The sequence below is a fragment of the Georgenia sp. TF02-10 genome, assembly GCF_022759505.1.
GTDB lineage: Bacteria > Actinomycetota > Actinomycetes > Actinomycetales > Actinomycetaceae > TF02-10.
The window spans coordinates 1-93,976 of sequence record NZ_CP094290.1 but is presented as its reverse complement, the minus strand read 5'-3'; the positions used below and the strand labels follow the sequence as shown (position 1 = coordinate 93,976).

At 71.9% G+C, this 93,976-nt stretch carries 83 protein-coding genes, 1 pseudogene and 1 riboswitch; of the genes and pseudogenes, 44 read left to right on the top strand and 40 right to left on the bottom strand.

The genetic code is table 11. The annotated features are described in order from the left end of the window. The 9 genes from MF406_RS18440 to MF406_RS18400 form a co-directional block, all read left to right on the top strand. Positions 1–244 (top strand): fibronectin type III-like domain-contianing protein (locus MF406_RS18440; RefSeq protein ID WP_242898025.1); only part of this gene is annotated, 244 nt, incomplete at its 5' end. Next, positions 241–1,548, top strand: coding sequence for a threonine/serine exporter ThrE family protein (locus tag MF406_RS18435; RefSeq protein WP_371744686.1), 1,308 nt, complete (start codon positions 241–243; stop codon positions 1,546–1,548). The genes MF406_RS18440 and MF406_RS18435, both read left to right, overlap by 4 nt. Before the next feature lie 40 nt (positions 1,549–1,588). Further along, positions 1,589–2,995 (top strand): GH1 family beta-glucosidase, encoded by a 1,407-nt coding sequence (locus MF406_RS18430; protein ID WP_242898023.1) that lies wholly within the window; start codon positions 1,589–1,591, stop codon positions 2,993–2,995. A 108-nt stretch (positions 2,996–3,103) separates the two neighbouring features. After that, on the top strand, positions 3,104–3,796 hold the full coding sequence (locus MF406_RS18425) for a haloacid dehalogenase type II (protein ID WP_242898022.1): 693 nt from the start codon (positions 3,104–3,106) through the stop codon (positions 3,794–3,796). A gap of 116 nt (positions 3,797–3,912) precedes the next feature. After that, a complete protein-coding gene (locus MF406_RS18420; protein WP_242898021.1) occupies positions 3,913–4,314 on the top strand; it encodes a four-helix bundle copper-binding protein in 402 nt (133 codons plus the stop codon). 100 nt (positions 4,315–4,414) lie between these two features. Further along, on the top strand, positions 4,415–6,880 hold the full coding sequence (locus MF406_RS18415) for a molybdopterin oxidoreductase family protein (RefSeq protein WP_242898020.1): 2,466 nt from the start codon (positions 4,415–4,417) through the stop codon (positions 6,878–6,880). Next, the gene (locus tag MF406_RS18410) at positions 6,877–7,398 is read left to right on the top strand and encodes a hypothetical protein (RefSeq protein WP_242898019.1); all 522 of its coding nucleotides are present in this window, start codon (positions 6,877–6,879) and stop codon (positions 7,396–7,398) included. Before MF406_RS18415 ends, MF406_RS18410 begins: the two co-directional genes overlap by 4 nt. A 13-nt stretch (positions 7,399–7,411) precedes the next feature. Next, a complete protein-coding gene (locus MF406_RS18405; protein WP_242898018.1) occupies positions 7,412–7,666 on the top strand; it encodes a hypothetical protein in 255 nt (84 codons plus the stop codon). Between the two features lie 9 nt (positions 7,667–7,675). Continuing rightward, positions 7,676–8,164 (top strand): MarR family winged helix-turn-helix transcriptional regulator, encoded by a 489-nt coding sequence (locus tag MF406_RS18400; RefSeq protein ID WP_242898017.1) that lies wholly within the window; start codon positions 7,676–7,678, stop codon positions 8,162–8,164. Between the two features lie 220 nt (positions 8,165–8,384). Here MF406_RS18400 and MF406_RS18395 read toward each other — a convergent pair whose 3' ends face one another. The 15 genes from MF406_RS18395 to MF406_RS18325 form a co-directional block, all read right to left on the bottom strand. After that, positions 8,385–9,173, bottom strand: coding sequence for an alpha/beta fold hydrolase (locus MF406_RS18395; protein ID WP_242898016.1), 789 nt, complete (start codon positions 9,171–9,173; stop codon positions 8,385–8,387). A gap of 11 nt (positions 9,174–9,184) precedes the next feature. Beyond that, complete coding sequence (locus MF406_RS18390; RefSeq protein WP_242898015.1) at positions 9,185–10,330, bottom strand: acyl-CoA dehydrogenase family protein; 1,146 nt, start codon at positions 10,328–10,330, stop codon at positions 9,185–9,187. Next, positions 10,327–11,943 carry an AMP-binding protein gene (locus MF406_RS18385; RefSeq protein WP_242898014.1) on the bottom strand — a complete coding sequence of 539 codons (1,617 nt, stop codon included), beginning with the start codon at positions 11,941–11,943 and terminating at the stop codon, positions 10,327–10,329. The genes MF406_RS18390 and MF406_RS18385 overlap by 4 nt, the downstream gene beginning before the upstream one ends. 87 nt (positions 11,944–12,030) lie before the next feature. Then, positions 12,031–12,876, bottom strand: coding sequence for an ABC transporter permease (locus MF406_RS18380; RefSeq protein WP_242898013.1), 846 nt, complete (start codon positions 12,874–12,876; stop codon positions 12,031–12,033). Continuing rightward, the gene (locus MF406_RS18375) at positions 12,876–13,802 is read right to left on the bottom strand and encodes an ABC transporter permease (protein WP_242898012.1); all 927 of its coding nucleotides are present in this window, start codon (positions 13,800–13,802) and stop codon (positions 12,876–12,878) included. Before MF406_RS18375 ends, MF406_RS18380 begins: the two co-directional genes overlap by 1 nt. Positions 13,803–13,816: 14 nt before the next feature. Continuing rightward, on the bottom strand, positions 13,817–14,803 hold the full coding sequence (locus MF406_RS18370) for an ABC transporter ATP-binding protein (RefSeq protein WP_242898011.1): 987 nt from the start codon (positions 14,801–14,803) through the stop codon (positions 13,817–13,819). Then, a complete protein-coding gene (locus MF406_RS18365; protein ID WP_242898010.1) occupies positions 14,800–15,786 on the bottom strand; it encodes an ABC transporter ATP-binding protein in 987 nt (328 codons plus the stop codon). Before MF406_RS18365 ends, MF406_RS18370 begins: the two co-directional genes overlap by 4 nt. 13 nt (positions 15,787–15,799) lie before the next feature. Continuing rightward, the gene (locus MF406_RS18360) at positions 15,800–17,299 is read right to left on the bottom strand and encodes an ABC transporter substrate-binding protein (RefSeq protein ID WP_242898009.1); all 1,500 of its coding nucleotides are present in this window, start codon (positions 17,297–17,299) and stop codon (positions 15,800–15,802) included. Between the two features lie 128 nt (positions 17,300–17,427). Then, entirely contained in the window at positions 17,428–18,183 is a 756-nt protein-coding gene (locus MF406_RS18355) for an SDR family NAD(P)-dependent oxidoreductase (protein WP_242898008.1), read from the bottom strand. After that, complete coding sequence (locus MF406_RS18350; protein ID WP_242898007.1) at positions 18,180–18,989, bottom strand: enoyl-CoA hydratase/isomerase family protein; 810 nt, start codon at positions 18,987–18,989, stop codon at positions 18,180–18,182. The genes MF406_RS18355 and MF406_RS18350 overlap by 4 nt, the downstream gene beginning before the upstream one ends. A 1-nt stretch (position 18,990) precedes the next feature. After that, positions 18,991–20,670 carry a CocE/NonD family hydrolase gene (locus tag MF406_RS18345; RefSeq protein WP_242898006.1) on the bottom strand — a complete coding sequence of 560 codons (1,680 nt, stop codon included), beginning with the start codon at positions 20,668–20,670 and terminating at the stop codon, positions 18,991–18,993. After that, on the bottom strand, positions 20,667–21,431 hold the full coding sequence (locus tag MF406_RS18340; RefSeq protein WP_242898005.1) for an SDR family NAD(P)-dependent oxidoreductase: 765 nt from the start codon (positions 21,429–21,431) through the stop codon (positions 20,667–20,669). The genes MF406_RS18345 and MF406_RS18340 overlap by 4 nt, the downstream gene beginning before the upstream one ends. 11 nt (positions 21,432–21,442) lie before the next feature. Continuing rightward, positions 21,443–22,261 carry an enoyl-CoA hydratase/isomerase family protein gene (locus tag MF406_RS18335; RefSeq protein ID WP_242898004.1) on the bottom strand — a complete coding sequence of 273 codons (819 nt, stop codon included), beginning with the start codon at positions 22,259–22,261 and terminating at the stop codon, positions 21,443–21,445. Next, positions 22,258–22,995: an SDR family NAD(P)-dependent oxidoreductase gene (locus tag MF406_RS18330; protein WP_242898003.1), complete on the bottom strand. Its 738-nt coding sequence runs from the start codon at positions 22,993–22,995 to the stop codon at positions 22,258–22,260. The genes MF406_RS18335 and MF406_RS18330 overlap by 4 nt, the downstream gene beginning before the upstream one ends. Further along, positions 22,992–23,933, bottom strand: coding sequence for an amidohydrolase family protein (locus MF406_RS18325; RefSeq protein ID WP_242898002.1), 942 nt, complete (start codon positions 23,931–23,933; stop codon positions 22,992–22,994). Before MF406_RS18325 ends, MF406_RS18330 begins: the two co-directional genes overlap by 4 nt. Before the next feature lie 100 nt (positions 23,934–24,033). Between MF406_RS18325 and MF406_RS18320 the strand changes: the two genes are divergently transcribed. Further along, complete coding sequence (locus MF406_RS18320; RefSeq protein WP_242898001.1) at positions 24,034–24,711, top strand: TetR/AcrR family transcriptional regulator; 678 nt, start codon at positions 24,034–24,036, stop codon at positions 24,709–24,711. A 54-nt stretch (positions 24,712–24,765) separates the two neighbouring features. Here the strand turns inward: MF406_RS18320 and MF406_RS18315 are convergent, their stop codons facing one another. After that, a complete protein-coding gene (locus MF406_RS18315; protein WP_242898000.1) occupies positions 24,766–25,380 on the bottom strand; it encodes a TetR/AcrR family transcriptional regulator in 615 nt (204 codons plus the stop codon). Between the two features lie 162 nt (positions 25,381–25,542). On the opposite strand from MF406_RS18315, the gene MF406_RS18310 reads away from it, so the two are divergent. Genes MF406_RS18310 through MF406_RS18295 form a run of 4 tightly spaced genes read left to right on the top strand, consistent with a single transcriptional unit; the run spans position 25,543 to position 28,670 of the window. Continuing rightward, positions 25,543–25,749, top strand: a complete 207-nt coding sequence (locus MF406_RS18310; protein ID WP_242897999.1) for a hypothetical protein — start codon at positions 25,543–25,545, stop codon at positions 25,747–25,749. Continuing rightward, positions 25,746–26,933, top strand: coding sequence for an acyl-CoA dehydrogenase family protein (locus MF406_RS18305; RefSeq protein WP_242897998.1), 1,188 nt, complete (start codon positions 25,746–25,748; stop codon positions 26,931–26,933). The genes MF406_RS18310 and MF406_RS18305 overlap by 4 nt, the downstream gene beginning before the upstream one ends. Beyond that, positions 26,930–27,943, top strand: a complete 1,014-nt coding sequence (locus MF406_RS18300) for a phosphotransferase family protein (protein ID WP_242897997.1) — start codon at positions 26,930–26,932, stop codon at positions 27,941–27,943. The genes MF406_RS18305 and MF406_RS18300 overlap by 4 nt, the downstream gene beginning before the upstream one ends. Then, on the top strand, positions 27,936–28,670 hold the full coding sequence (locus MF406_RS18295) for an SDR family oxidoreductase (protein ID WP_242897996.1): 735 nt from the start codon (positions 27,936–27,938) through the stop codon (positions 28,668–28,670). The genes MF406_RS18300 and MF406_RS18295 overlap by 8 nt, the downstream gene beginning before the upstream one ends. A gap of 162 nt (positions 28,671–28,832) precedes the next feature. Here MF406_RS18295 and MF406_RS18290 read toward each other — a convergent pair whose 3' ends face one another. Next, a complete protein-coding gene (locus tag MF406_RS18290; RefSeq protein ID WP_242897995.1) occupies positions 28,833–30,545 on the bottom strand; it encodes a 3'-5' exonuclease in 1,713 nt (570 codons plus the stop codon). 209 nt (positions 30,546–30,754) lie between these two features. After that, a complete protein-coding gene (glnA, locus tag MF406_RS18285) occupies positions 30,755–32,173 on the bottom strand; it encodes a type I glutamate--ammonia ligase (protein ID WP_242897994.1) in 1,419 nt (472 codons plus the stop codon). 254 nt (positions 32,174–32,427) lie between these two features. On the opposite strand from glnA, the gene MF406_RS18280 reads away from it, so the two are divergent. Genes MF406_RS18280 through MF406_RS18265 form a run of 4 tightly spaced genes read left to right on the top strand, consistent with a single transcriptional unit; the run spans position 32,428 to position 35,164 of the window. Beyond that, positions 32,428–32,751, top strand: a complete 324-nt coding sequence (locus MF406_RS18280; RefSeq protein WP_242897993.1) for a hypothetical protein — start codon at positions 32,428–32,430, stop codon at positions 32,749–32,751. Beyond that, on the top strand, positions 32,751–34,145 hold the full coding sequence (locus MF406_RS18275) for a hypothetical protein (RefSeq protein ID WP_242897992.1): 1,395 nt from the start codon (positions 32,751–32,753) through the stop codon (positions 34,143–34,145). The genes MF406_RS18280 and MF406_RS18275 overlap by 1 nt, the downstream gene beginning before the upstream one ends. Continuing rightward, positions 34,142–34,708, top strand: a complete 567-nt coding sequence (locus tag MF406_RS18270) for a hypothetical protein (protein WP_242897991.1) — start codon at positions 34,142–34,144, stop codon at positions 34,706–34,708. The genes MF406_RS18275 and MF406_RS18270 overlap by 4 nt, the downstream gene beginning before the upstream one ends. 27 nt (positions 34,709–34,735) lie before the next feature. Continuing rightward, positions 34,736–35,164 (top strand): RDD family protein, encoded by a 429-nt coding sequence (locus MF406_RS18265; RefSeq protein ID WP_242897990.1) that lies wholly within the window; start codon positions 34,736–34,738, stop codon positions 35,162–35,164. Here the strand turns inward: MF406_RS18265 and MF406_RS18260 are convergent, their stop codons facing one another. The 5 genes from MF406_RS18260 to lipB all read right to left on the bottom strand — a co-directional run bounded on the left by MF406_RS18260 (position 35,165) and on the right by lipB (position 39,705). Beyond that, the gene (locus tag MF406_RS18260; protein WP_242897989.1) at positions 35,165–35,872 is read right to left on the bottom strand and encodes a DUF4191 domain-containing protein; all 708 of its coding nucleotides are present in this window, start codon (positions 35,870–35,872) and stop codon (positions 35,165–35,167) included. Positions 35,873–35,935: 63 nt separating this feature from the next. Further along, positions 35,936–36,883, bottom strand: a complete 948-nt coding sequence (gene lipA / locus MF406_RS18255; protein ID WP_242897988.1) for a lipoyl synthase — start codon at positions 36,881–36,883, stop codon at positions 35,936–35,938. 53 nt (positions 36,884–36,936) lie between these two features. Continuing rightward, positions 36,937–37,920 (bottom strand): hypothetical protein, encoded by a 984-nt coding sequence (locus tag MF406_RS18250; RefSeq protein ID WP_242897987.1) that lies wholly within the window; start codon positions 37,918–37,920, stop codon positions 36,937–36,939. Then, a complete protein-coding gene (locus MF406_RS18245) occupies positions 37,917–38,867 on the bottom strand; it encodes an ABC transporter ATP-binding protein (RefSeq protein WP_242897986.1) in 951 nt (316 codons plus the stop codon). Before MF406_RS18245 ends, MF406_RS18250 begins: the two co-directional genes overlap by 4 nt. A gap of 106 nt (positions 38,868–38,973) precedes the next feature. Continuing rightward, on the bottom strand, positions 38,974–39,705 hold the full coding sequence (lipB, locus tag MF406_RS18240) for a lipoyl(octanoyl) transferase LipB (RefSeq protein WP_242897985.1): 732 nt from the start codon (positions 39,703–39,705) through the stop codon (positions 38,974–38,976). A gap of 82 nt (positions 39,706–39,787) precedes the next feature. Here lipB and MF406_RS18235 point away from each other — a divergent pair, with 82 nt between their 5' ends. Further along, complete coding sequence (locus tag MF406_RS18235) at positions 39,788–40,348, top strand: hypothetical protein (RefSeq protein ID WP_242897984.1); 561 nt, start codon at positions 39,788–39,790, stop codon at positions 40,346–40,348. A gap of 7 nt (positions 40,349–40,355) precedes the next feature. On the opposite strand, the gene MF406_RS18230 is transcribed toward MF406_RS18235, so the two are convergent. Continuing rightward, positions 40,356–41,270 carry a TIGR01777 family oxidoreductase gene (locus tag MF406_RS18230; RefSeq protein ID WP_242897983.1) on the bottom strand — a complete coding sequence of 305 codons (915 nt, stop codon included), beginning with the start codon at positions 41,268–41,270 and terminating at the stop codon, positions 40,356–40,358. 99 nt (positions 41,271–41,369) lie between these two features. Continuing rightward, positions 41,370–41,602, top strand: a riboswitch (cobalamin riboswitch). 159 nt (positions 41,603–41,761) lie between these two features. On the opposite strand from MF406_RS18230, the gene MF406_RS18225 reads away from it, so the two are divergent. Next, entirely contained in the window at positions 41,762–44,119 is a 2,358-nt protein-coding gene (locus tag MF406_RS18225) for a ribonucleoside-diphosphate reductase subunit alpha (protein ID WP_242898030.1), read from the top strand. 47 nt (positions 44,120–44,166) lie between these two features. Next, positions 44,167–45,162, top strand: coding sequence for a ribonucleotide-diphosphate reductase subunit beta (locus MF406_RS18220; protein ID WP_242898029.1), 996 nt, complete (start codon positions 44,167–44,169; stop codon positions 45,160–45,162). A gap of 69 nt (positions 45,163–45,231) precedes the next feature. Here the strand turns inward: MF406_RS18220 and sucB are convergent, their stop codons facing one another. After that, positions 45,232–47,070, bottom strand: a complete 1,839-nt coding sequence (sucB, locus tag MF406_RS18215) for a 2-oxoglutarate dehydrogenase, E2 component, dihydrolipoamide succinyltransferase (protein WP_242897982.1) — start codon at positions 47,068–47,070, stop codon at positions 45,232–45,234. 64 nt (positions 47,071–47,134) lie between these two features. Then, a complete protein-coding gene (gene lpdA, locus MF406_RS18210) occupies positions 47,135–48,571 on the bottom strand; it encodes a dihydrolipoyl dehydrogenase (protein ID WP_371744685.1) in 1,437 nt (478 codons plus the stop codon). A 101-nt stretch (positions 48,572–48,672) separates the two neighbouring features. Here lpdA and MF406_RS18205 point away from each other — a divergent pair, with 101 nt between their 5' ends. After that, positions 48,673–49,056 (top strand): hypothetical protein, encoded by a 384-nt coding sequence (locus tag MF406_RS18205; RefSeq protein WP_242897981.1) that lies wholly within the window; start codon positions 48,673–48,675, stop codon positions 49,054–49,056. A 22-nt stretch (positions 49,057–49,078) separates the two neighbouring features. Here MF406_RS18205 and MF406_RS18200 read toward each other — a convergent pair whose 3' ends face one another. Beyond that, positions 49,079–50,572 (bottom strand): leucyl aminopeptidase, encoded by a 1,494-nt coding sequence (locus MF406_RS18200; protein WP_242897980.1) that lies wholly within the window; start codon positions 50,570–50,572, stop codon positions 49,079–49,081. Between the two features lie 39 nt (positions 50,573–50,611). On the opposite strand from MF406_RS18200, the gene gcvT reads away from it, so the two are divergent. From gcvT to MF406_RS18185, 3 genes are all read left to right on the top strand, one after another. After that, on the top strand, positions 50,612–51,730 hold the full coding sequence (gene gcvT, locus MF406_RS18195; protein ID WP_242897979.1) for a glycine cleavage system aminomethyltransferase GcvT: 1,119 nt from the start codon (positions 50,612–50,614) through the stop codon (positions 51,728–51,730). Beyond that, positions 51,727–51,996, top strand: a complete 270-nt coding sequence (locus MF406_RS18190) for a hypothetical protein (RefSeq protein WP_242897978.1) — start codon at positions 51,727–51,729, stop codon at positions 51,994–51,996. The genes gcvT and MF406_RS18190 overlap by 4 nt, the downstream gene beginning before the upstream one ends. Positions 51,997–52,060: 64 nt before the next feature. Further along, positions 52,061–52,855 carry a thymidylate synthase gene (locus MF406_RS18185; RefSeq protein WP_242897977.1) on the top strand — a complete coding sequence of 265 codons (795 nt, stop codon included), beginning with the start codon at positions 52,061–52,063 and terminating at the stop codon, positions 52,853–52,855. Between the two features lie 30 nt (positions 52,856–52,885). Here MF406_RS18185 and MF406_RS18180 read toward each other — a convergent pair whose 3' ends face one another. After that, complete coding sequence (locus MF406_RS18180) at positions 52,886–53,770, bottom strand: hypothetical protein (protein ID WP_242897976.1); 885 nt, start codon at positions 53,768–53,770, stop codon at positions 52,886–52,888. A gap of 69 nt (positions 53,771–53,839) precedes the next feature. Between MF406_RS18180 and MF406_RS18175 the strand changes: the two genes are divergently transcribed. Then, entirely contained in the window at positions 53,840–54,325 is a 486-nt protein-coding gene (locus MF406_RS18175; RefSeq protein WP_242897975.1) for a dihydrofolate reductase, read from the top strand. Between the two features lie 22 nt (positions 54,326–54,347). Beyond that, entirely contained in the window at positions 54,348–55,286 is a 939-nt protein-coding gene (locus tag MF406_RS18170) for an LLM class F420-dependent oxidoreductase (RefSeq protein WP_242897974.1), read from the top strand. A gap of 37 nt (positions 55,287–55,323) precedes the next feature. On the opposite strand, the gene MF406_RS18165 is transcribed toward MF406_RS18170, so the two are convergent. Continuing rightward, the gene (locus MF406_RS18165) at positions 55,324–56,886 is read right to left on the bottom strand and encodes a sulfatase-like hydrolase/transferase (protein WP_242897973.1); all 1,563 of its coding nucleotides are present in this window, start codon (positions 56,884–56,886) and stop codon (positions 55,324–55,326) included. Between the two features lie 148 nt (positions 56,887–57,034). On the opposite strand from MF406_RS18165, the gene dapA reads away from it, so the two are divergent. Continuing rightward, on the top strand, positions 57,035–57,931 hold the full coding sequence (gene dapA, locus MF406_RS18160) for a 4-hydroxy-tetrahydrodipicolinate synthase (RefSeq protein WP_242897972.1): 897 nt from the start codon (positions 57,035–57,037) through the stop codon (positions 57,929–57,931). Then, positions 57,928–59,613, top strand: a complete 1,686-nt coding sequence (locus tag MF406_RS18155; RefSeq protein WP_242897971.1) for a ribonuclease J — start codon at positions 57,928–57,930, stop codon at positions 59,611–59,613. The genes dapA and MF406_RS18155 overlap by 4 nt, the downstream gene beginning before the upstream one ends. 143 nt (positions 59,614–59,756) lie before the next feature. On the opposite strand, the gene MF406_RS18950 is transcribed toward MF406_RS18155, so the two are convergent. Then, positions 59,757–62,990: a M4 family metallopeptidase gene (locus MF406_RS18950; RefSeq protein ID WP_305853006.1), complete on the bottom strand. Its 3,234-nt coding sequence runs from the start codon at positions 62,988–62,990 to the stop codon at positions 59,757–59,759. A gap of 212 nt (positions 62,991–63,202) precedes the next feature. On the opposite strand from MF406_RS18950, the gene MF406_RS18135 reads away from it, so the two are divergent. The 7 genes from MF406_RS18135 (at position 63,203) to MF406_RS18105 (ending at position 76,147) form a co-directional block, all read left to right on the top strand. Next, positions 63,203–65,779 (top strand): DNA translocase FtsK, encoded by a 2,577-nt coding sequence (locus tag MF406_RS18135; protein WP_242897970.1) that lies wholly within the window; start codon positions 63,203–63,205, stop codon positions 65,777–65,779. Positions 65,780–65,783: 4 nt separating this feature from the next. Continuing rightward, positions 65,784–67,460: a helix-turn-helix domain-containing protein gene (locus MF406_RS18130; RefSeq protein ID WP_242897969.1), complete on the top strand. Its 1,677-nt coding sequence runs from the start codon at positions 65,784–65,786 to the stop codon at positions 67,458–67,460. Between the two features lie 294 nt (positions 67,461–67,754). Continuing rightward, positions 67,755–69,227 (top strand): 30S ribosomal protein S12 methylthiotransferase RimO, encoded by a 1,473-nt coding sequence (rimO, locus tag MF406_RS18125; protein ID WP_242897968.1) that lies wholly within the window; start codon positions 67,755–67,757, stop codon positions 69,225–69,227. After that, the gene (gene pgsA / locus MF406_RS18120) at positions 69,224–69,859 is read left to right on the top strand and encodes a CDP-diacylglycerol--glycerol-3-phosphate 3-phosphatidyltransferase (RefSeq protein WP_242897967.1); all 636 of its coding nucleotides are present in this window, start codon (positions 69,224–69,226) and stop codon (positions 69,857–69,859) included. Before rimO ends, pgsA begins: the two co-directional genes overlap by 4 nt. A 231-nt stretch (positions 69,860–70,090) precedes the next feature. Then, a complete protein-coding gene (locus MF406_RS18115; RefSeq protein WP_242897966.1) occupies positions 70,091–75,145 on the top strand; it encodes an ExeM/NucH family extracellular endonuclease in 5,055 nt (1,684 codons plus the stop codon). A 97-nt stretch (positions 75,146–75,242) separates the two neighbouring features. Further along, complete coding sequence (locus tag MF406_RS18110; protein ID WP_242897965.1) at positions 75,243–75,782, top strand: CinA family protein; 540 nt, start codon at positions 75,243–75,245, stop codon at positions 75,780–75,782. A 59-nt stretch (positions 75,783–75,841) separates the two neighbouring features. Beyond that, complete coding sequence (locus tag MF406_RS18105) at positions 75,842–76,147, top strand: helix-turn-helix domain-containing protein (RefSeq protein WP_242897964.1); 306 nt, start codon at positions 75,842–75,844, stop codon at positions 76,145–76,147. Between the two features lie 42 nt (positions 76,148–76,189). On the opposite strand, the gene htpX is transcribed toward MF406_RS18105, so the two are convergent. The 3 genes from htpX to MF406_RS18090 are packed head-to-tail and all read right to left on the bottom strand — an operon-like array spanning position 76,190 to position 82,504. After that, a complete protein-coding gene (gene htpX / locus MF406_RS18100) occupies positions 76,190–77,071 on the bottom strand; it encodes a zinc metalloprotease HtpX (RefSeq protein WP_242897963.1) in 882 nt (293 codons plus the stop codon). Between the two features lie 49 nt (positions 77,072–77,120). Continuing rightward, entirely contained in the window at positions 77,121–77,921 is an 801-nt protein-coding gene (locus MF406_RS18095) for a DNA-formamidopyrimidine glycosylase family protein (RefSeq protein WP_242897962.1), read from the bottom strand. A gap of 2 nt (positions 77,922–77,923) precedes the next feature. After that, on the bottom strand, positions 77,924–82,504 hold the full coding sequence (locus tag MF406_RS18090; RefSeq protein WP_242897961.1) for an ATP-dependent helicase: 4,581 nt from the start codon (positions 82,502–82,504) through the stop codon (positions 77,924–77,926). A gap of 47 nt (positions 82,505–82,551) precedes the next feature. On the opposite strand from MF406_RS18090, the gene MF406_RS18085 reads away from it, so the two are divergent. Continuing rightward, positions 82,552–82,980, top strand: coding sequence for a VOC family protein (locus tag MF406_RS18085; protein WP_242897960.1), 429 nt, complete (start codon positions 82,552–82,554; stop codon positions 82,978–82,980). Positions 82,981–83,032: 52 nt separating this feature from the next. On the opposite strand, the gene MF406_RS18080 is transcribed toward MF406_RS18085, so the two are convergent. The 4 genes from MF406_RS18080 to MF406_RS18065 are packed head-to-tail and all read right to left on the bottom strand — an operon-like array spanning position 83,033 to position 84,856. Further along, entirely contained in the window at positions 83,033–83,362 is a 330-nt protein-coding gene (locus MF406_RS18080; protein WP_242897959.1) for a TfoX/Sxy family protein, read from the bottom strand. Positions 83,363–83,406: 44 nt separating this feature from the next. Then, positions 83,407–83,985: a TIGR03086 family metal-binding protein gene (locus MF406_RS18075; protein WP_242897958.1), complete on the bottom strand. Its 579-nt coding sequence runs from the start codon at positions 83,983–83,985 to the stop codon at positions 83,407–83,409. Then, positions 83,982–84,494 carry an SRPBCC family protein gene (locus tag MF406_RS18070; RefSeq protein ID WP_242897957.1) on the bottom strand — a complete coding sequence of 171 codons (513 nt, stop codon included), beginning with the start codon at positions 84,492–84,494 and terminating at the stop codon, positions 83,982–83,984. The genes MF406_RS18075 and MF406_RS18070 overlap by 4 nt, the downstream gene beginning before the upstream one ends. Beyond that, the gene (locus MF406_RS18065; protein ID WP_242897956.1) at positions 84,491–84,856 is read right to left on the bottom strand and encodes a helix-turn-helix transcriptional regulator; all 366 of its coding nucleotides are present in this window, start codon (positions 84,854–84,856) and stop codon (positions 84,491–84,493) included. Before MF406_RS18065 ends, MF406_RS18070 begins: the two co-directional genes overlap by 4 nt. Positions 84,857–84,923: 67 nt before the next feature. Here MF406_RS18065 and MF406_RS18060 point away from each other — a divergent pair, with 67 nt between their 5' ends. Further along, complete coding sequence (locus MF406_RS18060; RefSeq protein ID WP_242897955.1) at positions 84,924–86,210, top strand: lanthionine synthetase LanC family protein; 1,287 nt, start codon at positions 84,924–84,926, stop codon at positions 86,208–86,210. Between the two features lie 77 nt (positions 86,211–86,287). Further along, entirely contained in the window at positions 86,288–86,434 is a 147-nt protein-coding gene (locus tag MF406_RS18055) for a hypothetical protein (RefSeq protein ID WP_242897954.1), read from the top strand. 18 nt (positions 86,435–86,452) lie between these two features. Here MF406_RS18055 and MF406_RS18050 read toward each other — a convergent pair whose 3' ends face one another. From MF406_RS18050 to MF406_RS18040, 3 genes and pseudogenes are all read right to left on the bottom strand, one after another. Beyond that, entirely contained in the window at positions 86,453–87,199 is a 747-nt protein-coding gene (locus tag MF406_RS18050; RefSeq protein WP_242897953.1) for an NUDIX domain-containing protein, read from the bottom strand. Then, a complete protein-coding gene (locus tag MF406_RS18045; protein WP_242898026.1) occupies positions 87,196–87,786 on the bottom strand; it encodes an isochorismatase family protein in 591 nt (196 codons plus the stop codon). The genes MF406_RS18050 and MF406_RS18045 overlap by 4 nt, the downstream gene beginning before the upstream one ends. 3 nt (positions 87,787–87,789) lie before the next feature. Continuing rightward, positions 87,790–89,088: pseudogene (locus tag MF406_RS18040) on the bottom strand (nicotinate phosphoribosyltransferase); the annotation flags it as partial. 104 nt (positions 89,089–89,192) lie between these two features. Between MF406_RS18040 and MF406_RS18035 the strand changes: the two are divergent. The 5 genes from MF406_RS18035 to MF406_RS18015 all read left to right on the top strand — a co-directional run bounded on the left by MF406_RS18035 (position 89,193) and on the right by MF406_RS18015 (position 93,938). Then, entirely contained in the window at positions 89,193–90,629 is a 1,437-nt protein-coding gene (locus MF406_RS18035; protein WP_242897952.1) for a class I SAM-dependent DNA methyltransferase, read from the top strand. A gap of 205 nt (positions 90,630–90,834) precedes the next feature. After that, positions 90,835–91,152 carry a hypothetical protein gene (locus MF406_RS18030; RefSeq protein ID WP_242897951.1) on the top strand — a complete coding sequence of 106 codons (318 nt, stop codon included), beginning with the start codon at positions 90,835–90,837 and terminating at the stop codon, positions 91,150–91,152. A gap of 194 nt (positions 91,153–91,346) precedes the next feature. Continuing rightward, entirely contained in the window at positions 91,347–91,706 is a 360-nt protein-coding gene (locus MF406_RS18025) for a hypothetical protein (protein ID WP_242897950.1), read from the top strand. 115 nt (positions 91,707–91,821) lie between these two features. Next, positions 91,822–92,199, top strand: a complete 378-nt coding sequence (locus MF406_RS18020) for a VOC family protein (protein WP_242897949.1) — start codon at positions 91,822–91,824, stop codon at positions 92,197–92,199. 308 nt (positions 92,200–92,507) lie between these two features. Beyond that, positions 92,508–93,938, top strand: a complete 1,431-nt coding sequence (locus tag MF406_RS18015) for an HNH endonuclease signature motif containing protein (RefSeq protein ID WP_242897948.1) — start codon at positions 92,508–92,510, stop codon at positions 93,936–93,938. The last annotated feature ends 38 nt before the right edge of the window (positions 93,939–93,976 follow it).

The window sequence follows — 93,976 nt, the reverse complement described above, 5'->3', positions numbered from 1 at the left end:
CCTGACGAGGGCGGCCGACGGTCACCGGGTACGTCTCCTCGGCTTCGCCCGGGTGCAGCTGCAACCCGGGGAGTCGCGCCGAGTGACGCTGACGGCCGATCCGCGGTTCGTCGCGCGCTTCGACGGCACTGCCGAGCAGTGGCGCATCACGGGCGGGACGTACCAGGTCGCGGTCGGTCGGTCCGCCGACAGCTTCGAGCTCGTGGCTGAGACCTCGCTGACCGACGCGTTGTTCGGCAGCTGAGCCGAAAGGACCGGCGAGCCACGGGGGCGCCCGAGCCCAGCGCGGAGGACCGCCGCCGCATCCTGCGGCTGGTCCTCCGTCTCGGGCGCCTCATGGTCGCCAGCGGAGCCCAGGCGCACGAGGTCGAGGCCCGTCTCCGTCGGGTGCTGGAGGCCTACGCCGCCCCGGCGGCGGCGGTCGTGGTCAGCTACACGTCCGTCACCGTGTCCTACGTCGCCGAGGACAGCGCCGAGGCGACCACCGCGGTCGAGGTGGTCCGGAGGTGGGAGCCCGGCTACCACCGGCTCGTGGCGGCTGCCGGGCTGACCGACGCGATCACACGGGGCGAGGTCACGCTCACCGAGGCCGAGAAGCGACTGGTCGAGGCGGCTGCGAGTCCCTACCCGTACCCGCGCTGGCTGGGCTTCGCCGCTCCGGCCCTCCTGTCCATGGCCGTCACGGTCATGTTCGGCGGTCGTTGGTATGACGCGCTCGCGACCCTGGGCATCGGTCTTGCCGTCCAACCCGCGCTCGAACGCATCGACCGCAGCGAGCTCAGCGCCTTCTTCCGCGTCGCCGTCGGGGTGTCGGCCACGACCATCGCGGTCGTCCTGCTCGTGAAGGTCGGCGTGCCGATCCAGGGTGGGCTCGTGCTCACCGGCAGCCTGCTCCGGTTCCTCCCCGGGGCGGTCCTCGTGGCCGGCATGCGCGACTTCCTCGACGGCGCCCTCGCGTCCGGGACCACCAGGCTCGTCGAGGTCGTCCTCCTCGGCGCGGCGGTCGCGATCTCCGCGGGCCTCGTGCTCACCGGCGGCCGGGCACTCGACGTCCACCTCACCATCACGGCCGCCGGCCCCGAGGTGTACCCGGTCCCGGTCCTCGCCTGCGCCGGTGCCGTCGCCGTGGTGTTCTACGCCTGCCAGCTCGGCGTACCCGCCGCCGGGCTGGCCCCGGCGGCACTCCTCGGGTGCGTCGCCGTCCTCGTCACCCGCGGGATCGGAGAGGGCGCGACCGACGTCGACCCGCTGGTCGGCACCCTCCTCGCCGCCCTGGTCATCGGAGCCGGCGGACAGGCCCTGGCGCAACGCTCCGCCAAGCCCGCCGCCCTCTGGCTCGTCCCCGCCATCGTCCCGCTCTTGCCGGCACCCGCGACCCTCATCCCGCTGCTCGCCGAGACCGAGTCCGCCCGCGAAGCCCTCCGCGGGCAAGCCCTCGGCACCGCCTTCTGCATCGGAGTCGGCGTCGCCGTCGGCTCCATCCTCACCGAGACCTGGCGTCGTCGCCGCAGGGACACCGCACCCCGGCGCACCCGTTCGCGGCGGTGACGCAGGTAGGCCCACGGAAGAAGATCGGAGAAGAACGAGGATGAACGCAGCAGCACCGTCGAGCAGCCGCACCTTTCCCGACGGTTTCAGGTGGGGCGTCGCGACGTCGTCCTACCAGGTCGAAGGGGCCTGGGACGAGGACGGCAAGGGCCCTTCGATCTGGGACACGTATGCGCACACGCCGGGCAACGTGAAGAACGACGACAACGCAGACGTCGCCAACGACCACTACCACCGCTACGTCGAGGACGTCGCGTTGATGAAGGATCTCAACGCCAACGCGTACCGGTTCTCGGTCGCGTGGCCACGGATCTTCCCCGAGGGGGGCGGGAAGCCGAACCGGCCCGGCCTGGACTTCTACGACCGACTGGTCGACGAGCTGCTCGGCGCCGGTATCGAGCCGTTCGCCACTCTGTACCACTGGGACCTGCCCCAGGCCCTCCAGGACAGGTACGGCGGCTGGCAGCGCAAGGAGACCGCCCAGGCGTTCGCCGACTACGCCGGGTACGTCGCGGAGCAGCTCGGCGACAGGGTGAAGCACTACTTCACGATCAACGAGTTCGCCTCGTTCGTCGAAGGTGGCTACCAGGGTCTCGACGTGCAGGTCGGTGGCGGGAGGACCGTCCACCTCGGTGCCGCTCCAGGGCTCAGGCTCTCGGACGCGGACCTCAAGCAGGTGCGCCACCACGCCGTGCTCGGTCACGGCCTCGCGGTCCAGGCGATCCGGGCCCGAGGTCCTGCAGGGACCAAGGTCGGCTTCGCGGAGAACATCCGCGTCGGCGTCCCGGTCCTGGACACCCCCGAGCACGTGAAGGCCGCAGAGACCGCCACGCGCGACCGCAACGCCGGGTTCATGACGGTGCTGCTCGAGGGCCGCTACACCGAGGAGTACCTCGCCTCAGCCGGCGGTCGGACCCCGACCTTCACCGACGAGGAGCTGCAGGTCATCGCCTCACCGCTGGACTTCGTCGGCATCAACGTCTACAAGCCCGGCTGGTACCTCGAACCCTCGGACGAGCCGCCCGGCTACCGCGACATCCCGGTCAACGCGTCCCACCCCAAGATGGGGGCGAGCTGGCACGTCCTCGACCCCGAGGTCATGTACTGGGCGCCGCGACACATGCGGTCGATCTGGGGCGCCGAGTCGATCTTCATCACCGAGAACGGCTCTGCGGCCTCCGACGCCGTGGCCGACGACGGCCGGGTCTACGACTCCGACCGGGTCATGTTCCTGCGCGCCTGCCTCGCCCAGCTCCAGCGGGCCACTGCGGAGGGCGTCCCCGTGCACGGCTACTTCCACTGGTCCGCCCAGGACAACTTCGAGTGGGGCGACGGCTACGGCACCCGGTTCGGGTTGGTCCACGTCGACTTCGACACCCTGGAGCGGACGCCGAAGCTCAGCGCCGAGTGGTTCCGCGCGGCGGCGAGGGCCAACCGGGTCGTGTGACCGGCGGCCGTCCGGCTGTCGAGAAGGACGGTCGCCAGGGGTCGTGCGGGGCCGTGTCAGCAGCGTCGTGGAGTCCCGGCCCCTCCCATCCGGACTACCCTGGATCGGGTGGCGAGCTCGAACGCACGCGGGGTGGCAAGGCCCGAGGTCCTCGTCTTCGACGTCAACCAGACGCTCTCGGACATGGCGCCGGTGGCGGCCCTGTTCGAGGACGTCGGCGCCCCAGCACATCAGGCACAGCGGTGGTTCGCCGAGCTGCTCAGGGACGGCTTCGCGTTGACCGCGGCGGGATCGAGCGCCTCGTTCGCAGAGATCGGTGCCGAGATCCTGCGAACCACGCTCGACGAGCCCTCCCTCGACCGAGGTCTCGAGGAGGCTGTTCGACACATCATGGCCGGTTTCGGCCAGCTCCCGGTGCACGCCGATGTTCCCGACGGCGTCCGGGATCTCACCGAGCTGGGCGTCCGGCTGGTCACGATGTCGAACGGAGCGACCTCGGTCGCCGCGGGCCTGCTCGAGCGAGCCGGCATCCTGGGCCGTTTCGAACGCCTGTTGTCGGCGGAGGAGTCCCGGGCCTGGAAGCCGGCCCGGTCGGCGTACACGTACGCCGTCGAGCAGTGCGCCGTTGCGCCGGGCGAGGCGATGCTCGTCGCCGTGCACCCTTGGGACATCGACGGGGCGGCACGCGCCGGCCTCCGTACCGCCTGGCTCGACCGGGCTGACAGCCGCTACCCGGCCCACTTCACGGCCCCCGAGGTTCGGGTGACCTCCCTCAGCGAGCTCGCCGATCACCTGCGCTGACGACCTCAGCAGACCGTCGACACCCGTGTGCTGGAACCGATCGGGGTTACGGGATGAGCACGACGTCGGCACCAGGCCTGCCCACCGGCGGCCCCGCGCGTCGGGTTGGAGGACACATGGCACACGTGAAGATGCTCGAGGCGTACCCGAGCGACCTCGGCGACATCGACAAGGACAAGCTGGCGGAGTGCATCGCCGCCTGCTTCGAGTGCGCCCAGGTCTGCACGGCCTGCGCTGATGCCTGCCTCGGCGAGGACATGGTCGCCGAGCTGACCACGTGCATCCGGACCGACCTCGACTGCGCGGACATCTGCGTCGCGACCGGCAACGCCTTGTCGCGACACACCGGCTACGACGCCGAGGTGACCAGGGCGTTCCTCGAGGCCTGCGCGATCGTGTGCAAGGCGTGCGGTGACGAGTGCGAGCAGCACGCGGAGATGCACGACCACTGTCGGATCTGCGCCGAGGCATGCCGCCGGTGCGAGGAGGCGTGCCGTTCCCTGAGCGCCACCCTGTGACGCTGGGCGTGGACCCGTCGCCGCGGACTTGTTTGCGCGACCGCATGGATGTACGTCGGGCGGGTACTCCGACCTGCTACGACGAGCGAGGGTGAGGACGATGGCGCAACAGGTCGACCGGATCGCCGAGCCGTGGGGCACCCGGACCCCGTACGGGCCAGGGGAGACGTGGCCGGCGCGAGTCGACAGCCATCTCGCGGAAGGGCTCTTGCCCGCCGACGTCGACCGCTGGGTGCAGTCGGCCTCGATCCTGCACTCCACCGGCGACGCGATGGACATCGCGGTGAAGGACGGCCGGATCGTCGGTGTCCGCGGCCGCGCGGTGGACAGGGTGAACCACGGGCGGCTCGGGCCGAAGGACCTCTACGGCTGGCAGGCCAACAGCTCTGAGGACCGGTTGACGCGGCCGCTGATCCGGCGCGACGGGGCGCTGGTCGAGACCGACTGGGAGACCGCCATGGACGCCGTCGCCTCCCGCACCAAGGAGCTGCTGGAGGAGCGGGGGCCGTCCTCGATCGGCTTCTACACCACCGGACAGCTGTTCCTGGAGGAGTACTACACCCTCGGCCTGATCGCCCACGGCGGGATCGGCACCAACCACGTCGACGGCAACACCCGGCTGTGCACCGCCACCGCCGCAGCGGCGCTCAAGGAGTCGTTCGGCAGCGACGGGCAGCCCGGCTCCTACACCGACATCGACCACGCCGAGGTCATCTGCCTCTACGGCCACAACATGGCCGAGACCCAGACGGTGCTGTGGTCCCGGGTCCTGGACCGGCTCGCCGGACCCGACCCGCCGGCGATCATCTGCGTCGACCCCCGGCAGACCCCGGTGGCCGACCACGCCACCGTGCACCTGGCGCCTCGGCCCGGCACCAACGTGATGCTCATGAACGCGATCCTGCACGAGCTGCTCGAGCGCGACTGGGTCGACCACGACTACGTCGAGGCGCATGCCGTGGGGTTCGCCGAGCTCGAGAAGATGCTGACGGAGTACACCGTCGAGCGCGCGGCGGAGGTCTGCGGAGTGTCCGCCGCGGACCTGCGGGAGGCGGCACGCCTGATCGGGACGGCCGAACGCCTGATGTCGACGGTGCTGCAGGGCTTCTACCAGTCCCACCAGGCCACGGCAGCGGCGGTGCAGGTCAACAACATCCACATCGTGCGCGGCATGCTGGGCAAGCCCGGCTGCGGGATCCTGCAGATGAACGGCCAGCCCACCGCGCAGAACACCCGCGAGTGCGGCGCCGACGGCGACCTGCCGGCGTTCCGCAACTGGTCCAACGATGCCCACATCAAGGACCTCGCCCGGGTGTGGAACATCGACCCGATGCAGATCCCGCACTACACCGCACCCACGCACGCCATGCAGATCATGCGGTACGTCGAGGACGGCTCGATCCGGTTCCTCTACGTGACCGCGACGAATCCCGCGGTCTCCATGCCGGAGCTGCGACGGATGCGCGCCCTCCTGTCCCAGGAGCGGTTGTTCCTGGTGGTCCAGGACCTGTTCCTCACCGAGACCGCACAGCTGGCCGACGTCGTGCTCCCGGCGGCGACGTGGGGCGAGAAGACCGGCACGTTCACCAACGTCGACCGCACGGTCCACCTGTCGGAGAAGGCGGTCGACCCGCCGGGGGAGGCCCGCCCGGACCTCGACATCCTCATCGACTACGCCCACCGGCTCGGGCTGGAGGACAAGGACGGCGCACCGCTGGTGAAGTGGGCGACCCCGGAGGAGGCGTTCGAGGCGTGGAAGGAGTGCACCCGGGGGCGGCCGTGCGACTACACCGGGATCAGCTACGACAAGCTCCGCGGCGGCAGCGGCATCCAGTGGCCCTGCAACGAGGAGCACCCCGACGGCGCCGAACGGATCTACGTCGACGGGGAGTTCTGGGCCCACCCCGACTACTGCGAGAGCTACGGGCGGGACCTGGTCACCGGCGCACCGGTCGAGCCGACGGAGTACAAGGCGCTCAACCCCCAGGGCAAGGCGGTGATCAAGGCAGGTGAGTACCTCCCACCGCACGAGCTGCCCTCGGAGGACCACCCGTTCCAGCTGGTCACCGGCCGCACGCTCTACCACTTCCACACCCGCACCAAGACCGGCCGCGCACCGCAGCTGCAGGCGGCCGCCCCCGAGGTGTGGGTCGAGGCGTCGGTCGACGACGCGCAGGAGCAGGGCTGGGAGGAGGGCGACCTCCTCCACGTCACCACCCCTCGCGGCGAGGTCACCGCACGCCTGCGGATCAGCGGCATCCGGCGTGGCGTGCTGTTCCTGCCCTTCCACTACGGCTACTGGGACACCGCCGCCGGCCACGAGCCCGACGGTCAGGGCCGCGCCGCCAACGAGCTGACCCTGACCGACTGGGACCCCGCGTCCAAGCAGCCCATCTTCAAGACCGCCGCCGCGAACGCCACCCGCGTCGCCACCTCCGACGGCACCCCGGCCCCGGCGCCCACCACCACCGGCTCGCGACCGGCGTCGACCTCAGGGCCGCCAACCCGCGGGGACGCCACGGCTCTGGTCAGCGAACAGGTCCAGCCCGCAGGGGAGACCCGATGAACATCACCCAGACGTTGCGCAGCCTGCACGGCAACAAGGTCGGCGCCGCGATCGAGGAGCTGCACCGCTCCGAGAACGACCTCGCCGGTGCCCTGCTGAACCTCTCGGACCAGCAGAAGGTCGATCACGAGATCTTCTACGTCGCCCGCGACATCGCCACGTGGTCCCAGCTGCACGTCCGCCGCCTCGCCGCGGTCGGCCGCGACTACGGGCTCGACCTCGACCCCGCCCCGGAGGACGAGGCGACCCTGCTCGCCCGGGTGAAGCAGAAGGGTGCCGAGCTCGCCGGCCGGTTCCACGAGCCGACGTTGCTGCTCCTGGCAGATCTTCGCCACATCCACCGGACGGCGGCCGGCGTCTCGCTGGACTGGGAGGTGCTCGCCCAGACCGCACAAGCGATGAAGGACACCGAGCTGCTCGCGACCGCCCAGGAGTGCCACCCGCAGACCCTGCGCCAGATGCGCTGGGCGAACGCCAAGGTCAAGGAGACCGCGGCCCAGATCATGGTCACCGGCTGAGAAGACGTTCGCGATGACCGCAAACCCGTCGGACGACCCGACCTCGGCTGCCGGCGCCACCCGAGTGGTGCTCAGACCCCTCGCAAGCCCACTCCCGCTCGGGTTCCTGGCCCTCGCCGTCGCCACGATCGCGTTCGCCTCGGTCCAGCTGTCGTGGATCCCGCAGAGGGCACGGTTCGCGCTCACCGGGATCGCCGAGATCGACGGACAGCTCGCTGACCAGGTCCGCCGGATCGGCACCGAGCCCGGCGTTCGCCGGCAGCTCTGAGCCAGCGAGATGGAGACCCGGCAAGCCCAGGCGACCGAGGCGATGATGGCGGTGTCGCCCACGATGACCGCGATCGTGGCCCGGACACTCAGCGAGGTCGCCGACGAGCTCACCGTCCCGCAGCTGCGTGTCCTGGTGCTGCTGAACTCCCGCGGACCGATGAACCTGACCACCATCGCCCAACACCTCCACGTCAACGCCTCGAACGCCAGCCGGACCTGCGACCAGCTCGTCGCCGCCGGACGGATCTCCCGCCAGCCGGACCCGGACGACCGGCGCAGCGCCGTACTCCGGCTGACCGACGAAGGAGGCCGGCTCCTCGCCGGCATCATGACGGCCCGCCGGCGTCTGATCGACGGCGTGGTCGTGCGGATGGACCCGGAGGACCAACAGATGCTCGCCGAAGGCCTGGCGGCCTTCACCGCGACCGTCGCGGCCATGCCCCCCGAGGAGTCGATCGGCCTGCCGGACGGCCGCCTCATTCCCTGGCTGCTCTGACCCGAGTGAGCCTGGACTTGTCCACAGCGGCGCCGCCGGCCATTGATCGACGGTGCGAGCAGACGCACCGTACGGGTCCACGGGCTGTCAAACGGACTTCATCGGCTACCTGCAGGTCGAGCCTCCGCTAGGAGCGGGCGAACGGTCGTTCATCAACCGGATCTCGGGTTCGCCGTTCCCGCCGTCAGGTGTGAAGATCCTGAGTCGGGATACCTGCCCATCAGAGGGCTTGCAACTGCTCGAGGAACCGGAGGATCACGGCGTTGACCGCGCTGGAGTCGTCCTGGTTCGCGACATGGCCCGCGTTGGCGATGACGTGCTCCTCGACCGCTTCGTGCACCGCCCATTTAGGCATGGACGTGGCGATGTTCCCGGTGCGGTCCTGATCGCCGCGGATCAGGCACAGGGGCACGGGGGTGCGGTACTCCGGATCGGGGCTGAGCGATTCGACTGCGGCCGCCCATGCTGCGACGAACTCGCGCTTGCTGAGGCTGCCGAACGCGCGCTCGAGGTCCTCCCGAGCCGCAGCCGCCGTCGCGGAGGAACGAACCATCAGCACCCGCATAGCCCGAAAAGGGATCGTCCGGAAGACGACAGAAGCGAGGGCGAGCAGGCGTCGATCCGTCGACGTCAGCGGGCCAGCGTTCCAGGCGGACCCGATGATCACGAGGGCGCGGACGCTGTCGGGGTGAAGCTTCGTGAACGTCTGAGCAAGGTTCCCACCGAGCGACTGCCCGACCAGCACCGGACGCTCGGCATCGACGTGCTTCAGCAGTGCCGACATGTCGGCGACAGCTCGGGCAGCGGTGAACTCGGTCGCGCTCGGTCGTGACAGGCCGTGACCTCGCATGTCCCAGGTGATGGCTCGATAGCCGGCCGCGGCCAACGCCGCTGCCTGACCGGTGAACATCCGATGGTCTGCACCCGCACCGTGTGTCAGCAGGACGGGCGGACCGTCACCGCACACCCAGTAGCGGAGCACGCCGCCATCGACGCGCAGCTCGCTCATGTCCTCACCCCCTACAGCCCGAGCTCGCGCCCGATGAGCTCTTTCATGATCTCGTTCGAGCCGGCCCAGATCTTCGTGACGCGTGCGTCTCGCCAGGCACGGGCCACGCGGTACTCGTTCATGAATCCGTAGCCGCCGTGGAGCTGCACGCAGTGGTCGAGCACGGCGTTCTGGACCTCGCTGGTCCACGACTTCGCCTTGGCCGCGTCGACTGCAGTCAGTCGACCTTCGCTGTGCGCCACGACGCACCGGTCGACGAAGGCCTCGGTCACCTCGATCTTCGTGACCAGCTCGGCGAGAAGGAACTTCGAGTGCTGGAACCGACCGATCGGCTGCCCGAACGCCATCCGGCTCCTGGCGTAGTCCAGCGTCTCCTCGAGGATCTGCTTGGCGTGCGCGACGTTCGCGATCGCGCAGACGAGGCGCTCTTGCGGGAGCCTCTCCATCATGTAGACGAACCCGCTGTCCACCTCCCCGATGACGTGGTCGTCTCCAAGGCGAACGTCCTCGAAGAAGAGCTCGGCGGTGTCGGACTCGTCCTGCCCCACCTTGTCGAGCTTGCGCCCCCGCTGGAAGCCGGGGACGTCGGTCGGGATGGCGAACAGGGTGATGCCGCGGGCCTTCTTCTGCGGGCTCGTGCGGACAGCGGTCAGGACCAGGTCGGCAGACGATCCGTTGGTGATGAAGGTCTTCGATCCGTTGATGACCCACTCGCGGCCGTCGCGGACCGCGGTGGTCTTCAAGGCAGCGAGATCTGAGCCGCCAGAAGGCTCCGTCATGCCGATCGCGAGCAGGATCTCTCCCGAGGCCGCCTTCGGCAGCCAGCGCTGCCTCTGCTCGATCGTCCCGAGGTCTGCGATGTAGGGCACTGTGACGTCCGCGTGAATTCCCCAGCACGATGCGAGCGCAGCGTTGACCTTGCTGAGCTCCTCGGTCATGACCGCGTTGAACCTGTAGTCCCGGGCGCCCAGCCCGCCGTACTCCTCCGCGATCTCGAGCCCGAGGAAGCCGTTGGCGCCTGCCTCCAGCCAGAAGTCACGCGGCAGTGCGCGCTGCTCGGCGTAGTTGTCGACGTGAGGGATCACCGACCGTTCGAGGAACGCCCGGACCGAGCCGCGGAACGCTTCGTGGTCCGCGTCGTACACGTCCCGCTTCACGGGTTGGGCCTCGGCGACGGCGCACCGATCCGCTCGCGCTTGACGACGATCCCGAGGGCCTCGCGATCCACCGTGTCCGAGGTGATCCCTGCTGTTCGCAAGACGGTCTTCTGGATCTTGCTGGTCGGCGTCTTCGGGAGCTCGTCGAGCACTCGGACGTATCTGGGCACCATGAAGTGCGCCATGCGGGGCCGGACGAACTCGATGAGCTCGCCGACATCGATCGTGTGGCCCGGAGCGGGGGCCACGATCGCGAGCACCTCGTCCTCGCCCTCGGGGCTAGGAGTCGCCACGACCGCGACCTCAGCGACGCTGGGGTGGGCGATGAGCTCGAGCTCGACCTCGTAGGAGGAGATGTTCTCGCCCCGCCGACGGATGGTGTCACCCATCCGGTCGACGAAGAAGTACTCGCCGCCGGCCCGCCGGAAGGCATCGCCGGTGTGGAACCAGCCGTTCCGCCAGGCAGCCGCAGTGGCGTCGGGACGTCCGAGGTAGCCGGAGGTGATCGTCCACGGCTCGGCGGAGCGCAACACGAGCTCACCCACCTCGCCGTCGGGCACGTCGTAGTCGTGGTCGTCGACCAGACGAGCCTCGATGCCCGGACGCACGCGCCCTGACGTGCCGTCGACGAGAGGATTCGGCCCGGAGACGATCGGGATGGATACCTCCGTCATGTTGTACATGGCGACCACTTCGACACCGAACCGGTCGGAGAACGCGAGGGCGTCCGACATCGGGATCATGAAGACCCGACGCAGCGAGTGGTCTCGGTCGAGAGGCGACGGCACCTGCTTGGAGAGGAAGGTGGCCATAACTCCGAGAAGCGTGACGTGGGTCGGCTTCGTGGAGCGCACCAGGTCCCAGAAGTCGGCCGTTCTGAATCCCGACGTCAGCACGATGCTGCCGCCCAGCACGAGCGCGGCGTTGACACCGATGGTCCCACCCGCATGGAAGAGGGGCAGGGTGACGAGGTAGCGGTCGTCCGCGCCGAAGTTCCCCTCGAAGGCAGCAGTGGCGCAGGCCGTGAGCTGTGCGTACGAGCAGATCACGCCCTTCGACGGTCCGGTGGTTCCAGATGTCAGCACGACCGCGTACGGATCCCAGGGATGCACCGGGACGGTGGGCAGCGCCTCCACCGGTCGCTGCTTCAGTACGTGCTCGGGGTGCTGGCGCACGCCGTCGACGCTGACGTCACCGGTGCCGATCACGACCACGTCGGTCAGCCGGGCACGGTCGACCTCGTTGAGGCGGGGCGCGAGGTCGGCGTGCACCACCGCCACCGCTGCGGTGGACAACGCCAGCGAGTGTTCCAGCAGACCGCCGCGATAGGCGCTGTTGAGCGGTACGAGCACGGCGCCGGCGAGGTTCGTGCCGAACCACACGCGGAGGGCGTCCGGCCCGGTCGGGAGCCACGACACCACGTGATCACCGGGACCCACTCCCAGGTCCGCGAGGCCGACGGCCGCGGACTCGGCCTGCCTGAGCGTCTCGGAGTAGGTCCAGCGGCTGCCGTCCTCGAAGACGACGAAGACTCGATCTGGGTGCTCGGCGGCGCGGCGCCGCAGGACGTGCGGCAGGACGACGTGATCCGCTGCGGGTCGACGAGTTGGCATCGGGGTTCCATTCCTCTCGATGGGATTGCTTGCGCGCGTGACGACGACGTGGCCAGCGTCCTGGGACAGATTGTCGGCAGGGAATCGCTATCGGCGTCGGGGGTCGAGCATCCGCTGGATCTCCTCGCCGAGGATATTGAGCGAGAAGACGGTCACGGCGATCGCGGCGCCTGGGACGACGGTGCTCCACGGAGCGAGCTCGAGGAACGTGTAGGAGCGAGCGAGCACCGTGCCCCAGGACGCAGTCGGGGGTTGGACGCCGAGCTGGACGAAGCTCAGGCTCGCCTCCGCGATGAGTGCGAACCCGGCGAGCACGGCGACCTGGGCGACGATCGGCTGCGCGACGTTGGGCACGACGTGGGGGATGATCATCCGTCGTGCTCCCCGGGCGCCGAACGACCGGGCCGCCTCGATGTAGGTCTGCTGCGTGATGGCCATCGTCTGAGCGCGTGCCAATCGCACGATCACCGGTGTGAGCACCACGCCCACCGCTGTCATGGCAGTCATGATGTCCGGCCCGAGCATGGCCGTGATGCCGATGGCGAGAACGAGCGCCGGGAACGCCATCAGTGCGTCCAGCACCCGCATCACGGCAGTGTCGGTGAGTCCGCGGACATATCCGGTCAGGACCCCCAGCGGGAAGCCGACGACGACGGCGATGCCGACCGCCCAGGCGGCAGCGAGGATCGACACCCGTGTGCCGTGGATCATCCGGCTCAGGACGTCCCGGCCGAGGTCGTCGGTGCCGAGTGGATGCTGCCAGCTCGGCGACTGGAGGATCGCCGTGAGGTTCTGCTCGTTCGGCGCGTGCGGAGCCAGCAGGTCGGCGAGCAGGACGACGAGCGCGACGACCGCGAGGACGGCGTAGCTGAACCAGACGACTGCGGGACGCCGCGGGGTGGTGCGGACCGCACGACTCAAGGTGACGGACATCAGGTGATCCTCGGATCCAGCAGACGGTAGGAGATGTCGACGATCAGGTTGGTCGCGAGCACGATCAGTGCGGTGAGGAGCACGACCGCCTGGATCACCACGTAGTCCCGCTGGTTGGTCGCCTCGACGACCAGGGAGCCGAGGCCTGAGATTCCGAAGACCGCCTCCACCACGACAGCGCCGCCCACGAGATGTGAGACCTGGATGCCCGTGATGGTGGCTACCGGCAGGCTCGAGTTCTTGAGGGCGTGGCGCCACACGATCGACTTGTGGGGCAGACCCATCGCGCGATGGGTCCTGACGTAGTCCGCGGACAGGTTCTCGATCATCGCCGACCGCACCTGTCGGCAGATCTCCGCAGCGCCGACCAGGCCGAGCGCGACGGCCGGGAGGACGAGTGCGTGCAACGCGCCGAGCGGGTCCTCACCGAGGTCCACGCCGCCCGGCCCGGGAAACCACCCGAGCTGTACCGCGAACAGGACGATCAGCATCATGCCCAGCCAGAAGTTCGGGATTGCGATACCAGCAGTCGCAGCAGTCGTGAGGAGCCGGTCGAGTCGCCCGCCGGGGCGCTGAGCCGCGCCGACACCGGTGGGGACACCGACGATGACGGCGATGAGCAGCGCCAGGATCGTCAGGATCAGGGTGACCGGCAGACGGTCGCGCACGAGCTCGGCCACAGGCTGGCCGGTCCGGTAGGACGTTCCGAGGTCGCCCGTGACGACGCCGGCCACCCAGTCCAGGTACTGCGCTGCCACCGATCTGTCGAGCCCGAGGTCCGCACGGATGCTCGCCAACTTCTCGTCGCTGGCGTACTCGCCCGCGATCGCGACGGCCGGATCGCCGGGGATGAGGTGCTGGAGCAGGAAGGCGATGAGGGTCGCGACGATTACGGTGGGAGCCGTCCACGCCAGGCGCGCACCCACGGCCCGGAGCGTCCTCATCGGATCACCGCCGACCGCTCGTCGCCGGGATAGAGCTCGTCGATCCGCAGGCAAGCTGACGCACGGTCACCTCCAGCGGGCCTGAGCTCCGGCAGATTCTCACTACAGGATGGCGCCCTGTGGCCGCACCGGGTGTGGAAGCGACATCCGGACGGCGGCCGCAGGGGACTGGGGATGTCGCCCTCCAGGATGATACGGCGGGTCCGTGACCCACCGCGGACGTCCGGTTGGGCCGACAGCAAGGCCTCCGAGTAGGGGTGCTTGGGACGCGTGAAGAGCTCGTCGGTCGGAGCGACCTCGGCGAGGCGACCCAGGTACATCACCGCGATCCGGTCGGCGAGGTGCCCAACCACGCCCAGATCGTGGCTGATGAACACGACGGTGAGGCGGTGCTCGGCCTTCAGGTCCTTCAGGAGGTTCAGGATCTCGGCTTGTAGCGCGACGTCCAGTGCTGCGACGGACTCGTCGCACACGAGGAGCCGAGGCCGCGTCACGAGGGCGCGCGCGATGTTGGCCCGTTGCTTCTGACCCCCGCTCAGCTGGTGCGGATACCTCTCGGCCAGCTGGCTCGAGAGGCCCACGTCGTCGAGCGCGGCCATGGCCTGTGCGTCGCGCTCGCGCCGTTCACCGCGGCGCATGACGTCCAGCGGCTCCCGCACGCTCTGCAGGATGGTGCGCCGCGGATCGAGCGCGCTGTGGGGGTCCTGGAAGACCATCTGGACGGATCGGGTGAACTCGCGGCGGCCCGCGCGGTCGAACCCGGCGATCGATCGTCCCTGCCAGGAGACGGTGCCGGCACTGATCGGTACGAGGCCGAGCATTGCGCGGGCCAGGGTGGTCTTGCCCGATCCGCTCTCGCCGATGAGCCCGAGAGTCTCGCCGGTCAGGACGTCGAGCGTGACGTCGTCGACTGCTGATACGCGTTGCCTGCGGCCGGCCGGGAACGTCACGGAGACGTGGTCGAATCCCATCAGTGCGCTCATCCGAACGCTCCTTCCAGGTGCAGCTCAGCAGTCCGCACACATCGCGCCTGACGCCTCTCCCCGACGGGCAACAGCGCCGGGGGCGTGCGGCACACCTCCGCCGCGAACGCGCAGCGCTCGGCGAAGACACACCCCGGTACCTCCCGTCCGGGCGGTGGGACCCGGCCCGGAATCGTGATGAGCCGGTCCTGACGCCGGTTGGTCGAGGGCAGGGCTGACAAGAGACCCGAGGTGTAGGGGTGGGCCGGTCGAGCGAGCACCTGCTGCACCGGGCCGGACTCGACGACCCTGCCGGCGTACATCGTGATCATCCGGTCACAGGTCTCCGCCACGACCCCGAGGTCGTGAGTCACGAAGAGAACTCCCATGTCGTGCTCGTCGGCCAGGCCCGTGATGAGCTCGAGGAGCTGGGCCTGGATGGTCACGTCGACGGCTGTCGTCGGTTCGTCGGCGATGAGCAGTCGCGGCGCACACGCCAGCGCGAGGGCGATGACGACACGTTGACGCATGCCTCCGGACAGCTCGTGCGGATAGAAGCGCATCCGGACCCGAGGGTCGGGGATGCCCACTTGGTCCAACAGCTCGAGTGCTCTGGCCCGAGCAGGAGCGCCTCGCAACCCCTGACGGTGGCGGAGCGTTTCCGACAGCTGGTAACCGATGGTGAACACCGGGTCCAGTGCGGTCATGGGCTCCTGGAAGACCATGGCCATCGGTACTTCGTTGTGGGGCTTCACCCGACCCTGTGAGTCCCACAGCGGTTCGCCGTCGAGCATGGCCGACCCCTGGATCCGCGACACGCGCGGATCCAGGAGCCCCATCAAGGCCAGCGAGGTGATCGTCTTCCCGCTGCCGCTCTCGCCGACCAGGCCGACGATCTCGCCGGCTGCGATCGAGAAGGAGGCACCATGGAGCGCTTGGACCGTGTGCGCGCCCTGGTCGAAGAAGATGTCGAGCTCGTGCACCCTCAGCAGGGCCCCGTCCATGGTGTCGCTCCGCTCAGCTCAGCGTCACGCCGAGGAACTTGGGCTTGCCCAGGAGATTGTCCTGGAAGCCGCTGACCTCGCTGCTCAGGCCGATGAGGTTGTCCGGGAAGCACAGCGGAAGGAACGCGGAGTGGTCATACACCGCGCGCGCCGCCGCTTGGAACCCTTCGACCCGGTCCGGGATCTCGACCGACTCGTCGGTCTGCTCCAGTGCTGCTTCGAGGCCGGGCGTGGGCTCGCCGGATGTGTTGTAGAAGCTCTCCTCGGAGAACACGACGTCGTAGGCCATCTTCGGGTCCGGGCGCCCGGTGAACGCGGAGAGGAGTGCCGGGGCGGCATGGTCCGTGAAGTAGGCGTTGACCGCTTGAACACCCTCGCGGGGTTGGAGCTCCACGGTCACACCGATGTCGGCCCACTGCTGCTGGATGATCTCCGCCATGCGGACCGATCCGGCATCCGCGCTGAGAAGCATGTCGAAGGTCAGGTCGCTGGCACCGGCTTCGGCCAGGAGGGATCGCGCCTCGTCCTGGTCGAAGTCGTAGACGACGTCCTCCGGCGCTGCGGCCCAGTAGTCGGACGGGAAGAGGCTGGAAGCCGGGCTGCCCAGCTCGAAGTAGGCGCTCTTGACGATCGCCTCACGGTCGATCGCCAGGTTCAGGGCCCGGCGCACCCGTGGGTCGTTCAGCTCGGGCGCGGCGGTGTTGAAGTAGACCTGGTCGACCCACAGGCGCGGAGTCCGCTCCAGCTGGAGGTCCGAGTCGTCTCCCACGGTGGAGGCTGCTGCTGCGGGATAGCTCAGCGCGATGTGCTGCTGGCCCGAACGCAGGGAAGTGGCACGGGTGGTCGGGTCGGCGACCACGTTGAACTGGATCTCCTGGACCCGGGCCGCATCTGCGTTCCAGTAGTCCTCGAACCGCTCCACTCGCAGCGACTGGCCTCGGTTCCACTCCACGTAGGACCAACCGCCCGACCCCACAGGGTTGTTGCTCACGTCGCCGTCGCTGGCCTCGACGGCCGCCGGGGAGACCATCATTCCAGCGCGATCGGAAAGAGCCATGAGTAGCGACGCGTCCGGCTCGGAGAGCAGGAGGGTGACGGTGCGCGGGTCCTCCACGCGGATCGTCTTCACCGCGGCAAGGTCCACGGCCACGTTCGACCCCTCGTCCCGGGCGCGCTCGAGGTTGAACTTCACGGCCTCGGCGTCCAGCGCGGTGCCGTCGTGGAACGTGAGGCCCTCGCGCAGGGTCAGCGTCAGCTCGGTCGGACTCGCCTGCTGCCACTCCTCGACAAGTCCCGGCTGCGGGGTCATGTCCGCGTCGAAGCTGATCAGCGTCTCGTAGATCGGGTAGAGCATGACGTGATCGCCGCCAGCACTCCCGAGGATCGGGTCGAGCGACGACGCGTCGGCCGGCACTGCCACCTCGAGCCGCTTGTCGCCGGACTTCGTCGTGTCGCTATCGGTGCCGCCGCACGCAGAGACCGCAAGAGTGATCGCCACGACGACCGCGGCCAACCGCGTTGGTCTGGCCAGTCTGTTGAGGTTCATGCCGTTCTTCCTTCCTCTCGGCGCGTTGGTGCGCCGCTGAGACCTACGGAGTCGCTGTCGAACTGCCTGGACCCGGCTTCATTGGGTGACCTCCTTCACCCGAGGAGATGTCCGCCGTCGGCGACGACCACCTGGCCGGTCACCCAGCGGCCGTGCTCGCTGCAGACGAAACCGACGAGGGCAGCGAGGTCGTCGGGCTGGCCGACCCGGCCGAGAGGCGTACGCCGTGCGACGGCCGCCTTGAGGCGCTCGGGATCACCGGAGATGTCACCCAGGGCGTCGGTGTCGATCACGCCGCCGCTCACGACGTTGACAGTGACTCCGCGGCGGCCCAGCTCGACGGCCAGGTACCGCGTGGCGGCCTCGACGGCTGCCATCGAGGTTGCGATCGGGGCGTAGCCGGGGACATGAAGTCGCGTCCCCGTGCTGGCGATCGAGACCACCCGCCCGCCGTCGTCCAGATCCGCTCCTGCCGCGTCCACGAGACCGAGAAGTGCTCCGAGCCGAGCGGTGAACATCTCCTGGTAGACCGCGAGAGGGACGTCGAGGGCAGGACCCAACACGGGCGTGTCGGCTCCGAAACCGGTGGCGTTCGAGACGACGGCACGGACTCGACCCAGTCGGTCGCGGGCCGCAGAGACGAAGTCGGCGCAGGACTCCGACGACCGGACGTCGACCTGGAGGGCGACCGCGTTCCGCCCTGCGGCGCGGATGTCCGCGGCCACGGACTCGCCCTCTGCTGCCCGGGAGTAGTAGCCGATCGCGACGTCGAACCCGAGGCGCGCGAGCTCCGCAGCGACCGCGCTGCCGACGCCGCGGCTGGCGCCGGTGACGACTGCGACCCCGCTCACGACGCGCCGCCCTCACCCAGGCCGTCGAAGCGGACGGGCTCGCCGGGCGCTGCGGCGGCGTAGCGCTGCCGTGCCGCTGCCTGGAGACGGGTCGACTCGTCGGTTGCGAGCAGCTGGGCGAAGGTGCTGCCCTCGAGTCGCAGGGCGTCGGAGACCGGCAGCGCCATCCCGTCGCGGAGCACGGCCTTGGCTGCGATGAGGGCGGTGCGCGGAAGCTTCGCCACTGCGGCTGCCTCACTGCGCACGACGGACGCGAACTCGCCGTCCGCGTACACCCGGCTCACGATCCCCAGCTCGAAAGCTCGGGCCGCGTCGAACCTGGCGCCGGTGATCACCAGGTCCGTGGCTGGTCCTCGACCGATCAGTCGGCTCAGTCGCTGCGTCCCGCCGGCGCCCGGGATGATTCCCAGCGCGGTCTCGATGAACGAGAAGTGCGCACGACGGCTCGCCCAGCGCATCGTGCACGCCAACGACAGCTCTATCCCGCCGCCCCACGCCTGACCGTCGATCGCCGCGATCACCGGCTGGGGCATCGTCTCGATGAGCCGCATCGTCGCGTACCAGGACCGAGCCTCCGGCACGGGTCCGCTCGAGAGCCGGGCGAGCTCGTCCAGGTCGGCGTGAGCCACGAAGTAGCCGTCGACGTCGCTTCGCAGCACGACCACCGACACCGCGGGATCCCCGGAGAGCTCGCTGAGCAGTGTGCCCAGTTCGGCGAGCCCGTCGAAGGTCAGGAAGTTGCGCGGCGGGTTGCTGAGGACGAGTTCGGCGACGCCGTTCTGTGTCGTGACCGTCCATTGCGTCATGTCAGATGTCCTTCTGGTTGTCGATGGCGTCGACAGTGAGGGTGGAGCCAGCCGGATGCAGGTTCACCGTGACCGTGCGTGCCTCGCTGGACGTGACCGACGACTCGAGCGAGTTCAGGTTGCGGTCGGCGTGGGGGAACGCACTGCTGGTGATCACCAGGCCCATCCGGTGGCCGGCCTTGAACCGTTGAGCCGTGTAGCCGAGGTCGATCCGGACGTCGAAGCCCTGACCGGACCGATCGTGTCGCACGACTGCGTCGGTGCGATCCCGAAGGCGCACGATGCCTTCGGCGACCGGGAAGATGCGTCCGTCCGGCCAACAGTCGACCAGACGAACGACCACGTCGGTGTCGGGCTGGTCGATCTCCACGCGCAGGTCGGCGCGGACCCTGCCGACGACGTCGACAGCCGTCGAGAGTGGGGGAGTCTGGTAGCTCAGCACATCCGAGCGGTCGAGCTGCCAGGAGAGGTCGATCGGGCCCGGTGTGGATCGGCCGAGGTGGATCACGCGCCCACCGCGGACGGGAACCGGTACGAACGGGTCGTAGCGGTAGGAGTCGACCGCGCCGTTTTCGCTCGCAGCCTCGCCGAGGAAGCCGGAGCCGCCTCCGGCGCGTGCGCCGGGGTGCAGGTGTAGGACGTACGGCGACGCGTTCGGAGGGGGCCAGGCCGGCGCCGAGTCCCAACGGTCGGCGCCCATTAGGAAGTACGTCACCTCGTGCGACGGCGCGCCGGAGGCGGCGTCCTTCCGGTGGAAGAAGTCGAGCTGTCGAGCCGGGAGGCGGGCGGCGCCGGCGGATGCCGTGATGCCGAAGTTGTGCTCACCGACGAGGTGGGACAGGGATCCGGTGTGTGCCCACGGTCCGACGACCAGTCGATGTGACAGGTCCGGTTGCTCGGCGACGGCCTCCCGGAAGGCGTCGACGGTCGCTGAGCAGAAGACGTCGTACCAGCCGGTCGTGACGAAGACCGGCACGTCGATGTCCGAGGCACGCCACTCCGGCGTCGTGCTGACCTCGCCGCTCAGGAGAGCAGGGATGTCGAGGGGGAACCCGGTGAGGGACGACATCGGTCCCTCGACCAATGGCAAGGCCGTGAGCGCGGGACTCGGGTCGGCCCACAAGTCCCGCAGCGTGGCGACCGTGCGCTCGTCGGCCAGTTCCGGGTGCCGCGCGACCCAGTCCGTCGCCATGTAGATCAGCCAGGTGAGGACCTGTTCGAGGCGCATGGCGCCGCCCATCTCGCGCCGATCCCTGCTGCCGGTGGTCACCATGGCGGCGGCGACACCGGCGAGGCTGGGCGGTCGCGTCGACGCGCCGAGGAACGAGAGGATGCCGCCGTACGACGTGCCCGCAAGGATCACCTGGCCGTTGCACCACTCCTGGCGTGCGACCCACTCCACGGTGTCGAACGTGTCGAGGGCCTCCTGGTCCCACATCAGCGGGGCCCAGTCGCCGTCGGAGCCGAAACGTCCTCGCGTGTCCTGCATGACGGCGGCATAGCCGCCGAGGATGCAGTCGAGCGGTTTGAGCACGTCGGAGGTCAGCGCACGTCGGCCATAGGGCGTACGGAAGACCACCGCAGGAGCCGGATCGCCGAGACGCCACACGTCGGAGCGCAGCACCACGCCGTCGCGCATCGGTGTCTCGACGTCGCCGTGCCACGAGGCGGTCGTCGTCACACCGGCGCCTTGATCTGGAGCATCCGGCTCGCCATCTCGTTCCAACCCGCGGTCGCCCCGCCGTCCACGTTGATGACGCCGCCGGTCAGGTAGGACGAGCCGGGGAGCGCAGCGAAGACGGCGGCACGAGCCTGTTCCTCGGGCTGGCTCAGTCGGCCCACCGAGGTCGAACCGACGAGGATGTCGCGGAGCTCGCCCTCGGGCCAGAGGGAGTCCACCATGGCCGTGTGCGTCGGCCCGGAGAGCAGGGCGACCGCACGGATCCCCTGTGCGCCGTAGTCGAGCGCGACGGAGCGGGTCAGCCCCACCACCGCGTGCTTGGCCATGTTGTAGATGGGGGAGCGGGGCGTGGCACCGATGCCACACATCGACGCGGTGAAGAGGAAGACGCCGCCACGCTCGCGCATGTAGCGGACGCCGGAGCGGACGAGGTAGAAGTTCGCGTCGCAACAAACACCCATGACGCGGCGGTAGTCGGCGTCGGAGATCGAGTGCGCGCGGCCGGGCACATTGATGCCCGCGTTGCCGTGGACGATGTCGAGGCGTCCGTATCGGTCGACCACCTCGGCCAGCCCGCGCTCGACGGCCTCGGAGTCGGACACGTCGACGCTGAGGATGTCGGGCCCCGCCTCGAGGTCGAACCCGACCGCGATGGCGCCCGCGCGACGGAACAACTCCATTGAGGCTGCGCCGATTCCGCTGGCGGCCCCGGTGATCACCGCGACGTGTCCGTCGAAGCGTCCGAAGATGTCGTGATCCATATGTGGTCTCCTCATTTTCCGGTGAATCGTGGGGCGCGCTTCTGCACGAACGCGTTAGCGCCTTCGATGGCGTCGGTGACCTCGACGTTGTTCCGGATGTGGACTGCGTTCTGGAACCGCAGTGCAAGTTGGACGGGCTGGCCGGCGCACTGCTCGCGCAGCTCCTTGAACAGGCCGATCGCCGCCGTGGGCCCTTCTGCGAGCCGACGTGCCTGCGTGAGGACGGCGTCCACCAGCTCGTCGTGGGGCACCACCTCGGTGAAGATTCCGAGACGGCCGGCCTCGTGCGCGTCGAGGAGCTCGCCGGACAGGTAGATCTCGGTCGCGCGCGCGGCCCCGACGAGCCGTGAGAGCATCACAAGGCCGCCGGCCTGGGCCACCTTGATGAGCGCACTCCCGATCCGAGCCTCGGTACTAGCGATCCGCAGGTCGCCGGCGCACGCGAGCTCCGCTCCGGCGCCAGCGGCGAATCCGTTCACAGCGGTGATCACGGGCACCCGGCTGGTGACGATGAGCTCCAGGATCCGCAAGTACATCGGGTCGAGCGTGTTTCCGATGACCGGCGACTTTCGGTAGTCCCCGTTGATGTGCTCCTCCACCGCGCCGAGGTCGTCGCCGGCACAGAAAGCCCTGCCTTCGCCGGTGATCACCACGACGCGAGTTGCCGGGTCGCCCGTGAGGCGATCGAGAGCCTGGTAGAGGTCCTCGCCGAGCTGCCTGTCGATCGCGTTGAGGCGGTGCGGCCGGTTGAGCGCGATCCACACGACCCCGGGGTGCGGGCTCGTCACCAGCAGCGTCTCCAGGTGCAGTCGGTCGTCGTGCGTGGTCATTGGCGGTTCATTCCTCCGTCGATGAAGAGCGACTGACCCGTGACGTAGGCCGACTCGTCGCTGAGAAGCCATGCCACCGCTGCGGCGACGTCGGCAGGGGTGCCGAGGCGCCGCAGCGGCAGACCGCGCGCCACGCGCTCGGCGATCGAGCGCAGCGAACCCTGGTCGAGCATCGGGGTGTCGATGAAGCCCGGGCAGACCGCGTTGGCGCGGACACCCCGCGGTCCGAGCTCGACTGCAAGGGAGCGAGTCAGGGTGAGCAGACCGCCCTTGCTGGCGTCGTACGCCGCTTGCCCTGCGAATCCGACCACGGCGATCGAGCAGATGTTGACGATCACCCCGGTCCCGCTTCGCGTCAGCGCGTCGGCGAGGTCGCGCGACAGGCGGAACGGGGCGTCGAGGTTGACGCTGAGGACCCGGGTCCAGTCGTCGTCGTGTTGCTCGCCCAACGGCGCGCGGTGCTCGATCCCGGCGTTGTTGACGAGTCCATCCAACCCGCCGAGCTCGTCACGACACAGCGTTGACACGGCGGCGGGGGCGGAGGGATCGAGCAGGTCCACGCCGGCCAGGGTCAGTCCCGCCGGACAGTCGGCTCCTCGAGCGGCCACGGCCTCCGGCCGGTCCACCCCCAGGACGCACGCACCCTCCGCGAGCAGCCGGTCCGTCAGCGCTGCGCCGATGCCCCCGAGCGCCCCGGTGACCAGGACCCGACGGTCTGCCAGGCGCCCGCTCATCGCTGCACCTGCCCAGCCAGTCCGAGCAGCCGGGAGGCGTTGCCGCGGAGCCAGGCCGCGCGTACGTCGTCCTCGAGCGGGAGGGCTGCTGCGGCGGCTGCGATCTGTCCGGGTGAGGTGCCGTGTGTCCAGCTCGTGGAACCGAACATGACGCGGTGCTTCAGGGAGCGGGAGCCGTGGAGGAAGAGGGGCTCCCATCCCGATCCGGGCTGGGCCATCGTCTCGGGGTGGTGTGAGGAGAACTCGAGGTAGACGTTCGGGTGGCGCTGGAGGAGCGCCACAGCCTCCGGGATCCATGGCCACCCCCCGTGGCCGAGGACGATCTTCAGCTCCGGGTGGCGCAGGGCGATCCGGTCGATGACCTGAGGGGCACTGATCGTCATCGGCGCCGCCGATGAGAAGTTCTGGCCGCTGTGGATCCACACCGGCAGTCCGCGATCGACCGCGAACCGCCAGAGCGGGTCGTGAACAGCGTCGCTCGGATCGACCCGGTCGAGGAACGGGATGACCGAGAGACCCGTGAGTCCGAGCTCGTCGACGGCCCGGGTGGCCTCCGCTACGCCACCGGTCGGCTCCGCCAGAGACACGCCTGCCCAGCCCAGGAACCTGTCCGGATGGGCAGCGACGATCCGGGCGACGTGGTCGTTGAGGGTCCCGCCTCCGCACGGCCAGGGTCCCCCGTGAAGGACTTGGACGACATCGTCGGCAACGAGCCCCGCGATGTGCTCGGAGAGCGTCACTGCCTCGGTCAGTGCTCCCGCGAGCCTGTCGATGGCCGCGTCGAGGTCGTCGGTGAGAAGGCAGCGGACGGTGGTGGGGGACAGGTTGGTCAGGCGGGCGAAGCGGCCGGCGAAGACGTCCCCGTATCGCGGCGCCTCGCGGAGCAGTGCGCCGAGGTAGGCCTGCCAGCCGGCGCGCTCGTAGACGACGTCGCACATGTCGAGGACCTGAGCGGTTGCCTGCATGAACGTTTGTTTACCAGTGGCACCGGTCACACGTCAACAAACGTTCATACATTTCCGCTGTCAGAGTCCGCCCGTGACCGCCGCGCGTCGGGATGCCCGCCAGACCGACACGGCCGAGCGGATCCTGCACGTCGCGACGGAGCTGTTCTTCGTCACGGGCTACCCCGGTACGTCGGTACGCCAGATCATGCGCGCGTGCGACGTCTCGGCGGCATCGATGTACAACCACTTCACGTCGAAGGAAGAGGTTCTCTACGCCATTCTCGTGCGGTCGTTGGAGGACTCGTTGTCGTCGCTGCGGGTCGCCTCGGCGACCGCCGACCGCGATGCGGAGGCGCAGCTGCGGGCATTGGTCCGCGCCATCTCGACCTTCCACTCCGAGCGTCAGCTCGAAGGCCTCGTCAGTCAGACCGAGTGGCGCTACCTCCCGCCGGCGCGCGCCGCCGACGTGCTCGCACTCCAGAGGGAGGTCCGGGCGCTGTTCGAGGAATGCCTCTCTCGTGGGGTCGAGTCCGGCGAGTTCGCCTTGGGTGCGGCGGGCGTCGATGTCGAGGTCGCGGCGAAGTCGATCCTCGACCTCTGCATCAACGCGGGCAAGTGGTTCCGGCCGCACGGCAGGCTCGGCTCTGCCGACATCGCGCGCCAGCACGTCGAGCTGGTGGCATGCCTGGTAGGGGCGGGACGCGCGGGCGGTCGGCGGGCGGGCGACGCCAGCGGATCGTCCGCCATCGGTGGAGAGCCGGTCAGGTAGGACGGACGACGCAGACCCGGCCGCAGCTCGAGGCAGTCGTCCAGGCAGGTTCCGCTATGAAGCGTTCCCCACCATTGCCATCACCATCGCGACGTGCTGGCGTGCCAGCTCGGCCGAGGACACCCGACCGCCGTGCCGGAACCATCGGCCCGCGTTCATGCACAGGTCGAGGATCGCCTTCGCCGTGATGTCGACGTCGACCCCGCGGTCGACGAACGAGAAGGACCCGTCGTCGGCCCCCCGGCGCAGAACGCGCTCGAAGATCTCTCGCACCTCGCGCTGCCTGACCAGGATCGCCTGGGCGCGCTCGCGTGGCAGGTGCCGCCACTCCCGTTGGCTGACGATGCCCTCGACCTGGCGTTCGGTGTGGAACCTCGAGATCGCCTCCACCAAGGCGGCCAGCTGTGCGCCCGGGTCCTCGCCGGCGGCGTCCAACCCGGACCGGAGCACCGTGAGCGTGTCGTCGTGCGAGCGCTCGAGGATCGCGTACAGCACGTCCTCCTTCGAGGCGAAGTGGTTGTACATCGACCCGGCCGTCACGTCGCACGCGGTCATGATCCGTCGCACCGAGGTGGCGGCGTAGCCGTCCGTGAAGAACATCTGCGCTGCCACGTCGAGGATCCGCTGGGCGGTCGGCGACATCGGCGCGGCTTGGCTGTTCCCGGTCACGCCTCGACGCTACACCGCCGGGTGAACGTTTGTTGACCTCCCTCACCGAGAGATGGTAAACAAACGTTCATGCACCATCCTGGAGCCCCGTGGCTGGAAGCCGGGTGCCGACCCGTCCGCGGTGCCTCTCCGACCGTCGTCGCCGACCGCAAGGAACATGCCATGGCTGGAGCATTCATGGACGTCGGGCTCGGCGCCTCCCGGCGGCGCGCCGACGAGCTCGCCGACAACTACGGCGAGCGCTTCCGCCCCACGGCGTACCTCCGCCAGCTGGCTGCTGCCGGCTCTGGGCTCGGTGGGAGCTCGGCAAGGCCGACCGAGCGAGGACTCGGTGGGCAGGGTTCCCCCGACCCGGGGCAGCACAGATGAGCACGTTCGCTTCCAGCGACCTCGACGACCTGCTCGAGCGCACCAGGTCCTTCGTGAGAGACGTCGTGCTCCCGATCGAGGACGCCGCCGAGGGCGACGTCGAGGCGGCCGGCGGTGACCGGCTGCGGGTGGAGCTCCAGCAGGAGGCTCGGGCCCGCGGGCTGCTCAGCCCGCACGGACCCGAGGACCTGGGCGGCCTCGGCCTCGGCATGGTCGACCGCGTCCCGGTGTTCGAGGCGGCCGGGTGGTCGCTCTTCGGGCCGATGGCGCTCAACATCGCGGCGCCCGACGAGGGCAACATGCACCTGCTCGACAGAGCCGCGACCGGTGCGCAGCGGGAGGAGTTCCTCCGTCCGCTCGTCGGCGGCCAGGTGCGGTCGGCGTTCGCGATGACCGAGCCGGCTCCGGGCGCCGGGTCCGACCCGTCAGCGCTGCGCACCGAGGCCCGGCGGGTGCCCGGGGGCTGGCGGATCTCGGGCCGCAAGATCTTCATCACCGGAGCCGACGGTGCCGGCTTCTTCATCGTGATGGCGCGGACGTCGGGCCAGCCCGGGGACAGCAGCGGCGCCACGATGTTCCTGACCCCCGCCGACGTCGACGGCATCCGGATCGTCCGGCACGTCCGCACGCTCGACCGGTCCATGCTCGGCGGCCACTGCGAGGTCGTCCTCGACGACGTGTTCGTGCCCGATGATGGGGTTCTCGGGGAGGTCGACCAGGGCTTCGCCAACGCCCAGGTCCGCCTCGGTCCGGCCCGGATGACCCACGTGATGCGGTGGCTGGGGGCCGCCCTCCGCGGGCACGACGTCGCACTGCGTTACGTGACCGAGCGGCAGGCCTTCGGCGGCCCGCTAGCGGAGTCGGGCCTGGTCCACCAGCTCGTCGCGGACAACGAGATCGACATCGCCGCAACCCGGGCGCTCCTGCTCGATGCCTGCCGCGAGCTCGACTCTGGCGGGCGCGCATCGGCGTCCACCTCGATCGCCAAGACGTTCGGCGCCGAGGCCATCGGGCGCATCGTCGACCGGTCCGTCCAGATGTGCGGCGGGCTCGGCGTGTCCGAGGACCTGCCCCTGTCCCGGCTCTCCCGCGAGGTCCGACCGTTCCGGATCTACGACGGCGCCTCCGAGGTGCACCGCTGGTCGATCGCCCGACGCGCGCTGCGGAAGGTGGAGCGCGGATGACGGAACTGGCTCCCGAGGAGCTCCTGCGGGTCGGTGCCCTCCTCGCCTCGGCCGGTGAGGAACTCGCCGGGCCGCTCGACGCGAGCCTCGTCGCGGGCGGTCGCTCCAACCTGACCTACCGCCTCTCCGACGGCCGGCGGTCGTGGGCACTGCGGCGTCCACCACGCGCCGCAGTCATCGAGTCGGCGCACGACATGGCGCGCGAGTACCGCGTCGTCGCCGCGCTCCGGGGCACGGCGGTGCCCGTCGCCCGCGCCGTCGTCCTCGACGACGGCGTCGCGCTGGGCGTGCCCTGCGCGATCGTCGAGTTCGTCGAGGGGCGCACGGTCCGCTCCCGGGACGCCCTGGTCGGCTGGTCGCCCGTCGACCACGTTCGTTGCGCCGCCGGGCTGGTCGAGACCTTGGCAGCGCTGCACGCGATCGACCCGGCGTCGGTCGGGCTCGGCGAGCACGGCCGACCCGACGGCTACGCCGCCCGTCAGCTGCGGCGGTGGCACCGGCAATGGGAGCAGATCGGCGGCACGGACCCGCGGGCGGACCGCCTGCACGCGCGGCTCACTGCCCTCCTGCCCGAGCAGCGGCTGACCGGCATCGTGCACGGTGACTTCCGCGTCGACAACGTGATCCTCGCACCGGACGACCCCGGGGAGGTGCTGGCGGTCGTCGACTGGGAGCTGTCCACCCTCGGCGACCCGACCGCAGACGTGGCGCTCATGTGCGCCTACCGCCACCCGGCGCTCGACGGGATCCTCGGCCTCCCTGCTGCCTGGGCGAGCGAGCAGTTTCCGAGCGCCGACGAGCTGTGGGACTGCTACCAGGAGCGGTCCGGCCGCGACCTCGGGGACAAGGCGTTCCACATGGGGCTCGCCTACTACAAGATCGCGATGATCGCCGCCGGCATCAGCTATCGGCACGGCCAGGGGGCCACCTCCGGCAACGGGTACGAGGGCGTCGCGGCCACGGTTCCGGTGCTCCTCGACGCGGGCCTGGCAGGTTTGGACAATGACTGAGGCGCGCGGCCGCGCGAGCGCCCTCGTCACCGGGGCGTCGCGCGGGATCGGGCTCGGGATCGCCGAGATGCTCGCTCGCCGCGGCACCGCGCTGACGATCACGGCCCGGGACGGGGAACGCCTCGCCGATGTTGCCGGGCACCTGCGTGAGCTGGGTGCGCCGGAGGTGGTGTCGGTCGCCGGCGACCTGGCCGACTCGGCGCTTCCAGACGTCCTGGGCAAGAGACACGCCGAGGCATTCGGCGACCTCGGTTGCCTCGTGCTCAATGCCGGTGTTGGGACCGCCGCGCCGATCGGCGACCTCCCGGAGGCACGGCTCGACAAGACATTGGCCGTCAACCTGCGTGCTCCGGTGTTGCTCCTCCAGCGGCTGCTGCCCCTGCTGCGCGCCGCCGACCGCGCCCGCGTTGTGGTGCTCTCGTCCATCAGCGGCGTCTACGCGGAGCCCGGCTTGGCGGCGTACGGCGCGACCAAGGCGGCGCTCAACTCGCTGGTCGAGACGCTCAACGCCGAGGAGTCGGGCAACGGCGTCAGCGCCACCGCGATCGCTCCCGGTTACGTCGACACCGACATGTCGGCCTGGACCCACGACCGCATCCCACCCGACGAGATGATCCCGGTGAGCGACGTGGTCACGCTCGTGGAGGCGCTGGTGTCGCTGAGCGCCCAGTCGGTGGTGCCCCGGATACTGATCACCCGCGCTGGGACGTCGGGCTTCGAAGCCTGAAGAGCTCGGGCGGGAGACGCGAACATGCGGCGCGACGTAGGTTCGCGTATCGAAGTGCCGTCGGCTTCGACTGCGCTACCGCGATTGAAGGTGGAGCCAGATGCTCGATAGCGCGTGGGAGCTGCAGCGGCACGCGGAACGTTGCGAGGAAGTGCAGACCGGCTAGAAGAAGTCAGCGAGCATTGCGGCATCGCGCCACGCCTCGAAGCTCTTACCTGCGCTGACACCGCGGTCGCTTCGAAGGACATCTCTTGTGACTCCCGCATCCCGCGCGCGGCGAGCATCACGGGCGAACGCGAGACGCGAGGGATCAGACGGTGGGTTGTCGTAGAACTTCGCGTCGCGGAGCAGTGACTTCACGGTGTCCTGACTGACGCCGAGTGCGTCAGCGATATCGCTGCGTGACGAACCTGCACGCTGCATCGCGAGAGCCCGTGTCCCACGCTGGACGCGTGCCTTCATCGTGCTCCCTCCTGGCGGGTCGCCCAGCGCCCCGACATCGCTCCGCCCGGGAGTCGGCGGCGCCGTGGGCTGGAGCTCGCCGAAGTAGTCGGGAAGGGCGAGCGCCTTCGCGGCGGCCTTGAGCTGACGGATCTCTGCGGTCGTGAGCACGTCGTCGTCCAGCGCTACGACCTTGATCCCGTCGAGGAATCGCTTGTTCAGTGCGCCTACCTGCTCGCCGCCCATGCCGGCTGTCCCCGCGAGACGCGCAAGCACCTTCGCCTCATCGCCGGTGATCCGTCCATCGGAGAGTACCTCGGCAAGCGCGTCGAGATACGCCTCAGCGGCAGCGTCATTCGGTGCAAGCCCGGTGGTGGGCAGACGCGCCATGAGAGACTGCATCCAGCCGTCAGTTCCCTTGCGCAGCGCGACAGCTCGCGTCACCAATGGAAGTTGCCCGGCTGGGCTGTTGTGACTCCACGTCATCGGCCCGCCTGCGTAACGAACTGGAGACCGCAACTTGCTTGTCATCTGCGGCAGCAGTGCGGCCACTGCCCGCACATCGCCCAGTGCGGCATGCTTGTCGACGAGCGGGACGCCCGCAGCTCGTGCGATCGTGCTGAGCTTGTGGTTCGGCGTGGCGAATGTCTGCCGGCCGAGCCAGAGCGTGCACAGCGCCGGGATCGGAGAGATGTTGATACCCGCGCGCTGCAGTTCTCTCGCGAGGAACGCTTCCTCGAAGGTCGCGTTGTGTGCGACTACGACAGCGCCGCTCAATCGCTGCAGAATTTCGGGTGCCACGTCAGCGAACCTGGGCGCCTTCTCGACCTGCGCGTTGGTGATGCCGTGGATGAACGTCGGACCGACGTCGCGCCCCTGAGGGTTGACCAACGTCGCGAACTCGTCTTCGACCCGACCATCGGCGTCGACTCGCGCGACGGCGACTTCGACGATTCGGTCGCGCTCTGCGGAGAGACCAGTCGTCTCGAAGTCGATGACAGCGAACGGCCCATGGTGCTCCGAGCCCGCGCGCAGGGACGTGCCACCGTAGTGGAACAGCGGCCCACGCAGGCCCGGCTCAGCGAAGGGAATGTCCCGGCCCTCAGCGCTCCATGGCCGCGGGTCAGTGGCGCTCGGCGCGGTGGGCTCTCGCGTGTACGTCGGCGTCCTGGCGGGTGCCGCCTTGGAGCGACTGCGGGAGTCAGCGGCACGGGCCGTTGACCCAGCTCGCGCCCCTCGGGGTACCTCGTCGAAGAGGCTCGGTCGTGGTGGTCGAGCCTGTGTCGGCTTGGACGGGGGAGCAATCGATGCGCCTTTGGTCGCGAGATAGATACCGCAGACGACGACCAGAATGAGGAGTACCCAACCCATGTCTAGCACCGTAATTGTGCGCGACGGCGATTTCGGGCGAACGACGAAAGCGTCGCGGCTCACGCCGCAGAGGACCTCTGCACGTCAGGTGCCGCTCCAGGCGACCTCAGGAACTCGAGCTCGATCGGATCTCCCACATCTACTCGATCTCGGACACCCCCGCGTGCGACCCAACGAGAAGTGGCGGCTGACGCCGCGGGAGTTTCCGCAGGTCAGCCGCCACTTTCGACGACTCTGGAGAACGAGTTCGAGCTGTTCTCCTATATCTGAGCCTAGATGTCGTAGTACAGCTCGAACTCGTGCGGGTGCGGGCGCTGCTGCACCGGCTCGATCTCGTGCTCGCGCTTGTAGGAGATCCAGGTGTCGATCAGGTCGGGGGTGAAGACGTTGCCCGCGGTGAGGAAGTCGTGGTCGTCCTCGAGGGCGTCGAGCACCGCGCCGAGCGAGGTCGGGACCTGCTCGATCTCGGCCATCTCGTCCGGCGGGAGCTCGTAGATGTCCTTGTCGATCGGGGCGGCGGGCTCGATCTTGTTCTGGATGCCGTCGAGGCCGGCGAGCATCAGCGCGGAGAACGCGAGGTAGGGGTTGGCCGACGGGTCGGGGAACCGGGTCTCGATGCGCTTGGCCTTCGGGTTGGAGCCGGTGATCGGGATCCGGACCGAGGCGGAGCGGTTGCGCGAGGAGTAGACCAGCGAGATCGGGGCCTCGAAGCCCTTCACCAGGCGGTGGTAGGAGTTCACGGTCGGGTTGGTGAACGCGAGCACCGCGGGGGCGTGCTTGAGGATGCCGCCGATGTACCAGCGGGCGACGTCGGAGAGGCCGCCGTAGCCGGTCTCGTCGTAGAACATCGGCTCGCCGTCCTTCCACAGCGACTGGTGCACGTGCATGCCCGAGCCGTTGTCGCCGAAGATGGGCTTCGGCATGAAGGTGACCGACTTGTTGGCGTGCCACGCGGTGTTCTTGATGACGTACTTGAACTTCATCACGTCGTCGGCCGCGCGGAGCAGGGTGTCGAACCGGTAGTTGATCTCGGCCTGGCCGGCGGTGCCGACCTCGTGGTGCGACCGCTCGACGGTGAGGCCGACGTTCTCCAGGTTCTTCACCATCTGGTCGCGCAGGTCGCCGTAGTGGTCGTACGGCGCCACGGGGAAGTAGCCGCCCTTGAACCGCGTCTTGTAGCCCAGGTTGTCGCCCTCGGCGCCGGAATTCCACCAGCCCTCGACGGAGTCGATGTGGTAGAAGCCCTCGTTGGCGCTGGTGGAGTACCGCACCTTGTCGAAGATGTAGAACTCCGCCTCCGGCGCGAAGAACGCGGTGTCGGCGACGCCGGTGGTCTCGAGGTAGGCCAGCGCCTTGCGCGCCACGTTGCGCGGGTCGCGCGAGTAGGGCTCGCCCGTGATCGGGTCGTGGATGAAGAAGTTGACGACCAGCGTCTTCGACTCGCGGAACGGGTCGACGTACGCCGTGGTCGGGTCGGGGAAGAGCGCCATGTCGGACTCGTTGATCGCCTGGAAGCCGCGGATCGAGGAGCCGTCGAACCCGAGCCCGTCCTCGAACACCGACTCGTCGAACGTCGACACGGGGACGGTGAAGTGCTGCATGATGCCGGGCAGGTCGCAGAACCGGACGTCGACCATCTCGACGCCCTCGTCCTTGATGAAGCTGAGCAGCTCTTCGCTGTTGTTGAACATTCGTTCCTCCTCGGCTGAGCCGGGCTCAGCCTCCAGTCAGGATCGGTCTCGGGATCGAGGGTTCGCGGTCGGGCGATCCGGGACGCGACGCTGCGTGCCGACCTCTGCCCGGAAACCTAGGGAGAGGCCGTTTCTCGACCATCACCACTTTGTTTCGTCGATGTAACAGGTTTGTCGGGCTGCCAGCCTACGTCGGGGTTTACCGAGCGCGCGCACCGGTGAGAACCCGGGGGAGTGCGAGGAGGGTCCCAGGAGTGGGTCACGAGTTCTACATCGAGTACGACGGTTCCGGTGCGGCCGCGTCCCGGTTCGCGTCGAAGGCGCGCGAGCTCGCCGCGGCCGCGACCGACGGGGCCGAGGGCTCGCGGGTCTTCCCGGACGACCCGTCGAGCCACCTCGACGACCTGCTCCTCGGTCCGCTGCGCGCCGGCATGGACGTCGTCAACGCCGCCGACGACATCCTCACCGCCGTGGGCGGCCGGCTCAGCGCGTTCTCCCTGGAGCTGGAGGCCCTGAGCAGGCTCGTGAAGGACACCGTGCAGGTGACCAACGAGATCGACGTGGAGTACCGGCTCTGATGGCCAGCGAAGCGGCCCGCGCGCGTTACCCCTACCCGCTGGAGGACCCTGCGACGCTGCGGTCGCAGCAGCGCGCGGTCCACAACCTCGGGCAGCTGCTGCTCGACACCCACGCGGAGGTCGACGACGACGCGCTGCGGCTCGCCGAGTCGTGGCGCTCCGACACCGCCACGACCGCGGTCGCCGACGTCGAGGTGCTCGCCACGACGATGAAGGGCGACGGCGACCGGCTGGGCGACGCAGCCAGCGCCCTGGCGACGTACGTCGGCCACGTGGACGACGCGCGGGGCGACATCGACGGCATCCGACGGCGCTACGACGACGCGGTGGCCGAGCGGGCCGCCGCCGACCGGGACATGCCCGACGCCGTCGACACCCGGTTCGAGCGCGAGGAGCAGCGCGACATCAACCGGCAGGCCTTCGAGAGCACGGCTTCGGGGCTCGACGGCGAGTACCAGGGGGTGCTCGGCGATCTCCGGACCCGTGCCCGGCCGGTGCTCGACCAGCTCCAGCGCGTGCTCGAGCGCTTCGTCGGCACCGCTCCGCCGACGGGGTGGTCACTCGGCGAGGTGGCCTTCGACCGGGTGTCGGACCGGCTCGAGCTCACCGGCAACCGGATCGAGTACCGCCTCCGGCAGGAGGGCCTGCTCACGGGGCCGCTCCCGGAGGGCTACTACTCGCGGTGGCTGGAGAACGCCGACCGGCAGGGCGTGCCGGCGGAGACGATCGTCGAGATCGCCCGCGAGCACGGCATCACCGCGGAGGACTTCGAGGTCCTCGAGGGGCTGGAGGAGGTCATCGACCCCGACGGCAAGTCCTACTTCCTGCTGCCCGACGGGATCAGCGGCGACGACGCCCGCAAGGCGGTGCTGATGACCTACGTCCTCAACGCCGGCACCGACTACGGCGAGGGCCACGGCACCGACTTCACGCCCGAGGCGTACTCCGCCGACGAGGTGCAGCGGATCATCGACCGGCAGGCGGCCAACGACTGGTCCTACGACCAGGACGTCGGGTTCGTCCACGGCAACGGTGGCCGGCTGGTCACCACGCCCAACGGGATGCTGATGGGCCTGGGCGGCAACCTGCTGCAGGACGTCTACAGCCAGAAGGGCGGCACCGCCTGGGGCGACATCTTCATGGTCAACATCGACGACCCCGACGACGCGGCCGAGCAGCTGCGCGACATGGTGCGGTCGGGCAACGCGTGGTACGCCGACGACGACGGCGACCCCTACGAGGGCAGCCTCGACCTCGACCGTCTCCTGCACCACGAGGAGCGGCACTCCCGGCAGTGGGCCGACAAGGGCTACTGGGGCATGATCTGGGACGTGGTGACCGACAGCGACGGCATCGAGGAGGACGCCGGCCTCGGGGACGGCGGCTACCGGTGAGGCCGGCTCGGACGGCCGCGACGGCGGCCGCGCTGACCCTGGTCGTCGCGCTGGTCGCGGCGTGCGACGACGACACCGGCGACCCCGATGACGGGTGGGACCCCGACGCGCAGTTCGCGCCGTCGCTCCGCCCGGCGTTCGGCGTCCGTGTCACCGACGGCGACCTGCGGTTCTGGACTGGGTCGCCGTGCGCCCGGGTGACGCGGGTGGCGCTCGCGTTCGAGCCGGGCGACGCCGAGCTCGTGCTGACCGCCCGGAGCGAACGGGGCGCCGCGGTCGAGCACCTGACGCTCGCCGGACCGCCTCGCGGGCTCGAGGTGGCCGAGCCGCTGCCCGAGGGCTTCGACTGGCGCGAGGCGACGTCGGTGCGCCTGTCGGTCCACGGTTCCCCCAGCGGCTGGGGCTCGTCCGCCGACCTCGCCGAGGTGGTCGACGGGTCGGCCGACCACCCCGTCGACACCTTCTGGTTCCAGGACGTCGGCTGGCTCGACCCGGCGGAGGTCGCCGAGCGCGACGGCGAGACGTTCCTCGCCACCTGCACCCCCGACCCGGCGAAGGAGTGACAAGTCCGGCCGCCCTAGGGTGGACGCGTGCCCGACAGCTCGCCCCACAGCCTGCCGTTCGAGACCGCCTCCTGGGGGCGCCGGGTCCTCGCCCTGGTCGTCGACTGGATGGCGTCGTCACTGGTCGTCGTGGCGTTCGTCGGGCTCGAGGAGTTCACCCGGCCCGAGACCACGCCGGCGGACTTCTACCCGCTCCTCGTCTACGTGCTCGAGTCGGCGCTGTTCACCTGGCTGCTCGGCGGGTCGTTCGGCAAGCTCGCCACCCGGTTGCGGGTCGTGCCGGCCGACGGCCGGTTCCGGCCGATGAACCCGTTGCGGCTGCTGGCGCGGCAGGTGCTGGTCGCGCTGGTGATCCCGCCGCTGGTCTTCCGCCAGGACGGCCGTGGGCTGCACGACCTGGCCACCGGCACCGCGACCGTGCGGCTGGAGACCTTCCGCGCCCTGACCGGGCGCTGATCAGCGGCCGCGGAGGTTCTGCCGCAGCCCCTTCATGCTGGTGGGCACCGGGCCGCGGGGGAGCGGCACCTTCGGCCGCTGGGCGTCGAGCGCCTTGAGCCGGTAGAGGATGTCGGTCATCTCGGCGGGCTTGACCTGGCGGCCGAGCTTGCGGACGTGGCGGACCAGCTCGGGCAGCCGCACCTGGCCCTCGCCCGGGCCGACGACAACCTCGTGCACGGGGAACTCCGCGGCGACCCGCTCGTGCTTCTTCCGCTCGCTGGTGAGCAGCGGGCGCAGCCGGCTGGCGTTGCCCTCACCGACGAGCACGATCCCCGGAGGGCCCACCACGCGGTGCACCATGTCCTGCTGCTTGGTGAAGCCGATCATCTCCTCCAGCTGCCACCCGCGGCGCAGCATCGTGAGCGCCCGGGCGGCCGCTCCGAGCTGGCCCTCGAGCCGGGCGTACGCCGCCCGCTGGGCGCGCCGGCTGAACACGATCATCATCGCCAGCAGGCCGACGAGCACCCCGCCGACGATCGCCATCACCAGCGCGAACGTGCCGCTGCCGGGGAGGATCCAGAAGATGCCGAAGCCGATGGCACCGAAGACCAGGAACGCACCGAGCATCCACCACGGAAGCGCCCGGTCGACCTCCTTGGACATCCGGAACGTCTCGACGACCTGCTGCCGTCGGCTCATCTTCGCGGGGTCGATCTGCTTCGCCATCGTGCGGGGTGCCTGACTTCCTCGGTGCTGCGGGCTTGCGGTTGCTGCGGAAAGGGCGGGCTCTCAGGCCGTGGCCCGGTCGCGCGCGTCCATCGCCTGACGGTACAGCCGACCCGCCCGGTAGGACGAACGGACGAGCGGCCCGGACAGCACGCCGGCGAACCCGATCTCCTCGGCCTCCTGCTGGAGCTCCACGAACTCCTGCGGCTTCACCCACCGCTCCACGGGGTGGTGGCGCACCGACGGCCGGAGGTACTGGGTGATCGTGAGCAGCTCGCAGCCCGCCTCGTGGAGGTCGCGCATCGCCTGGCTGACCTCCTCGCGGGTCTCGCCCATGCCGAGGATCAGGTTGGACTTCGTGACCAGGCCGAAGGCGCGCGCCTGGGTCAGCACGTCGAGCGAGCGCTCGTAGCGGAACGCGGGACGGATCCGCTTGAAGATCCGCGGCACCGTCTCGACGTTGTGGGCGAGCACCTCGGGACGCGACTCGAACACCTCGGCGAGCAGCTCGGGACGGCCGTTGAAGTCGGGGATCAGGTTCTCGACGCCCGTGTCGGGGTTGAGCTCGTGGATCGCCCGCACCGTCTCGGCGTACAGCCAGGCACCGCCGTCGGGGAGGTCGTCGCGGGCGACGCCGGTGATCGTGGCGTAGCGCAGCTCCATCGTGCGCACCGACTCGGCCACCCGGCGCGGCTCGTCGCGGTCGAGCGGCTGCGGCTTGCCGGTGTCGATCTGGCAGAAGTCGCAGCGCCGGGTGCACTGGTCGCCGCCGATGAGGAACGTCGCCTCGCGGTCCTCCCAGCACTCGAAGATGTTGGGGCAGCCCGCCTCCTGGCACACCGTGTGCAGGCCCTCGGACTTGACCAGGGAGTGGAGCGCGGAGTACTCCGGCCCGATCTTCGCCCGGGTCTTGATCCACTCCGGCTTCCGCTCGATCGGGGTCTGCGCGTTGCGCACCTCGAGGCGGAGGAGCTTGCGACCTTCGGGCTGCGGGGCGGGAGCGGTCGTCACGCGCTCCAGACTACTCGGCGGGCGTCGCGCGGCCCGCGCCCGGCCCGCCCGGCTCAGGGCACGTCGCGGCGCCGGAACGACACGACCGACGCGGCGACCGCGGCGAGGAGGATCGCGGAGACGTACGCAGCGCCGCGGCCGAGCGGCAGCACCCGCTCGACCCCACACATCTCGGCGCTCCCCGGTCCGCACGGCTCGTCGACCCAGTAGGTCGCGCCGTCGAGGACCACCGCGGCGAGGTTGAGGCCGGGGTTCCACACCGAGTCGACCCCGATCACCGCGAGCACCACGCCGCCGGCGAGCCCCAGGGCGAGGAGCGTGCCGAGCGCCGCCACGGTGCTGCGGAAGAGCATGGTGAGGGCGTAGCCGGCCAGCGCCACGCCGCCGGCGACCAGGGCGCCGCGGCCGCCCATCTGCAGGCAGTCGACCAGCACCCCGTCGCGGACCCGGAGGTCGCGACTGCCGGCGACGAGGTAGAGCGCCAGCCAGTAGGCGGTGACGACCACCGCGGTCACCGCTGCCGCGAAGGCGGTCACGACCGCGCCCTTGGCCACCCACACACGGGTCCTGCGGGTCTCGAACAGCAGCTGGTTGCTGACCGATCCGCTCGCCCAGTCGTGCCCGGCGAAGGTGGTGCCGACGAGCAGCATCAGGATCGCGAGCACGATGACGACGGCGAGCCCCGAGCCCTCGTCGCGCTCCTCGGCCAGCCGCAGCTCGTCGTACCAGAGGTACTCGTCGACCCGCGGGGTGAGCGTCTCCTCGCAGGCCGCACGCAGGTCGGCCGCCCCTGCCGGGACGCCGTACTGCCGCGGCCGATCGGTGCACCGCTCGACGTCGCGCTGCCACCAGCGCGAGGAGACGTCCCGCGCGATCGCCTGCTCGGCCTGTGCCCGGTCGGCCTCCGACGGGGGAGCGGTGTTGAGGACCCGGGCGACGCCGATGACGAGCGGGACCACGACGGCGAGAGCGAGGAGGACGAGGACCGCGCGCCGGCAGAGGAGCCGGGTCAGCTCGACCCGGAGCAGGCGGCTCATGCGGCACCTCCGGCACGCTGCGCCGCCGTCGGCTCACCCAGCTGCTCGCCCTCGGTGAGCTCGAGGAAGTAGGACTCGAGGTCCGCGCGCAGGGGGGCGAGCTCGGTGAGCCAGATCCCGGCCTCGCCGAGCACCCGGGTCAGCTCGCCCGGGTCGTCGGCCTCGACGTGGACGGCGCCGTCGACGTGGCTGGGGACGAACCCGGCGCGGTCCAGCACCTCCGCGGCGGCCGCGGTGTCCGGCGCGACCAGCCGGTACGCCGACCCACTGCCGAGCAGCTCGTCGACGGTGCCGGACGCCAGCAGCCGCCCGGCGCCGATGATCGTCGCGCTGGTGCAGACCTGCTGCACCTCGGCGAGGATGTGCGAGCTGAGCAGCACCGTGACACCGGACGAGCCCAGGTCACGGATGGTCTCCCGGATCTCCCGGATGCCCGCGGGGTCGAGGCCGTTGGTCGGCTCGTCGAGGATCATCAGGTCCGGCTGCTTGAGGAGGGTCGCCGCGATCGCCAACCGCTGCTTCATGCCGAGGGAGTAGGACCGGTAGCGGTCCTTGTCGCGGCCGGTGAGGCGGACGGTCTCGATCGCGTGGTCGACGCGTGCGGGCGTGGCACCGATGGCGCCGGCGAGCAGCTGGAGGTTGCGGCGGCCGCTGAAGTTGGGGGAGAACTTCGGTGACTCCACCACGGCGCCCACCCGCCCGATCACGTGCGGGAGCTGGGCCGGCACGGGGCGCCCGAAGAGCCGCATCGTGCCTGCCGTCGGCCGCGCGAGCCCGAGGAGCATCCGGATCGTGGTGGTCTTGCCCGACCCGTTGGGCCCGAGGAACCCGTGCACGCCGCCTGCCGGCACGGCGAGGTCGAGGCCCTGCACGGCCACGCGGAGCCCCCCGCGCCGGCTGCGGAACTCCTTCCGCAGCCCGGTGGTCTCGATGACCAGCTCGCTCACCACACGCGCCCCCGTCCGGCGTCGTCCGTCGACGCCCGGACGATCCGACCACGCCGGGCGGTCCGGGCGCGCGGGGACACGCCGGGGCGCCGAGGGCGGTCGGCTGCTACCGCCCCGGCGTGAGCAGCGGCACCCGAGGGACCCGGCCGGGCTCGGGCCGCGGCTCGTAGTCGGGGGTCCGCACGTAGGGCTGCCAGGCCAGCAGGTCGGAGAGGTGGCGGCGGACCGAGGGCAGCACCTCGGTGACCGTCACCTCGCGGCCCAGCTCGCGGGAGAGGCTCGTGACGCCGGCGTCGTCGATGCCGCAGGGGACGAACCGGTCGTACCACCCCAGGTCGACACCGCAGTTGAGCGAGAACCCGTGCATGGTGACGCGGCGCCGGACTCGGATGCCGATCGCGGCGATCTTGCGTTCCGGCCCGCGGTCGTCGGCCCGCAGCCAGACGCCGGTGCGACCGGGCACCCGGGCGGTCGCGACGCCGAGGTCGCGGCAGACGGCGATCAGCGCCTCCTCGACGCGGCGCACGTAGTCGACGACCTTGACCTGGTCGGGCAGCTCGACGATGGGGTAGCCCACCAGCTGTCCCGGACCGTGGAAGGTCACCTTGCCGCCGCGGTCGACGTCGACCACCGCGGCGCCGCCGGGGTCGGCGGGTCGCTCGTGCGGGTCGGTCCGCCGACCCGCGGTGAAGACGGGTGGGTGCTCGAGGAGCAGGACGGTGCCCGGCCGGGCGCCGTCGGCCACCTCGGCGTGCACCCGGCGCTGGAGCTCCCAGGCCTCGACGTAGTCGACGGGTGTGCCCCCCAGGCCCAGCTCCTGGAACTGCAGCTCGCTCACGACCGCGAGCCTACTCCGGGGCCGCGGCCGCCCTGTGGAGAGCCGGGTGCGCCCGACCGCCGGTCCGGGGTAGGACGGACCCATGCCTGGCCGCCACTCGCACCGGCCACGGGCCCGGCTCCGCGGGCCGGTGGCGCTCCTCGCCACGGTCGCAGTGGCGGCCGGGACGGTGTGGTCCTGCTCCGACGACCGGGCGCCACAGGAACGGCCGGCCACCGTCGCCCGGCAGGGGGAGGCGTCCCGGGCGGGGCGCACGCCGGGCGCGGTGGCCGTGCTGCACTCCTGGGACCGGGCCCGCGCGGCCGCGTGGGCGCGCGGGGACGTCGGTGCGCTGCGCCGGCTCTACCTGCCGGGATCGGCGGCCGGTGACCGCGACATCGCGATGCTGCGGCGCTGGTCGGCGCGCGGGCTGCGGGTCCGCCGGGTGCGGATGCAGGTCCTCGCCACCCGCGCCCGACTGGCGACGGCCGACCGGCTGGTCCTCGTCGTCACCGACCGGCTCGCGTCCGGCGCCGTCGTGGAGCGGACCGCCGGCCCGACCGACCTCCGGCTGCCGCGCGACGGTGTGAGCACCCGGCGCCTGGCGTTCCGACGTACGGCGGACCGCTGGGTGCTCGCGTCGGTCCGCGACGTCGCCGGGTGACCGGGCCTCAGCGCTCGCCGGCGGTCCCAGCGCGCACCACCGCCGCCACGTCGGGGTCGTGGAACTCGTAGCCGAGCGTGAGGAGCCGCTCCGGCCGGGTGCGCATCGAGCCCAGCACCTCCGAGGTGAGCCGCCCGGCCGCCCGCACCGCCGGGCGCGGCGCGTGGAGCACTGCCGGCCGGCCGACGGCGGCCGCCAGCGTCGCCGTGAACTCCGCGTTCGTCGGTGTCTCGACGCAGCACAGGTTGACCGGCCCCGACGCCGTCGGGTGCTCGACGACGTACGCCGCCGCGCCGACCCAGTCGCGCAACGAGATCATCGGCAGGTACTGCCTGCCGGAGCCGAGCCGGCCGCCGAGACCCAGCCGGAACTGCAGCAGCTGCTGCTTCAGCGGCGGGCTGGTGCGGTCCATCACCGGCGCGGTGCGCAGCACCGCGACCCTGGCGCCGGCCGAGGCCGCCGGGGCCGTGGCCGCCTGCCACTCGCGGCAGACCGTCGTCATGAACGCGTGACCGCGCGTGTCGGCGTCCTCGGTGAGCACGGCGGCGCCGTGGTCGCCGTACCACCCGACACCGTTGCCCGCGACGAACGCCGGCGCGGTGCCCGCCCGGGCAGCGGCGGCGATCGTCTCGGCGAGCAGGCCGGTGGTGCGGAGCCGGCTCTCCCGCAGCCGGCGGGCCCACCGCGAGGACCACGGGTTGCCGAGCGTCGGCGAGCCGGCGAGGTTGACGACGACGTCGGCCGACGCCACCAGGTCGGCGTCGACGCGGTCGGCGTCCGGGTCCCAGCTCGACTCGGCGGCGGACCGGGCCGGGCGCCGGACCAGCGCCGTCACCCGGTGTCCCCGCCGCTCGAGCTCGGCCCGCAGGTGACCGCCGAGGAACCCCGAGCTGCCCGCCATCACCACGTGGAGCGACGTCATGGCGCCCACCCTGCCATGCCACGCGCCGGAGCGAGCCACTCCGACGTCGCCGACACGCCGGCACAAGATGTCGTCCCGCACGACGAGTCGACCCCCACATATGGTGGTGCCGCAGCTGGTTCGAGAGCCCCTCGGGGCGATCGAGGAAAGAGGGAACCCGGTGCGAGTCCGGGACTGCCCCGCAGCGGTGAGTGGGAACGACCGCCGTCAACAGCACTGGGACGCAAGCCGGCGTCCTGGGAAGCGACGGTCAGTAGGGGTCGGGGCCAGGCAGGTGCCTGGCTGCGGCGAGCCCGCGAGTCCGAAGACCTGCCAGCGCACCACGCCCGCCGGGCGTGGTGGTCCGAGGCCTCGAGGGAGGGCCGACGGCTGGTCGGTGGCGCGCCGCGCGCGGCTGCCCGTGCCCGTCCTCCCGCGACGCCCGGACCGTCCAGGACCGATCTCGCGAGGAGAGAGAAGTGACGGTCACTGCCACACCAGGGCGCACCCCGATGCGGGTGCGCAAGCGCAACGGGGACACCGAGCCCGTCGACGTCGACAAGATCGTCCGCGCCGTCGACCGGGTCGCCGGCGACCTGCCGGACGTCGACCCGATGCGGGTCGCGACGCGCACGATCAGCGGGCTCTACGACGGCGCCACCACCGCGGAGCTCGACCGGCTGTCGATCCAGACCGCCGCGGAGATGATCGGGGAGGAGCCGGAGTACTCCCGGCTCGCTGCCCGCCTCCTGGCGGGCTACATCGACAAGGAGGTGCGCAACCAGGGCGTCGCCTCGTTCAGCCAGGCGGTCGCGCTCGGCCACGCGGAGGGGCTGATCGGCGACGAGACCGCCCGGTTCGTCAAGGACCACGCGCGCAAGCTCGACTTCGCGGTCGACCCCGAAGGGGACCGCCGGTTCGAGTACTTCGGGCTGCGGACCGTGTACGACCGCTACCTGCTCCGCCACCCGTCGACCCGGCTCGTCGTCGAGACGCCTCAGTACTTCCTGCTGCGCGTCGCGTGCGGGCTGGCGACCACACCGGGGGAGGCGGTCCGGTTCTACCGGCTGATGTCGTCGCTGGCCTACCTGCCGAGCAGCCCGACGCTGTTCAACTCCGGCACGAGGCACACGCAGATGTCGTCGTGCTACCTGCTCGACTCGCCTCGGGACGAGCTGGACTCGATCTACAGCCGCTACCACCAGGTGGCCCGGCTGTCGAAGTTCGCCGGCGGGATCGGGCTCGCCTTCTCCCGTGTCCGGTCCCGCGGTGCGCTGATCCGGGGCACCAACGGGCGTTCCAACGGCATCGTGCCGTTCCTGCGCACGCTCGACGCCTCGGTGGCCGCGGTCAACCAGGGTGGTCGCCGCAAGGGCGCGGCCTGCGTCTACCTCGAGCCGTGGCACCCGGACATCGAGGAGTTCCTCGAGCTGCGTGACAACACCGGGGAGGACGCCCGTCGGACGCACAACCTCAACCTCGCGAACTGGGTCCCGGACGAGTTCATGCGCCGGGTGGAGGCCGACGAGGAGTGGTCGCTGGTCGACCCCGACCAGGCACCGGAGCTGCCGGACCTGTGGGGCGACGCCTTCGACGCGGCCTACCGCCGGGCGGAGGCCGAGGGACGGGTCGTCCGCACCGTGCGGGCGCGCGACCTCTACGGCCGGATGATGCGCACCCTCGCCCAGACCGGCAACGGCTGGATGACGTTCAAGGACGCGGCCAACCGCACCTGCAACCAGACCCGGGACGACGGCGGCCCGGTCGTGCACCTGTCCAACCTGTGCACCGAGATCATCGAGGTCTCCTCCGACGAGGAGACGGCCGTGTGCAACCTGGGCTCGGTGAACCTCGCCCGCCACCTCGCGGAGGGCGACCTCGACTGGGAGCGGCTCCGCGACACGGTGCGCACGGCCGTGCCCCTGCTCGACCGGGTGATCGACATCAACTACTACCCGAGCCGGGAGGCGGCCCGCTCCAACCCGCGGTGGAGGCCGATCGGGTTGGGCTTGATGGGTCTGCAGGACGTGTTCTTCGCACTCGGGCTGCCCTTCGACTCCGACGAGGCACGGGAGCTGTCGACCCGGATCGCGGAGGAGGTGTACCTGACCGCGCTCGAGGTCTCCTGCGACCTCGCCGCCACCTTCGGGCCGCACCCGGCGTTCCCCGAGACGCGCGCGGCGGGCGGGCAGCTGCAGCCGGACCTGTGGGACGTCACGCCGACCCAGACCGAGCGCTGGGCGGCGCTGCGCGAGCGGGTGGCCGAGCACGGGCTGCGCAACGCGCTGCTGGTCGCCATCGCTCCGACGGCGACGATCGCGTCGATCGCCGGCTGCTACGAGTGCATCGAGCCGCAGGTGTCCAACCTGTTCAAGCGCGAGACCCTCTCCGGGGAGTTCCTCCAGGTCAACACCGCCCTGGTCCGGGAGCTCAAGCAGCGCGGCTTGTGGACACCCGAGGTGCGGGAGGCGATCAAGCGCGCCGAGGGCTCGGTGCAGGACGTGCCGGCCCTGCCGGAGGAGGTGCGGCGGCTCTTCCGCACTGCCTGGGAGCTGCCGCAGCGGGCGCTGATCGACCTCGCCGCGGCGCGTGCGCCCTATGTCGACCAGAGCCAGTCGCTCAACCTCTTCATGGCCGGCCCGTCGATCGGAAAGCTCTCGTCGATGTACCGCTACGCGTGGCGCGCGGGACTGAAGACGACGTACTACCTGCGCTCGCGGCCCGCCACCCGGATCCAGCAGGCGACCGTCGCGGTCGCCCCGGCCACCCGACCGGCCACCCTCCCGGCCAGCCAGAGAACCACCCCGACCGACCAGGAGGCAGTCGCCTGCTCCCTGGAGAACCCCGAGACCTGCGAGGCCTGCCAGTGACCACCACCGAGAACCCCACCGCCGCGACCGACCACTCCGAGACCCGGATGCTGCTCGACCCCGGGATGAACCTGACCCTGCGCCCGATGCGGTACCCGCACTTCTACGACCGGTACCGCGACGCCATCAAGAACACCTGGACCGTCGAGGAGGTCGACCTGCACTCCGACCTCGCCGACCTCGACCGGCTCACCGACGCCGAGCGGCACCTGGTGTCGCGGTTGGTGGCGTTCTTCGCGACCGGTGACACCATCGTCGCCAACAACCTCGTGCTCAACCTCTACCAGCACGTCAACTGCCCGGAGGGCCGGCTCTACCTGTCGCGCCAGCTCTTCGAGGAGGCGGTGCACGTCCAGTTCTACCTGACGCTCCTCGACACCTACGTGCCCGACGAGGCCGAGCGGCACGCGGCGTTCGCGGCGGTCGACAACATCCCGTCGATCAAGCACAAGGCGGACTTCTGCTTCAAGTGGATCGACTCGGTCTTCGCGCTCGACCGGCTGGAGACGCGCGAGGACCGGCGGGCGTTCCTGCTCAACCTGATCTGCTTCGCCGCGGTCATCGAGGGGTTGTTCTTCTACGGCGCCTTCGCCTACGTGTACTTCCTGCGCTCGCGAGGCCTGCTCAACGGACTCGCCTCCGGCACCAACTGGGTGTTCCGCGACGAGTCGATGCACATGGCGTTCGCGTTCGACGTCGTCGACACCGTCCGGCAGGAGGAGCCCGGGCTGTTCGACGACGAGCTGGCGGCGCAGGTGCGGCAGATGCTCGTCGAGGGCGTGGACGCCGAGGCGCAGTTCGCCGAGGACCTCCTCGGCGGGGGCGTCGCCGGTCTCTCGACCGCGGACATGCGCGCCTACCTCGAGCACGTCGCCGACCGCCGGATGCAGCGGCTCGGCCTCGAGCCGATCTACGGGACGGCGAACCCGCTCGCGTTCATGGAGCTGCAGGACGTCCAGGAGCTGTCGAACTTCTTCGAGCGCCGGGTCTCGGCCTACCAGGTCGGCGTCAAGGGCACCGTCGGGTTCGACGAGGACTTCTAGCCGGTACGACGAGCGCCGGGTGCCCTCGCGGGCACCCGGCGCTCGTTCACGGCTGTCGGTCGTCGTCCCTCACACCTCGAACTTGCCGGCCTCGAGGCGCTTCTTGACGTCCTGGAGGAACCGGCCGGCGTCGGCGCCGTCGACCAGCCGGTGGTCGTAGGTCAGGGCGAGGTAGACCATGTGCCGGACGGCGATGGTCTCGCCGAGCTGCGGGTCGTCGATGACGACCGGCCGCTTGACGACCGCGCCCGGGCCGAGGATCGCGACCTGCGGCTGGTTGATGATCGGCGTGTCCCAGAGGGCGCCGACGCTGCCGAGGTTCGTGATCGTGAACGTGCCGCCGGACAGCTCGTCGGGGCCGATCTTGTTGGTGCGGGTGCGCTGGGCGATGTCGGCGATCTTCTTCGCCAGGCCCGAGATCGACAGGTCGCCGGCGCCCTTCACCACCGGGGTGATGAGGCCCTTCTCGGTGTCGACGGCGATCGCGAGGTGCTCCTGGTCGTGGTAGGTGACCGTGCCCGCCTCCATGTCGAGCGTCGCGTTGAGCGCCGGGTGCTCCTTGAGCGCGTCGATCGCCGCCTTGGCGAAGAACGGCAGGTACGACAGCTTCACGCCCTCGCGGGCCACGAAGTCCTGCTTCACGCTCTCGCGCAGTCGGGCGACGTTGGTGACGTCGACCTCCACCACCTGCGTGAGCTGGGCCGACACGTGCAGCGACTCGACCATCCGCTCCGCGATGATCTTGCGCAGCCGGCTGACCTTCTCCGTGCGCCCGCGCAGCGGCGACGGGCTCGCCGGCGCCGGCGCGGAGGAAGCCGGGGAGGCCGCGGCGGGGGAGGCCGCAGGGGCCGCCGCCGGGGCGGGCTGGGACTTCTTCGCGGCCGCGTCGAGCACGTCCTGCTTGCGGATCCGGCCGCCGACGCCGGAGCCCTGGACGGTCGCCAGGTCGACGTCGTGCTGCGCCGCGAGCTTGCGCACCAGCGGCGTCACGTAGCCCGGGCCGTCGCCGCTCGGCGCCGACGGCTGCGGCTGCTCCTGCTTCTCCTCCTGGCGCGGCGCAGGAGCCTGCTCCTGCTGCTGGGGCGCCGGCTTCGGCTCTTCCTGCTGCTGGGGCGCGGGCGCCTCCTGCTGCTGCGGCTCCGGGGCCTGCTCCTGCTGCTGCGGCTCCGGAGCCTGCTCCTGCTGCTGCGGCGCCGGACTGCCGGAGCCGATGATCGCCAGCTCGGCGCCCACCTCGACCGTCTCGTCCTCGCTCGCCTTGATCTCGAGCAGGGTGCCGGCGACGGGGGAGGGGATCTCGGTGTCGACCTTGTCGGTGGAGACCTCGAGCAGCGGCTCGTCGACGGCCACCTCGTCCCCGACCTGCTTGAGCCAGCGGGTGACGGTGCCCTCGGTCACCGACTCGCCGAGCGCGGGCAGGGTCACCGGCGTGCTGTCGCCACCACCGGACCGGCCACCCGACTGCTCACCCGACTGGCCACCCGACTGGGGCGGGGTCTCGGAGCGCGGCGGCTCGGGTGCCGAGGGCTGCTCGGCCGGCGCCGGCTGCTGCGCCTGCGGGCTCGGCTCCTCCTGCTCGGCGCTCTGCTCCTCCTGCTGAGGCGCCTGCTCCTCCTGCTGCCCGGACTGGTCCGGCTCGGGCGCGTCACCGGAGCCGGCGGAGGCCTCGTCCTCGGCGCCGACGATCGCGAGCACGGCACCGACCTCCACCGTGTCGTCCTCGTTGGCCTTGATCTCGAGCAGGGTCCCGGCGACGGGGGAGGGGATCTCGGTGTCGACCTTGTCGGTGGAGACCTCCAGCAGCGGCTCGTCGACCGCGACCTGGTCGCCGACTTGCTTGAGCCAGCGGGTGACGGTGCCCTCGGTGACGGATTCGCCGAGTGCCGGGAGGTTGACTTCGGTGGCCATGGATTCCTCGTCTTCGCTTGGGTCTGGCTGGGTCGGTGCTGGAACTGCTGTGGGGTGGATCGGGTCAGCTGTGGGTGTGGAGCGGCTTGCCGGCGAGGGCGAGGAACGCCTCGCCCAGCGCCTCGTTCTGCGTCGGGTGCGCGTGGACCAGCGGGGCGACGTCCTCGGGGTGCGCCTCCCAGCCGTAGACCAGCTGCGCCTCGCCGATGAGCTCGCCGACCCGCTCGCCGACGAGGTGGACGCCGACCACCGGGCCGTCGACCTGCCGCACCAGCTTGACGAAGCCCTGGGTGCGCAGGATCTGGCTGCGGCCGTTGCCGGCGAGGTCGTAGGTCAGCGTGGTCACCGCGTCGTCGCCGTGCTGCTCCCGGGCCTGCTCCTCGGTCAGGCCGACGGACGCGACCTCGGGCCGGGAGTAGGTGACGCGCGGGATGCCGCGCTCGTCGATCGGACGCGGGTCGAGCCCCGCGAGCTGCTCGGCCACGTGGATGCCCTGCTGGAAGCCGCGGTGCGCGAGCTGGAGGCCGGGGGTGATGTCGCCGACCGCCCACACCCCGTCGGCGGCGGTGCGGCAGCGCTCGTCGACGACGACGTGGCCACGGTCGAGGGTCACGCCCTGCTCGTCGTAGCCGAGGCCCTCGGTGCGGGGCACGCGGCCGACGGCCACCAGCAGCACGTCGGCGGTCAGGGAGGTGCCGTCGGAGAGGGTGACGGCGACCCCGGAGTCGTCGGTCGCGACCTGCTCGACGGACGTCGCGGTGCGGACGGTGATGCCGCGCTTGCGGAACGCACGCTCGAGGGCCGCGGAGGAAGCGGCGTCCTCGGGGGGCAGCAGCCGCGGCAGCGCCTCGACGACGGTCACGTCGGCGCCGAAGCTGCGCCACACGCTGGCGAACTCGCACCCGATCACACCGCCGCCGAGGACGACCGCCGAGCCGGGCACCTGGTCGAGGCGCAGCGCGTCGTCGGAGGTCAGCACCCGGGTGCCGTCGACGTCGATGCCCGGCAGCGCCCGAGGGGCGGAGCCGGTGGCGAGCACGACGTTGCGCCCGGTGAGGGTGGTGGTGCCGTCGGGGCCCTCGACGGTGACCTCGCGCGGACCGGTCAGCCGGCCGGTGCCCTCGACGACGCGGATGCCGCGGCTGCGGACCAGGCCCGAGAGGCCCTTGAACAGCCGGTCGACCACGCTGTCGGCGTAGGACCGGACGCCCGCGGCGTCGACACCGTCGAGCTTGGCGAGCACGCCGAAGGTCTCGGCCTCGCGGGCGGCGTCGGCGACCTCGGCAGCGTGGAGCAGCGCCTTGGTGGGGATGCAGCCCACGTGGAGGCAGGTTCCGCCGAGCTTGGCCTGCTCGACGAGTGCAACGGTCAGGCCGAGCTGCGCGGCGCGGAGGGCGCAGGCGTAGCCGCCGGACCCCGCACCGAGGATGAGTACGTCGACCTCGCCGTCGTCCGCCTCGGCCACCACTGCTCCTTCCCTGTCCACGAGTGCGCGGACCATCCTTGCACCCTCCTGGATGCGCGGCGCAACGACCTCGGCCAAACCGCTCGTGTCCGAGCCGACGTCCGGACGACAGGAGGCGGATCGGGCACACTGGTGCCATGGCGTTGTGGGACCGGTTCCGGCGGGGACCGAGGATGAGCGGGCCGGCGAAGGACGCGGCGCGGACCGGGTCGACGCGGGTGCGCGCGGCCGACAAGGTCGACGAGCAGCACCTGCGTGAGTGGGTGGCCGCCCGGCGCGGGGTCGAGGGGTTCGTCGAGCCGCGCACGGCCGTCAGCGAGGTGACGCTGCTCCTGGTCGCGCACGACGGCGAGTGGACGCGCCGGCGGGTCCCGGGCGTCCAGTGGGCGCACGACTTCTGCAACCGCCACCAGGTGCCGTCGTACGACGCCGCCGTGGTCGGCATCCCGCAGCGGATGCGCGACTACAACACGCGGGTGCGCAAGGCGCAGAAGCAGGGCCGGCCGCCGCTGCCGGAGTAGCGCGTCGCCCGGGCGTGGCTGCTCAGTCGGTCGGCGCCGCCAGCGAGCGGGCCAGCTCGACGAGGGTCGCGACGCCGAACCCGGTGCCGCCCGACGTCCAGTGCCCCGTCGGGCCGCCCTTGTTGAACGCGGGCCCGGCGATGTCGAGGTGCGCCCACGGCAGCCCGCCGGTGAAGGTGCGGAGGAAGGCCGCGGCGAACAGGCCGCCGCCCCAGCGGATCCAGTCGTGCTGGGAGAGGTCGGCGACCTTCGAGCTGCGGATCCGCTCCTCCATGTGCTCCGGGATCGGCATCGGCCACGCTTCCTCGCCGGCCGCTTCCGCGGCGGCGAGCACCTGCTCGACCACGGTGTCGTCGCCCATGACGCCACAGATCCGCTCGCCGAGGGCGAGCACCATGTGGGCCGTGAGCGTCGCGACGTCGACGACCAGGTCCGGCTCGCGCTCGACCGCCCGGCCGAGCGCGTCGGCGAGCACCAGCCTCCCCTCGGCGTCGGTGTTGGAGATCTCGATCGTCGTGCCGCCGTAGGTCGTGATCACGTCGCCCGGCCGCATCGACGCGCCACCGATCATGTTCTCGGCCAGCGCGGCGACGCCGGTGACGCGCACGGGCAGACCCAGCCGGGCGATCGCGAGCACGGCCTGGACGACCGCCGCGGCGCCGGCCATGTCCTCCTTCATCGTCGGCAAGCTCGTCCCCGGCTTGATGGTCAGGCCGCCGGAGTCGAACGTGATGCCCTTCCCGACCAGCGCGACGTGGGTGGTCGCGCCCTTGGGCCGGTACTCGAGCTCCACCAGTCGTGGCGGGGCCGCGGACCCGGCGCCGACGGCGAGGATGCCGCCACAGCCCAGCTCGGCGAGCCGGTCCTCGTCGTGCACCGTCACCTTCACCCCGCGGACCTTCCGCGCGGCGGCGGCGACCTCGTCGGCGAGGAGCGGCGGCGTCAGGTCCGCCGGAGGCGTGTTGACCCAGTCGCGGGCGGCGACCACGGCGTCGACGACGAGCTGCGCCTCGTCGAACGCGGCGACGGTCTCCTTCCGCCGCGCGACCGGTGAGAGGACGACGATCTCGGCGGGTGCGGTGTCGGACGCGCCGCTCTTGTAGCGGGAGAAGGAGTACCCGCCGAGCCGGTAGCCCTCGATCACGGCCCGCACCAGCTCCGGGGTGGCGGCCGGCAGTGCGATCGCGACCGTCGCCGCGTTGGTGACCGCGCGGGCGGCGGTGCCGGCGGCCCGGCGGACGGCGAGTGGATCGGGTTCGCTGCCCAGGCCGACGAGGACCAGCAGCGGCGAGCCGATCGTGCCGGCGGTGGGCACCTTGACCACCTCGCCGGGCTTGCCGGTCATGCCGACGGTGGCGAGCAGGGGCGCGAGCCGACGGCCGTAGGCATCGGCGACGTCCTGGCCCCCGTCGGCCAGGCGGGCGCCGCCGCGCCCCTCGCCGGCCAGCACGCCCACCACCACCGCCTCGGCGCGGGTCTTGGCGGGACTGGCGGTCCGGAGCGCGTACGTCGTCACCGCGGCAGGATAGACACAGCCCGGGGTAGATTCGCCGCCATGCCCGACCCGAGCCCTCCTCTGCTGTCCCACTCGCCGCTGCACGACCGGCACGTCGCGGCCGGCGCCAAGCTCGCGGAGTTCGGTGGCTGGGAGATGCCGCTGGAGTACCCGACCGGCGTCGTCAAGGAGCACACCGCGGTGCGCGAGGCGGTCGGCGTGTTCGACGTGAGCCACCTCGGCAAGGTCGCCGTCCGCGGCAGCGGTGCGGCGGGGTACGTGAACCGGACACTGACCAACGACCTCGGCCGGATCCACCCCGGGAAGGCGCAGTACACGCTGTGCTGCGACCCCACGACCGGCGGCATCGTCGACGACGTCATCGCCTACTACAAGAGCGACGACGACGTGCTGCTGGTGCCCAACGCGGCCAACAGCGCGGAGGTGGTGCGCCGGCTGCTCGCGGACCTGCCGGACGGGGTGACGGTCACCGACCAGCACCACGAGCAGGTGGTGCTCGCCGTGCAGGGGCCGCGGTCGGACGCGGTGCTGTCGGCGCTGGGGCTGCCGGTCGGCCACGAGTACATGAGCTTCGTCGACGCCGAGCTCGGCGGTCGCGCCCTGACCGTGTGCCGCACCGGCTACACGGGGGAGCGGGGCTACGAGCTGATCGCTCCCGCCGAGGGTGCCGGCGAGCTCTGGGACGCGTTGCTCGAGGCCGGCGCCGAGCACGGCATCGTGCCGTGCGGCCTCGGCGCCCGCGACACGCTGCGCACCGAGATGGGCTACCCGCTGCACGGCCAGGACATCCGGCCCGACGTCACGCCCAACGAGGCGCGCCTCGGGTGGGCGGTCGGGTGGTCGAAGCCGGAGTTCTGGGGCCGCGACGCGCTGCTCGCCGAGAAGGAGAAGGGCCCGCGGCGCCGGCTGGTCGGGCTGGTCGCCGCCGGGCGGGCGATCCCCCGGCCGCACATGTCGGTGAGCCTGGTGCCCGACGTGCTGCTGGGCGAGATCACGTCCGGCACGTTCTCGCCGACCCTGCGGAAGGGCATCGGCCTGGCACTGGTGGCGTCGGTCGTCGCCGACGACGCCGAGGTCGCGGTCGACGTGCGGGGGCGCCGCGAGACGTTCCAAGTCACGAGACCGCCGTTCGTCCGGACCCAGGTGCGTGAGTCGTGAACCTTCCCGATCCCCCTCCGCTCTTCCGCCAGCCGTCCCCTGCCGAGCGCCCGTGGTGGTGGCGCCTCGAGGACTCCGCGGGCAACGAGGTCGAGCTCAGCGGCCCCGCGGCCGAGGAGTACGGCGGCCGCCGGTTCGCCAGCCAGGCCGACGCCGAGTCGTGGATCGGGGAGACCTGGTCGGCCCTCGCCGAGGAGGGCGTCGCCGCGGTGACGCTCTTCGACGTCGACCGCGAGGTGTACGGACCGATGTCGCTCAGCGCGTAGCCGCACCTGCTCTCGCCCGCGAGCGTCCCGCCAGCCGCCCCGGCCACCAACTAGGCTGGGCGCCGTGCAGGCCTACCTCGATCTCGTCCGCCGGATCCTCGACGAGGGGGTGGAGAAGGGCGACCGCACCGGCACCGGGACGCGGAGCGTGTTCGGCCACCAGATGCGGTTCGACCTCGCCGACGGCTTCCCGCTGGTGACGACGAAGAAGGTGCACACCCGGTCGGTGTTCGCCGAGCTGCTGTGGTTCCTCCGCGGCGACACCAACGTCAAGTGGCTGCAGGACCGCGGCGTGACGATCTGGGACGAGTGGGCCGACGACGACGGCGACCTCGGGCCGGTCTACGGCGCGCAGTGGCGGTCGTGGCCGGCGCCCGACGGGCGGCACATCGACCAGCTCGCGCAGGTGATCGACCAGATCCGCAGCGACCCCGACAGCCGCCGCCACGTGGTCTCGGCGTGGAACCCGGCCGACATCCCACGGATGGCGCTGGCGCCGTGCCACACGCTGTTCCAGTTCTACGTCGCGGAGGGGCGGCTCAGCTGCCAGCTCTACCAGCGCTCGGCCGACGTGTTCCTCGGCGTGCCGTTCAACATCGCGTCCTACGCCCTGCTGACCCACATGGTCGCGCAGGTCACCGGCCTGCGCGTCGGCGACTTCGTGCACACGCTCGGGGACGCCCACCTCTACTCCAACCACCTCGAGCAGGCGCGGCTCCAGCTGACCCGTGAGCCGCGGCCGCTGCCGACCCTGTGGTTGGACCCGTCGGTCACCGAGATCGACGCCTTCGACCTCGAGCACGTGCGGGTCGAGGGCTATGACCCGCACCCGGCGATCAAGGCGCCGATCGCCGTCTGACGACGACCTCCGTGTCCGCGGGTCGGCCGCTCAGCCGTCCCGGCCGAGGTGGCAGGCCCGGAGGCCGTAGTCGATCGCCGCACGGCCGCCCGTGGGCGACATCCGCAGCACGAACTGGCCCGTGCGCCCGCCCACGCGGAGGGTGAGCCGGAAGGCGGTCGCCCCGCCGGCCTCGAGGAAGGCGTGGCTGTCGCAGCGCACTGGCGCGACCGGCAGCTCGAACCGGCGCGCCGGGCCGGGGCTGCGGACGCGGGCGCCGATCGCCCACGACTCGCCGGGCGGTGAACCGAAGATCGGGGTCCCGCCCACGTCGACGACCTCGACCGCTCCGGGCCGTCCGGTCGGCGTCGCGACCAGTGTCAGCGTGCCGGTCCCTGCGCGCGCGGGGACCGTGTCGGCCCAGCGCAGGTCGACCAGGCGGCGTACGTCGGCCTCGAAGCAGCGCGCGGCGACGTACTGGCCCACGACGTCGACCGGGTCGGTCACCGGCACCGTCTGCCGCCCGGACGCGGTGTGCACCACGACGACGGCGTCCCGTGGCGGCACGGCGTCGCAGCGCGGCTCGGGCAGCGGGAGCGGGTAGCCGCGCCGCGACCCTGCCGGATCGGTGCGCAGCCGCTGGGCGCGGATCGGCCGGGAGAGGCGGGGGTCGTCGTAGACGATCCGGGTGGGCTCGAGGTCGTCGGCCGTCCCGTTCTCGAGCCAGACCTGGATCCGGCCGCGGGCCGCGTCGCGGGAGTACTGCAGCAGCTCGGCCTCCACCCGGCCGCTCGGCGTCGACGGAGGCACCACGACCACCGACGGCGACTCCTCGGCGCCGCCGCGGGGCTCGTCGACGTCGGAGCCCTCCGTCGAGCACGCCGCCGTCGTGGCGAGCAGCAGCGCCACGACGGCGGATGGCAGGCTTCGTCCCATGACTGCGCGAGTGTCCACCGATTCCACGATCGGCGCCACCGGATGACCCCGGGCGGCAGGACGGTGACCATGGTCGCCGCGGTGGCGGAGAACGGCGTCATCGGCGCGGCACGGGGCATCCCGTGGAAGATCCAGGCCGACTGGGACCACTTCAAGGCCCTCACCACCGGGCACGTGCTCCTCATGGGGCGCACCACGCACGAGGGCATCGGCCGGCCGCTGCCCGGACGCACCACCGTCGTGCTCACGGGCGATCCCGGCTGGTCCGACGACGGCGTCCACGTCGCCCACGACGTGCCGGAGGCCCTCGAGCTCGCCGACCGGCTGCTCACCGGCTCCCCGGCCGACCGGCAGGTGATGGTGGCCGGCGGTGCGGCCGTCTACGCGGCGGCGCTGCCGTTCGCCGACGAGCAGGTCATCAGCGAGGTCCACCTCAGTCCCGAGGGCGACACGTTCTACCCGGCGTTCGACCGCGCCGAGTGGCGCGAGGTGCGCCGGGAGCCGCGGGACGGCTTCGAGATCGTGTGGTGGCGGCGCGTCGACGACCGGTCATGAGGCGTCTGGAAGGCTAGGAGCCATGGAGCTCAGAGTCTTCACCGAACCCCAGCAAGGCGCGACGTACGACGACCTCCTCGCCGTCGCCCGCACCGCCGAGCAGCTCGGCTTCGGCGCCTTCTTCCGGTCCGACCACTACCTGACGATGGGCGGGGACGGGCTGCCCGGGCCGACCGACGCGTGGACCACGCTCGCCGGCCTGGCCCGCGACACCACCACGATCCGGCTCGGCACCCTGATGACGAGCGCCACCTTCCGCCACCCCGGCGTGCTCGCCATCCAGGTCGCCCAGGTCGACCAGATGAGCGGCGGCCGGGTCGAGCTCGGGCTCGGAGCCGGCTGGTTCGCCGCCGAGCACACCGCCTACGGGATCCCGTTCCCCGACACCCGCGAGCGCTTCGAGCGGTTCGCCGAGCAGCTCGAGCTGGTCACCGGGCTGTGGGCGACACCCGTTGGGGAGACCTACGACTTCGCGGGGCGGCACTACCAGCTCGCCGACTCGCCCGCGCTGCCCAAGCCGGTGCAGGACGGCGGCCGCCGCGGCGGGCCGCCGGTCGTCGTCGGCGGGCTGGGCAAGAAGCGCACGCCAGCCCTCACGGCGGCGTACGCCGACGAGTTCAACCTCCCGTTCGTCGACGTGGAGACGACCCGGGAGCAGTTCGCCCGGGTGCGCGCCGCCTGCGAGGAGATCGGGCGCGACCCGGGGTCGCTGACCTGGTCCAACGCCCTCGTGCTCTGCGTCGGCAAGGACGAGGCGGAGATCGCCCGCCGGGCGGCGGCGATCGGCCGCGAGGTCGACGAGCTGCGGACCAACGGGCTGGCCGGCACCCCGCAGGAGGTCGTCGACAAGATCGGCACCTACGCGGAGGCCGGCGCCGAGCGCGTGTACCTGCAGGTGCTGGACCTCGCCGACCTCGACCACCTGCACCTGGTGGCCGAGGACGTCATGCCGCACGTGTGACCGGTCCGCGCCACCCGGACGGCCGGGGGGTGAGCAGTCAGTGGTCGTCGCCGGGCGGACGGATGCCCGGCGGCGGCACGGCCGGGAGCGGCTCGGCGAGCCGGCCGCCGGCGGACGGCTTGGGACCCGGCATCGGTCCGAACGCCTGGTTGCAGCTCTTTTGACCGTTGCACCTGACCAGCAGCAGCGTCCGTCGCTCGAGCTCGGCGCGGATGCGGGCGTAGGCCGGGTCGTAGAGCCGGTTGACCAGGGCGTGGGGGTCGCGCCGCCGGTCGAAGAGCACGCCGGTGCTGGGGTGCCCGGCGTGCATCGCGTAGAGGTAGCGGCGGGTGGTGACGCCCCAGTACTTCCACCCCGGCGTCGCGTCCGCGACGGTGTCGCCGACCTGGATGGGGAGGGTGTCGCGGCTGCCGCGCGTCAGCCGGCGCAGGCTCACCCCGTCGAGGGTCCGGCCGGGCTCGACCCCGCCGGCCCAGTCGAGGAAGGTCGCCGTGAGGTCCACGAGGCTCACCGGCTCGTTCACCCGGGCGCCGCGGGCGATGCCGGGACCGCGGACGACCAGCGGGATCTCCAGGGCCTCGTCGAACGGCAGGTCCTTGCCGCGCAGCCGGTGCTCGCCCAGGAGGAAGCCGTTGTCGGAGGCGAAGACGACGTAGGTGTTGTCGAGCTCACCGAGCCGCGCGAGGCGGCGGATGGTCGCAGCGACCGCGTCGTCGGCGGAGCGCAGCGCCCGGGCGCGGGCTCGCGCGAACTGGGTCATCCGCCGGTGCGTCGTGGAGTGCCGACGGAGGTCGCTCGGCAGGTCGGAGACGTCCTTCTCGAGGTACGACGGCTTGCGGGAGGACGTCGGTCGCAGCCGGGTGTAGTGGCGGCGGTACTTGCGCTGGGCCACGGGCACTCCCCACGCGTCGTCCTCCTCCGCCTCGGCCGCGTTGTGCGGCGCGACGTGGTTGATGACGGTGAAGAACGGCTGGTCGGCCCTCGAGAACCGCGTGATCGCCCGGTTGCTGCGTGCGGCGACGATGCCGGAGATGTAGCGGTTGCGGTAGACGTCGCCGTTGGTGAAGGCGGCGTGCTTGTCGTAGGTGTAGGTGCCGCGGACCTGGGTGTCCCAGACCGTCCAGCCGGGTTCCCGGGCCGACCACTCCAGCTGGTAGAAGTTCAGGTACTTGCCGTGGTGCGAGGTGAGGTAGCCGGCGTCCTGCAACCACGCGGCGATCGTGTCGTCGGGGTCGCGGAGGCTCTGGTAGCCGCCCCACCGGCCCCGGTTGGTCTGGACGCCGTTGTTGTGGCCGTACTGCCCGGTGAGGATCTCCGCCCGGGCGGGGCAGCAGATCGGGTTAGGCGAGATCGCAGCGGTGTACGACGTGCCCTGGGCGACCAGCATCCGCCGCACGTGCGGCATGAAGCGCATCTCGTCCTTGCGCATGTCGTCGGTGAGGATCAGCACGATGTTGGGTCGCCGGTCCGGGGCGGCCCCGGCCGCCAGCGTCGGCGCGCCGCCACGGGCGTCGGTCGGCCCCGCCACGGCGGCGAGCAGCGCGGTCGCGACCGCCAGCAGCGCGACGCCGACGTACCGGCAGGCAGCAGTGATGGACAACGCGCGGATCCTCCCCGATCGAATGTGCGTCCGGATTACATCACCTCGCGGCGCTCGCCGGGCCATTACCGGCGTCCGCGTGCCGTCCGCGGCGCCGGTCCGGCCCCGCGTCGCCGGGGGCACGCGCCGCAGGGGATAGCCTTGATCCATGACTGCGCCCCCCTTCGGCACCGTGCTGACCGCGATGGTCACCCCCTTGCGGGAGGACATGACAATTGACTTCGACGGGGCCCAGAAGGTTGCACGCCACCTCGTCGACCACGGGCACGACGGGATCGTGGTCTCGGGCACGACCGGCGAGTCGCCGACGACCACCGTCGCCGAGGATGGCGAGGTCCTCGCCGCCGTCCGCGACGCCGTCGGGCCCGACGTCACGCTGGTGGCCGGGGTCGGCACCAACGACACCCGCACCTCGCTCGAGCTCGCCCGGCAGGCCGAGAAGGTCGGCGCCGACGGCCTGCTGCTGGTGACGCCGTACTACAGCAAGCCGGGCCAGCGCGGGCTCCTCGAGCACTTCCGCCAGGTCGCCTCGGCGTCCGACGTCCCGGTGATGCTCTACGACGTCCCCGGTCGGACGGGCACGACGATCGGCCTCGAGGTCTACCGGGAGGTCGCCGGCTGGGACACGGTGGTCGCCGTGAAGGAGGCCACCGGCGACCTCGCCCGCGGCACCCGACTGGTCGACCTGGGGTTCGCGATCTACTCCGGCGACGACGCGCTCAACCTGGCCTGGCTCGCCCACGGCGCCGTGGGCTTCGTCTCCGTCGTCGGCCACGTGCTGGGCGACCGGCTGCGGCAGATGCTCGAGGCGTTCCACCACGGAGACCCGGTGGCCGCCCGCGACAGCTACTCCGGGATGCTGCCTGCGATCGAGGCGATCATGGGTGCCCCCAACTACGGCGCCACCACGGCGAAGGCGGCGCTGCAGCTCGTCGGCGTGCTCGACAACCGACGGGTCCGGTCGCCCCTCGTCGAGCTCGACGACACCGAGCTCGCCGCCCTCCGGGCCGGCCTGGAGGCCGCTGGCGTCGAGGTCGTTGCATGAGCCACCCGCACCCCGAGCTCGGCCCCCCGGCGGAGCTGCCGAAGGGCGGCCTGCGGGTCATCCCCCTCGGCGGCCTCGGCGAGGTCGGCCGCAACATGACCGTCTTCGAGTACGACGGCCGGCTCCTGATCGTCGACTGCGGCGTCCTCTTCCCCGACGAGCACCACCCCGGCGTCGACCTGATCCTCCCCGACTTCGCCCCCATCCGCGACCGGCTCGACGCCGTCGAGGCGCTGGTGCTGACCCACGGTCACGAGGACCACATCGGCGCGACGCCGTACCTGCTCCGCGAGCGGGAGGACATCCCCCTCGTCGGCTCCGAGCTGACCCTCGCCCTGGTCAACAGCAAGATCCGCGAGCACCGGCTCAAGCAGACCGCGTTCCAGACGGTCAAGGAGGGCGACCGGGTCAGCTTCGGCCCGTTCGACCTCGAGTTCGTCGCCGTCAACCACTCGATCCCCGACGCGCTCGCCGTGGCGATCCGCACCGGCGCCGGGATGGTGCTGCACACCGGCGACTTCAAGATGGACCAGCTGCCGCTCGACGGCCGGATCACCGACCTGCGGGCGTTCGCCCGGCTGGGGGAGGAGGGGGTCGACCTCTTCCTGACCGACTCCACCAACGCCGAGGTGCCGGGCTTCACCACCCAGGAGAAGAAGATCACCCCGGTCCTCGACCAGGTCTTCCGCGACGCCGACCAGCGGATCATCGTCGCCTGCTTCGCCTCCCACGTGCACCGCGTGCAGCAGATCCTCGACACCGCCGTCGCCCACGGCCGCAAGGTCGCGTTCGTCGGCCGGTCGATGGTGCGCAACATGGGCATCGCCCGCGACCTCGGCTACCTCACGATCCCGCCCGGCGTGATGGTCGAGGCCAAGGAGCTCGCCGAGCTGCCGCCGGAGCGGCAGGTGCTGATCTCGACCGGGTCGCAGGGGGAGCCGATGAGCGCTCTCGCGCGGATCGCCAACCGCACCCACAACTTCGTCCACCTGGAGGCGGGCGACACCGTGGTGCTGGCGTCCAGCCTGATCCCCGGCAACGAGAACGCGGTCTACCGCGTCATCAACGGCCTCGCCCGGTGGGGCGCCCACGTCGTGCACAAGGGCAACGCACTCGTGCACGTCAGCGGCCACGCCAGCGCCGGCGAGCTGCTCTACTGCTACAACATCGTGCGGCCCCGCAACGTGCTGCCGGTCCACGGCGAGATCCGGCACATGCTGGCCAACGGCGCGCTGGCCAAGGAGACCGGCGTCGACAACGTCGTCTACGCCGAGGACGGCGTCGTGGTCGACCTGGTCGACGGCGTCGCGAAGGTGGTCGGCAAGGTCGACGTGGGCTACGTGTTCGTCGACGGCCAGTCGATCGGCGACGTGACCGAGGCCGAGCTGAAGGACCGCCGGATCCTCGGTGAGGAGGGCTTCATCTCGGTGATCGTGGTCGTCGACTCGGTCGCCGGGAAGGTCTCCGCCGGGCCCGAGATCCACGCCCGCGGTCACGCCTGGGCCCACTCCGACTTCGAGGGCATCAAGCAGCCGATCGTCGACGCGGTCAACCGCTCGATCGAGGAAGGCAACACCGACACCTACCAGCTGCAGCAGACGGTGCGCCGCACGATCGGGCGCTGGGTGAGCAACACCCACCGTCGCCGGCCGATGATCATCCCGGTCGTCGTCGAGGCGTAGCAGCCGGTCGCCGGACTCCGCCGCCCAGACCGCGCAAGCCGCCCAGGCCGCGCAGACCGCGCAGACTGCGCAGACGAAGGGCCCCGCCCCTCCCGGAGGAGGAGCGGGGCCCGTCTTCGTGCTGCGCCAGGGTCAGGCGGTGGTCACCTGCGGACCACCCGCACCCGGAAGGTGTCCCTGCTCGCCTTGAACGACGCGTTGCCGAGGTAGACGGCGACCAGCTGGTGCCGCCCGACCGCGAGCTTGCGCTTGCCCACCTTGATGGTGACCACGCCGTTCTTGTTGAGCGTGCCCCGGGCCAGGACCCGCTTGCCCTTGCGGATCTGCACCTTGCCCTTCGGGGTGTCGGCGCTGTTGACCTTCACCTTGACGGTGAAGGGCTTGTTGCGCTTGATCTTCTTGGGCTTGACCGAGACCACCTTGGTGTTGGTGTTGGCCTTCGCGGGAGCCTCGTCGGCCTCCTCGCAGATGGTCACCCGGACGTCGTCGACGTACCAGCCGTCGACACCGTTGCAGCCGTCGCGACCCATGTCGAACCGGAACTGCACGGTGTCGCCCGGGATCAGGCCGAGCCGCGGCAGGCTGATGACCGAGGTGCCCCACGACCCGGTGCTCTCGCCGCCGTCGGTGCCGGTGAAGCCGGGCTCGCCGGCCAGCGGGTTGCTGTTGCCGGCCGCGGCCGTCTCGAGCTCCCCGCGCGGCTCGTTGAACACCCACGCGTCGTCAGGAACGACCTCGAAGGTCTCCCCGCCGTCGGTGCTGTACTTGACGTTGCCGCCGTCGTACAGCGCCTCGGTCGCCACGAGGTGGTCGAACGAGAGCCGCGGCTGGAAGCCCTCCGGGACCTCGATGACCGGCGAGATCAGCCCGTTGCGGGACGACTCGTCGTCCTCGTCGCCCGCGCAGCTGCCGGTCGTCGGGTCGGCACCGTAGGCGACCGTGGACGGCGCCCGGCTCCCGCTGCCACCGGGGTAGTCGGTGACCGTCGGCATGTCGTCGGTCGTCACCCACGGGTGGTGGACGGCGCCGCCGAGCTGCGGGAAGCCGATCCCGCCGTAGTTGCCGAACTCGTGGTCCTGGGTCCAGCCCTCGAGGCCGTCCTCGAAGTCCTCCGACCAGGTCGTGGTCGACTCGAGGCCCTTGCCGCAGGAGACCTCACCCTTCTCGAGCAGCGGCTGGAAGTTGCACTTCACGGGCTCCCTCCGCAGCTGGGTCTCGGCGATGGCGTCGGTCACCGCTGCGCAGTCGGCGCCGGTGATCGGGTCGGCCAGCTCGGGCGTGGCCGCACCGTCGGAGCCGTCGGGCTCCGTCGGCTCGCCGAGCGTCACCGCGTTGATGTCCTGGCCGGTCAGCGTGGCGCACGAGGCCTCCAGGCCGTCGGCCAGCTCGGCGAAGCCCGAGGTCGGCGTCAGGTGGTTGGTCTGCGTGTGCCAGAAGATGTTGGCCGCCTTGTCCAGCCCGATCGGCTGGACGACACCGGGGAGGCCGTCGACGAGGATCGCGAAGGTGCGGTTGACCACACCGGAGTTGGTGTGCACGCCCCCCGCGTCGTCGTACTCCTCGTCGCAGGTGTACTCGGCGTCGGAGACGCGGCCCGGGTCGCCGTAGCAGTTCGGGTTCCACATGTCGCGGATCGCGCCGCCGAACGCCGGGTCGGACTCGCCGGAGAGCCAGCGGTACGTCTCGTCCGTGTCAGCCGGCACCGCGGAGATCTCGAAGGACACGGGCTCGCCGGCCTCCTTGAACTTCGCGCCGTCCGTGTACGACACCATCACGCCGTAGAGGTCGGCGACGCCCGACATCGACGTCATCGCACCGGACTCGGTGTTGCCGACCACGATGCCGACCGCACCCGCGGCCACGGCGTTGTCCGCCTTGACCTGGAAGGTGCAGGTGCCGCGGTCGACGTAGGCCCACTGGCCCTCGACCTCGTCGGCGTTGTCGTACGCCGTGCAGCCGTCGGTGGTCGTCGGGCCCTCCTCGTTGGCCTCGTCGGTCGCCACCACGGCGGTGCCCGTCACGGGCTCCTGGCCGAACACCGGGCCGAAGGACGCCGGGATCGCCTCACAGGGACCGGCGACCTCCTCCGGGGCGGTGATCTCCATGTCGACCGCGGAGCGGGTGTAGTCCGAGCACTGGCCGGGCGTGCGCAGCACCGGGTCGTCCTGCGTCTCGCCGCCCTCGTTGTGGCGGTCGTTGAGCATGTCGACCGTCTCGCCCCAGATGTCGGAGTACGCCTCGTTCATCGCGCCCGACTGCCACTGGTAGATGAGGCCCGAGGTCGACTCGGTGTAGGCGTGGCCCCACTCGTGCGCGACCGTGTCGTCACCGGTGACGCCGGTGCAGTAGTTGGTCGTGACGCCGTTCCAGTTGGCGTTGGGGCAGTTGATGGTCGGGTCGTTGTTGACCGTGATCATCTGGCCGCCCTCGCCGTCCCAGGCGTCGTAGCCGAAGGTGTTCATGAACATCCAGTAGGCCTCGGCCGTGCCGAGGACCTCGTTCTGCTGGTCCTCGTCGAGCTCGCCCGGGAACGGGTCGCCCTCCTCCCAGACCAGGTTCTCCGGGTCGTAGGCCCCCTCGTAGAGCTCGCGGTCGAGGGCGTGCGCCATCATCGACCAGCGGTTGAGGACCTTGCCGGTGGCGGCGTCCAGGATGACGGTCTCGCGGACCGTGTCCTGGTTCCAGACCTCGACCACCCACGCGAGCCGGGACTTGCCCGGGATGCCGCGGGTGGAGCCCATCCGGTAGATCGCCTGGTCGGCCGAGCGCACCTCGAGGGTGTCGGCGACGGCGTCCGGGAGGGCGTCCTCGTAGCCCGACGGGCGGCTCTTGACCGCGCCGAGGGCCCGGGCCGTCGCCTGCTCCTCGGAGACCGTCGCGGTGGTGTCGACCTCGGCGTCGGGCGCGACGAAGCCGTTGACCGACGTGAGCCGGCCGCTCTTGTCGACGTGCGCCTTCAGCTCGGCGCCGAAGACGGGGATGCCGTCGTAGGACTGGGTGAAGGTGATCGAGGAGCCGTAGCGGTCCGTGAAGACCTCGGTCGGCTCGAGCTGGCTGGCCTCCACGCCGAACACGTCGGCGGCGTAGCGGTCGACGTACCGGTCGGCCTTGGCCTTGGCCTCCGCGACGGTGTCGGCGGCCACGGACGGCAGCAGGTCGCCGCCGCGCGCCTTGGCGCGGACGATGCCTGCCTTGCCGGTCGCGGGGTTGGTGCGGAGTGCCACGGCGCCGTCGGCGGCCTGCCGGATCTTCTCGACCGCGGTGGGGTCCGGCTTGGGCGCCGCCGTCGCGGTGTTCATCATCGGGGGTGCCGCCAGGCCGGCGGCGATGAGGGCGAGGCCGAGCGTCAAGCTGTGGCCCCGAGACAGAATTTTCACCGAGTGGTCCCTTCCCATGCATGAATTGCGGGAGGTGCGGCCCGAGAGGGGGCACCATCCGGCACCCTAGGAGTCGGCTCGGTGCGGATCTAGACCTTGATTTTCTCGGCGTGTCGGGTTCTTGTTACCGGTTGCTCACTTCGCCGGATCCGGCGTGACGACACGCATCCGTGATCCCTGTGGCTGGAGTGACGAATGAGTAGGGTCGCAGCATGGCGACCCGTACGTCTTCCCCGCCGCGGTCGCGCAGCCGGAGCACGTCCACCAGCCGCAGCAGCGGCAAGGCAGGCACCAGCTCGCGACCACGGAGTACGTCCAAGTCCCGGGCCACGAAGTCCCGGCGACCGGCACCGCGTGCCGTCCGCAGCGGCCCCGGCCCGGTGGCGCGGTTCTTCACCGCGCTCGCCCGCGCCCTGGCCGCGGTGTGGCTCGGGATCGCGCACGGCGTCGGAGCCGTGGTGCGGGGCATCGTCGGCGGCGCCAAGGAGATCGAGCCGGAGCAGCGCCGCGACGGTGTCGGGCTGCTGCTGTGCGGCCTGGCGCTGGTCGTCGCCGCGGGCGTGTGGTTCGAGGTGCCGGGCGGCGCGATGGAGCTGGTGCGCACGGTCGTCGCCGGCAGCGTCGGCAAGGTCGGCTGGTTCGTCCCGCTGCTGGTCCTCCTCGCCGGCTGGCGGGTGATGCGCGACCCGGTGCGCAACGGCCCGGTCGGCCGGCAGGTGATCGGCTGGACCACGTTCGCGTTCGGCCTGCTCGGCATCGTCCACATCGCCAACGGCAGCCCCGAGCCGGTCAGCGGCGACACCTCGCCGCTGCGCGAGGGCGGGGGAGCGGTCGGGTACGTCGTCTCGGCGCTGCTGCTCGACCTGCTGCGGTCGTCGTACGTCGTCGTCCCGCTGCTCGCGATGCTCGCGTTCTTCGGCGTCCTCGTCATCACGGCGACCCCGCTCTACCGGGTGCCCGACCGGCTGCGCGAGCTCGGCGACGTGCTGCTGGGCCACCCGCACGGCGCCGGCGACGACGCGGACGAGCAGACGCAGCCGATCCGGGCGCGGGGCGGTGACGACACCGTCGACCCGCTGATGGGCGACCCGGCCTACGACACCCCGCTGCTCACCGAGCCGCGGAAGAAGCGGCGCGGCCGCAAGGCCGAACCCAGCACCGAGGAGTCGATGGAGCTCCGGGAGCCGATCGACATCCCGCTCGAGGACCCCGCCGAGACGGAGCCGCCGGCCCCCGTCGCGCAGGAGGAGACCGGCGAGCTGGAGCCGCCGCCGCACAGCCCGCTGCCGCAGCGCGTCGAGCAGCTGGCGCTGTCCGGCGACATCGCCTACACGCTGCCGGCCGGCGACGTGCTCAAGCCCGGCTCGCCGCACCGTGCCCGGTCGAAGGCCAGCGACGCGGTCGTCGACAAGCTGAGCCAGGTGCTCGACGAGTTCGGCATCGACGCCCAGGTGACCGGCTACACGCGCGGCCCGACGGTCACCCGGTACGAGATCGAGCTCGGCACCGGTGTGAAGGTCGAGAAGATCCTCGGCGTCGCGCGCAACATCTCCTACGCCGTCGGCTCCGAGGACGTGCGGATCCTCAGCCCGATCCCGGGCAAGTCCGCGGTCGGTGTGGAGATCCCCAACACCGACAAGGAGATCGTCTCCCTCGGCGACGTGCTGCGCTCCAACGCGGCGCGCAACGACCACCACCCGATGGTGTCCGGCCTCGGCAAGGACGTCGAGGGCGGCTTCGTCGTGGCAAACCTCGCGAAGATGCCGCACCTCCTGGTCGCCGGCGCCACCGGCTCCGGAAAGTCCAGCTTCATCAACTCGATGATCACCTCGGTGCTGATGCGGGCCACGCCCGACGAGGTGCGGATGATCATGGTCGACCCCAAGCGGGTGGAGCTCAACGCCTACGAGGGCGTGCCCCACCTGATCACGCCGATCATCACCAACCCCAAGAAGGCCGCCGAGGCACTGCAGTGGGTCGTGCGCGAGATGGACCTGCGCTACGACGACCTCGCCAACTTCGGGTTCCGCCACGTCGACGACTTCAACAAGGCCGTCCGTGCGGGGAAGGTCGAGGTGCCGCCCGGCAGCGAGCGCCAGCTGACGCCGTACCCCTACCTGCTGGTCATCGTCGACGAGCTCGCGGACCTGATGATGGTCGCGCCGCGCGACGTCGAGGACGCGATCGTCCGGATCACCCAGCTCGCGCGCGCCGCCGGCATCCACCTGGTGCTCGCGACCCAGCGCCCCTCGGTCGACGTCGTCACCGGCCTGATCAAGGCCAACGTGCCGTCGCGGCTGGCGTTCGCGACCTCGTCGCTGGCCGACAGCCGGGTCATCCTCGACCAGCCGGGCGCGGAGAAGCTGGTCGGCCAGGGTGACGGGCTGTTCCTGCCGATGGGTGCGTCGAAGCCGATAAGAGTCCAGGGCAGCTGGGTGACCGAGGCGGAGATCCACCAGGTCGTCAAGCACTGCAAGGGCCAGCTCAAGCCGACCTACCGTGAGGACGTCACCGCTCCGCAGGGCGGCGGCAAGGTGCTCGACGACGACATCGGCGACGACCTCGACCTCGTCGTGCAGGCGATCGAGCTCGTCGTCTCCACGCAGTTCGGCTCCACGTCGATGCTGCAGCGCAAGCTCCGGGTCGGCTTCGCCAAGGCCGGCCGGCTGATGGACATCCTCGAGAGCCGGGGCGTGGTCGGGCCGAGCGAAGGCTCCAAGGCCCGCGACGTCCTGGTCAAGCCCGACGAGCTCGACTCCGTGATCGCGACGATCCAGGGAGAGGCATGACGTCATGACCGACGAGACCCAGCCCGAGACCCAGCCCGAGAACCAGCCCGAGAACCAGCCCGAGACCCAGCCCGACGCCCACGCGGCGGCGCCGCCCGACGCGCCGGCGCCGCAGGTGGAGGTGCGCCGCCACGTCGTCCTGTCGGGCGTCGTCGGTGCCGTCGCCGCCGTCCTCGCCGTCGCCTTCGCCCTTCGGGCGTTCGACCACGGCGGCGCCCTCGACTGGGCGACATTCGGGGTGCTCGCCCTGGTCACCGTGCTGCACCTGGCGGCACTGCTCGACGGCCGCGCGCCGCTGCTCGTGGCCGACCCGCTCGGGGTCCGGCTGCGGAAGGGCGCGACCTGGCAGGGGATCGCGTGGGACGGCGTCGAGTGCCTCGAGCACCTGCCGCGCCGCGCGCTCCGCGACGGCCACCTGCTGGTGGTCGGCGACGACGGCCGGCAGCTGATCGTCCCCCTGACCCTCGCGACGCGGGTGGTCGGTGCCGACCGCTCCGGCCTGAGCGACGAGCTGGCCGCGCTGGCCGACGGCCGCGCCGACGTGGTGGAGGTCGTGCCGGGGCTGGCCGAGGACGAGGGCGAGGCGGGTCCCGAGGACGGGGTCGAGGAGATGGCCGGTCCCGCCCCCTCCGACACCTCCGACACCTCCGACCCGGCTGCGACCTCGGGCCTGGCCGACGAGACCGACACCGTCGACTCGATCCCGGCCGTCGACGGCGACGCGTCGACCGACGAGATCGAGGCCGTGGACGGCGGCGCCCCCGACCCGGGCCGCCCGGTGGTCGCGCCCGCGCGGGTCGAGGTGCACCGGCCCGAGGTCCGACGGAACCTCGACGCGCACACCGGCACCCACCCGACCGTGGGCGCGAACGCCCTCCGGCTCGACCCCGAGCTGCGGGCGCTGCCGGAGGAGGGGGCGGACCCCGACCACGCCCTCACCGTCGTCCTCGACGACCTGGCGGTGCGGCCCGCGGCCGAGCCGGTGATCGGGCCCCAGCTCGAGGCGGCGCGCGAGCGGCTGCGGCTGACGGTCGACCAGCTCTCGGAGCGGACGCGGATCCGCCCGCACGTGATCGAGGCGATCGAGGTCGACGACTTCGGGCCCTGCGGCGGCGACTTCTACGCGCGCGGCCACCTGCGGACGCTGTCCCGGGTGCTCGGCGTCGACGCGGGGCCGCTGGTCGCGACGTACGACGAGAAGTACGCCGACGCCCCCATCGACCCGCGCCGGGTCTTCGAGTCCGAGCTCGCGACCGGCGCCGGCGGGGCGATCCGCGGCACCCGCGGCGGCCGCAACTGGTCGGTGCTGGTGGCGGCGATCATGGCGGCGGTGCTGGTGTGGTCGGTCGCCAAGCTGCTGATGGACGGCCCGGTCGAGGTCTCCTCGGTCGACACGCTCAACCAGAGCGCCGGGATCGCCAACGGCCCCAAGAAGGCGGCCGCCGTCCCGGTCACGCTGACCGCCTCCGGCGGCGGCGCCCGGCTCGTCGTCCGCGACGGGAGCGGCGACATCGTCCTCGACGGCCCGCTCGCCTTCGGGCAGACCGCGGAGCTCGAGGTCGTCCCGCCGGTGCGGGTGTGGAGCTCCGACGGCTCGGTCGAGATCTCGGTCGACGGCCAGGACCCGGAGCCGCTCGGCGAGACCGGCGCCGAGGTCACCAAGGCGATCCCCGCCCCCTGACAAGACGCCGACCCGGCTCATCTCTGCACGCAGAAGGTGCTGACCCGGCTGATCTCTGCACGCAGAAGGTGCCGACCCGGCTGATTTCTGCAACGAAACCGCGCCGACCCGGCTCATTTCTGCACGTTGCGCTGCAGAGATGAGCCGGGTCGAGCCTCGTGGCGCGCAGAGATGCGACGGGTCGAGCCTCGTGGCGCGCAGAGACGAGCCGGGTCGAGCCTCGTGGCGCGCAGAGACGAGCCGGGTCGGCGTTTCGCGCGGGGGATCGGGGAGCCGCCATACTGGCGGTCAGCCATGACGACCACCGAGACCAGCCCCGAACCCGGCACCGGCACACCCGGCACCGGCACGCCCGGCACCGGCACGCCCGCCGACGGCTCCGCCCCGCTCGCGGTCGCGCTGCTGACCCTCGGCTGCGCGCGCAACGACGTCGACTCCGAGGAGCTCGCCGGCCGCCTGGCCGCCGACGGGTTCGCCCTGGTCGACGACCCCGAGGCCGCCGACACGGTGGTGGTCAACACCTGCGGGTTCGTCGACGCCGCCAAGAAGGACTCGATCGACACCCTGCTGGAGGCCGCGGACCTCAAGGAGTCGGGCCGACCCCGGGCCGTGGTCGCCGTCGGGTGCCTCGCGGAGCGGTACGGCGCCGAGCTGGCCGAGTCGCTGCCCGAGGCCGACGCGGTGCTCGGGTTCGACGACTACACCGACATCGCGTCGCGGCTCCGCTCGATCGTGGCGGGGGAGCGGCCACACCCGCACACGCCGCGCGACCGCCGCAAGCTGCTGCCGATCAGCCCGGCCGACCGGCCCGCGGCCGCGCCGGCGACCCTCGAGGCCCGCGCGCGGCTCGACAGCGGACCGATGGCGGCGCTCAAGCTCGCCAGCGGCTGCGACCGCCGGTGCACGTTCTGCGCGATCCCGACCTTCCGCGGCTCCTTCGTCAGCCGGCGCCCCTCCGACGTGCTCGCCGAGGCGGCGTGGCTCGCCGGCCAGGGCGCGCGGGAGCTGTTCCTCGTCTCCGAGAACTCCACCTCCTACGGCAAGGACCTCGGCGACCTGCGGCTGCTCGAGACGCTGCTGCCGGAGCTGGCGGCCGTCGACGGCGTCGACCGGGTGCGCGTCTCCTACCTGCAGCCGGCCGAGACCAGGCCGGGCCTGATCGAGGCGATCGCGACGACGCCGGGCGTCGCGCCGTACTTCGACCTCTCGTTCCAGCACGCGAGCCCCACCGTGCTGCGGCGGATGCGCCGCTTCGGCGACCCCGACAGCTTCCTCGGCCTGCTCGAGCAGGTGCGGGCGCTGGCGCCGGAGGCGGGCGTGCGGTCGAACGTCATCGTCGGCTTCCCCGGCGAGACCGAGCACGACTTCCAAGTGCTCTGCGACTTCCTGGTCGCCGCCCGGATGGACGTCACCGGTGTCTTCGGCTACTCCGACGAGGACGGCACCGAGGCCGCCGGCTTCGACGACAAGCACGACGACGACGAGATCCGTGCCCGGGTGGCGCACGTCACCGACCTGGTCACCGAGCTCAACGCCGAGCGCGCCGAGGACCGCGTCGGCACGACCGTCGAGGTGCTGGTCGAGGACGTCGCGCCGGGCGTGGACGGCCACGTCGAGGGGCTGGCGGCCCACCAGGGCCCGGAGGTCGACGGCAGCACCCTGGTCCGGTACGCCGAGGGTGCGCGGGTCGGCGACCTGGTCGAGGCGGTGGTGGTCGCCAGCGACGGCGTCGACCTGGTGGCGGAAGCGACGGGAGAGAAGCGATGACCGACGGAGCTCCGGGCACGAAGCCGAGCAACTGGAACCTTCCCAACGCGCTCACCACGCTGCGGATCGTCCTGGTGCCCTTCTACGGCTGGGCACTGCTGGTCGACGGCGGCGACTCGGTGCTGTGGCGCACCGTGGCCTGGGGGATCTTCTTCGTCGCGATGGTGACCGACAAGGTCGACGGCGACATCGCGCGCAGCCGCAACCTGGTCACCGACTTCGGCAAGATCGCCGACCCCATCGCCGACAAGGCGATCACCGGCATGGCCTTCATCGGGCTCTCGATCATCATGGACACCTGGTGGATGTGGACGATCACCATCGTCGTCCTCGTCCGGGAGTGGGCGGTCACGCTGCTCCGGCTCTCGATCCTCAAATCTGTGGTCATCGCCGCCGCCAACAGCGGCAAGTGGAAGACGTTCGCCCAGGCCGGCGCCCTCGGCCTGCTCACGCTCCCGCTGCTCGAGGTCGACGGCTGGCTCGACGTCCCCGGCGAGGTGGTCTGGGTGGTCGGGATCGCGCTGCTCCTCGTCGCGTTCGCGCTGACCCTGTGGTCGGGCTACGAGTTCTTCCGCGACGTGTGGAAGCAGCGGCACCAGATCCGCGGCGGCAAGGCCGACGCCGCGCGCTGAGCGTTCTCGAGCCGCTCCGCGTCCCGCCGGCTCGGTGGTCTGGACCGGTACGCCGACCAGCCGGTGAAATTCCGGTTTCGTTACGAAACAGTTGCCTCAGGTTTCTCTCAGGATCTTGCCCGAGGGGCCCCGCACAGGCTTAGTGTCAGGGCACTTCCCCGCCCGTCGGTCGTCCGGGCCACCCGGACACCGGCCTGCCCGAGTCGTGCCCACCTCGCGGAAAGTGCCTTCATGCCCTCACCGAAGCAGCTAGTGGTCGGAGCCGTCGGGCTCGGACTCAGCGTCACTGGTCTTTCGTTCCTCGCGACACCCACCGCCCACGCCAACCCGGACGGCACCGCCCTCGTCATCTCCGAGGTCTACGGCGCCGGCGGCAACGGCGGTGCCACCTTCAACGCCGACTTCGTCGAGCTCTACAACCCGACGGACGAGGACATCAGCCTCTCCGGCCTGGCGATCCACTACCGCGCCGCCAACGGCAACTCGGGTGGTCCTCCGTTCGCGTTGTCCGGGAGCGTCCCGGCCGGCGAGCACTGGCTGATCCAGATGAGCGCGACCGGCGGCAACGGCGTGGCGCTGCCGACGCCGGACACGACCGCCTCCTTCAGCATGGCCGCCGCGGGCGGTCAGGTCGCCCTCCAGGAGGGGACGACCATCATCACGACCTCCGGCGACACCTCCGGGACGGCCGGGATCGTCGACTTCGTGGGCGCGTCCGGGGCCGCCAGCTTCGAGGGTGCGCCGGCCGGGGCGGCGAGCTCCACGAGCTCGCTCAACCGCGACGAGGCGGGCACCGACACCGACAACAACGCCGACGACTTCTCCCTCGCCGCACCCAGCCCCACCAACTCCGGTGGCGAGGGCGGCGGCCCGGGCGGCGGTGGTGACCCGGTCGAGGCGACCATCGCCGAGGTCCAGGGCACCGGTGCCGCGTCGCCGATGGTCGGCGACACCGTGATCACCGAGGGTGTCGTCACCGCGACGTACCCGACCGGTGGGTTCAACGGCTTCTACCTGCAGACCCCGGGCCCGGACACCACGCCCGGCGCCTCCGACGGCGTGTTCGTCTTCGGGCCGACGTTCGACGAGTCGACGCTGGAGATCGGGGACTCGGTCGAGGTCGAGGGTGTCGTGTCGGAGTTCGGCACGCTCACCGAGATCACCGCGAGCACCGTGACCGAGGTCGCCGACCTCGGCGACGTGGAGCCCAACACCACGATCCCGGGCACCGACTGCGCACTGCCGGGCACCGCGTGCCTGACCGGCGCGGCGCTCGAGGCCGCACGCGAGGAGCACGAGGGCGAGGCGTTCCTGCCGACCGGCGACTTCACCGTCACCGACGTGCACGACGGCTCCGCGTACAACCCGCCGAACAGCACCAGCAACAACTTCTTCGGCGAGATCGGCCTCGCGGCCAACTCCACCGAGCCGCTGGTCACGCCGACGGAGATCATCGACGCGCAGGACACGGACGCCATCGCCGCCCGGGTCGCCTACAACAACGCGCACCGGGTGGTCCTCGACGACGGCTCCAGCACGACGTACTGGAACACCGACAACCCGCCGACGGTGCCGGCGCGGAACACGCCGTTCCCGTACCACACGCCGGACCACCACGTCCGGGTCGGCGCCGCGGTCACCTTCGACCAGCCGGTGATCCTCGACTACCGCTTCGGCTGGAAGGTGCAGCCGGCCGAGCAGGTCGTCGAGGAGCCGACCGGCCTGGTCACCTTCGAGCAGGGCCGTCCGGCCGCGCCGGAGGAGGTCGGTGGCGACTTCACGCTGGCGACGTTCAACGTGCTCAACTACTTCACCACGCTGGGTGAGGACCTGGCCGGCTGCCAGCCGTACGTCGACCGCGAGAACAACCCGATCGCCGTGCGGACCGGCTGCGACGCCCGAGGCGCCTGGGACGAGGAGAGCTTCGACCGCCAGGAGACGAAGATCGTCAACGCGATCAACGCCCTCGACGCCGACATCGTCTCGGTCGAGGAGATCGAGAACAGCCTGGTCGTCGACGGCCACGACCGCGACGAGGCGCTCAGCACGCTGGTCGACGCCCTCAACGACGACGCCGGCTCGGACGTCTGGGACTACGTGGCGTCCCCGGCCTCGGCCTCCGAGCCCGCCAACGTCGCCGAGCAGGACGTCATCCGCACCGGCTTCATCTACAAGCCGGCGGCCGTCGAGCAGGTCGGCGAGGCCGACATGCTCTTCGGTGAGGCGGTCTTCGACAACGCCCGCGAGCCGTTCGCGGCCGTGTTCAGGCCCGCCGGCGGCGCCGAGGGCAGCGAGTTCGCCGTCATCGTGAACCACTTCAAGTCGAAGGGCTCGGGCGCCAACGACGGCACCGGCCAGGGCAACGCCAACCCGGACCGGATCGCGCAGGCCGAGGCGCTGTCGGCGTACGCCGACGAGCTCGCGGCCGACCGGGGCGTCGAGGCGGTCTTCCTGACCGGTGACTTCAACGCCTACTCGCAGGAGGACCCGATGCAGGTCCTCTACGAGGACGGCTACAGCCGGGTCGCGCCGGAGGGCGAGCACAGCTACAACTTCGACGGCCAGGTCGGCTCGCTCGACCACGTGGTCGCGAACGAGGCGGCCGCGGCGATGGTCGACGGCGTCGACATCTGGGAGATCAACGCCAACGAGACGGTGTTCAACCAGTACAGCCGCTACAACTACAACGCGACCATCCTCTACACCGAGCAGCCGTACAGCGCCTCCGACCACAACCCGGAGATCGTCGGCCTCGACGCCCTCGAGGCGGACGGGCCGAAGCAGATCCAGGTGCTGGGCATCAACGACTTCCACGGTCGGCTGGCGGCCGACGGCAACAACGCCGCCGGCGCCGCGGTCCTCGCCGGGGCGGTCAAGGAGCTGGAGGCGGACTACCCGACGGTGTTCGCGGCTGCGGGTGACCTGATCGGTGCGTCGACGTTCGAGTCCTTCATCCAGAAGGACAAGCCGACGATCGACGCGCTCAACGAGGCCGGTCTCGACGTCTCCGCGGTCGGCAACCACGAGCTCGACCAGGGATACGAGGACCTGGTCGACCGGGTGATGAACGCGGACCACCCCGAGGGTGGCGCCGAGTGGGAGTACATCTCGGCCAACCTGACGCTCACGTCGACGGGTGACCCGGCCGTGCCGGCGACCTGGATGACCGAGCGCGACGGCGTGCAGGTCGGCTTCGTCGGTGCGACCACCGAGGAGCTCAAGTCGCTGGTCAGCCCCGGCGGCATCGCCGACATCACGGTCGAGGACATCGTGGAGTCGACCAACCAGTACGCCGACGAGCTGCGGGCCGACGGCGCCGACATCGTGGTGATGCTGGTGCACGAGGGCGCGTCCAGCACCAGCTGCGACACCATGGACGACGATCCGGCGTCGGCGTTCGGCAGCATCGTCACCGGCGTCGACGACGACGTGGACGCGATCATCTCCGGCCACACCCACCTCGCCTACAACTGCGAGATCGGTGGCCGCCCGGTGGTCTCGGCCGGCCAGTACGGCACCGCGCTGAACCAGCTGGTGTTCGACGTCGACCCCGCCACCAACGAGGTCCTCGACGTCACCGCCGCGCTGCTGCCGCTGGTCAACCAGGGCTACACCCCCGACCCGGTCGTCGAGCAGATCGTCGCCGACGCGAAGACCGAGGCGGACGTGCTGGGAGCGGTCGAGCTGGGCCAGATCGAGGACCGGTTCGGCCGGGCGAAGCTCCCGGTCCCGGCACCGCCGCCGGCGCCGCCGCTCGCGGACGAGAACCGCGGTGGCGAGTCGACGCTGGGCAACCTCGTGGCCGAGGTGCAGCGCTGGGCGACCGAGACGCAGGAGGCCGGGAGCGCGCAGATCGCGTTCATGAACCCGGGCGGTCTGCGGGCCGACATGGACGGCTCCGCCGACGGCGACGGTCCGCGCGACGTCACCTACCGGCAGGCCGCCAACGTCCAGCCGTTCGCCAACACGCTGATCAACATGCAGCTCACGGGCGCCCAGATCGAGACGGTGCTGGAGCAGCAGTGGCAGCGGACCACGGCCGGTGCCGTGCCCTCGCGGCCGTTCCTCAAGCTGGGCGTCTCGGAGGGCTTCAAGTACACCTACGTCGAGACCCCGGTCACGGTGGGCAGCACCGAGACCTTCCAGGGCGAGGTCACGGGGATGTGGCTCGACGGCGAGCCGATCGACCCCGAGGCGACGTACTCGGTCACGGTAAACTCGTTCCTGTCCACCGGTGGCGACAACTTCCACGAGCTGGCCAACGGCACGCAGAAGCGCGACACCGGCAAGGTCGACCTGCAGGCGATGGTCGACTACATGGAGGAGTTCGCCAACACCGAAGAGGGTGACGAGCCGCTCCCGGTCGACTACGAGCAGCGCGGGGTCGAGGTCGAGTTCCCGGAGGGTGCTCCGGAGGTTTACGAAGCCGGGGACCAGGTCGTGTTCGACGTGGCGTCGCTGGCGATGTCCGGTCGGGTCAACCCCGAGGACCCGGTCTACGACGTCCAGGACGACACGATCCTGGTCATGCTCGACGGTGAGGAGATCGGCTCGGCGCCGGTCGACAACACCATCGGCACCGTCCGTTACGACCAGTACGGCACCGCCCACGTGGACGTCACGCTGCCGGTGACCACGCCGGTCGGTGAGGTCGAGCTGCTGCTCGTCGGCCCGGAGACGGGCACCGAGGTGATCGTCCCGATCACCGTGGCGGCGGCCGTCCCGGCCGTCGTCAACGAGACGGCGCCGACGGTCACCGGCAAGGCGCAGGTCGGCAAGACGCTCACCGGCACCCCCGGTGAGTGGACGCCGGAGGCCGAGGACGTGGCCTTCCAGTGGCTGGCGGACGGCACCCCGATCGCCGGCGCCACCGGGACGAGGCTGAAGCTGCGGGCCGGCCACGTCGGCAAGCGGATCAGCCTCCGGGTCACCGCCTCCGCCGACGGCTACACCGACGGGGTGGCGACGTCCGCCGCGACGCCCAAGGTGGCCAAGGGCTCGGTGAGGATGACCGCGAAGGTGACGCCCAAGAAGGTCAAGGTCAGGAAGACCCGGGCCTGGGTGACCGTCACGGTGGCCAACGCCGACGGCATCAAGGTCGGCGGCACGGTGACCGTCAACGCCAAGGGCATCAAGAAGGTCAGCAAGCAGGTGGTCAACGGCAGGGTCAGGCTCCGCCTCCCGGCGTTCGGCACCAAGGGCAAGAAGGTGCTGACCATCCGCTACGCCGGCAGTGCCGCGCTGAAGGGCGCGACGGTCAAGCGGACGATCCGGGTCCGGCGCTGACCCTGCACGACCAGCCGCCCAGCAACACCTGAGGAACACGGAGGTCCCCTCCCGGCCACGGCCGGGGCGGGGACCTCCGTGCCTCTACGATCGGGGGATGACCTCCGACACCACCGAGGAGCCCCAGCAGTGGGAGCCGCTCCTCGACCGCCTCGTCGACGCCGACCACACCGTGGCGACCGCCGAGTCGCTCACGGGGGGCCGGCTGGCCGCCCGCCTCACCGACGTGCCGGGGTCGTCGGGGGCGTTCGTCGGCGGTGTCGTCACCTACGCGACGGACGCGAAGATCCGGGTCCTCGACGTCCCGGAGGCCCTCGTCGACGAGCACGGCGTCGTGTCCGGTGAATGCGCGGAGTCGATGGCGAACGGCGTCCGCGACCTGCTCGGGACGACGTACGGCATCTCGACGACGGGGGTGGCCGGGCCCGACACCCAGGAGGGGAAGCCGGTGGGGACCGTCTTCGTCGCCGTCGCGGGCCCGAACGGGACGAAGGTGGTGCCACTCGACCTCGACGGCGATCGGGAGCGGATCCAGGAGCGAGCGATCGACGCCGCCCTGTCGGCGCTGGCGGTGATGATGGGGGAGTCCGAGGCCGCACCGGCCGGGCGGGGAGCGGAAGATCCGACGCTCGGGTAGCGTTGGGACACACGGACGGGCCTGCGGCCCACCTCCGCACGACGAGAAGGGAGAACGGGATGGCGCTGTTCCGCCGGACGCTCGGCGACGTGCTCCGTGAGCGCCGCTCGGAGCTCGGTCTCACGCTGCGCGAGGTGTCGGGCACGGCCCGGGTGAGCCTCGGTTACATCTCCGAGATCGAGCGCGGCCAGAAGGAGGCGTCCTCCGAGCTGCTCGCCTCGCTGTGCGACGCCCTCGACGTCCCGCTCTCCCAGGTGCTCCGTGACGTCGCCGACGCGGTCGCCGTCGAGGAGGGCGCCGTGCCGCAGCCGACGCCGATCGCGCCGCGACCGCAGCGCGACGAGGTCGTCGCCTCCGCCGCCTGACGGTCGCCGCGATCCAGCCGGCTCCTACCGGCTCCGGGGGCGTCAGCGCAGGCTGTGCCCCGCCATCGCCTCGAGCCGGGCGACCCGGTCGGCCATCGGCGGGTGGGTGGAGAACAGCCGCGACACGTCCTGGGCGCGGAACGGGTTGGCGATCATCAGGTGGCTCGCGTTCTGCAGCTGCGGCGTCGGCGGGAGCGGCGCGCGCCGGGTCCCGAGCTCCAGCTTCCGCAGCGCCGAGGCGAGGGCGAGCGGGTCGCCGGTGAGGCGGGCGCCGTCCTCGTCGGCGTCGTACTCCCTGGTCCTGCTGATCGCCAGCTGGATCACCATGGCGCCGAACGGGGCGAGCAGCGCCGTGGCGAGCATCGCCAGCGGGTTGGGCCGCTCGTCGTCGCCGCCGAAGAGCGAGCTGAACGCGAGGAACTGGCCGATCGAGCTGATCACCCCCGCGATCGCCGCGGCGACGGACGAGGTGAGCACGTCGCGGTTGTAGACGTGCATCAGCTCGTGGCCGAGGACGCCGCGCAGCTCGCGCTCGTCGAGCAGGCCGAGGATGCCCTCGGTGACGGCGACGGCGGCGTGCTCGGGGTCGCGGCCGGTCGCGAACGCGTTGGGCGCCTGGGTCGGCGAGACGTAGATCCGCGGCACCGGCTGGCCGGCGCGCTGCGACAGCTCGCGCACGATCCGGTGCAGTGCCGGGGCCTGCGCCTCGGAGACCGGGTAGGCACGCATCGCCCGGATGGCGATCTTGTCGGAGTTCCAGTAGCCGTAGGCGGTGGTCGCCAGGCCGATCAGTGCGAAGACCCAGATGAACAGGGAGTTGCTGGTGGCCGCCGCGATCATGCCGCCGACGGCCAGCAGCAGACCGAAGATGGCGGCGAACAGGCCGGCGGTCTTCAGTCCGTTGTGGTGGCGGTGACGGAACATGTCAGGAAAACGTCGGCGACCCGGCGCGGTGTTCCCGCCGCCGGGCCGCTCACAGCGACTTCTCAGGCAGCGGCTGGCAGGAGGGGCACCAGTACGTCGTCCGCTCCCGCGCCCGGTCGCCGACCGGGCCGGCCTCCACGGTGGTCGCGCAGCGGCGGCACGGCAACCGGTGGCGTCGGTAGACCCAGAGCGGCTCGCGGCGGTCTCCGGTCATCACCGGGCGCCCGTTGGCGACCCCGATCCGCAGCATCTGACCCGCGCGCCGCAGCAACCGGAGCGGGTCGCGCACCTCACCGACCGGGGTGAGCGGGTGGACGCCGTGGGCGAAGCACACCTCGGAGAGGTAGATCGTGCCGATCCCGGCGACGACGGTCTGGTCGAGCAGCGCCTCGCCGAGCGGCCGGGCCGGGTCCGCAAGCAACCGGCGCAGCGCCTCCTCCTCGTCCCACCCGTCGGCGAGCAGGTCGGGACCGAGGTGCCCGATCACCGAGGTCTCGTCGGCGGTCGGCAGCAGCTCGACGATGGCGAGCGAGAACCCGACCGCCTCGGTCGCCTCCGTGCGCAGCACGACCCGGGCGTCCCGGGCGGGCAGGGACCAGCGGGCGCCCGCCGCGTGCACCCGCCAGCGGCCCTCCATCTTGAGGTGGGTGTGGAGCGTCAGGAGGCGGCCGTCGTGGTCGAACCGGGTGAGCAGGTGCTTGCCGTGGGTGCCCGTGCCGAGGACGGTGGCGCCGGTCAGGTCGACGGTCGCGAGCGAGGGCCAGCGGAAGTCGGTGGCGACCAGCCGCCGGCCCTTCAGCCCCCGGTCGAGCCGCCGGGCGGTCAGCCTGACCGCGTCTCCCTCGGGCACCGTTAGCCCCGGATCCGCAACCCGCGCGGCGTGGCGACGAAACCGGCCGCGTCGAGCGCGTCGCGGAGCGCGCTCGGGCCCGCCCCGAGGAGCGGCGCGCCGTCTGCCTTCTCGACGGTGAGCCGGCCGAGCGTGCCGCGCCGCACGGCGGTGGAGAGCGCCTCGGCGGCGGGCCGCAGCTGCTCGACGTCGTCGCTCCAGGTGAGGAGGGTGCGGCCGCCGCGCTCGACGTAGAGCACCAGCGCGCCGTCGACGAGCACGACCAGGGCGCCGGCCTTGCGCCCCGGGCGGTGGCCGCCGTCGTCGTCCCCGGCCGGCCAGGGGAGGGCGGCGCCGTAGGGGTTGGCCGGGTCGGTGGCGGCGAGGGCGACCGCCACCGGCTTGTCGTGGTCGGAGGTGCGGCCGAAGGTCCGCAACCGGTCGACCGCGCCGGCGGTGCCGAACTGGGCGGCTCCGAGGCCCTCGACGAAGTAGCCGCGGCGGCAGCGGCCGGACTCCTCGAACGCCGAGAGGACCCGGTAGACCGCGGCGAAGCCGCCCGGGACCCGCTCGCTGACGACTGCGCCGCGGGTGACCACGCCGTGCCGGTCGAGCAGCCGCTCGGCGGTCGCGTGCGCGCGGCGGGTGGGGTCGGTGTCGGTCGCGGGCAGCAGCGCCCAGCGGCCGGCGGTCTCGGGCGGGCCGGACCGGGCGACCCGGCCCGGCCGCGCGGCAGCACGCCGGCTGCGGTGGGCGGCGCGGCCGGTGCTGGTCAGCGTGCGCAGCGGCGTGAGCGTGTCGTTGCTGACCCGGCCCGACCACACCAGCTCCCACAGCGCGGCGCTGAGCCTCGCGTCGTCCTGGGCGCCGATCGCGTTGCTGAGCTGGCGGAAGAACCAGGCGCCGCCGGGCGCGAGCGCGGTCAGCACCTGCCGCTGCAGCTCGTCGTCGACCTCGCCCTGCGGCTCCGGCAGGGTGAGGGCCGCCTGGTCGGCGAGGTGGAGGGAGACCCACCCGTCACTGCCCGGCAGCCCGCCGTGGCCCGCCCAGAGCACCTCCCCGGTGGCGGTCAGCTCGTCGAGGTAGGCCGGCTCGTAGTCGCGCACGCGCGACGCGAGCACCAGGGGCTCGAGCGCCGAGGCCGGCACCGGTGCGCCGGCGAGCTGTTCGACGGCCCGCAGCACCCCGTCGATGCCGCGCAGGCCCTTGGCCGCGGGCGAGACCGCCTGCCAGGCGGCGGAGAAGCGGGCGAGCGCGACCGGCTCGACCGGCTCGATCTCGTGGCGCAGCTTGGCCAGGGAGCGGCGCCGCAGCCTGCGGAGCACCTCGGCGTCGCACCACTCGTCGGCGCCGGGGACGCCCGCGCTGCCGGTGGGGCGGAACTCGCCGGTGAGCACGCGGCCCTGGGCCTCGAGCCGCTGGAGCGTGTGGCGGACGACGGCCGCCCCGAGGCCGAGCCGGCCCGCCACCTCGGCCACCGTGAACGGGCCGTGGGTTCGGGCGTAGCGCGCCACCAGGTCGGCCAACGGGTCGTCGACCGGCTCGGTGAACACCGCGGGCGTGCCGGGTGGCACCGGGACGCCGAGGCCGTCGCGGAGCCGGGCGACGTCCTCCACCACCGCCCAGGCCGGCCCGTAGGGCATCCGCACCTCGACCGCGCGGCGGGCGGCGACCAGGTCGGACAGCCAGTCGGCCACCGGCGAGTCGGGGAGGGTCCGTGCGAGCAGCTCGTCGAGCGTCAGCGGCCCGAGCAGCCGGAGCAGGTCGACCACGCCCTCGGCGTCGCGGGCCCGGCGGTCGGGCGCCAGCCGCTGCAGCTCGTCCTCGACCTCGGCGAGCACGTCGGGGTCGAGCAGCTCGCGCAGCTCGGCCCGGCCGAGGAGCTCGGCCAGCAGGCCCTGGTCGAGGGTCAGTGCGGCCGCGCGCCGCTCCGCGATCGGTGAGTCGCCCTCGTAGACGAACTGGGCGACGTAGCCGAACAGCAGCGTGCGGGCGTACGGCGACGGCGCCGGCGTCTCGACCTCGGTGACGGTGATCTCGCGCCGCTCGGTGCGTTGCAGCAGCCGGGTCAGCCCCGGCAGGTCGTAGACGTCGTTGAGCACCTCGCGCACCGTCTCCAGCACGATCGGGAACGACGGGTAGCGGGCAGCGACCTCGAGCAGCTGGGCCGCGCGCTGCCGCTGCTGCCACAACGGCGACCGGCGCCCGGGGTCGCGGCGGGGGAGCAGCAGGGCCCGTGCCGCGCACTCGCGGAACCGGCTGGCGAACAGCGCGGACCCGCCGACCTCGCGGGTGACGACCTCCTCGACCTCGTCGGGCTCGAACACCACGACGTCGGCGGTCGGTGGCTCCGCGTCGGTGTCGGGGATCCGGATCACGATGCCGTCGTCGGAGGCCATGGCCTGCCCGTCGACCCCGTAGCGCTCGCGGAGCCGGGCGTTGATGGCCAGCGCCCACGGCGCGTGGACGGCGGTGCCGTAGGGGGAGTGCAGCACCAGCCGCCAGTCGCCCAGCTCGTCGCGGAACCGCTCGACGAGCAGCGTCGTGTCGCTCGGGAGCAGACGGGTCGCGTCGACCTGCTCGCGGAGGTAGCCGACCAGGTTGGCCGCGGCGTACGCGTCGAGGCCCTCGGCCTGTGCCCGGTCGCGCGCCTCCTGCTCGGGGAGCGCGGCGAGCTCGCGGGTGAACGCGCCGATCGCCTCGCCCAGCTCGGCGGGGCGGCCGAGGGTGTCGCCCTTCCAGAACGGCAGCCGCCCGGGCACGCCCGGTGCCGGCGACACCAGGACCCGGTCGTGGGTGATGTCCTCGATCCGCCAGCTGGTCGCGCCCAGGGCGAACACGTCGCCCACCCGGCTCTCGTAGACCATCTCCTCGTCGAGCTCGCCGACCCGCCGGCCGGGGCCCTCGCCGCCGACGAGGAAGACGCCGTAGAGCCCCCGGTCGGGGATGGTGCCGCCGCTGGTCACCGCGAGCCGCTGGGCGCCGGGCCGGCCGGCGATCCGGCCGGTGACCCGGTCCCACGTGATCCGCGGCCGGAGCTCGGCGAACTCGTCGCTGGGGTAGCGGCCCGCGAGCAGGTCGAGCACGGCGTCGAAGGCGGAGCGGGGGAGGTGGGCGTACGGCGCGCTCCGGCGCACGACGTCGAACAGCTCGTCGACGTCCCACTCGTCGAGCGCGGTCGCCGCGACCACCTGCTGGGCGAGCACGTCGAGCGGGTTGGCCGGCACCCGCAGCGCCTCGATGCCGCCGGTTCGCATCCGGGCGACCGACACCGCGGCCGGGGCGAGGTCGCCCCGGTGCTGCGGGAAGAACACGCCCTTCGAGGTCTCACCGACCTGGTGGCCGGCGCGGCCGACCCGCTGCAGGGCGCTCGCGACGCTCGGCGGGGAGGCGATCTGGAGCACCTGGTCGACCGCGCCCATGTCGATGCCGAGCTCGAGACTGCTCGTCGCGACCACGGCGGGCAGCCGGCCGGCCTTGAGGTCGTCCTCGATCTGGGCCCGTTGCTCCTTCGAGACCGACCCGTGGTGGGCCTTGGCGAGGAGGGCGGCGGCCCCGGCCGACGCCCCGGACTGGGCCATCACCTCCGCCGGGGGCTCGACCCCGTCGGCGTCGGTGCCGGTCGCGATCTCGTTGAGCCGGGCCGTCAGCCGCTCGGCCGTGCGGCGGGAGTTGGCGAAGACGATGGTCGAGGTGTGCTCGCGGATCAGCTCGGCCACGCGCTGCTCGACGTGGGGCCAGATGCTGCCGCGGCGGCGGGCGACCGACTCGCCGAGGTCGTCGTAGGCCTCGACCTCGGGCGGGGCGTCGAAGGCGGGGTCGCCGCCGCCCGGTTCGGTCATGTCCTCGACCGGGACCACGACCCGCAGGTCCCAGCTCTTGTGGGCGGGCGGGGCCACGATCTCGACCGGCGCCCGGCCGCCGAGGAAGCGCGCCACCTCCTCCGTCGGGCGCACCGTCGCCGAGAGCCCGACCCGTTGCGCGGGCTCGGGCAGGAGGGCGTCGAGGCGCTCGAGGGTGAGGGCGAGGTGGGCGCCGCGCTTGGTGCCCGCGACGGCGTGCACCTCGTCGACGATCACCGTCTGCACGCCCTGGAGCGACTCGCGGGCCCGGCTGGTGAGCATGAGGAACAGCGACTCGGGCGTGGTGATGAGGATGTCGGGTGGCCGGGTCGTCAGCGTGCGCCGCTCGTTGGCGGGGGTGTCGCCCGAGCGGATGCCGACCCGGACCTCGGGCAGAGCCGCGCCGGGGGCGAGGCGCTCGGCGGTCTGCCGGATGCCGGCCAGCGGCGCCCGCAGGTTGCGCTCGACGTCGACCGCCAACGCCTTGAGCGGCGACACGTAGAGGACCCGGGTGCGCTTCGTGCGGTCGTCGGGGACCGGCGTGGTGAGCAGCCGGTCGATCGACGCGAGGAACGCGCTCAGCGTCTTGCCGGAGCCCGTGGGAGCGACGACCAGCGTGTGCCGCCCGCCGGAGATCGACGCCCAGGCCCCGGCCTGCGCCGGCGTCGGCTCGGCGAACGCTGCCCGGAACCACGCCCGGGTGGGCTCGCTGAACCGGCTCAGCGCGGCCTCGGCGGAGGCGTCGGCAGGGGTCTCGGGCACCCGACCAGTGTTGCGCACGGCGCCGACACCGCCCCAGGCTGAGGACCATGGCCGCCGACCACCCGCACCTCCTGCACACCGTGATCGACACCACCGACTGCCGCGGGCTCGCCGAGTTCTACCGCCGGCTGCTCGGGCTCCGGTACCGCCCGGGCGACGAGCCGGCCGCCGGCGAGGAGCCGGGCGCCTCCGCCGACGATGCCGACTGGCTGGTCCTCGTGGACGACGACGGCACCCGGCGGTTGGCCTTCCAGAGGGTCGAGCGGCTGGAGCCGACCACCTGGCCGGACCACGACGTGCCGATGCAGATGCACCTCGACCTCACCGTGCCGGACCGGGAGTCGCTCGAGCGTCACCGCGAGCGCGCGGAGTCGCTCGGCGCCACGCTGCGGCTCGACCGCACCGACGACGAGGACGAGCCGCTGTACGTGCTGGTGGACCCGGCGGGGCACCCGTTCTGCATCTTCGTGGGCTGAGCGCTGGACGGTGGGTCGCGCCGCCGCGATCCGCGCCGCCGGACGCCGGCCGCTACTTCGGCGGCAGCGAACCGGCGTACGTCGCTCCGCGCCGCACCCACGCGGCGAGGTCGTCGTCGTCGAGGTGCTCGCCGTCGACCCGCAGCCACCCGGCCAGCGCCCGGCCGCGCATCTCCATCGGGTGGGCCGGCGTGGCGGCGAGCAGCCGGTCGGTCTCGGCCGGGTCGACGCGCACGAGGATGCCGCCCTGCCCGCTCGCCGCGACCGCCATGTGGCCGCCGACGAGGAACGCGAGCCCGCCGAACATCCGCTTCTCGGTCACCTCCGCCCGATCGCCGAGGAGGTCGCGGATCCGGTCGGCGAGGGCCGTGTCGTACGCCATGGCGGGAGCGTAGGCCGCGGCACCGACACCAGGAGCGCTGAGACTCAGCCCGGCGGCCGCCACCCCGGGTCGCGTCCGATGAAGCCGACCATCCGCTCCTGCCAGCCGGCGTCGGCGGGCACCGGGACGGCCGGGCCGTACTGGCCGCTGCCGCGCAGCACCTCCTCGATGTCGACCATGGCCTCGTAGAGCTCGCGGCACCGGTCCTCGTCGAGGCGGTCGTCCTGGCCGGTGGCGCGGGCCAGGTCCCAGGTGTGCATGAACACGTCGGCGGTGTAGAACTGCGAGACCGCCCGGGGGAGCGGCATCGCCGGCAGCCGGGGGTGGGCGAACGTGGTCGCTGCCGAGGCCGGGTCGTCGAGGACCTCCTGCACCGCGGCGGCGTGCTGCTCCCACGCGGCGACCGGGTCGTCGTCGACGGACGGGCCGGGCGGCAGGGCGACGTCGCCGCCGGCGGCGAGGAAGGGCGGCAGCCACTCCAGCAGGTGCCGTACGACGTCGCGCGCCGCCCACTCCGCGACCGGCGTCGGCGCGTCCCACCCGCCGGGCGTGACGCCCCGCACCCGCTCGCCGAACGTGCCGGCGACGACGCGGTGCTCGTCGGCCGGGTCGGTCGGGATCACGCCCGGCCGGCCAGGCCGGCCAGCACCTCGTCGAGGGCGGCGTAGCCCTCGTTGATGCCGACCTCCATGCCGCTCGCCATCATCCCGGCCTGTGCCTCCATCGACTCCACGACCGAGAGGATCTCCAGCCGGGTGCGGCCGTCGCCGAGGTCGACCAGCTCGAGGGTCTCCAGGCTGACCGCCTCGGGCATCTCCTCGAACCCGAAGGTCTGGACGATCCTCCGGCCCTCGTCGACCCGGTGGAAGGAGCCGTAGAAGTGGGCGACCTCCTCGCCGTCGCGGAGCGCGGTGTAGCGGTACTCACCGCCGGTGCGCACGTCCCACCGCTCGATGTCCATGTCGATCGACCGCGGGCCCATCCACTGCCGCACCAGCTCGGGGTCGGCGTGGGCGCGGTAGACGAGCGCGGGCGGGGCGTCGAACTCGCGCACGATCCGGACCACCGGGATGTCGGGGTCCGCCTCGATCAGGGTCTGCCGGGTGCCGTCGCCGGCCTGTGTGGTGGTCATCCTGCCTCCTCGTCCTTCTCGGGTTCCTGTTCCCTGTCCTGCATGCGGTCGAGGAGCGCGTCCAGTCGTTGGTAGCGCTCCTCCGCCTGGCGGCGGTACCGCTCGATCCACTTCGTCATCAGGTCGAACACCTCCGCCTCGAGGTGGACCGGCCGGCGCTGGGCGTCGCGGCTGCGGCGCACCAGCCCGGCGTCCTCGAGCACCTTGAGGTGCTTCGAGACCGCCTGCAGCGAGACGTCGTACGGCGCGGCGATCTCGCCGACCGTCGCGTCGCCGGCCGCGAGCCGGGCGACGATGTCGCGCCGGGTCGGGTCGGCGAGCGCCGCGAACACCCGCGAGAGCCGGACCTCGTTGTCAACCATGTGGTTGATCAAACTCCGCGTCCGGCCTGTTGTCAACCCTCTGGTTGAGAACCGGTAGGCTTCGGGGGTGCGGTACGGCGAGGCGGGAGAGCGGGCGTGGTCCTGGGTCCTCGACCAGGTGCGGTGGGACGACGGCCCCTGGATCCCCGAGGCGCCTGAGGACACCGAGCCCCGGCCCGGCTACCGCGACGGGATCCACAGCGGCGCCGGCGGGCTGGCGCTGGTGCTCGGCGAGGTGGCGCGGACCCGTCCCTGGAGCACCCGCGAGCAGGCGTTGGCCGACGGGCTCGTCGACCGGCTCCGGACCGCGGTCGAGACGACGTCCGATGCCTCGATGTTCGACGGGCTGCCCGGCCACCTCGCGGCCCTGACCGCGCTCGGCGCCGACGGACGGGACCGGGTCGTCGCCCGGCTGCTCGACCTGGCCGAGGACGACGGCTGGCCGACCACCGCGGTCGGCCCTCCCCGCTACGGCCCGGGCGTCCGGATCAACGACCTGACGCTCGGCACCGCCGGCGTGCTGCTCGCCGGCGTGGAGGCCGTGCGGCAGGGTCTTCCCCGCGCCCGCGAGCTGGCCGACCGCGCCGCGGCGGTGCTGCTGGCGGAGGCGGAGGAGCAGCCGGCAGGCCTGCGGTGGCGGTTCGTGCCCCGCCGGTACCGGGTGGACGGGGCGGAGCCGACGGAGATGCCGAACCTCTCCCACGGCGTGGCCGGTGTCGCCGCCGCGCTCGCGACCGCCGGCACCGTGCTCGACCGGCCGGACCTCGTGGCGGCCGCGCAGGCAGGGGCCGAGCACCTGCTCACGCTGGTGGAGAGCGACGCCCGGGGCGCCCGCTTCCCCCGCTACGTGCCGCCGCTGCCGCCGGACCACCCCGACTCCGAGCCGACCAGCTTCGGCTGGTGCCACGGCGCGGCCGGGACGTCGCTGCTCTTCGCCGCGCTCGACCGGGCCGGCGTCGCGGAGGTCGGCGGGCGGCCGCCCACGGAGTGGCGGGACCGCTGCCTGACCAGCGTGCGGACCTCCGGCCTGCCCGCCAGGGTGCGCCCCGGGTTCTGGGACAACGACGGCCGCTGCTGCGGCACGGCCGGCGTCGGGGGCGTGCTGCTCACCGCCGCCGACACGGGCTGGGCGGTGCGGCTCGGCGACGCGCTCCTCGACCGCGCGGTCGAGGCCGGTGCGGGCCGGTACTGGCGGTTCGCGGCCACCGACGCCGGTCCGGAGGGGCTGCCGCCCGCGCCCGGCTGGATGCAGGGCGCGGCCGGGATCGCGGCGTACTTGCTGCGCCTCGACGCGGCGCTCGCGGGCCGCGCCTCGGTCGACCCGGCGCTCGACTGGTGGTGGGCGGTGCGGTGAGGGCGGCAGTGCCCGACTGCATCGACTGCCGGTTCGGACGGCCTCATGGGGCGCCGGGATCCGGGTACCGCGCCGGCATGGCCGAGGAACGAGAACGACCCACGGTGAACCAGCCGCTCAACGGCCCGCGTCGGTCGCCCAAGTCGCTGCTGATCGTGATCGCGATCCTCGTGGCGATCGCCGCGGTGATGGTGCTGATCGGCTGGTTGCGCTACAACACCTGACCACCGCGGGGCCCGGCGTCAGGTCTGCGAGCGCACCATCGGCGGGAAGATCTGCCGGGCCGGGCCGCGGCGGTAGAGCAGCGCGGGCCGGCCGCCTCCCTCCGATGCCGTCCCGCGGCTCTCGGTGGGGAGCACGAACCCCTCGGTGCCGAGCACCTTGCGGCGGAAGTTGCCGAGGTCGGGAGGCGTGCCCCAGACCGCGGTGTAGACCCGGCGCAGCTCGGGGAGCGTGAAAGGCTCGGCGACGAACTCGGTCGCCAGCGTCGTGTACTCCAGCTTGGCCCGCACCCGCTCGCGGGCGTCGAGCAGGATCTGACGGTGGTCGAAGGCCAGCTCCGGGGCCTCCGCCGCGCCACCCTCCGCCGGCTCGAGGAGGTCGTCGACGACCCACCAGCGGGCGTCGGTGGCGTCGGTGCCGGCCGTCGGGTCGGGCAGGTCCGGCGCGAGCGCGACGTGGGCGATCGACACCACCCGCATCCGGGGGTCGCGGTCGGGTGCGGAGTAGGTGCGCAGCTGCTCCAGGTAGCCGGAGAACCGGGCCGACGTCCGCGAGAGGCCGGTCTCCTCGTGCAGCTCGCGCCACGCCGCCTGCTCGGCGTCCTCGTCGGGCTCGACGAACCCGCCGGGCAGCGCCCAGTGCCCGGCGAACGGCTCCTCGCCGCGCTCCACGAGCAGCACCGAGAGGGCGCCGTCGCGGATCGTGAAGATCGCGAGGTCGACGGCGACCGCGAACGGGGGGTGGGTCGACCCGTTGCCGCCGCTCATGCCCGGACGCCCGCCTCGGTCATCTCGCGCACCGCGGCCGCGCTGCTCTCCGGCGCCACGCCGGCGTGCATCCCGTCGAGCAGCCGCACCCCGAACCCCTCCCGCCGGGCGTCGAGCGCCGTGGCCCGCACGCAGTAGTCGGTCGCGATGCCGGTCAGGTCGATCTCGGTGACGCCGGCGGCCCGGAGCACGTCGGCGAGCGTCGCGCCGTCGTCGGTGACGCCCTCGAACGCGGAGTACGCCGGCTCGCCCATGCCCTTGCGGACGTGGTGGGTGACCGCGTCGGTCACCAGCCCCGGCGCGTAGTCCGACCCGGCCTCGGTCGCCACGCAGTGGACCGGCCAGGTGGTGACGAAGTCCGGCTCGGCGCCCGGCTCGTGGAAGTGGCCGCCGTTGGTGCCGTGCGGGTCGTGCCAGTCGCGCGAGGCCGCGATGACGGCGTACTCCCCGGCGTGCCGGGCCAGGTGCTCGCTGATCCGCGCGGCGACGTCGTTGCCGCCGGCGACGCCGAGCGACCCGCCCTCGACGAAGTCGTTCTGCACGTCGACGATGAGCAGGGCCCTCGTGGGGGCGGGTGCGGTGGTCATGCTGCTCTCCTCCTGGTGGTGGGTGACGGTGAGGTACGGCGGGCCCGCCGCGACCGAGCGGGCCTCGGGCGGCAGCGACGCGACCGCCGCCGCGGTGAACGCGCGGACCTCCTCGATCGACGGGTCGTGCACGGTCGCGCCGCCGCGCATCACCGGCACCTGGGCGCGCACCGACCCCGGCGGCTCCGGGTCGCCGGGCACGGTGAACGTCTCGCCCACGAGCACGCCGGCGTCGTCGTACCGGCGCCAGGCGGTCTTGTGGCCGCCGACCGAGACCTTGTCCTTCGACTTCTTCGAGACCGGGCGGAGCGTGGTGTCGTCGGGTGCGTCGGCGACCGCCACGAGCTTGTAGACCATGCTCGCGGTGGGGTGGCCCGACCCGGTCGCCACCCGCGTGCCGACGCCGTAGCCGTCGATCGGGGCGTCGGCCAGCGCCGCGATGACGAACTCGTCGAGGTCGCTGGTGGCCACGATGCCCGTGCGGGTGGCGCCCAGCGAGTCGAGCAGCTCGCGCGCCTTGGCCGCCTCCTCGGCGAGGTCGCCGGAGTCGATGCGCACCGCCCCGAGCCCGGTCCCGGCGACCCGCACCGCGGTGCGGATGCCCTCGGCGGTGTCGTAGGTGTCGACGAGGAGCGTGGTGCCGACGCCCTGTGCCGCGACCTGGCTGCGGAACGCCGCCTCCTCGCTCTCGTGGGCGAGCGTGAAGGCGTGGGCGGCGGTGCCGACCGTGGGCACGCCGTAGAGCCGGCCGGCCGCGAGGTTGCTGGTCGACGCGAACCCGGCCAGGTAGGCGGCTCGCGCGACCGCCACGGCCGCCTGCTCGTGGGTGCGCCGGCTGCCCATCTCGATCAGCGGGCGGCCCTGAGCGGCGGTCACCATCCGGGCCGCGGCGCTGGCGATCGCGGTGTCGTGGTTGACCACGCTCAGGACCAGCGTCTCCAGCAGCACACACTCGCCGAGGGTGCCGGTGACGGTCAGCACCGGGCTGCTGGGGAAGTACAGGTCGCCCTCCCGGTAGGCGTCGATGTCGCCGCCGAACCGGAACCGTTCGAGGTAGGCGGCCGTCTCCTCGCCGACCACGCCGCGCTCGAGGAGCCAGGCCACCTCGTCGGAGTCGAACGTGAACGCCTCGACCAGGGGGAGGAGACGGCCCAGCCCGCCGAGGACCCCGTACCTCCGGCCTTCCGGGAGCCGGCGCGCGAACACCTCGAAGACCGCCCGGTTGTCGACGGAGCCGTCGCGCACCCACGAGTCGAGCATCGTCAGCTCGTAGCGGTCGGTCAGCAGCCCGGTGCGGTCCATGCCGGCTCCTCACGTTGTAGTCAAGATGACTATAACAGGGTCGGTGGTCTCTCCCCGCGGCGGCGCGCCGCGGCAAGCGGTGTTCCGCCCTCTACTCTGCCCTCGTGGGCGAGCGGCAACGGGTGGAGGCGCTCGCCGTCGCCTACGAGGAGCGGCTGGCGGAGCAGCGGGAGGGCCGCCGCGAGCGCGGCGCGTTCTACACCCCGCCGCACCTGGTCTCGTGGGTGCTCGACCGGGCGCTGGGTCCCGGCGTCTCCCGGGTGCTGGACCCCGCGTGCGGCACCGGGCACTTCCTCGTCGCCGCGGCCCGGCGGCTCGGCGCCCGGTCGGTCCACGGGTCCGACCTCGACCCGGAGGCGGTCGCCATCGCCCGGGCGCGGCTGCTCGCCGAGGACCCGACGCTGACGCCCGAGGAGGTGGCGCAGCAGGTGCGGGTCGCCGACGGGCTCACCGCGTGGGACGGCGAGCTGTTCGACGCGGTCGTGGGCAACCCGCCGTTCCTCGGCCAGCTGCGACGGCGTACCGCCGGCCGGTCGGACGCGCGGCCGGCCGCCTACACCGACACCAGCGCCGTGTTCCTGCACCGGGCGCTCGACCTGGTGCGCCCGGGCGGCACCGTCGCTCTCGTGCAGCCACTGTCGGTGCTCGCCGCCCGCGACGCCGGTCCGGTACGCCGGGCGGTCGCGGAGCGCGGCGCGGTCTCCGACCTGTGGTGCTCACCGCGCCCGGTGTTCGCGGGCACGGCGGTGCTCACCTGCGTGCCCGTGGTGCGGGTGGGCGACCCGGCGGGCACCGACCCGGACGGGTGGGGCCGGCTGGCGGCGCCGTCGTTCGGCGTCCCGCCGGTGGAGCTGCGGGCCGGCGACCGCGTGGTCGGCGACCTCGCGACCTGCACCGCCGACTTCCGCGACCAGTACTACGGCCTGGTTCCCCACGTCAGCGACGGCGGCCTGGTCGACTCCGGAGCACCGCTGGTGACCAGCGGGCTGATCGAGCCGGCGGCCTGCGAGTGGGGGAGCCGGTCGACCCGGTTCGCGCGGCAACGGTACGACGCGCCCGTCGTCCACCTGGCGGGCGTGCGGGCCGGGCCGCTCGCGTCGTGGGCGGCGGCCCGGCTGGTGCCGAAGCTGCTCGTCGCCGGTCAGGGCCGCGTCATCGAGGCGGTGGTCGACGAGCAGGGCGCCTGGCTGCCGTCGGTGCCGGTGGTCACCGTCGTGCCGCACGACCCGGGGGACCTCTGGCGGCTGCTCGCGGTGCTGCTCGCGCCCCCGCTCGTCGCCGATGCCGCTGCCCGCTACCTCGGCGCCGTCCTGACGCCGGGCTCGGTCAAGCTGAGCGCGCGCCAGCTCGCCGCCCTGCCGCTGCCCGCCGACGAGGACGCTTGGGCCGAGGGCGCCGTGCTCGCCGAGCGCGCCCAGCGCCACCGCGACCCCGCGGCGCTCGCCGCGACGGCGCGGGTGATGGCGCGCGCCTACGGTGGCGGCGCCGAGGTGACCGCTTGGTGGCTGGGGCGGGCGGGGGGCGGGGGACAGGTCCCGTGATCGGAGATCATCGTCAGTTCCGACTAGGGACTTAGCCCGGTCGTGTCCCCGGACGGCGGTCGATCGCCCTGGTTTGGTCGAACCGCGACGCCAGCCCGTTCCGATCGCTTAGGTTCACGGACGAGAAGTGCGCTGGTCGGCTGATCAGCGCCACCGCCGGCCGCTCGGGCCCGCGAAACATCCAGGGGGAACAAACGTGAAAAGAATGCTTGTCGCGCTGGCGTTGGCGGTTGGGCTGTTGACGCCGATCGCCGCGCTGCCGACGCCGTCGGCGCACGCCGTTCCCGGCTGCGTGACCAAGGGCGAGTTCCGGCAGGTCGCCTCCGGCCGCACCCTCTTGTGGGTCGAAGCGCGCTTCGACACACACGGGCGCCTCGAGCACCAGGGAGGCGGCTACAAGACCAAGAGCTACCGGCCCTGCTGGGGACCCGACACCGGCCGCTACCAGGTCACCTACCGCCACTACCGACAGGCATGGCGGCTGGACTGGAAGTCCTACAGCCGCTTCTACTGCTACTGCTGAGGGGAACAGCACATCACATGGAGAAGCGGCGCGCTCCAACTACAACGGCAGAACGGTGTCCCGCACCTACTCGACCTCCCCATCCCACCAGTGGCGGGTCCGCCTACCAGGGCGATGCCCGCACCCGGCCCGCGAACTCGGCGACCTTCCAGTTGCCGCGCTGCTAACCCCTTCATCAGAAGGGAAACAACCACATGAAGAACCGCATCGCCGCCACCGCCGCGGCGGCCGCCCTCGCCCTGGGCGGTCTGGCCTACGCCACCAGCCCGGCCACCGCGGCCGCCGACACCATCGAGCGGTCCTCGCGCGGTTGCGTCACCGAGCCGGAATACCGCCGGGTCAAGCGCGGCATGACCCAGACGAAGGTGCACCGGGTCTTCGGCACCAAGGGCCGGGTCACCACCCAGGGGTACGGGATGAAGTTCCGTCAGTACAAGGTGTGCAACGACCGGTTTGGGTTCGTGACCGTCGACTACACGAAGCGCGGCGGCAAGTTCAAGGTGACCGGCAAGTTCGCCTACTGGGCATCTGAGCACAGTCGGTCAACCGGCTAACACAAGACAAGACCCCGCCGCTGGGAGCGGAGGAGCGGACGCCGGGGCGGCGGACAACGGCTCGCCGGTGCGCCCCGACCGATGAGTCGGCGACCGTCGGGCGGTCGGCCGTTGCATGAGCGTCAGTGACTTCCTCTCCGACGGCGTCGAGCTCTTCGCCACGGTGTGCGTGCGCGACCACGCGACCGCGTGCCCGTGGTGGGAGCGGCTGCTCGGTCGCCACTCCACCTTCGACGCGACGCCCACCGAGTCGGTCTGGGAGCTCGCGCCGCACCGATGGCTGGTCGTCGAGCAGCGACCGGACCGGGCCGGCGGCGCTGCGGTGACCGTCTTCGTCGGTGACCTCGACGAACGGGTCGGTGCCATCTCCGAGCGCGGGATCGAGCCGGTCGAGCGGGAGACCTACGGCGACGGCGTCCGGAAGGTCATCTACCGCGACCCGGACGGCAACGAGATCGGGTTCGGCGGGCCGCCGCTCTCGGCCGCGGGCTGATCCGAGACCGCACCGCGCGGAGTCGTCGTCCTCTGCGGAGGACGAAGAGGTGTGGGCGCTGGCCGCGGTGGTCGCGGCGGTTGGCTGGTGGCTCCGACCGGGTGCGAGGTGGCTTGGGGTCGTCGTTCTGTGGTCGGGTCGAGACGGGGTACGACGAGGGGTTGCGCGCCGCGGTCGGCAGGCGGGTCGAGCGTGGCAGAGGGTGTTCTGCCCACTTGTCGTCCACAGGCCTGGATGCGCTGGATCCCTGTCCACAGGCGGGTTCTGAGTGCATGGCGGTGTCGGCGGCGGCTGGTTGACTGTCGCTCATGGAACTCGGGACCGCACCGCTCTTCGACCTCCCCGCCGCCGCTGCGGCGCGGGTCGTCGAGCAGCCGGCTGTGGCCGAGCCCGAGGTGCCGGTGAAGACGTTCACCCACGAGCTGCTCGACACCATCGGCGAGGCGCACCGCACGATCGCGGAGCTGGAGCTGGCCAAGGTCCAGCAGGTCGCGCACTGGGCCAACCTCAACGCGTTGCCGTCGCCCGATGGGGCGGCGACGATCACCGAACGCGGGCTGGACACCGGCCTCCCGGTCGCTGGTGAGGGGGCGCCGTTGGTGAGTGACTTCGCGATCATCGAGCTCGCCCCGATCCTCGGCCGCTCCCTGGACTCGGCGCGGTCCTATGTGGGCTGCGTCGTCGAGCTGGCCCACCGGCTGCCGCAGATCTGGGCGAAGGTCGGGGAAGGTGTGGTGCCGGTGTGGAAGGCGCTGCGGATCGCCGACCAGACCCGGCTCCTCAACCAGCCGGCTGCGGGGTTCGTGGACCACCAGCTCGCCCCGTTCGCGTCGGGGTGCTCGTGGGCGCAGATCGACCGGCTGATCGAGGAGGCGATCACCCGGTTCCAGCCCGACCTCGCCGAAGCCCGTCGCCGGCGGGCGGAGGAGTCGCGCCGGTTCGACATCCACCTCGACCACGCCGGCACCGACGGTGTCGTGCCCGTCGACGGGGTCCTCGATGTCGCCGACGCGATGGACCTCGAACGGGCGATCAGCGGCAAGGCCCGCGAGCTCGCCAGCCTGGGTGACGAGGACTCCCTCGACGTCCGCCGCGCCAAGGCGGTCGGTGAGATCGCCCGCGACCAGCTCACCCTCGACCTCACCGACCGCAACACCGGCGGCGACGCAGACGAGACATCGCGGCCCCGCCCGGCCCTTGGCCGTGGGATCGAGCTGTTCGTCCACCTCACCCGCGAGGCGCTCGACACCGTCGAGGGCGCCGAGCCCAGCGACGGCGCGTGCGTGGGCCGGTTGCAGAACCTGCAGGTCCCGATCACAGCCGAGCAGATCCGGGCCTGGTGCGGGAGCGCCGGCCGGATCATTGTCCGCCCGGTGCTCGACCTCGCCGGCTGCGAGCCGATCGACGCCTACGAGGTGCCCGACCGCCACCGCCGGGTCGTGGTCCAACGCGACCACCACTGCGTGTTCCCCGGCTGCACCAAACGCGCCGAACGCTGCGACGCCGACCACATCGTCCCCCACGCCCAGGGCGGCGTGACGTGTCCGTGCAACGAAGCCGCGTTGTGCCGCGGCCATCATCGTGCGAAGACCCATGCCGGCTGGGGCTACGAACGCCTCGCACCGGCGGTCTACCTGTGGACCAGCCCGTCCGGGCACCGCTACCTCGTCACCCCCGCCGACACCCGAGCCCTCGACCCCGCCCCCGACGAGCCCGGCACCGACCCACCCGACCAGTAGCCCCCGCGCCCCGCACCCCGCCCCACCGGCGGGGCCAG

What these genes read in the sequence shown, in the direction of transcription:
- MF406_RS18430 (WP_242898023.1), top strand. Translation starts at nt 1,589, where the DNA reads ATGAACGCAGCAGCACCGTCGAGCAGCCGCACCTTTCCCGACGGTTTC.
- MF406_RS18420 (WP_242898021.1), top strand. Translation starts at nt 3,913, where the DNA reads ATGGCACACGTGAAGATGCTCGAGGCGTACCCGAGCGACCTCGGCGAC.
- MF406_RS18415 (WP_242898020.1), top strand. Translation starts at nt 4,415, where the DNA reads ATGGCGCAACAGGTCGACCGGATCGCCGAGCCGTGGGGCACCCGGACC.
- MF406_RS18410 (WP_242898019.1), top strand. Translation starts at nt 6,877, where the DNA reads ATGAACATCACCCAGACGTTGCGCAGCCTGCACGGCAACAAGGTCGGC.
- MF406_RS18405 (WP_242898018.1), top strand. Translation starts at nt 7,412, where the DNA reads ATGACCGCAAACCCGTCGGACGACCCGACCTCGGCTGCCGGCGCCACC.
- MF406_RS18400 (WP_242898017.1), top strand. Translation starts at nt 7,676, where the DNA reads ATGGAGACCCGGCAAGCCCAGGCGACCGAGGCGATGATGGCGGTGTCG.
- MF406_RS18395 (WP_242898016.1), bottom strand. Translation starts at nt 9,173, where the DNA reads ATGAGCGAGCTGCGCGTCGATGGCGGCGTGCTCCGCTACTGGGTGTGC.
- MF406_RS18385 (WP_242898014.1), bottom strand. Translation starts at nt 11,943, where the DNA reads ATGCCAACTCGTCGACCCGCAGCGGATCACGTCGTCCTGCCGCACGTC.
- MF406_RS18380 (WP_242898013.1), bottom strand. Translation starts at nt 12,876, where the DNA reads ATGTCCGTCACCTTGAGTCGTGCGGTCCGCACCACCCCGCGGCGTCCC.
- MF406_RS18370 (WP_242898011.1), bottom strand. Translation starts at nt 14,803, where the DNA reads ATGAGCGCACTGATGGGATTCGACCACGTCTCCGTGACGTTCCCGGCC.
- MF406_RS18365 (WP_242898010.1), bottom strand. Translation starts at nt 15,786, where the DNA reads ATGGACGGGGCCCTGCTGAGGGTGCACGAGCTCGACATCTTCTTCGAC.
- MF406_RS18350 (WP_242898007.1), bottom strand. Translation starts at nt 18,989, where the DNA reads ATGACGCAATGGACGGTCACGACACAGAACGGCGTCGCCGAACTCGTC.
- MF406_RS18340 (WP_242898005.1), bottom strand. Translation starts at nt 21,431, where the DNA reads ATGGATCACGACATCTTCGGACGCTTCGACGGACACGTCGCGGTGATC.
- MF406_RS18335 (WP_242898004.1), bottom strand. Translation starts at nt 22,261, where the DNA reads ATGACCACGCACGACGACCGACTGCACCTGGAGACGCTGCTGGTGACG.
- MF406_RS18330 (WP_242898003.1), bottom strand. Translation starts at nt 22,995, where the DNA reads ATGAGCGGGCGCCTGGCAGACCGTCGGGTCCTGGTCACCGGGGCGCTC.
- MF406_RS18325 (WP_242898002.1), bottom strand. Translation starts at nt 23,933, where the DNA reads ATGTGCGACGTCGTCTACGAGCGCGCCGGCTGGCAGGCCTACCTCGGC.
- MF406_RS18310 (WP_242897999.1), top strand. Translation starts at nt 25,543, where the DNA reads ATGGCTGGAGCATTCATGGACGTCGGGCTCGGCGCCTCCCGGCGGCGC.
- MF406_RS18305 (WP_242897998.1), top strand. Translation starts at nt 25,746, where the DNA reads ATGAGCACGTTCGCTTCCAGCGACCTCGACGACCTGCTCGAGCGCACC.
- MF406_RS18300 (WP_242897997.1), top strand. Translation starts at nt 26,930, where the DNA reads ATGACGGAACTGGCTCCCGAGGAGCTCCTGCGGGTCGGTGCCCTCCTC.
- MF406_RS18295 (WP_242897996.1), top strand. Translation starts at nt 27,936, where the DNA reads ATGACTGAGGCGCGCGGCCGCGCGAGCGCCCTCGTCACCGGGGCGTCG.
- glnA (WP_242897994.1), bottom strand. Translation starts at nt 32,173, where the DNA reads ATGTTCAACAACAGCGAAGAGCTGCTCAGCTTCATCAAGGACGAGGGC.
- MF406_RS18275 (WP_242897992.1), top strand. Translation starts at nt 32,751, where the DNA reads ATGGCCAGCGAAGCGGCCCGCGCGCGTTACCCCTACCCGCTGGAGGAC.
- MF406_RS18260 (WP_242897989.1), bottom strand. Translation starts at nt 35,872, where the DNA reads ATGGCGAAGCAGATCGACCCCGCGAAGATGAGCCGACGGCAGCAGGTC.
- MF406_RS18250 (WP_242897987.1), bottom strand. Translation starts at nt 37,920, where the DNA reads ATGAGCCGCCTGCTCCGGGTCGAGCTGACCCGGCTCCTCTGCCGGCGC.
- MF406_RS18235 (WP_242897984.1), top strand. Translation starts at nt 39,788, where the DNA reads ATGCCTGGCCGCCACTCGCACCGGCCACGGGCCCGGCTCCGCGGGCCG.
- MF406_RS18230 (WP_242897983.1), bottom strand. Translation starts at nt 41,270, where the DNA reads ATGACGTCGCTCCACGTGGTGATGGCGGGCAGCTCGGGGTTCCTCGGC.
- MF406_RS18225 (WP_242898030.1), top strand. Translation starts at nt 41,762, where the DNA reads ATGCGGGTGCGCAAGCGCAACGGGGACACCGAGCCCGTCGACGTCGAC.
- MF406_RS18220 (WP_242898029.1), top strand. Translation starts at nt 44,167, where the DNA reads ATGCTGCTCGACCCCGGGATGAACCTGACCCTGCGCCCGATGCGGTAC.
- sucB (WP_242897982.1), bottom strand. Translation starts at nt 47,070, where the DNA reads ATGGCCACCGAAGTCAACCTCCCGGCACTCGGCGAATCCGTCACCGAG.
- lpdA (WP_371744685.1), bottom strand. Translation starts at nt 48,571, where the DNA reads ATGGTCCGCGCACTCGTGGACAGGGAAGGAGCAGTGGTGGCCGAGGCG.
- MF406_RS18205 (WP_242897981.1), top strand. Translation starts at nt 48,673, where the DNA reads ATGGCGTTGTGGGACCGGTTCCGGCGGGGACCGAGGATGAGCGGGCCG.
- gcvT (WP_242897979.1), top strand. Translation starts at nt 50,612, where the DNA reads ATGCCCGACCCGAGCCCTCCTCTGCTGTCCCACTCGCCGCTGCACGAC.
- MF406_RS18180 (WP_242897976.1), bottom strand. Translation starts at nt 53,770, where the DNA reads ATGGGACGAAGCCTGCCATCCGCCGTCGTGGCGCTGCTGCTCGCCACG.
- MF406_RS18175 (WP_242897975.1), top strand. Translation starts at nt 53,840, where the DNA reads ATGGTCGCCGCGGTGGCGGAGAACGGCGTCATCGGCGCGGCACGGGGC.
- MF406_RS18170 (WP_242897974.1), top strand. Translation starts at nt 54,348, where the DNA reads ATGGAGCTCAGAGTCTTCACCGAACCCCAGCAAGGCGCGACGTACGAC.
- dapA (WP_242897972.1), top strand. Translation starts at nt 57,035, where the DNA reads ATGACTGCGCCCCCCTTCGGCACCGTGCTGACCGCGATGGTCACCCCC.
- MF406_RS18155 (WP_242897971.1), top strand. Translation starts at nt 57,928, where the DNA reads ATGAGCCACCCGCACCCCGAGCTCGGCCCCCCGGCGGAGCTGCCGAAG.
- MF406_RS18135 (WP_242897970.1), top strand. Translation starts at nt 63,203, where the DNA reads ATGGCGACCCGTACGTCTTCCCCGCCGCGGTCGCGCAGCCGGAGCACG.
- MF406_RS18130 (WP_242897969.1), top strand. Translation starts at nt 65,784, where the DNA reads ATGACCGACGAGACCCAGCCCGAGACCCAGCCCGAGAACCAGCCCGAG.
- rimO (WP_242897968.1), top strand. Translation starts at nt 67,755, where the DNA reads ATGACGACCACCGAGACCAGCCCCGAACCCGGCACCGGCACACCCGGC.
- pgsA (WP_242897967.1), top strand. Translation starts at nt 69,224, where the DNA reads ATGACCGACGGAGCTCCGGGCACGAAGCCGAGCAACTGGAACCTTCCC.
- MF406_RS18115 (WP_242897966.1), top strand. Translation starts at nt 70,091, where the DNA reads ATGCCCTCACCGAAGCAGCTAGTGGTCGGAGCCGTCGGGCTCGGACTC.
- MF406_RS18110 (WP_242897965.1), top strand. Translation starts at nt 75,243, where the DNA reads ATGACCTCCGACACCACCGAGGAGCCCCAGCAGTGGGAGCCGCTCCTC.
- MF406_RS18105 (WP_242897964.1), top strand. Translation starts at nt 75,842, where the DNA reads ATGGCGCTGTTCCGCCGGACGCTCGGCGACGTGCTCCGTGAGCGCCGC.
- htpX (WP_242897963.1), bottom strand. Translation starts at nt 77,071, where the DNA reads ATGTTCCGTCACCGCCACCACAACGGACTGAAGACCGCCGGCCTGTTC.
- MF406_RS18085 (WP_242897960.1), top strand. Translation starts at nt 82,552, where the DNA reads ATGGCCGCCGACCACCCGCACCTCCTGCACACCGTGATCGACACCACC.
- MF406_RS18080 (WP_242897959.1), bottom strand. Translation starts at nt 83,362, where the DNA reads ATGGCGTACGACACGGCCCTCGCCGACCGGATCCGCGACCTCCTCGGC.
- MF406_RS18070 (WP_242897957.1), bottom strand. Translation starts at nt 84,494, where the DNA reads ATGACCACCACACAGGCCGGCGACGGCACCCGGCAGACCCTGATCGAG.
- MF406_RS18065 (WP_242897956.1), bottom strand. Translation starts at nt 84,856, where the DNA reads ATGGTTGACAACGAGGTCCGGCTCTCGCGGGTGTTCGCGGCGCTCGCC.
- MF406_RS18055 (WP_242897954.1), top strand. Translation starts at nt 86,288, where the DNA reads ATGGCCGAGGAACGAGAACGACCCACGGTGAACCAGCCGCTCAACGGC.
- MF406_RS18050 (WP_242897953.1), bottom strand. Translation starts at nt 87,199, where the DNA reads ATGAGCGGCGGCAACGGGTCGACCCACCCCCCGTTCGCGGTCGCCGTC.
- MF406_RS18045 (WP_242898026.1), bottom strand. Translation starts at nt 87,786, where the DNA reads ATGACCACCGCACCCGCCCCCACGAGGGCCCTGCTCATCGTCGACGTG.
- MF406_RS18030 (WP_242897951.1), top strand. Translation starts at nt 90,835, where the DNA reads ATGCTTGTCGCGCTGGCGTTGGCGGTTGGGCTGTTGACGCCGATCGCC.
- MF406_RS18025 (WP_242897950.1), top strand. Translation starts at nt 91,347, where the DNA reads ATGAAGAACCGCATCGCCGCCACCGCCGCGGCGGCCGCCCTCGCCCTG.
- MF406_RS18020 (WP_242897949.1), top strand. Translation starts at nt 91,822, where the DNA reads ATGAGCGTCAGTGACTTCCTCTCCGACGGCGTCGAGCTCTTCGCCACG.
- MF406_RS18015 (WP_242897948.1), top strand. Translation starts at nt 92,508, where the DNA reads ATGGAACTCGGGACCGCACCGCTCTTCGACCTCCCCGCCGCCGCTGCG.